Genomic DNA, 114703 nt, shown 5'->3' with positions numbered 1-114703 from the left:
TGGTGGACGCCCTCGCCGATCCCTCCTCGCACATGGTGCGCCGGCTCGTGGAGATGGCCCGCGCCATCTCCCAGTGACCGGCGGATGACACGACAGAACGGACCTTTCATGCAGCCCATCCAGATTGCCGTCGTGCCGGTGACGCCGTTCGAGCAGAACTGCTCCATCCTGTGGTGCACCAAGACCATGAAGGGCGCGGTGATCGACCCGGGCGGCGACCTCGACCGCATCCGCGCCGCCATCGCCGAGACCGGCGCGACCATCGAGAAGATCCTGCTCACCCATGGGCATGTGGACCACGCCGCCGGCGCCGCCGAACTGGCCGAAAGCCTCGGCGTGAAGGTGGAAGGCCCGGGCGCGGCGGACCAGTTCATCATCGACGACATTCCGCGCATGGCCCAGAAGTACGGCATCGAGGGCGCCCGCTCGGTCACGCCCGACCTCTATCTGAACGAGGGCGACACGGTGAGCGTGGGGGATGTCTCGCTCGACGTGCTGCACGTGCCGGGTCACACGCCGGGGCACGTGGTGTTCGTGCATCGGCCGGTTGGCCTCGCCATCGTCGGCGATACCCTGTTCCGCGGCTCGGTCGGGCGGACGGACTTCCCCTATGGCGACCCCGACCTCCTCATCAAGGGCATCAAGGAAAAGCTGTTGCCGCTCGGCGACACCATGGTCTGCCTGCCCGGTCATGGTCCTGTCACGAGCATCGGAGACGAGAAGGCGCACAATCCCTTCCTGCGCTGATCCTCAGGAGTCCGCCCTTGACCGCCCAGCGCCGCTACGCCGTCTACCTCGCCCCGCCCGCCGATAGCGTCCTCTGGCGATTCGGCTCGGCGGTGCTCGGCTATGACGCGGAGACGGGCGCGGCGCCGGCCGCTCCCGACATCGCCGGCTTCGATGCCGCCGCCTGGCAGCAGGTGACGGCCGAACCCCGCCGCTACGGTTTTCACGGCACGCTGAAGGCGCCCTTCCGCCTCGCCGACGGCATGAGCGAGGACGATCTGGCGCGGCTCATGGCCCGTTGTGCCGCCGGCCATCATGCCTTCGAGATGCCGCCGCTGGAGGTGCGGGCCATCGGGCCGTTCGTGGCGCTGGTGCCGGCCGTCGCGGCGCCCAAGCTCGAAGACCTGGCCCGCTCGGCCGTGCTGGAACTGGACGGCCTGCGCGCGCCCCTCTCGGCCTCCGAGATCGCGCGGCGCAAGCCCGACCGGCTCTCGGCCCGCCAGCTCGGCTATCTGGAGGCCTATGGCTATCCTTACGTCCTCGACGAATTCCGCTTCCACATGACGCTGACCGGTCCGCTGCCGGAGCCGGAGCGGGTTCAGGCGCTGAACGCGCTCACCGCCGCCTATGCCGCCAGCGGCGCGGACGTCCCGGCAACCGTCACCGACATGGCGCTCTATGTGCAGGAGCCGGGGGCGACCCAGTTCCGTCTGGTGCAGCGGTTTGCGCTGGGAGCCACCCAGTGAAACAGCTTGGCGAGATGCCGCTCATCGATCCCACGGCGCAGGTCCGCGCCTCCACTCTCGGCCGCTATACGGAGGTCGGTCCGCGCACCAAGCTGCTCGAAGTGGAGATGGGCGACTATTCCTACGTGGTGAACGATTCCGACATCGCCTATGCGCATATCGGCAAGTTCTGCTCCATCGCTGCGATGACCCGCCTCAACCCGGGCAATCACCCCACCTGGCGGGCCTCCCAATCCCATTTCCTCTATCGCGCCTCCACCTATTTCCCCGGCGAGGAGGACGAAGTGGATTTCTTCCAGTGGCGGCGCGACCAAAGGCTCACCATGGGCCATGACGTGTGGATCGGCCACGGCGCGGTGGTGCTGGCCGGCCGCAGCATCGGCACCGGGGCGGTGGTGGCGGCGGGGGCCGTGGTGTCGAAGGATGTGCCGGCCTATGCCATCGTCGCCGGCGTGCCCGCGCGCCTCGTGAAGTGGCGCTTCCCCGAGGACATCGCCGCCCGCCTCCAGGCGCTTGGCTGGTGGGACTGGACCCACGAACAGCTGCGCGCCGCCCTGCCGGATTTCCGCAACCTCCCGATCGAAGCCTTTCTGGAAAAATACGAAGGCTGAGGCTGCCCTTCCGCGAACCTGATACCGTCGCCGCCCGGCCGCTCCCCTTCGGCGCGGAACGGTGCTAATCATCGCCGATGATGCGTTCTCCGGTGAACAAGGCTCCCGCCGACGGCGATCCCGAAGGCTCTGGCGAGATGTCCGTCCCCCATGTCCATCCCGCGTCCGTGGTTTCGGCGCTGGCGACCCTCGATGCCGAGAAGGCTGGGCTCGAAGCCCTCGCCAAGGCCATGGCCGGTCCCCTCGGCGCTGCCTTCGACGTGGCGGTGGCGACCATCCAGAATTCCCACGGCCGGGTCATCATCACCGGCATGGGCAAGAGCGGGCACGTGGCGCGCAAGATCGCCGCGACGCTCGCCTCCACCGGCACGCCGGCCCACTATGTCCATCCCGCCGAGGCGAGCCACGGCGACCTCGGGATGATCACCACCGACGACGTGATCGTCGCTCTGTCGTGGTCCGGCGAGACGGTGGAACTGCGCGACCTCGTGGAGTATTCGCGCCGCTTCGACGTGCCGCTCATCGCCTTCACCTCCAATGCCACCAGCGCGCTTGCCTCATCGGCGAGCGTGGTGCTGACTCTGCCGGTGGCGCAGGAGGCCTGCCCGCACGGGCTCGCCCCCACCACCTCCACCCTCATGCAGCTGGCTCTGGGCGACGCGCTGGCGGTGGCGCTGCTGCAGAGCCGCGGCTTCACCGCGCTCGACTTCCGCCAGCTCCATCCCGGCGGCAAGCTCGGCGCCAGCCTGAAGTTCGTGCGCGACGTGATGCGCGCGGGCGAGGCCGTGCCGCTGGTCAGGAGCGGCACGCAGATGGGCGCGGCGCTGGTGGAGATGAGCGCCAAGGGCCTCGGCTGCGTCGGCGTGGTGGCTCCGGACGGCGCGCTTGCCGGCATCGTCACCGACGGTGACCTGCGCCGCCACATGGCCAACGATCTCGCCGCCCGCACGGTGGACGAGATCATGACCCCCGGGCCCAAGACCGTGCGGCCGGACCAGCTTGCCTCCGAGGCGCTCAACATCCTGAACGCGCGCAAGATCACCGCGCTGCTGGTGGTGGAGGACAGGGCGCCCGTGGGCGTGCTGCACATCCACGACCTGCTGCTCACCGGCATCGCCTGAGGAGCGGGCGCGGCGTGTCCGCGCGTCGCTTGAGCGAAGCGAGATCCCGCGTCGCCTCAGGCCACCGGGATCGAACGCTCCGGCCGGGTCGCGATCAGATTGCGCAAGGTGAGCAGGGTGGAGGCATCCGCCACCCCGTCCACCTGCGAGGGGCGGAAATGGCGCTGGAAGGCGGCCACCACCTCGGCCGTCGCGGCGTCATAGGCGTCGTCGAGGGCGATGCCATAGCCGTACCAGCCCAGCATGGCCTTCAGCGCCGCCACCGGCTCCCCCTGATCGCCCGGCATGAAGAACCGCCCCCCGGTGAGGTGTGCTTCCGGCACCAGATGCCCGACCCCCGCCTCATGCAGTGCCGGCCACGGAAACCGCTCGCCGGGATCGCGCTTGCGCGCCGGGGCGATGTCGGAATGGGCGAGCACCCGGTCGGCGCGGATGCCATGGCGGTTGATGATGTCCTGCGACAAAGCGATCACCCGCGCGATCTGCGCATCGGGAAAAGGCGGCAGGCCGAAATCGTGGCCGCCGTTGACGATCTCGATGCCGATGGAGCGGGAATTGGTGTCGGTGATGCCTTCCCACGACGACAGCCCCGCGTGCCACGCCCGCGCGCCTTCCGCCACCATCTGCACGATGCTGCCGTCCTCGCGCACCACGTAATGGCAGGAGACCTCGGCCGCCGGCGTGCGCAGCAGCTCGATGGCGGCGTCGGCGCTCTCCATGCCGGTGTAGTGCAGCACCAGCATGTCCACGGCGGCCTTGCGCACACCGAAATTGGGGGAGGGGACGAGAGTGTCGACCAGCCCCGAATCGGGGGCGGACAGGGCGGGCGCGTCCATCACAGCCCCCTCTGCCGGGCGATGGCGGAGTATGCGGCGTTCAGCGCTGCCACCCGGTCGTTGGCGAGCTTGATGGCGGCGGGCGGCAGGCCGCGGCCGGCAAGCCGGTCGGGATGGTGGGTGGAGACCAGCGCGCGCCAGTGGGCCTTCACCTCGTCGTCGCTGGCACCGGGGTCGAGATCGAGCACGGCATAGGGATCGCCCGGCCGGCGCACATGGCGGGCCTCGATGCGCTCATAGGCCGGCCCCTCGAAGCCGAGGATGCGGCCGACCTCGGCGAGGAAGACGAGTTCCTTCTCGTGCAGCGCGTGATCCGCCTTGGCCACGTGGAACAGCGCGTCCATGAGGTCTTCCCGCGTGTCCGGCGCATCGGCGAACATGTCCGCGACCTGGCGGGCATAGGACTCGAAGCCGGCGGTGTCCTGCTTGGCGAGATTATAGAGGCGCGCCACCGCATCGAGATCCTCGGGCGGGATGTCGAACACCTCGCGGAAGGCCTCCACCTCGGCCGGCACCACCACGCCGTCGGCCTTGGCCATCTTGGCAGACAAGGCGATGAGGGCGATGGAGAAAGCGGCGGGCTTGGGCGCGGGAGCGAGCAGAACGCGGTCGATCACATGGCCAGCCAACGCCCCGAGCAGGGCGCCGAGCGGCCCCCCCAGCGCAAAACCCACACCTGCCCCGCCGATGAGACCGTAAGCCACCTGATCCTCCGCATCCGCTCCGGCGGAGCTAGAGCAGGGATGCGGCGCCGGCAAGGCGGAAGACGCAATCCAGAGCGGCAGGGTCCTTCAAACGCCGTGCCTCAGCTTCCGTTGCCCGGGAAGGTCCGCGCGAAGATCTTGCCCTCCGTATCCTCGGCGCGCACCGAGACGGGATCGGCGGACGGGGTGAAGCTGAAGCGGAAGGTGGGGTCCTCGCTGATGGAAATGCCGCCCTCCATGGCGAAGATGAGCCTGGCGCCCTGCTTCACCTGCACCTCGCGCACGAACCACGCCGGCGTGTAGCCGCGCGTCGTCTCGTCCATTTGCAAGCCGGAGAAATTGGGATGGCGGATCTGCACCTGCGCCTCCGGCCGGCCGGCATCGGCGAAGGAGCGGAAGCGGATTTCCCCGAGCTTGGCGATGCTCTCCGCCGTGTCCTTGGTGGCCGGAGCGGAGCAGCCGCCCGCCGCCTTCACATAGGCCTTCGTCATGATGAGGGCGCCGTCGCTGGTCTCGGCCACTGCGCGCACCCAGCTATAGGAATTCACCCGCACCCGCACGGAGAGAGAGAACGTGCGGATGCCGTCGCCGAAGGCGAATCGGCCGGCCACCGGTGACGGATTCTCATCAATGATGAGCGTCACCGCCTTCAGCGTGCGCGGATCGTCCTTGGGCAGTTCGAGGGCGAGGGTGAGCGGCACGAGCGCGGCATCCTCGGCCCGGCCCGGCGCGTCGATCCGCACGGCATTTCCGGCGTCGCCGATCTTGGCCGTGGGGAAGATGTCGCCGCGAATAGACGACCAGGTGGTCTCCGGCCGGTCGGGATCGGCCTGCGCGGACTGGCCGGCGGCGGGGCTCGCCAGCATGCCGGCGAGCGGCGTTGCCGCAAGCAGGGCTGCGAGCACCGCGCCCGCGGTGCCGGCGGAAGAGCGCAGGACTGAGCGCTTCATGGCGTTGCCTCCCAAAACTCGTTCTTGGCCGGTCGGGCCTTATTGTCGCGCCGCCACTGGCGGCTCAATGCCCCCGCCTAGGGGCGCGGTTCCACGGCTTCCAGCGACAACCCGGCCTCGCCCCAGCCGTCCACGCCGGTCGGAAACCAGGAGACGTTCGTGTAGCCATAGGACATCGCGCGCTTGGCGGCGTTCCATGACATCCAGCAATCACGCTGGCAGAAAATCACCAGCGGCGCGTTCACATCGCCGCGCGTGACGGCGGACAGGCCGGCGCGGAAATAGCCTTCGGTTTCCGCATTGAGCGCGCCGAAGCCCACATTCGGCAGCCACACGGCGCCGGGAATGCTGGAATGGGGCTGGTCGCGCCACACGGTTCCCGCCGGGAGCCCGGCGGGTTTGGGTGGGCGCGGCAGCACGTCCACGAAGGCGACCCCGCCCTTGCGCCACAGCTCCGCCGCTGCGGCGGCATCCAGCACGCGGGCGCCGCTGAGCGTTGCCGGGACCGGGGCGCGATAGGCTTCGAGCCGGTAGCCCTCGGGTTCGGCCGGCGACGCCGCGGCAGCGGCAGGAGGCGCGGCCGGCTGGGCGAGCACGGGCGGTGTGAGGGGCGCGAGCCCCCCCAGCATGGCGACGGCGAGCCAAAGGCTGGCGCCTGCGCGCTCGGCGCTCCGGCTCACTGGCCCGGCGTCCCGGAGGTCGGCACGATGGGCTGGCCGTCCTCGTCCAGCAGCGGGACGTGATAGGCGACGAGCACCTTCTCGATGTCGTCGGCGCGCTTGCGCAAGACGGTGTTCAACGTCTGCTTCCAGATGTGGTCGGTGGGGCGCACGCCCAAGGTGATTCGGTAGGCGAGCGCCGGGCGGGGCGATTCCTTCACCAGCGGGATCACCTTGAGCGGCGTTGCGGACTGCGCCGCGAAGTAGCCGGCCGAAGGCCCCCAGAGCAGGCCACCGTCGATCTCGCCGGCGTTCAGGCTTGCGAGCATCTCCTCGGCCGGGGAGGCATAGCGCCGGTCCACGAGGAGCGAATAGGTGCGGGCGTTGCCGATGAGCCCGAGGTCCAGGAGGTGGTCGGCGGGCGGGGTCGCAGCGATGACGCCGAGCTTGGCGGTCTTCAGCTTCGGATCCGACAATTGGGTCACGCCGTCGAGCGGACCGCCGGCCTTCACCACCAGCACGAACACCGATTCGTAATAGGGATTGGTGTGCAGCACGAGGTCGGCCCCGGCCACATAGCCGATGATGACGTCGCACAGGCGCCGGCCGAGCGAATTACGCACGAAACCCGGGCCTTGCGGCATCAGGTACGTGCGCAGGGGTAGCTTGAGCTCGTCGGCGACGATGGCCGCGACCTTGTTCTCGAAGCCCTCGCCGGCGGCGTTCGAGAACGGCATGTTGGCGGGATCGGCGCACACCCGGAGGGCGTCCGCCGAAACCTGGTCGGGAATCTGCTGCCCTCCGGCCCCCGAGGGGCTGAGCAGCAGGATGGCGGCGAGGGCTGCCGTCGCAATCGACGCCAGCAGGGGCGCGAACCGTTCCCTACTCGCCGAGGCAGGCCTTCTCGGCATCGGCAATCTCCTTCGACTTCTCGTCGCGCTTGGCGGGGCGGACGCGGCCGAGCGCGTCGTCGGAACGGGCGCGCAGATAGACGTAGAGGTCGTCCAGGTAGCACATCACGTTCTTGTTCAGGCCGAACGAGGGCATCACCCGGTCGTTGCCGCCGCCGAGGTTCTGGCGGCCGCCCACGACCACTTCGCTGAACTGCTCGAAGTTCATGGTCTTGAGCGATTCCGCGAGCGCGGGCGCGTAGGTGGAGCCCATGCCGTCGGGGCCGTGGCACACGTGGCACTCGGCGTGGTAGCGGCGGTAGCCGGAATAGGTCAGCCAGTCCACCTGGCCATCGGGCTTGATGTTGTAGGTGGGCGCGCCGTCGACGTCGTAATAGCGGCCGCCCTCCTCCTTCACCGGCTTCGGGTCTGCCGGCTTGGTGGTCTCGGCGACCGAGGCGGTGCTGCCGAGGGCGAGCGAGAACGCGGCGAGGAAGAATGCGCCGGCACGGGTCAGGGGGACTGATGAAACCACACGATCTCTCCAAAACGACAGACGAAGGGCGAAGACGGCGCTCGGGGGGATGGGCGGGTCCGTCTCCGGTTTCGCGGGAAGAGCCTGAGGGGCGCAGCCTTGGGGCCGCGCTCCGGGCCGCGGCCAAGGGCCTTGGCGGCAGACGACGGCGAGGGGCTGCGGACACAGGGAGCCGTTCCGGCGTTCACCGGCAAAGCACCCCGCCCCTGGAAAAGGATCGGGCCGGCGGGGGTGTCCCCAAGCCGGCCCGAATGCGCATGGAATGCGCCTGGCCTTAACGCCGCCCGATCATTGCGGGACGGCGAAGACCGTCAGCTGACCGCCGAGGGCGGTGTAGTTGCTGAGGGCTGCGTAGCCGCCCACCGCGCCGAGGCCGGCGTTCGGGTCGGTCAGGCCGGCTGCGAGGCCGATGCCGGCCCAGCCGCCGACACCCGAGAGCACAGCCACGTACTGCTTGCCCTTGTGGGTGTAGGTCATGACGTTGCCGATGATGCCGGACGGGGTCTTGAACTTGTACAGTTCCTTGCCCGTCTTGGCGTCGACCGCCTTCAGGTAGCCCTCGAGGGTGCCGTAGAACACCACGCCGCCGGCGGTGGAGAGAGCGCCGGACCACACGGAGAACTGCTCCGGGTTGGACCAAACGATCTTGCCCTGCTTGGCGTCCCACGCGATGAAGTTGCCCATGCCGCCATGGCTGCCGGGAGCCGGGAACATGGAGAGCGTGGCACCCACATAGGGCTGGCCGGGGGTGTAGCTGACACGGAACGGCTCGTAGTCCATGCACACATGGTTGGTGGGCACGTAGAACAGGCCGGTGTCAGGCGAGTAGGACGCAGGCTGCTGGTCCTTGGTGCCGAGCGCCGCCGGGCAGATGCCGGTGGTGTTCACATCTTCGCCGTTCTTCTCGGTGGAATACTTGTCCACGACCAGCGGACGACCATAGGTCGGGCTGTTCTTGTCCATGTCCACCTTGGTCGCCCAGTTCACCGCCGGGTCGAACTTTTCGGCCACGAGCAGCTCGCCGGTCTTGCGATCGAGCGTGTAGCCGAAGCCGTTGCGGTCGAAATGCACCAGCGTCGGGCGGGTCTGTCCGCCGATCTGCTGATCGGCAAGGATCATCTCGTTGATGCCGTCGAAGTCCCACTGGTCGTGGGGCGTCATCTGATAGACCCACTTGGCGACGCCGGTGTCGGCGTCACGGGCGAAGACGGTCATGGACCACTTGTTGTCGCCCGGGCGCTGCTTCGGGTTCCAGGTCGAGGGGTTGCCCGAGCCGTAATAGACCAGGTTCAGCTGCGGGTCGTACGAATACCAGCCCCAGGTGCAGCCGCCGCCGGTCTTCCACTGGTCGCCCTGCCAGGTGGCGAGGGACGAATCCTTGCCAACGGGCTTGCCGAGCGCAGTGGTCTTCTCGTCGAACAGGATCTGGCTGTCCGGGCCGACGGAATAGGCGCGCCACGCCTGCTTGCCGGTGTTGATGTCGTAGGCGGTGACGTGGCACTGCACGCCGAACTCGCCGCCGGAGATGCCCACGAGGACCTTGTCCTTCACCGGCATCACGGTGGCGGTGTTGGTCTCGCCCTTCTTGGGATCGCCGTTCACCACCGACCAGGCCACCTTGCCGGTCTTGGCGTCGAGCGCCACGACCTTGGTGTCGGCCTGATGCAGGAACACCTTGCCGTCGGCATAGGCGAGGCCGCGGTTCACCGTATCGCAGCACATCACCGGAATGACGGTGGGATCCTGCTTCGGCTCGTACTTCCAGATGATCTTGCCTTCGTTGTTGAGGTCGAGGGCATAGACGATGTTCGGGAAGGGCGTGTGGACATACATGATGTCGCCCACGACCAGCGGAGAGCCCTCATGGCCGCGCAGCACGCCGGTGGAGAAGGTCCAGGCAACCTGGAGCTTGTTCACGTTGTCGGTCGTGATCTGCTTGAGCTTGGAATGGCGGGTGTTGGCGTAGTCGCCGGTCTGGAGAACCCACTGGTTGGGGTCCTGGGTAAGCTTGAGAACACTGTCATTCGCGCTGGCGGGCGCGCCGAAAAATGCGGTTGCCGCCGCCGTGGCGGTCAAAACCAAAAGACGTCTCATCCGGGCTTCCTCCGATGGATGCGGGTCCGCCTCCACGCGCATGTGGAGCGGGAAACGCACTGAGCGTTTGTTTTCGCCTTGGGGGACTCCATCTACTTCGGCAGCGTGTCACGACCGGCGTGATGCCCTGAAGCCTTGCGGTGACAAGTGCGTCCCGCAGGCCTGCGAACCAACCCCGCGTTCCCCGCACGGAGTTGTTGAAGCCGAAGCTGTGAGGAACGTAAGCAATGTTTTCGCCCAAGGCAATACGCCAAATGTCCGGTTGACCAGGGGATTTATACTGCGATCGCGAAGTGGCCCTGGGTAATATTGCGACGCAGCAATATTCGCGTTTCGGCTTCGCCGTCCGGATTATTCCCATTCCAGCTCGTGGTAGGCTGATGTTGCGTTGCGGGCGTTGAAGTCGTCGAACAGCTGCCAGTCCTTCGCTTCCGCGCGGCCTGCCGAGCGGGCCGCCTCGGCCATGGTGCCGCCGGCCTTGACCGTGGCGCGCACATCGGCGACGAGGCGATTGAGATAGCGCTCGGTCGGCGCCGCCGCCTCGGGCCAGGGGACCGAGGCGGGGCCATGGCCGGGCACCACGCGGGCCGCCGGGCGGCGCTTCATCTCGTCCAGGATCGCGATCCAGCCCAAAGCCTTGCCGTCGAGGGCGGGGACGTGGCCGAGAAACAGCAGGTCGCCGAGGAACCAGGTGCTTGTCTTCTCGTCGAACACCGTGAGATCGGTCGCGGTGTGGGCGGTCTGCCACGCTTCGAGGCGCAGCGGGCGCTCTCCGAGATCGATGGTGCGCACCGTGTCCACCGTCTCGTCCGGCAGGATCACCCGCGTGCCCTCGGCGGCCTGTGGCCCGATGAGACGCTCGGTGGCGGAAAGGTAGGAGGCAGCCCGCGCCGAGAGCGCTTCCGGCAGGTTGTGATGGCCGATGAAGGTCACGCCCGGCCCCGCGAACGCGGCATCGCCGAGGACGTGGTCGGGGTGCATGTGGGTGTTGATGACATAGCGGATCGGCAGCGCCGTTCGCGCCCGGATCGCCGCCTTCAGCGCCTCCCCCGACGCCTTGCTGCCGCCGGTGTCGATCACCGCGACCGCATCCTTGCCCACGACGAAGCCGGCATTGCCGACGAAGCCGAGATTCTTCGGTAGCGCAAGGGCATAGGGCGCCTGATGGACGAACACACCGGGGGCCACCTCGCTGACCGCGAAAGGCTCCGGCTGCGCTTGCGCTGCAGCCGGAATCGCGGCGACCAGCAGCGCCGCGAGGGCCAGACCGGCGGCGACGCGCTGCACCCTCGGGGGGGCGCAGCCATGGGCTCCGGAACACGCCATCTCACCCCTCCCGCAGCAGCGAAAAACGCGCAGCCAGGGCCGCGCGCTCGGCCTCGATCCATGGACCATCGCGCATGGCTCGCGGCAAGGCGAGACACACCTCCTCGACGACATAGGTCGGCCGTGGCGCCAGCATCACCACGCGATCCGCCAGCTCTAGTGCCTCGCGCACATTGTGCGTGACCATGAGCACGCTGGTCCCGCCATCCGCCGCCAACGCCACGTAGCGCCGCAGCTCGGTGGCGGCCTGGGCGTCGAGGGAGACGAATGGCTCGTCTAGCACCAGAAGGTCCGGCTCCAGTGCCATGGCGCGCGCCAGCGACACCCGCCGCGCGAGGCCCAGGGAGAGCTCGCCGGGATAGCGCGTGGCGTGGGCGGAGAGGCCGAAGCGTTCGATCAAGGGAGCGAGGTCCATGGCCCTTCGCACCTTCGTCAGCACGAGGCGGATGTTCTCTTCCACCGTGCGCCACGGCAAAAGGCGCGGTTCCTGGAAGGCGACGCCGATGGAAAGGGTCGCGGGATCGGGCTTCACTTCGCCCTCGAAGGCGCGGTCGAGCCCGGCGAGAATGCGCAGCGTCGTCGTCTTGCCGCAGCCCGAGGGGCCGATGAGGCAGACGAATTCGCCGCGCGCGATAGCCAGCGTGATCCCGCGCACGGCCTCCATCGGCGCGCCATCGGGCCGCCGGTATGTCTTGGCGCGGATGACCGCCTCAATGAGCGGTGAGGCGCCAGCGTCGGACATGGGCTTCATAGGGCTGCAGCACGCCGTATTCGATGGCCAGCATGACCGCCATGAAGGCCAGCGAATAGCCGAGCACGGCGGTCACGTCGAACAGCTGGAAATAGACCGAGATGGCGTAGCCGACGCCGTTGGGGCGCCCCAGCAACTCCACCACCAGCACGATCTTCCACACCAGCGCGAGGCCCGAGCGGGCCGCCCCGGCGATATGCGGCTGAAGCTGCGGGATGATCACATGGCGCAGCCGGTCCATGGGCGACAGGCGGAAGGCGCTCGCCATCTCGTCCAGCTCCGGGGAGAGCGCGCGGGTGCCCTCGCGCATCAGCACCGCGACGGTGGGAATCTTGTTGAGCGCCACGGCGAGCACCGCCGCCGCCTCGGTCAGTCCCAGCCAGATGTAGCAGAGCACGGTGATGACCAAAGCGGGCGTGTTGAGCAGCACGATCACCCAGGTGTCGAAGGCGGTGTCGAGCCTGCGCGAGCGGCCGAGCGCGACGCCGATGGCGCAGCCGAGCGCCATGGCCACCACGAAGGAGACGACGACCCGCGCCAGCGTGATGGCGATGTTGGAGATGAGATCGCCCCCGCTCGCCTCCCGCGCGATGAAGGCGAAGACCGCATGGGGCGTCGGAAGGGACCGGCTGTGCGCCAGGGTCGCCGTGATCTCCCACGCCAGCAGCAGCAGGACGAGCGAGGCCGTCCGCGCCACGGCGCCCGAGGACAGCAGCTTCATCGCGCTGCCGGCGCCTGGAAATAGAGGTCCCCGGGCAGGCGCGTCGCACTGCCCACCAGCTTCGTGCCGCCGAGCTTGACCAGGACGGCATAGAGCTGCGCGGCAAGTGCCTGCTCCTCGGCGAGCGTCAGGCGGGGTATGCCGGCGAGGAAGCCGCGCCGCAGCGCCTCGAAAGTGGCCTCGTCGCCCGCCTGCATCTGCGCCCGCGCCGCAGCCCAGCCTGGCCCGGAGCGGGCGGGGTCTGGGTCGGCCAGCGCCGCCTTGGTGGCGCGTGAGGCAGTGGCGAAGGCGGCGACTGTGCCGGGGTTCGCGCGGGCGAAGGTACCGTCGAACACGTAACCCACCAGCGTCGGCTCATGGGCGAGGCCGAAGCCTTTCACCATCTCCTCCACGGTCAGCATCTGCCGGAAGCCCTTGGGCTCCAGCCGCGCGGCGAAGGTCCAGTAGATCAGCGCGGCATCGAGATTGCCCGCCTCGAGCTCGGCAGCGAGCAGGGGCGGGGCGGCGAACACCGGCTGGGCGGCGGTCTGGAGATCGAGCCCCGCCTTCTCCTGCGCTGTCGCCTTGAGCATGAGCCAGCTCTTGTCCAGCGGGCCGCCGGCGACGCCCAGCCTCTTGCCGGCGAGGTCGGCGACGGAGCGGATGGGGGAGCCCTTGGGCACCATCACCGCGCCCTCGGAGGAGGAGAAGGGGATGTAGACGAGATCGCGCCCGTCCGCCTTCACCCGCGCCGCCCAGAGCAGGTCGCTGACGATGGCGTCCGCCGCGCCCGCCATGAAGGCGACACGCCCGGCATCGTTGTTGGCATAGCGGGTGACGTCCAGCGTGACCCCGTTGGCGGCATCGAGCCCCAGCGCGCCCATGGCCGCGATCTCCCAGGCGGCCGAGCCGAATTGCAGGATGCCGAGGCGGATGGCAGGCGGCGCGGCGCGCGCGGGAGAGAGCGGCCCGACACCCGCGACGGCGGCGCCGGACAGCGCGGCGCCCGTAAGCGCCAGCAGGCGGCGGCGCGTGAGCATGGCCTTCCTCCCGAAATCCTCCGGCCGGCGCCGCGCCTGCGACCCCCGCCCGATGCGCCGCCACTGTGGCGACGCCGGGAAGAAGTGTCCATAACGATCTGAAACAAAAGGCTTTTCTGAGAGGAATTTAAGAAGTCATGCGGGAAAGAGTTCCCGCTTCACACGGGGCGGCGATCCTCGATGGTCTTGGCGTCGACGGGCAGCGTTCCCGGCGAAAGCACCACGAGCCGGCCGCGCAGCTTGGTGGCAGAGCGGATGTCCTCCAGCAAGGCATCCTGCGAGAGCGCGGCGGCGTCGGCCACTTCGATCTCCAGCGCCATGTCGTCCTGGTCGCCCGTGCGATCCACCACGAGGCGGGCCTTCGCCACGGCGGGATGCTTCTTCACTGCCGCCTGCACCTGCACGGGGTGCACGAACATGCCGCGGATCTTCGTGGTCTGGTCGGCGCGGCCCATCCAGCCCTTGAGGCGGATGTTGGTGCGCCCGCAGGGGCTGGTGCCCGGCATCACCGCGGAGAGGTCGCCGGTGGCGAAGCGCACGAGGGGGTAGTCCGGCTCGAACAGGGTGACGACCACCTCGCCCACCTCGCCCTCAGCCTCCACCGGGTCGCCGGTTCCGGGTCGCAGGATCTCCACGAGGCAGCCCTCGTCCACGATCATCCCGTCCTCGGCCTCGCTCTCATAGGCAACGAGGCCGAGATCGGCCGTGCCATAGCACTGGCGGGCGGTGATGCCAGCGGCCTTCAGCTCGGCCCGATGGGCCGGAAGAAACGCCTCGCCGGACACCAGCGCCTTGGTGAGGGAAGAGATATCGGTGCCGGTCTCGCGCGCCTTGTCCACGAGGATTTTCAGGAAGGAGGGCGTGCCGCCGTAGCCCTGCGGCCGGATGTCGGCGATGGCGCGCAATTGCAGGTCGGTCTGGCCGACGCCGGCCGGCACCACGGCGCAGCCCAGCGCATGGGCGCCGCTCTCCACCATCGAGCCGGCGGGGGTGAGATGATAGGAGAAGGAATTGTGGACGATGTCGCCGGCGCGGAAGCCGGCCGCGAACAGGCCGCGGGCGAAGCGCCAGAAATCCGGGCCGTGGCCCTCCACGTCATAGATGGGCCCGGGGGACATGAAGATGCGGGCGAGCTTGCCCGGGGGCGTCGCGTTCAGCCCGCCGAAGGGGTAGCTCTTGGGCTGAATCTCCAGAAGGTCCGACTTGCGGGTGACCGGCAGCTGCGCGAGCGCCGCCCGCGTGGTGATGGCGGCCGGGTCCACATCCTTGAAGAGCGTGGCGAAATAGGGCGCCTTCGCCTTGGCGTGCGCGACCTGCGCGGCGAGCGCCTGAAGCAGGGCCTGCTCGCGCGCTTTAGGGTCGCGGGTCTCGCTGGCGTCGTAGTGGCGGTTCGGATCGGTCATGGTCGGACTCTTGTCGAAAGCTGGCCGGGTGACATGCTCTGCTCCCCGGCCGACTGGAGCGCGAGCGGAAGGAGAGCCGGGGTCCAGCGCTCAGGTTCACCGGAGGCGGCGGGATCAGAACCGCAGGTGGGATCTGGCCGGCTGCGCCGAAGTGTCTGCTAGACCCCGAATCGGCGCTCCGGCTGCGCCGTCGCTTGTCCGGGGCACGACTACAGCCACCTCTTGCGGCGCTTGAAGCTCTTCAGGTTCTTGAAGCTCTTGCGCTCCTCGCCGCCGCCCTGGCCGAGGTAGAATTCCTTCACGTCCTCGTTGGTCTGCAGCATCTCGGCGCTGCCATCGAGCACGATCTTGCCCTGCTCCATGATGTAGCCGTAGTCGGCCACGGAGAGCGCCACGCGCGCGTTCTGCTCCACCAGGAGGATGGTGACGCCGAGGTCCTGGTTCAGCTTCTTGATGATGGAGAACACCTCCTTCACCAGAAGCGGGGACAGGCCCATGGACGGCTCGTCCATAAGGATGAGCTTGGGGCGGGACATGATCGCCCGGCCGATGGCCAGCATCTGCTGCTCGCCGCCGGAGAGATAGCCGGCGAGGCCCGTGCGCTCCTTGAGGCGGGGGAAATATTCGTAGACGCGCTCGATGTCGCTCTTCACCTCATTGTCGCGGCGGGTGAAGGCGCCGAGGCGGAGGTTCTCGAGGCAGGTCATGTCGGCGATGATGCGGCGGCCTTCCATCACCTGGAAGATGCCGCGGCGGACGATCCTGTCCGGCTCGATGCCGTTGATGCGCTCGCCCATGAAGGTGACGTCGCCGCGGGTGATCTCGCCATCCTCGGTCTTCAGGAGGCCGGAGATCGCCTTCAGCGTGGTGGACTTGCCGGCGCCGTTGGAGCCGAGCAGAGCGACGATCTGGCCCTTCGGCACCTTCAGTGAAAGGCCGCGCAGGACGAGGATGACGTCGTTGTAGACCACCTCGATATTGTCCACCGACAGGAGCGGCGGCGCGGTCTCGGCGGCGGGTTCGAACTTCAGTGCGGCCTCGGCCATGGCGGTCTCCGATCTAACCCCTCTCCCCTTCGCGGGAGAGGGTGGATCGCGGCAAAGCCGCGAGACGGGTGAGGGGATGGCGCCATCTGGACTGGCGCTTGTTGGCCGAGACGCCTTCGCCCCTCACCCCCGGCCCCTCTCCCGCAAGGGGAGAGGGGAGGAGTGACGAAACTCACCAGCCCTGCAGTTCCGTCTTGCGCGGCAGGTCGATGGTGGCGACCTTTTCGAGCTTGATGGTGCCAGCCTTCACGAGGTCCGAGACGGACGCGTCGGTGGGGCCCGTCACCACGGAGCGGTAGAGGTCCACGCGGGTGGTGGGGCGGTGGTCGGTGGCGGTCCAGGTGGAGGGATTGCACACGCCCTCCATGCCCTTCGGCACCCAGTCCTTCTTCTGGTACATGCCGTCGCGGATCTTCACGCCGGTCACGCCGCCGTTCTTGTCCGCCCACTCCATGGCTTCCTTCATGTAGAGGGCGGTGCAGATGGCGGTGAGGTAGTGCACCGGGCGATAGGCGGTGCCCGACGGGTCGGAGATCTTGGAGATTTCCTTCGCGGTGGCGAGGCCGGGCGCCGAGCCGTTCCAGGTCACGGCAGTGCGGACCGGGAAGACGACGCCGTTGGCGGCCTCGCCGGCGGCCTTCATGGCGTTCTCGTCCATGCCCCAGACGTTGCCAAGGAACTGCACGTCCACGCCGGCCGTCTTGCAGGCCTTCAGCACCGAGATGTTCGATCCGGCCGTGTTGCCGAGATAGGCGTAGTTGGCGCCGGACTGCTTCAGCGTCAGGCACTGGGGCGTGTAGTCACCCGGGGTCAGGGCGAAGGTGATGGGATCGAGCACCTCGAAGCCCAGCGACTTGGCATATTCCGCCGCCGCTTCCTTGGGCGAGTTCGGATAGGGGTGGTTGGCGCCCATGTGGACCCACTTGGGCTTGCCTTCCTTGCCCTTCTTCTTCCAGTCGTCGGCGGCCCACTGCACCATGGCGCGGGCGGCGTCCGAATAGGACGGGCCGTAGAAGAAGTTGAACGGCGCGGCGCGCTCGCTCTTGGGGTTCACCTTGCCCACGGGATCGGTGAGGGAGGCGGAGTAGGAGCCCGAGTAGTAGGGAATCTCCTCCTTCGTCACCATGCCCACGAGGGCTTCGGTGTCCGCGGTGCCCCAGCCCTGGATCGCGACCACCTTGTCGGAGCCCACCCACTTCTTGAACGCGGCCAGCGCGCGGGGCACCTGGTAGCCGTATTCGTTGAAGTCGGAATTGATCTTCTTGCCGTTCACCCCACCATTGGCGTTGATCCAGGCGATGGTGTCCTGGATGCCCTGTCCGTAGGGCTGTCCCACGTCCGAAGTGCCGCCCGAGTAATCGGCGAGATGGCCGATGTTGATCGACTGCGCGAGCGCGGGGGTCGCGGCGGCGAGCGCCAGCGCCGAGACGAGGGAAAGGGTCAGTCGCTTCATCTGTGGCTCCTTGGGTTTCCTCTTGCGCCGGGCGGTCTGCGCCGCCTCGGCTCGGGTTTCGTCGGGACCTCAACGCGTCAGTACGAGAAGGGATAGAGCTTCCAGTAGGCCTTGATAAGCCGCCAGCGGTGGGCGAGGCCGTCCGGCTCGAAGATCAGGAACAGGATGATGGTGGCGCCGATCAGCATCTCGCGCATGTAGGTGATGCCGTCCTTGAGGTGCAGCGCCTGGTCGATGGCCGAGCCCTGCAGCGCGGATGCGAGCCAGCCGGTGGCCTCCGGCAGCAGCACCATGAACACGGTGCCCATCAGCGAGCCCATGATGGAGCCGAGCCCGCCGATGATGATCATGCCGAGGAACTGGATGGAGAAGAGGATATCCAGCCCTTCGACCGACATGAAGCCCACATAGTGCGCGTAGAGCGCCCCGCCGATGCCGGCATAGAAGGACGAGATGCCGAACGCCATGGTGCGATACTTGGTGAGGTTCACGCCCATCATCTCGGCCGAGAGATAATGGTCGCGCACCGCGATCAGCGCGCGTCCGTCGCGGCTGCGCATCAGGTTCGTCGCGCCGATATAGCCAACCACCACGAAGAACAGCACCACGTAGAAATAACGCGCATCGCCCGAGAGATCGTAGCCGAACAGGGTGAAGGGCGCGGCGATGGCGCCGTGGGTGCCGCCGGTGAACCATTCGGCGCGCACGAAGAAGTCCTGCAGGATGAACTGGGCGGCCAGCGTCGCGATGGCGAGGTAGAGCCCCTTCACCCGTGCCGCCGGCAGGCCGAAGATGAGGCCCACCACCGTGGTCCACAGCCCCGCCAGCACGATGGCGAGAGGCACCGGCACGCCCTTGTCGGCGAGGAAGGCCGAGGCGAAGCCGCCGAAGCCGAAGAACACCGCATGGCCGATGGAGATCTGGCCGGAAAATCCGACCAGGATGTTCAGCCCCAGCGCCGCGATGCCGAGATAGCCGATCTGGATCATCAGGCTCAGCACATAGCGCGAGGCGAACAGCGGCGCGCAGCACAGGGCCACGATGGCGAGGACGATGAAGATCAGCGTCAGCCGCGTCTGGAAGATGGTCTGGTCGGCCTTGTAGCTGGTGCGATAGTCGCCGCACGGCCGCATGGTGGTGAGCGCCATGGCCTCAGACCCTCTCGATGTCGCGGGTGCCGAACAGCCCGTAGGGCTTGATCATCAGGATGATGATCAGGGCGTAGAAGGGGATGATCTCGTAGAGATTGCCCCACTTCAGATACTGGCTGTCCACATACTGCCCGAGGTTTTCCAGAAGCCCGACGATGAGGCCGCCCACCACCGCGCCGAACACGCTGTCGAGGCCGCCGAGGATGACTGCCGGGAACACCTTGATGCCGAAGTAGGAGAGGGCCGACGACACGCCGTTGACGATGCCCACCACCACGCCGGCCACGGCCGACACAGCCGCCGAGATACCCCACGAGAGCGCGAACACCTGGCGCACCGAGATGCCGAGGGACTGAGCCACCTGCTGGGAGAAGGCGGTGGCCCGCATGGCGAGGCCGAGGCGCGAATATTTAAAGAACCAGGCGAAGCCCGCCATGATCGCGAGGCTGACGCCCGTGGACATGAGATAGGCCGTCTGCACCTGCAGACCCAGGATGTTCACCTGCGCCACCGGGAAGATGGGCGGGAACGGCTGGGCGAAAGTGCCGAACATCCACTTCATCAGCGCCTGGAAGAAGATGGAGAGGCCGATCGTCACCATGATGACGGAGATGATGGGCTCACCGATGAGCGGCCGCAGCACCACCATTTGCACGGCAATGCCGAACACCATCATGAAGCACACGGCGATGAGGAAGCCCCAGAAGAAGGGGATGTTCCACGCCGTGAGGAGCCACCAGCAGGTCCAGGCGCCGATGAGCAGGAACTCGCCCTGGGCGAAGTTCACCACCTGCGAGGCCTTGTAGATGAGCACGAAGCACATGCCGACGACGCCATAGAGCGTGCCGATGATGAGCCCGTTGATGATGAGCTGAAGCAGGAGCTGGGATTGCATCAGACGGGCTCCCTCGCGATGAAGTTCAAACGGAAGGTGCCCATCACGCCGCCCTCCTCTTGCCGTCGTCCTTCACCGGCGGCGGGGCGCCGAGGTCGATGACGTCGAGCTTGGTCTTGATGCGCTGGCGGGTGCCATCCTGGAAGGTGATGGTGGTGTCCACGTCGATCACCTTCTGCCCCTCGTACATGGCATCGATGATGGTGCCGTAGCGCTCGTTGATCACGCCGCGCCGCACCTTGCGGGTGCGGGTCAGTTCCCCGTCGTCGGCGTCCAGCTCCTTGTAGAGGAGGAGGAAGCGGCCGATGCGCTGCTTTTCGGCCAGCGTCTTGTTCACCGCCTCCACTTCCTTCTTCAGCAGCGCGATGACTTCGGGCTTGGCCGAAAGATCGGTATAGGTGGTAAAGGCGATGCGGTTCTTCTCGGCCCATTTGGAGACGATGGAGAAGCGGATGCAGATGAGCGCCGCGAGGCTGTCGCGCCCGTCGCCCAGCACCACGGCCTCGGCCACGTAGGGCGAGAACTTCAGCTTGTTCTCGATGTATTGCGGCGAAAACCGGTCATTGTGCGAGGTCTTCGCCATGTCGCGGATGCGGTCGATGACGACGAGATGGCCCTTGCCGTTGAAGAAGCCGGCATCGCCGGTGCGCATCCAGCCTTCCTCGGCGAAGGACTTCTTGGTCTCCTCGTCGTTGCGGAAATACCCGGTGAACATGTTGCCGTGGCGGGTGACGACCTCGCCGAGGCCGTTGGGATCGGGGTCGTCGATGCGGATCTCGACGCCCTCGAACGGCACGCCCACCGTGTCGAAATCCACGTCGCTTTCCTTGTGCAGCGTGTAGGCGCCGAGCAGCTCGGTCTGGCCGTAGAGCTGGCGCATGGGCACGCCGAGCGCGAGGAAGAAACGGAAGGTGTCCGGCCCCAGCGCCGCCCCGCCGGTGGCGGCGGATTTCAGGTGCGAGAAGCCGAGCCGGTCCCTGAGCGCACGGAACAGGATGAAGTCGGCGAGCGGCGAGCGGCGGCCCTCGTCCAGCGCCTTCAGGCCGAGCTTCATGCCAAGGTCGAACATGCCGCGCTTGAGGGCGGAGGAATCCATCATGCGCGAGCGCACGTCGGCGGCGATCTGCTCCCACACGCGGGGGGCGAACAGCACGAAGGACGGGCCAATCTCGCGCATGTCGGCCATCAGCGTCTCCTGCTCCTCCACGAAGTTCACCTTCATGCGGGAGATGAGCGCCTGACCGAAGGCGTAGATCTGCTCCATGATCCACGGCATCTGCAGAACACTGACGTATTCGTCGGTGGGCAGGCGCGGGTCCATTTCCAGATAGGCCCGGCAATGCCGCAGCAGGGCGCCGCCGGTGAGCATGGCGAGCTTGGGGTGGGAGGTGGTGCCCGAGGTGGTGCAGAGGATGGCCACATCCTCCCCCTTGCCGGCATCCACGAGGCGGTCGTAGGCGGCGGCATCGCGGGCGGCCACTTCCGCTCCGCGCTTCTCCAGATCCTTGAGCGAGATCAGGCGCGGGTCGTCATATTTGCGGATGCCGCGGGGGTCGGAATAGACGATGTGCCGGACGGTGGGGATCTTCTCTTCAAGCGAGAGCAGCTTGTCCACCTGCTCCTCGTCCTCGGCGAAGATCACCGCCACGTCCGCATAGGTGACGAGATAGGCCACCTCGTCGGCCAGCGCATCGCGGTAGATGCCGAGGGACATGCCGCCCAGCGCATGGGCGGCGATCTCGCCCATCAGCCATTCCGGCCGGTTGTCGCCGATCAGGCCCACGACGTCGCCGCGGGCAACGCCCAGCGTGGTGAGTCCGAGGGTCATGTCGCGCACGCGGGTCGCGACCTCGCCCCAGGTGTAGGAAATCCAGATGCCGAGGTCCTTCTCGCGCAGCCACGTCTCGCCGGCGTGGGCCTTCGCGTTCAGCCGCAGCAGCTTCGGCAGGGTGTCGTGGACCGTGACGTCCGGATAGGCGGGAACGGGAGCCATGGTGCGCCTCAGCCTTGCCGCATCACGCGGATACGGCGGCGGGCGCCGCCTCTTCGATCTCAAGGTCCTCCTCGCCGAGGTAGGCCTTGCGAACATGCGGATCGGCCAACACGGCGGAGGGCTCGCCCTCCACCAGCTTGCGGCCGAAATCGAGCACCATCACCCGGTGGGAGATGTCCATCACCACGCCCATGTCATGCTCGATCATGATGATCGTCATGCCCCATTCTTCGTTGAGATCGACGATGTAGCGGGCCATGTCCTCCTTCTCCTCGAGGTTCATGCCCGCCATGGGCTCGTCGAGGAGAATGAGCTTGGGCTCCAGCGCCACCGCGCGGGCGAGTTCGACGCGCTTGCGGAGCCCGTAGGAAAGGGTGCCGGCGGTGGCCTTGCGGACGTGCTGGATGTCGAGGAAGTCGATCACCTCCTCCACCTTGCGGCGATGCTCCAGCTCTTCCTTCTGGGCGCCGCCGATCCAGTAGAGCGCACCGGTGAGGAAGTTGTTCTTCAGGAGGTGGTGGCGGCCGACCATGATGTTGTCGAGCACGCTCATGTGGCTGAACAGCGCGAGGTTTTGGAAGGTGCGGCCGATGCCGATTTCCGCGCGGCGGTTGGGCTTCAGCTTGGTCACGTCGGCGCCGTCGAACACCACACGGCCGTCGCTCGGCGTGTAGCGGCCGGAGATGCAGTTCAGCATGGAGGTCTTGCCGGCGCCGTTGGGGCCGATGATGGAGAACAGCTCGCCTGGACGCACATGGAAGCTGACGTCGGACAGCGCCTTGAGGCCTCCGAAGCGGAGCGAGATGTTCTGCACATCAAGCAGGGCAGACACGCCCGTTGCAGCCCCGGCCGAAGCGGCAGGTAGCGACATGGTCCCCTCCCTATCCCGCATCGCGGGTTTGGCTTCTATGAGCCGCTATCTCATATTATGAGACGCTAATTGACGTCATTATCGAACGACCGTTTGAATCTTTCAAGAGCATCTTTATGCAATGGAGAAAATTATTGCGATCTCGCCAAAAACGTCTCACATATTGAGACATGTCTTCTTCTTCAGATATGGATGTCGCCTCGCCCAGGGGGGCCCAAAGCCTTTCCCGTGCTGTGTCCGTGCTGCGCGTCGTGGCGGCGGCGCCGACGCAGGGTGCGCGCCTTGCGGATCTGGTGAAGGGCACCGGACTGTCCAAGGCGACGGCGCATCGCCTGGCGGCCGCGCTCGTCCACGAGGGCCTGCTCGCCTACGATCCGGCCAGTCGATACTATTGCCTCGGCCAGTTCCTGCTGGATGCCGGAAGTCGCGCGGGCGGGGCGGCAGCCGACAGCGTGGCCGAAGCCGATCACGCCCCCGACCCGAGCCTGTACCAGCGGCCGGAATACCGCGGGGAAGCGATTGCCCTCGCCCATCTGCTCTGCGACCGGCATCTGCCCGGCAAGCGCGCGCATCCGGCCATGATCCACGAAACCGTTTCGGGCCAGACATCGGAACTGAGCTTCGGCAAGCTTGCGGAATATTCCGCCCGCTTCGCGCGCGTGCTGGCATCCGTGGGGGTCAGGAAAGGCGACTGCGTGGCGGTCATGCTGCCCAAGGGGGTCGAGCTGGTCATCGCCGCCCTGGCCATCTGGCGCGTGGGCGCAGTCTACATGCCGCTGTTTTCCACCTATGCCACGTCGGCCGTAAACTCCCGGCTGGAATCGGGGGAGGTGAAGGCCATCGTCGCAACCCGCACGCTCGTAGACCGGGCTCGGAATTATATCGATTCCTCAACCCCTGTATTCCTTATCGAGGGGGAGCAAATCAACAGAATTGACGGTATCGTCAAGCAATTCTGGTCGTCGATATATTCTTCGGAACCGCTGGACGATGTCGAGGTATATGGGGAAAACGATCCATTCATAATGACATATTCGCCCAAATCGATAGCGGCAAAATTGGGCTTGATGATACCGGTGCGGGCGTTGGCCGAATTCGAGCAATGCATGCGCGTCGGGCTCGATGTCCGGGACGAGGACGTCTACTGGAACATGGCGGACCAGGGGTGGGAGTACGGGATCTTCTATGGTCTTGTCGGGCCGCTGCTGATCGGTTGCTCGATCCTGTTCTGCGATGGTCCCTATGACGTGTCACAGGGCTATCGCGTCCTGTCCAAGTTCCGCGTCACCAACCTCACGGCGGCACCGTCCCAGATCAAGGCGTGGCGGCGCAGGGACCTTACCCGGGCGCCGAACCGGCTCGCGCTTCGGCTGGTTTCGGTCTGCGGAGAGCCGCTGCCGCCCGATCTCGTGTCCTGGGTCACGCAGAAGCTGGAGGTGCCCCTCGTGAACCAGTATGGGCAGCGGGAAACGGGGATGATCATGGGCATGCGGCATGATCCGCACAATCCGGGCTCCCTCGGCCATGCCTCGGTCGGTCGGATCGCGGCGGGGTTTTCCCTCGTGGTTCTCGACCCGGACGGCGCCGTGCTCGGCGCGGGGACGGAGGGCACGCTGGCGATCGATGTCCGGCGCTCGCCCTTGTTCTGGTTCCGCGGCTACCGGCAGGACGATCCGGGAACCCAGGCGCGGTTCAGGTTCGGCGACGATTATTTTATCCTCGGAGATACCGGCCATATCGATGCGGACGGCTTCGTCCACTACAGCGGGCGCGCATCCCACGCGATTTCCATGCAGGGATGACGGATGTCCGGGCCGCTGGCCCGGCGGGATAAAAAATCGAACGTTCTTTTCAATCTGGCCAAGCGCCGGCTCTTGTCGCAAGATATCGTTCCATCTGGCGGCCGGGAAGCTGGTTCGCCATCGTGGTTTCCGTCCGGACCGGATTTCGACGTCAGCTTCTGCGCCGATTGTGCCGAATCCGGACCTTGAACGTTCGAAGGCAATGGCGCGCACCATCGGTTCCAACGGCGCACGCACCGCGGAAGCCATCCGGCAGGCGGGCGTCAAGCTCATCTACAGGCACGGCTACGAGGCCATGAGCCTGCGCCAGCTCGCGGCCGAGGTGGGGCTGCAGTCCGGCTCGCTCTACAAATATTTCGACAACAAGCAGTCCCTGCTGTTCGACATCGTGCGGGACCACATGGAGGATCTGCTCGCCAAGGCCGAGGCGGACCTCGCCGGGGTGGAAGATCCGCTGGCACGCCTCAAGGTGTTCTGCGCCTTCCATCTGCGCTACCACATGACGCGGCTTGCCCATGTCTTCATCGCCAACATGGAGATCCGCAGCCTCGACGAGGCGCATCGCGCCGTCGTGGTGGGCCTGCGCCGTCGCTATGAGGGGCTGCTGGAGGGCATCCTGCGTCAGGGGGTGGAGCTAGGCGTGTTCGAGGCGCGCGAGCCCAAGGTCGCCACCTACGCTATCATCTCCATGCTCACCGGCATCTGCATGTGGTACCTGCCCGGCGGCCGGCTGAGCCAGGACGAGATCGTGGATACCTACACCGCGCTCGTCATCGGCGGCGTCACGGGCGGGGCGCCGCTTCCGGCGGCTCTCGAGGCTCCCCTCGCCGCGCCCCTTGCTGCATCGGCGGAACCGCCGGTGCGCGAAAAGCCGGCGCGCAGGGCGGCCGTCGCCATCCCAAAGGCCGCGCGGGCTTGATGGCGCAGTCGAGCCTGACGCCCGGAATGACGGCGCGAAAGCCCTTGCGCCGGGATTAAAAAAACGTACGATCGTTTCCAAGCCGGCAGCGACCGGCGCCGAGGGATGACGTCCGAGCCGCCGTGCGCCGTGTTGCGCCGGCATTGGCGCGCCCCTCTGTGCGCCCTGCTGCCGGATCGCGAGAGCCGGGCTCCTCCAGGGTCGTCCATCCCTGTGGAGACCGTTTCTCTTGAGGCGAGAGGGCGTGCGCAGCCGGCGGATCATCGCGCCGGTGGCCGAGCGCCCGAGCATTGGGGGCGAGAGCACTCATGGCGATCATCGAGGATGCGGTCGACCGCCGCTCCGACGCATTCCGCCGCAACCGGGAGGCACTGGAAGCCTCAGTTGCGGAGCTTCGATCCGTCGTGGAGAAGGTGGCGGAAGGCGGCGGCGCCGTCGCCCGCGAGCGGCACCTGAAGCGCGGCAAGCTGCTGCCGCGGGACCGTATCCGCACCCTGCTCGACACTGGCTCGCCGTTCCTGGAATTCAGCCAGCTCGCCGGCTACGGCATGTATGACGACGAGGTGCCGGCCGCCGGCATCATCACCGGCATCGGCCGCGTCTCAGGGCGCGAATGCGTCATCGTCGCCAACGACGCGACGGTGAAGGGTGGCACCTATTTCCCCATGACGGTGAAGAAGCACCTGCGCGCCCAGCGGGTGGCGCAGGAAAACCACCTGCCGTGCATCTATCTCGTGGATTCCGGCGGCGCGAACCTGCCGAACCAGGACGAGGTCTTCCCCGACCGCGAGCATTTCGGCCGCATCTTCTTCAATCAGGCCAACATGTCGGCCGCCGGCATCCCGCAGATCGCGGTGGTGATGGGCTCCTGCACGGCGGGTGGGGCGTATGTGCCGGCCATGGCCGACCAGTCCATCATGGTGAAGAACCAGGCGACCATCTTCCTCGGCGGCCCGCCGCTGGTGAAGGCGGCAACCGGCGAGGTCGTCACCGCGGAGGAACTGGGCGGGGCGGACGTCCACACCCGCACCTCCGGCGTCGCCGACCACATGGCGGAGAACGACGCCCATGCGCTGGGCATCGCCCGCTCCATCGTGGCCGATCTGAACACCACCAAGGCCCATTCCCTCGACATCCGCGAGCCGCGCGCGCCGCTCTACGATGCCAAGGAGATCTACGGCATCGTCTCGGCCGATCCCAAGCAGCCGTTCGACGTGCGCCAGATCATCGCCCGCATCGTGGACGGCTCCGAGTTCGACGAGTTCAAGCCGCTCTATGGGCCGACGCTGGTCACGGGCTTCGCCCGCATCTTCGGCTATCCGGTGGGCATCATCGCCAACAACGGCATTCTCTTCTCCGAAAGCGCGCTCAAAGGTGCGCACTTTGTGGAATTGTGCTGCCAGCGCAATATTCCCCTCGTCTTCCTGCAGAACATCACCGGCTTCATGGTGGGGCGGAAGTATGAGGCGGGCGGCATCGCCAAGGACGGGGCGAAGTTCGTCACCGCCGTGTCCTGCGCGTCCGTACCCAAATTCACGGTGGTGATCGGCAATTCCTTCGGGGCTGGAAACTATGGCATGTGCGGCCGCGCCTTCGATCCGCGCTTCCTGTGGATGTGGCCGAATTCCCGCATCTCGGTGATGGGCGGCGAGCAGGCGGCGAACGTGCTGGCACAGGTGAAGCGCGACGGCATCGAGGGCCGCGGCGGCAACTGGCCGCCTGAGGAAGAGGAGGCTTTCAAGGCCCCCATCCGCCACCAGTACGAGGTGCAGGGCCACCCCTATTATTCCTCTGCCCGGCTGTGGGACGACGGGGTGATCGACCCGGCCGACACCCGCATGGTGCTGGCTCTCGCCTTGTCCGCGGCTCTCAACGCCCCAGAGCAGGAGACGCGCTTCGGCGTGTTCCGCATGTGATGGCCACGTCCAGCCCCGGCCTCACCACAGCCGTCGAAGATGGCGTCGCCATCCTCACCCTCGACCGGCCCGAGGTGCGCAACGCCTTCGATGACGCGCTGATTGCCGCGCTGACCGAGGCCTATGAGACGGCCATTGCAGACCCGGCCGCCGTCGCCATCCTGCTGCGCGCCAACGGGCCGGTCTTCTGCTCCGGCGGCGACCTCAACTGGATGCGCCGCATGGCCACCTATTCGCGCGAGGAGAACCACGCCGATGCCATGGGCCTCGCGAAGCTCATGCGCACCATCGATCTCTCGCCCAAGCCCACCCTCGTGCGCATCCACGGTTCGGCCTTCGCCGGAGCGACCGGGCTCATCGCGGCGAGCGACATCGCGGTGGCGGTGCCGGAGGCGGAATTCGCCGTCACCGAGGTGCGCATTGGCCTCATCCCGGCGGTCATCAGCCCCTATCTGGTGCGGGCCATGGGCGCACGGCAGGCCCGCCGCTATTTCCTCACCGCCGAGCGCTTCTCGGCGGTGACCGCGCGGGAGCTGGGCCTTGTCCATGAGGTGGTTCCGGCGGAGGAACTGGACGCCGCCATCGCCCGCCACCTCAAGGCGCTGAAGGCGGCCAGCCCCGCCGCGCTCGCCGCCACGAAGGCCCTGGTCGCTGCCGTGGACCGGCCGCTCGACGACGCCGTCATCGCCGACACCGCCCATCGCATCGCCGACCAGCGCGCCAGCGCCGACGGCCGCGAGGGCGTCACCGCCTTCCTCGAAAAGAGAAAACCCAATTGGGGGGCCGCATGATCTGTCCCATCCGCACCCTGCTCGTCGCCAATCGCGGCGAGATCGCCGTGCGCGTGATGCGCACCGCCAAGGCCCTCGGCCTGCGCACCGTGGCCGTCTATTCGGAGGCGGATGCGAACGCGCTCCACGTGGCGGTGGCAGACGAGGCCTATCCCATCGGCCCGGCGCCGGCGCGCGAAAGCTATCTGCGCATCGACGCCATTCTTGAGGCCGCGAAGAAGAGCGGGGCGGATGCCATCCATCCCGGCTACGGCTTCCTCTCGGAAAACGCCGCCTTCGCTGACGCCTGCGAACAGGCCGGCATCGTCTTCGTCGGCCCGCCGGCCTCGGCCATCCGCGCCATGGGTTCCAAGAGTGCCGCCAAGGCGCTGATGGAGACGGCCGGGGTGCCCCTCGTGCCCGGTTATCACGGCGAGGACCAGGATGCGGCGCTGCTCGCCCACGAGGCGGCGCGCATCGGCTTCCCGGTGCTGATCAAGGCCTCTGCCGGCGGCGGCGGCAAGGGCATGAAGGTGGTGCGTTCGGCGGAGGACTTCCCCGAGGCCCTCGCCTCGGCCCAGCGCGAGGCCAAGAGCGCCTTCGGCGACGACAAGGTGCTGGTGGAGAAATATCTCACCACCCCGCGCCATATCGAGGTGCAGGTCTTCGCCGACAGCCACGGCAATTGCGTCTATCTCCACGAGCGCGACTGCTCCATCCAGCGCCGCCACCAGAAGGTGGTGGAGGAAGCCCCCGCCCCCGGCATGACGCCGGAGCGCCGCGCCGCCATGGGCAAGGCGGCGGTGGATGCGGCCAAGGCGGTCGGCTATCGCGGCGCCGGCACGGTGGAGTTCATCGCCGAGGGCGACCATTTCTATTTCATGGAGATGAACACCCGACTGCAGGTGGAGCATCCGGTGACGGAGGCCATCACCGGGCAGGACCTCGTGCAGTGGCAGATCCGCGTCGCGCAGGGCGAGACGCTGCCGCTGGCGCAGGAGGAGATCCCCCTTGAGGGTCACGCCATCGAGGTGCGGCTCTATGCGGAGGATCCCGCGCGGGACTTCCTGCCCCAGGTGGGCCGGCTGGACCATCTCGTGCTGCCGTCCCACCTCGACCACACGCGGGTGGATACCGGCGTGCGGGCGGGGGATACGGTCTCCATTCACTACGATCCGATGATCGCAAAGATCATCGTCTCCGGCGCCGACCGCCTGGAGGCGGTGCGGCGGCTGGAGGCGGCGCTCGCGGCCACCGAGGTGGTGGGGCTCGCAACCAACCGGGTGTTCCTGAAGGCCATCGCGGCCCATCCCGCCTTCGCTGCAGCCGAACTCGACACCAATTTCATCGCCCGGCACCAGGACGTTCTTCTGCCCGCGCCCCAGCCGGTGGACGACACCGCGCTGGCGCTTGCCGCCCTCTTCGTCCTCAAGGAGGAGGCGCGCCAGTCGGCCGAGGCGGTCGATGCCGCTGACCCGTGGTCCCCCTGGGGCCTCGCGCCCGGCTGGCGGCTCAACCGCGACGCTCATGTGGACCTCACGTTTGCCGACCGCGAGCGCCGCATCGACATCCGCGCCCATTTTCGCCCCCACGGCTTTGTCCTCGCCCTGCCGGGCGGCGACCTGGCGGTGGAGGGAGAGGCGGAAGCGGACGGCAGCCTGCGGGCCCGCCTCGACGGGGTGGCGCTCTCGGCCCGGGTGATCCGCACCGGCAACCGCCTCATCGTGTTCGTGCGCGGCGGGGAATATGCGGTGGATTTCATCGACCCGCGCCTCGCGTCGCAGGCCGCCACCGGCACCGCCGGTCGGCTCGTCGCACCCATGCCCGGCACCATCATCCGCATCGTGGTGGAGGAGGGGCAGGAGGTGACGAAGGGCGCCGCCCTCGTGGTGGTGGAGGCGATGAAGATGGAGCACACCGTCGCCGCGCCCCGCGACGGCAAGGTGAAAGCGCTGAAATTCGCCGTGGGCGACCTCGTGGACGAGGGCGCCGAGCTTCTGGTTCTGGAGGACGCCTGATGGCCCGCCCCGCATCCGTCCGCATCATCGAGGTCGGCCCCCGCGACGGGCTGCAGAACGAGCCTGGCATCGTGCCCCTGGATGCCAAGGTGGCGCTCATCGATGCTCTGGCCGACGCCGGGCTGAAGATGATCGAAGCCGGCTCCTTCGTCTCGCCCAAGTGGGTGCCGCAGATGGCGGACACTGCGGAAGTGCTCGGCGCCATCAACCGCCGGGCCGGCGTGCGCTACACCGTGCTGGCGCCGAATCTGAAGGGGCTGGAGCTGGCGCTCGCGTGCGGCATCGAGGAGGTGGCGGTGTTCACCGCGGCCTCGGAGGCCTTCACCAGTAAGAACATCAACTGCACCATCGCCGAGAGCCTGGAGCGCTTCAGCCCGCTCATCGACCTCGCCCGCGCGCGCGGCGTGGCGGTCCGCGGCTACGTGAGCTGCGCGCTGGGATGTCCCTATCAGGGCGAGGTGCCGGTGGCGAAGGTGGTGGAGGTGTCGGAAGCCCTCACCGCCATGGGCTGCTACGAGGTTTCGGTGAGCGACACCATCGGCGTCGGCACACCCGACAAGGCGCAGGCGGTGACGGGGGCCGTCGCCGAGCGCATCGGCCTCGAGCGCACCGCCATCCATTTCCACGACACCTACGGGCAGGCCCTGGCCAACGTGCTGGCCTGCCTCGACATCGGCGTCGCGTCCGTGGATTCGGCCGTGGCCGGGCTGGGCGGCTGTCCCTACGCCAAGGGCGCATCAGGCAATCTCGCCACCGAGGATCTGGTCTACATGCTGAATGGACTCGGCATCGAGACCGGCGTGGACATTGACCGCCTCGCGGCGGCTGGGCGGGCGATCACCGCGGCGCTCGGCCGCACGCCCGCCTCCAAGGTGGCGCAGGCGCTGGCCGCCAAATGCAACTGAGGCGGCGCCGGTGGCGCTAGCGGTCCATATCCCGTAACCTTAACGGCAGTTGAAGGGGCCGCTCCGTTGCCTTGACGGGGTGCAGCCCCTAACTGTCGCAAGGTGAAACCGGCGCAGGGTCTGCCGGTCAGTCCGGGATCGCGCTCATGCCCGCGTCGAATGCCGCTTTGACCGTTTCGGGACGTGCCGTGCGGCGGCTCGCGGCGGCGACCTTTGCGCTTGCCGCTGTTGCCGCTCCGTCGGCTGCGCAGGAACTGACGCGCCTTTATGCGCCGAAGCCGCCCACCGGCTCGGCCTATGTGCGTGTGGTGGACCTTGCCGCGAGCGGGGCGCCCATCGGCATCGGAAGTGCCCCGGCGGCACCTGTCCCCGCTGGCGACACCGCCACCATCTACCGCATCGTGAAGGGCGGCGCGCCCCTCTCCGTCAGCCTCGCGGGAAAGCCCGCCGAGGGCAGCATCGTGCCGCCGGCCGATGCCTTCTCCACCGTCATCGTCCCGGCCTCCGGGCCTGCGGTGGTGATTGCCGACCCCACCGAGGGGCGCAACGATCTCAAGGCGCAACTGCGCGTCTATAACCTCGTGCCCGGCTGCGCGGCGAGCGTGGCGGTGTCGGACGGCGGCCCCGTCGTGTTCGAGGGCGTCGCCACCAACGACACCCGCCAGCGGGCCATCAATCCCATAGAGGCGGTGCTGGCGGCTTCCTGTGGGGCGGCGGTGTCGCAGCCGCTGAAGCTGCCGCCGCTGAAGGCGGGGGACCATTACAGCCTGTTCCTGCTGCCCGGTGCCAACGGGCCGAAGCTGGCAGGACAGCGCGACGAGACCGAACCCTATCGCGGTCCGGGCAACTGATCCGGTCCCATGGTCTTCGCTTCCGACAGCTTCCTTTTCCTGTTCCTGCCGGTCTTCCTTATCGTCTATGCGCTGACGCCCGGCATGGTGCGCAACATCGCCATCCTCGCTTTTTCCTGGCTCTTCTATGCGTGGTGGCGGGCGGACTTCCTGCCGCTCATCGTCTCCATCGCCATCTGGTCGTGGGCGACGGGCCTGTGGATCTCCCGCGCGGAAGGCCGGGCACGGGGCTGGGCGCTCTTCGTCGGCATCGTCTGGCCGCTCGCGTCCCTCATCTGGTTCAAATACGCCAACATGCTGGTGCATTCGACGGAGGTGCTCACCGCCTCGGTCTGGGGCTGGCCGGACGTGCTCCTGCCCATCGGGCTTTCCTTCTTCGTGTTCGGCGCCATCTCCTATTCCACCGACGTGTTCCGCGGGACGGTGAAGGCCGAGCCTTCGTTCGTGAACTATGCCACCTACCAGTCCATGTTCGGCCACCTCGTGGCGGGTCCGGTGGTGCGCTATGAGTGGGTCGCGCAGCGCCTCAAGGAGCGCACCTTCCACCGCGCAGAATTCATGTTCGGCGTCGAGCGCTTCATGCTCGGCTTCGCCCAGAAGGTGCTGATCGCCGACACGCTCGCGCCGATGGTGGATGCCGGCTACGCCATCGCCCATCCCACCACGGCGGACGCGCTGCTCGCTGTCACCGGCTACACGCTCCAGCTCTATTTCGACTTCTCCGGCTACAGCGCCATGGCCATCGGCCTCGGCCTCATGGTGGGCCTCAAGTTCCCGGAGAATTTCGACAACCCGTATCTCTCCACGTCGCTGGCGGAGTTCTGGCGGCGCTGGCACATCTCCCTGTCGAGCTGGCTGCGGGACTATCTCTACATTCCGCTGGGCGGAAATCGCGGCTCCACCGGCCGGGTCTCCGCCAACCTCCTCATCACCATGGGCCTCGGCGGCCTGTGGCATGGGGCGAGCTGGACCTTCCTCGTCTGGGGCCTGTGGCATGGCTTCGGGCTGATGGTGGGCCGGGTTTGGAAGAATCTCGGCCTGCCGGGAACCGGAGCGTTGGCCGGCCATATCCTCACGCTCGCCTTCGTCATGGTCGGCTGGGCGCTGTTCCGGGCGCAGAGCTGGAATGAGGCGGGGGTGATCTTCGCCGGCATCGCCGGTGCCAACGGCGTGGCGCTGAGCCCGGCCATGGGGGCAGCCATCCGGCCGGTGGAGATCGCCACGGTGGTGCTGGGCATCGGCCTCGTCTATCTGCCGAAGCTCATGCGTATCGACCCCTCCGCACCCAATCCCGGCCACTGGCTGCGGGCCTGGTCGGCGCTGCCCCTGTTCCTGTTCGCCGTGCTGGTGCTGCAGGGACGGATGGTCGTGCCCTTCCTCTATTTCCAGTTCTGAGGGGGCGATGCCGCATCTCGCCCGCGCCCTCGCAACCCTCGCTTTCCTCGCACTGATGCTGACTGGCCTCGGCTTCGTCGCCGCGCATCTGAAAGGCGAGGAGGCGCGCACCGCGCTCGCCGCGGCGGCGACCCCCGAGAATGCCCTGAACGGCCGCTTCACCGCCGTGCTCGACAAGCAGATCACCGCCGCCTTGCCCAAGCTGACGGGACTTGAGGATGTGCTCTCCGGCGTCGCCTACAAGGTCTTGGGCGATGCCGGAGACCTTGTGCGCGCCGGCTGCCCTGGCTGGCTGTTCTACCGCGAGGAGCTGATCGAGACGCCGCAGGCGCGGGCGAATTTCGAAACCCGGCTGAAGATCGCTGCGAAGATCCGCGATGCGTTCGCGGCGCGAAATCTCGCTTTGGTGGTGCTCCCCGTTCCGGACAAGGCGCTTCTGGCGGCGGAGCATCTGTGCGGCGCCTCCGTCTCCGGCGAGGCGCGCTGGCGGTCGGACGCGTGGTGGGCGCAGAGCCGGGCGCTCGGGCTCGACCAGGTGGAGATCGCGCCCGGCTTTCCCGGTGCCGACGGTTTCCTGCGTACGGACACCCACTGGAACGTCGCCGGCGCGAAGCTCGCCGCCGGCCGGGTGGCCGAAGCGGTGCGCCAGCGCATCGGGCCGGGCACACAGAAGATCACCCTTTCGGAAAGCCCGCCCAAGCCGCGCGTGGGCGACCTCATGCGCCTCGCCGGGCTTGAGCGCACCTATCGCTGGTCCGGCCCGCAGCCGGACGAGGAGCCCGAAGTGTCCGCCAGCATCTCCCGCACCGGCGGGCTGCTGGATGACGTTCCGGGTCCGCAGGTGATCCTTGCCGGCTCGTCCTTCTCGCGCAATTCCGGCTTCCTCGAGTTTCTTCAGGCGGCCTCCGGCACCGAAGTCGCGCAGAAGAGCCGCGACGGCTCCGGCTTTGCCGGCCAGCTTCTCGAACTTCTGATGGACGAGCCACAGATTCTGGCTGAAACCCGCCTCGTGGTGTGGGAATTCCCCATGCGGGCGCTCACCCGGCCGCTGACGGATGTCGAACGCCGCTTTCTGGGAGATGCGAAATGACGACGTTTGCCGGCGCTGGACGCGCATTCACCCGCCGCCGCTTGCTGGCGACGAGCATGCTGGCGGGCGGCCTGATGGCGGTGGGCATGCTCGGTGCGCCGCTGCCGGCTGCGGCGCAGAACAGCGGCATCATCGCCGGCAAGGACGGCTGGCTGTTCCCGGGCTGGGAGAGCATCACCGTGCTCAACCGCGCCGGCATCACCGCCAACGTCGCCCTGATGCAGGAGGCCAAGGCGGCGCTGGCGACACGCAACGTGACCCTGATGGTCATGGTCGTCCCCATGAAGGCGCCCTTCTACAAGGAGAAGCTGCCGGACGGGACGACGGTCTCCGCCGACGTCGCCGGGCAGTATGATTTCATCCTCGACCAGCTGAGGAAGGCCGGCATCGACACGGTGGACCTGCGCCCGGCACTGAAATCGGTGCAGACCGGCAAGCAGACCAGCTTCTACCGCGCCGACTACCATTGGACCGCCTGGGCTTCCGAGGCGGCGGCGGATGCGGTGGCGCAGGCCATCAAGGCCAAGGTCGGCAAGCTCGCCGGTAGCCCGCCCGGCGACAAGCTCGGCGAATGGGTCACGCAGCGCCATCTCGGTGATCTCGCCCAGCGCTTCCTCACGCCGGACCAGCAGAAGCAGATCGGGCCGGACCTCTATACTGTCCGCACGCCAGCGCCGGCCAAGACATCGCTGGTGGATTCCGCGCCCGCGCCGGTCCACATCATCGGCAACAGCTTCGTGCAGCCCTATCTCGGCTTTCCGCAGAAGCTGTCCAATGCGCTCGACCGGCCGGTGTCGCTGACCTGGAACCCGGGCAATGTCGGCCCGTGGGCCACATTTCTCCAATACGTGACCTCGCCGGATTTCGCGAAGAGCCCGCCGCAGGTGCTGCTCTGGCAGTTCAACGAGGGGCCGTTCCACAGCGGGCCGCAGGCGACCGACCAGTGGGACGTGCCCTCGATCATGCCGCCCCAGACCTGGCGCGACCGCATGCTGGCGGCCGTGCGCCGGTAGGGTTTCGGTTAACATCTCCTGCCGAAGTATTAACGGCGCGCGAGGGAAACACCCCTTGCGCGCCGTTTCCGTTTACGATTTCGCAAGAAACGGGTCACCAAAGTAAATGATCCGTTTACGGCATCCGATTATTGCACCTCGTTGTTAAGGTTAACTGGGGTTTAAGTAATCGCTGCCAAGGTGGCCCCATGACCACCGCGATTCACTTCCGTCCTTCCTCCGCGCCGACCCTCGACCGGGATCGGAAGAGGCTCCTGCACGGCATCGCTATGGGCCTTGTGCTGGCGACGTCGATCGCAGCCCTGACGCTTTCAGCCGGACCGGCGGGGGCGCAATCGCCCCAGCCATCTCCGGCACCGCAGGCGACACCGGCGCCGCAGCCGCCGGAACTGACCGGGGCGGCTTGGGTGGCGGCGGATCGCGCCTATGCGGCCCAGCGTGAGAAAAGATATGCGGATGTCGTGACCTATGCCCGCGAGGCGCTGAAGCTGCGTCCCGACGTGCCGCGGCTGTGGCTTCTGCTGATGGACGCGCTGGACGCCCAGGGCAGGACCGCCGAGGCCGTGGTGGTGGGCAATGAGGCCATCGCCGCCGGCATCACGGATCAGGCGCTGACCGCCCGCGTGCGGTCCCAGAGCCGGGTTCTGGCGCAGGAGCCCTCGGTCGCCGCCAACAAGGCGCTGGAAGCAGCCAACCCGAAGGCCGCCATCGAGCAGGCCCGCAAGGCCATCGCGCTGGTGCCCGACGACCTCAGCTATCGCGTTCTGCTGATCTACACCCTGCTCGCCGACGGACAGCTGGAGGCGGCCGACAAGGCGGCGAGCGAGGCGATCCAGGTGGATCCCCAGTCCTTCCTGCCGCGGACCCTGCGCGGCTACGTCCGGCTGCGCCTCGGCAAGGTGGCGGAGGCGGAACAGGATTTCGACACGGCGCTGAAGGATGAGGTGCTGTCGGGCCCCACCGCCCACGACGTGCGCCTGGTGATGGCGGACGCCGCCATCGCCGCGAACCACCCCCAGCGGGCGATCAAGCTTCTCGAAACGGTCGAGCCGGATGCCGCGGTGCAGGCGCGGCTGCGCGTCGCCCGTGCGCAGGAGCGCAATCCCAAGTCCGTTCCGGCCAATGCGGCCCAGACCCTGCCGGTCCCCTTCCAGAAGTGCACGGATACGCCCTACGGCCCGTCCTGCAGCCTCATCCCCGCCACCACGCCGCCGGGCGGCGGCGTCAGCGATACCCCCGGCTACGACGCCGCGCTCGAAGCCTTCAGCGCCTACCGCGAGGGCCAGGACAATCTGTCCGAGACCCGTATCCGCGAGGCGCTGAAGGAAAATCCGGGCAATGCCCAGTGGCGTCGGCTGCTGATCGATTCCCTCGATCGCTCGAAGAAGTACAAGGAGCTGGATGTCGCCATCCGCGATGCCATCAGCCAGGGCGACAACGACCCGTCCCTGATCGCCCTGCGCGCGGCCAACGACAAGCGTCTCGCCGAGCCGATGGCCGTGCAGGCCATCAAGGATATCGGTCGCGGCAAGGCCGCCGCCGCCGTCACCTCGGCCCGGCAGGCGGTGGAGCGGGCGCCGGACGCGCTCATCTTCCGCATCGTCCTCATCGACGCCCTGATGGCGGCCAGCCAGTTCAAGGACGCCGAAACGGCAGCCTCGGGCGCCGTGGCGGACAATCCGAACGAGCCGCTGCCCCACATCCTGCGGGCGTGGCTGCTGCAGAAGACCGGTCAGCGCGACGAGGCGGCGCGCGAGTTCGACACCGTGCTCAACAGCAACCTGCTGACCGACCTCGAGGAGCTGAACTACCGGCTCATCGCCGCCAATGCGGCCATGGCGGCGGGCAAGCCCGAGGACGCGCTCAAGGCGCTGGAGCCGCTTGACGCGGGCAAGAACAAGGAGGTCGGCGTCCTGCGCAAGCAGGCGGAGGCGCAGGTCAAGGCGCCCAACGCCGCGAAGCCCTCCCTCCAGCAGCCCGCCGTGCTGTGCCAGCCCACCAGCTACGGCGTCATCTGCTCGGTGTTCGCCAATCCGCAGATGCAGGCACCGGGCGTTGCCGGCCTCAATCCCGGCTCCCCCGGTTATGCCGCCGCCAGCGCCGCCTATGCCGCGTTCGCCCGCAAGGACTATGTGACCGCCATCGCCGAGGCGCGTCGCGCGGTGGATGCGGAGCCGGGCAACCGCAATTATCAGACCCTGCTGCTCAACGCCTTGTCGTCGGCCGGCCGCTACGCCGAGGCCGAGGCGGTGGCGAGCCGGCTGCTCGCGGCGAGCCCGCGCGATGCCACGCTGCTGGTGCAGCGGGCCAATCTGCGCATGCAGGCCAAGGACTTCTCCGGCGCCGTCGCCGACTACAAGGCGGCACTCGGCTCGTCCAACCTGCCGCCGGCCCAGACGCGCATCGTGCGCCTTGGCCTCGCCGATGCGGCGCTCTCCGCCAAGCAGCCGGAACTCGCCATCTGGGCGCTCCAGCCCTATGCCAACGAGGACAGCTACGAGGTGCAGGCGCGGCTCGGCTTCGCCTCCCTCGCGCTCGACGACAAGGAAGGCGCGCTTGCCGCCTTCAACCGGGCCGCGGCCCGCGCGCGCAACCAGCAGGAGCGCATGGCGATGCTCTCCGCCCGGCTCGGCGTGCTCTCGCAACTCGGCCGCAAGGACGAGGCACGGGAACTGTTCCAGGCTGCCTACAACAGCGGCGCCCTGCGGAGCATGAAGCCGGTGGATCTCGCGGTGCTGGCGAGCCAGGCAGGCGAGGACGAACTCGCCTACGAATACTTCTCCGAGGCGAACAGCCGCTGGCGGCTGCGTGGCACCAACCTCATCAATGCCGCGTACAATGCGCGCCGCACCTATCACAACGCCGAGGCCGTGGATTACTTCAAGTCGGCCATCGACGAGGCGCGGGACGGCAAGCTCCAGCTCGACCCGCAATATCTCTTCGGCCTCCGGCGCGAGGTGGCCGAGCTGACCCGCACCTGGGGCGCCTATGCCTCGGTGAGCTACGGACCGGTGGGCGTGGCGCCGGGCTCCTACCTCGTCCCGCAGACATCCAACGGCGCCAACCACACGGTGGGTGCCGGCGGCGAAATCTACTGGCGCCCGCCGGGGATCGGCTACCGCGACGGCTCGATCTTCGAGCTGTTCGTGCGGGGCTTCGGCACGGTCTATGCGGACAACGGCGGGGCTACCGGCTTCGACACCATCCAGGGCTCCGTCGGCGCGCGCTGGAAGCCGTTCAAGACCGAGAACCTGGTGTTTGAAATCTCGTATCTCTTCCCGGTCGGCCAGTTCTCCCGCAACGATCTCCTGCTGCGCGCCGCCTATTCCAAGGCCGAAGGCACCGATCTTCGGGTCGACGTGGACAACTGGCGGGCGTGGCAGATCTACGCCGACTACAATTACTTCGTGAGCCTGCCGGAGACGGTGGCCACCTTCGAAGGGCGCTACGGCCAGGCCTTCCGGATGGACGCCATCTCCGACCATCTGGTGCTGTGGCCCTACCTCGCCATCGGCGGCGGCTATGACACCGCCTATGCGACGCCGTTCGCCATGGGCATCGGGCCGGGCATCACCGCCCGCTACTGGTTCAACGAGGACGAATACACCGCGCCGCGCTCCTACCTCGACTTCACGCTCCAGTATCGCTGGAAGCTTGCGGGCGACGACCGGGCTCAGGGCATCTTCGCCGGCGCCTTCCTCTCCTACTGAGCCGGGGAGAGGCAACAAGCGCGTGAGGGAACAAGGGCTTGCGCCACATCAAGGCGCAGGCCGGCCGCGGGCGGCATCGTCGCGGCATGATCTGCCCCGATACCAATACCCTCCTCGCCCGCTACGGGCAGCCGGTGCCGCGCTACACCAGCTACCCCACCGCGCCGCATTTCTCCCCGGAGGTCGATGCCGCGACCTACGCCCGCTGGCTCCAGGAGCTGCGGCCCAACGGCACGGTCTCCGTCTATATCCATGTGCCGTTCTGTGCCGAGTTGTGCCTCTATTGCGGCTGCCAGACCGCGGTGGCGCGCAGCCGCACGCCGGTGAAGGCCTATGCCGACCGGCTCGTGGACGAGATCGGCCTCGTCGCCCGCCATCTTCCGGGGCGGATGAAGCTCAGCCACCTGCATTTCGGCGGCGGCACGCCCACCATGCTCGCGGACGAGGACTTCGCCGCGCTCATGCTGGCACTGCGCGATGTCTTCGCCTTCGCCGAAGATGCCGAGATCGCCATCGAGATCGACCCCCGGGTGATTGACGCGGACAAGGTGGCGGTGCTCGCCCGCGAGGGCTTCAACCGCGCCAGCCTCGGCGTGCAGGATTTCGACCCGACGGTGCAGGAGGCCATCGGCCGCCACCAGTCGCTGGAGGAGACGCAGCAGGTCGCCGACGCGCTCCGCGCCGCGGGCATAGGCGCGCTGAACCTCGACCTTATGTATGGGCTGCCGCATCAGGATCAGGCGTCCGTGCGCCGCACGGTGGAGGCGGCGCTGGCGCTCGATCCCGACCGCATCGCCGTGTTCGGCTATGCCCATGTGCCGTGGATGAAGAAGCATCAGGCGCTGATCCCCGAGGCGGCCCTGCCTGGTCCTGCCGAACGTCTTGCGCAGGCGGAGATGGTCGCCGGAATCCTGGCGGAGCATGGCTATCAGGCGGTGGGGCTCGACCATTTCGCCAAGGTGGACGATCCGATGGCGCGGCGCGCCGTCGAGGGCTCGCTCAAGCGCAATTTCCAGGGCTACACCACGGACGACGCGCCGGTTCTGATCGGCTTCGGCGCCTCGGCCATCGGGGCGCTGCCCCAGGGCTATGTGCAGAATCTTCCCGCCACGCCCCAGTGGCACAAGGCGGTGGAGGCCGGGGCATTGCCCATCGCTCGGGGGATCGCCGTGAGCGACGAGGACCGGCTGCGGCGCCATGTCATCGAGCGCCTCATGTGCGACCTCGCGGTCGATCTCGACGCCGCGTGCCGGAGCTTCGGCTTCCCGCCGGAAACGTTCGCGGACGAGTTCGAGGCGCTGGAGCCCCTGATCGCCGACGGGCTGGCGGTGCGGCGCGGCGCGGTCGTCGAAGTGCCGGAGGCGGCGCGGCCCTTCACCCGAGTGGTCTGCGCCGTGTTCGATGCCCGCCTCGTGGCCAGCCGGGCGGCGGCGCCGGAAAAGAAGCGGCACGCGGCGGCCGTTTAGGCTGGACAGCCCCGGACGCAGGACCGGGGCTCAGCCCGACGAACCAAATCCATCATCTCAAGCCCACAAAGAAAAGGCCCGCTGAGGCCGGGAGGCCGGAGCGGGCCAAGGGGGAACGCTGCTAATCGGAGAGAGCGCAGCGTGCCGGGGGAAGAACTCAGGAATTCAGGCGCTTCAGCGTCGCACCGTCCCGCAGCACCACGCGGCGCGAGGACGGCAGGGCGATGGCGGAAATCTCTTCGAGATGGGTGAGGGTGCGCGACACGGTCTCGATGGTGAGGCCGAGGAAGTCGGCGATGTCCTGCCGCGACATGGGCAGCGTCACCTCGATCCCGTTCGGACCCTGGCCCGCGCCGGCGCGCTCGGCCATGTCGAGGAGGAAGGTGGCGACCCGCTCCTGGGCGGTCTTGCGACCGAGGACGAGCAGGTGATTCTGGGCGCGGCCAAGCTCGGCCGCGGTCAGCGCCCACAGGGCATGGGCGAGTTCCGCGTCGTCGGAGGCGCGGGAGAACAGGATCGAGCGCTTCACCCGCACGATCTTGCATTCGCTTACCGCCTCGGCGGAGAAGCGATGGCGGCCGGTCATCTCCCAGCCGAACACGTCGCCGGGCAGGCAGAAGGTCTCGATCTGGCGCCGGCCATCGCCGAGCAGCTTGCAGATGCGCACCGCACCGGACAGAACGATGTAGAGGTTTTCGGCCGGCTGATCCTCGCCGAAGATTTCGGCGTTGCGGGCATAGCTCGCAACCACTCCGAGGCGCGCGACCACTTCGGTGGGGGTTCGCGTGTCAGCCTCCTCGGTCCAGCGATGGGCGGGCCGTGCGGAAGCCATGGGTTCAGCGTAGGACTTGCTGCTGTAGGCCCGGGGCTGGGCATAGGTCTTGTGGGCGATCGCTGCTGCGGGGCTCGGCATCGGTTGACCCTTCCATCGGAGTTGAGAAAGGGATAACCGGCGGAACGCACGGGAAAAATTCGGATCGAACACTTAAGTCGGTCCCCTTAGGTACTATTACGTAGGGGCGGGACGTCGCATAGATTGGCGGTCGGCATGGCTTTGGCGGTGGAGGACGGGGCAGTGGCGCGCGGGAGAGGGCAGATGCTTGGCGATGCCGTGCGCGGCGCGGCCGCGGCGCTCGTCGCCCTGCTGCTGTGCCGGGTTGCCGGGCTCCAGCCGCTCGGCGGCGACGCACTGCTGCTGCAGCTGGCGGTCATCATCCTGGTGTCGGGGCGAGGCCTCGTGGCGGGCGGCGCGGCGGTCGCCGTTTCCTTTGCCGGCAGTGTCGCGCTACGCGGCCTCACCGGTCTCGATGCCCGGCTCGATCTGGCGGCGCCGGCGCTGTTCCTTGCCGTGGGGCTCGGCATCGCGGTGCTCGGCGAGCGCCTGCGCCGCACCCGGCTGGATGCGGCGGCGCGCGATCGCGACCTGCTCGCCCGCGAGGCGCACCTCTCCTCCATCCTCGATACCGTGCCGGACGCCATGGTGGTGATCGACGAGCGCGGCATCATGCGCTCCTTCTCCACCGCGGCGGAGCGCCTGTTCGGCTACACCGCCGCCGAGGCGGTGGGGCAGAATGTCTCGGTGCTCATGCCGTCCCCCCACCGCGAGGGACACGACGGCTACATCGCGCGGTATCTTGCCACAGGCGAGCGCCGGATCATCGGTATCGGGCGCGTGGTGGTGGGCGAGCGCAAGGATGGCACGACCTTTCCCATGGAGCTGGCGGTGGGCGAGATGCGCTCCGCTTCGGAGCGGTTCTTCACCGGCTTCATCCGCGACCTGACCGAACGGCAGCAGACCGAGGCGCGCCTTCAGGAGCTGCAGGCCGAGCTGGTCCATATTTCGCGCCTCACCGCCATGGGCGAGATGGCCTCCACGCTGGCCCATGAACTCAACCAGCCGTTGTCGGCCATTGCGAACTACATCAAGGGCTCGCGCCGCCTTCTGGACGGCGGGACCGTGCGGGTGGAACTGCTCCAGGGGGCGCTGGAGAAGGCCGGCGAGCAGGCCCTGCGCGCGGGCCAGATCATCCGCCGCCTCCGGGATTTCGTCTCCCGCGGCGAGAGCGAGCGGCGGGTGGAGAGCCTCGCCAAGCTGGTGGAGGAGGCGAGCGCCCTGGCCCTGGTCGGGGCGAAGGAGCATGGTATTCAGGTGCGCTTCCTCTACGACCCCAAGTGCGATCTCGTGCTGGCGGACAAGGTGCAGGTCCAGCAGGTGCTGCTGAACTTGATGCGCAACGCCCTGGAGGCAATGATGGAGACACCGCGTCGCCAGCTTCTGGTCAGGACGGAGGCGGTAGAGGACGACATGGTGATGGTCAGCGTCTCGGATACCGGGCACGGCATCTCCGCGGAGGTGGGCGCGCAGCTGTTCACGCCGTTCGTCACCACCAAGCGGCACGGCATGGGCGTGGGGCTTTCCATTTCCCGCACCATCATCGAGGCGCACGGGGGCCGCATCTGGGCCGAGCCCAATCCCGGCGGCGGCGCCGTATTCCGATTCACCCTCCGCGCCGTGGGCGATGCGGAGGCGGTGCATGACTGAGCAGGAGACAGCGGTGATCCACGTCATCGACGACGACGATGCGGTACGCGAATCCCTCGCCTTTCTGCTCTCGACCGCCGGCCACGTGGTGCACGAGCACGCATCCGCGCGCCTGTTCGTGGAGGCGGGACTGCCCGCCGCCGACCCGGCCGCGAGCTGCATCATCACCGACGTGCGGATGCCCGGCATGACCGGCATCGACCTGCTCCAGCACCTGAAGGACAAGGGCTCCAGCGTCCCGGTCATCGTCATGACCGGCCATGGCGACGTGCCGCTGGCGGTGGAGGCCATGAAGCTCGGCGCCGCGGACTTCCTCGAGAAGCCGTTCGACGACGTGGCGATCCTCGACACCGTGAAGTCGGCGCTCGACCGCCGCCAGAAGACCAGCCAGCACGATGCCATGCGCGAGCAGGTGGTGGACCGCATCGGCGGCCTGTCGCAGCGCGAGCGGCAGGTGCTCGAATGTCTGGTGGCCGGACAGGCCAACAAGACCATCGCCTACGAGCTGGGCATCAGCCCGCGCACGGTGGAGGTCTACCGAGCCAACGTGATGACGAAGATGAAGGCGCAGAGCCTGTCGGAACTGGTGCGCATGGCGCTGCTCGCCGGCATCGCGCCGCGACCGGCGTGACCGAGGTACCGTTCTGTTCTTTCATCCCGTTCGGCCCGTGAGGGCTTGATCTAACGCAAGGCCCCCGACCCCCCTCCCAAAGTAGGTTGGGATAGACCGACCACGCAGACCCGCGAGCGGGTCGTGGGAGAAATGATGGGATGATGGCGTCGGAAGAGCCGCCCGCGTTCGTCGTCCATATCGTCGACGATGACCCGGCGGTCTGCAATTCACTGAAATTCGCCCTGGAAGTGGACGGCTTCAACGTGCAGACCTATGCGCGCTCGGAGGATGTGCTTGCGGCCGACATCTCCTGCGGTGGTTGCATGATTGTGGACTACAATCTCCCGGGACTCAATGGTCTCGATCTGCTGCGGGAGCTTGACCGGCGCCACGTGCATCTCCCGGCCTTCCTCATCACCAGCAATCCCGCCCTGCACGTGCGTCGGCGCGCCACCGACCAGGGTGTCGCGATCATCGAGAAGCCGCTCCTCGGCAACCAGCTGGCCGAGGCGGTGCGCGACAGCTTCGCGCGCTCGCGGCCCTGCTGACGATTTCGCCTTTCCCACTTGCCCCGTTTTCCCTAGCGTTAACGACGGACCGCCGGGCCGAGACTGAGGCCGGGCCCGAAGCATCGAGGCCGCCATGACCACGCGCAATCTCGACGCCCTCTTTCATCCCCGTGCCATTGCCCTTGTGGGCGCCAGCAACCGTACCGGCACCGTCGGCGCGCTGGCTGCGCGCAACTTGTTCGAGGCGGGATTCGAGGGGCCCATCCTCTCCGTCAACCCGAAGGAGCGGGCCATCCGCTCCTCGCTCAACTACGCCTCGGTGGCGGACCTGCCGATCCCGGTAGACCTCGCCGTGGTCGCCGCACCGCCGGACCAGGTGCCGGGCGTGATCTCTCAGCTGGGTGAGAAGGGCTGCCGCGCGGCGGTGGTGCTGCCCGCCGGCTATGGGCCGGGCGAGCAGTTCGACGGGGCGGAGCAACGCCAGGCGCTGCTGGACGCGGCCCGTCCCCACCTCCTGCGCATCATTGGGCCGAACGGCCTGGGCTTCATCTCCACCCGCGCCCACATCAACGCCAGCATCGCTCACCTGATGCCGGCCAAGGGTGATGTGGCCTTCGTCAGCCAGTCCGACACCATGACCGCGGCCGTGCTGGACTGGGCCCACGCCCGCGGCTTCGGCTTTTCCCACGTGGCGGCGCTGGGCGAGAAGGCCGACGTGGATTTCGGCGACCTGCTGGACTATCTCGCCCTCGACAACACCACCCGCGCCATCCTGCTCTATGTCGAGAGCATCGCCGACGCCCGCAAGTTCATGTCGGCGGGTCGCATCGCGGCGCGTGCCAAGCCTGTCATCGTCATCAAGGCGGGCCGCAGCGTGGCCGGGGCGCAGGCCGCCCTGTCCCACACGGGCGTGCTCGCCGGCAGCGACCTCGTGTTCGATGCCGCCCTGCGGCGCGCCGGCATGCTGCGCGTCCACGAGATGCGTGAGCTGTTCGAGGCGGTGACAACGCTCTCCGCCGGCATCCGCCTTGCCGGCGAGAGGCTCGCCATCCTCACCAATGGCGGGGGTGCCGGTGTGGTGGCGGTGGACGCGCTGGAAGGCAGCGCCGGCCGGCTCGGCACTCTCCTGCCGGAAACGGTGGAAGCCCTGGACAAGGCGCTGCCCCGCACCTGGTCGCGCTCCAATCCGGTGGACATCCAGGCGGATGCGGACGGCGCGCGCTATGGCGCCGCCCTGAAGGCGCTGCTCGCCGACAAGGGCTCGGACGCCGTGCTGGTGCTGCACGCCCCTAACGCCCTGTCGGACAGCAGCGCCGCCGCGGAAGGGGTGATGGCGGTTCTGGAAGCCCGCCCGCGCGCGCCGGTGCTCACCTGCTGGCTGGGCGAGAGCGCGGCCGCCAACGCCCGCCGCCGCTTCGCCGCCCGCCGCATCCCCACCTATGACACGCCCGACGAGGCGGTGCGCGCCTTCGGCCATCTGGTGGCCTACCAGCGCAACCAGACCCTCCTGATGGAGACCCCGCCGGCGCGCTCATTCGACGAGCCCGATCGCCCCGCCGCCCGACGGCTGGTGGAGGGGGTTCTCGCGGCCGGCCGCTCCGCCTTGACCGAGGTGGAGGCGAAGGCGGTGCTGGCCGCCTATGACATCCCGGTGGTGGATACCCGCATCGCATCGAGCCCCGAGGAGGCCGGGCGCCTCGCGGGGGAGATCGGCTTTCCTGTGGTGGTGAAGGTGCTGTCCCACGACCTCACCCACAAGTCCGACGTGGGCGGCGTGCGGCTCGACCTGCGCACGTGCGCCGCCGTCGAGGATGCCTGCCGGGCCATCATCGCCTCGGTGGCGGAGAAGCGCCCCGGGGCGCGCATCGAGGGCTTCACGGTGCAGGCGATGATCCGCCGGCCCAATGCCCAGGAACTGATCGCCGGCATCGGTTACGACAGCACGTTCGGCCCGGTAGTGCTGTTCGGGCAGGGCGGCACGGCGGTGGAGGTCATCGGCGACCGGGCCGTGGCGCTGCCGCCGCTCAATGGCGTGCTGGCCCGCGAGATGATCGAGCGGACCCGCGTGGCGAAACTGCTCGCCGGCTATCGCGACCATCCGCCCGCCGACATGAATGCGGTGGCCGGCACGCTGGTGAAGGTGGCGGAACTGCTGGCCGACCTGCCGCAGATCGCCGAGCTGGACATCAACCCCCTGCTCGCCGACGAGCACGGCGTGCTCGCCCTCGACGCCCGCATCGTGGTGCATCCGACGCGGGTGGAAGGCACCCACCGCTTCGCCATCAAGCCGTATCCCTCGGACATGTCCAAGAAGCTGGACCTGACCGACGGTTCGACGGTGGCGCTGCGCCCGATCCGCCCGGAGGACGAGCCCGGCCTCGTGGACGTGGTGCATCGTTCCGACCCGCAGGACGTGCGCATGCGCTTCCTCGGCTCGGTGAAGGACTTTCCGCACCTGATGGCGGCGCGCCTGTCGCAGATCGACTATGACCGCGAGATGGCCTTCGTGGCGCAGGAGGACAATGGCGACATCTGCGGCGTGGTCCGCATCATCGCCGATCCCGACAACGACGCGGCCGAATACGCCATCATGGTTCGGTCCGATTTCAAGGGCAAAGGCCTCGGCTTCCAGCTGATGAGCGAGATTCTCGCCCATGCCAGGAAGAGGGGGCTGCGGCAGGTGTTCGGAGACGTAATGCGCGAGAACGGCCCCATGCTGCGCCTCGCCGAGGACCTCGGCTTCAAGGCGACGCCGGGCAGCGAGGATCCCTCGGTGATGCGCGTGGTGCTCAACCTTGACGTGTCGTCGCCCGTTGGTGTCCAAATACCAGAGGAAGCTTGACGGCTGTGAACCTTGCGGCGATATCCCTATTGCCACCGCTCCGGGCAAGGCCCACGATGAAGACGGTTTCCGAACTCGGACAACCGGTGACGACGAGCGCCGGAGGGGTTCGGGGGAGGAAAAGATGCGCCGGAGGCCGCCCGGCCACCTTCGTGGTGGCAGGGACCGGGAACGCCGTTGCAATGATCGGCAAGAGTGAATCGTGAGCGATGCCAATGCAGTAGCGCGAGGCCCCTGGCAATCGGAGTATCTTGCGCTGCATGATCCGGTAACCAGTCTGCCGAACCGCCTTCTCATGATGGAGTTCCTCGCCGGCGCGCTCAGCTCGCCGCAGGAGGGCCGGCGCACGCTCGCCGTGTTGGCGCTCGACATCGATAATTTCCGTCAGCTGAACGAGATGTACGGTCTGGCCTCGGGCGATCTGATCCTCGCCGAGACCGCGCGTCGGCTGCGCCGCTGCGTGCGCGACAACGACCTCGTGGCCCGTGTCGGCGCCGACGAGTTCATCCTGATCGCCACGGGCCTTGCGGATTCGAAGGCGGTAGATGGCCTCCACCGTCGGTTGCAGGCGGCGCTGAGCGTTCCGGTGGCGCTGCCCTCCGGCGCGGTGGCCTATCCGCAGGCCGACATGGGCATCGCGCTCGCGCCGCTCGACGCTCACGAGCCCGACAGCCTGATCCACTGCGCCGAACTCGCCCTCAACCGCGCGAAGCAGGAAGGGCCGGGTGCCTGCTGCTATTTCGCCGCCGACATGAACGACGAGATGGCCGGGCGCCGGACGCTGGAAGGCGATCTGCGGCGTGCCATCGTGTCCGATGAGTTCGTGCTGTTGTTCCAACCGCGCTGCGACGCGCGCACGCTGGAACTGCTCGGCGTGGAGGCTCTGATCCGCTGGGACCATCCCCAGCTCGGGCGCCTCGCCCCCGACGAGTTCGTGCCCATCGCCGAGAAGAGCGGTCTTGTGATCCCGCTCGGCGAATGGGTGCTGCGCAAGGCCTGCGATACAATCTCCCGCCTGCCCGAGCTGAATGTCTCGGTGAACGTCTCCGTGGTCCAGTTCCGCAATGGGGAACTGGTGGGCACGGTGGAATCCGCGCTCAAGGCCACCCGGCTGCCGGCTCACCGGCTGGAGCTGGAGATCACCGAGAGCGTGCTGATCGAGAATACCGACAAGGCGCTCGACATCCTCGAAGGGCTGAAGAAGCTCGGTGTCCGCCTGTCCATGGACGATTTCGGCACCGGCTATTCCTCCCTCGGCTATCTGCGCACCTTCCCGTTCGACGCGCTCAAGATCGACCGCCGCTTCGTCGGCGACCTCGACCAGAGCAAGGGGGCGCTCGCCATCGTGCAGGCCATCCTCGGCCTCGGACGCGCGCTGGGGATGCAGGTGGTGGCGGAAGGGGTGGAGACGGAGAGCCAGCTCGCCGTCCTGAAGGCCGATTCCTGCGACGAGGTGCAGGGCTTCTATCTCGGCCGCCCCATGACCGAAGAGGCGCTCCGCGCCTATATCGCCGAGCGCCGGCTGGCGAGCTGAAGCGCTCGCGCTACGCCGTGTTTCGGGCGTTCAGAGCCAGGGCGCCGGACGATCAAGCGCGATCAGCGCCGCGGGCTCGACCCGCGGACGCACTACCGCCGCCTCCGGTCCGCGCACCAGCACTTCGGGGATGAGGGCGCGGGTGTTGTAGGTGCCGGACTGCACGGCGCCATAGGCGCCCGCCGTCATCACCGCCAGCAGGTCGCCGGGCTTCACCTCCGGCAGCGGCCGGTCGAGGGCAAGGAAATCGCCGGTCTCGCAGACCGGGCCGACCACGTCGGCCACCGCCATGGCGGCGTTCGCGGCCGGCTCGGCCACCGGCACGATGTCGTGGTGGGCCTCGTAGAGGGTGGGGCGGATGAGATCGTTCATGGCGGCGTCCACCACCACGAAGGTCTTGCCCTCGCCCTTCTTCACATAGACCACGCGGGTGACGAGGATGCCGGCATTGGCCACCAGCATCCGTCCCATCTCGAACACCAGCGGCAGCTTGATGTCGCCGAGCGCCCGGCCCACCACCTCGGCATAGGCGGCGGGAGAGGGCGGCACCGGGTCGGAGGCGGCGTAGGGCACGCCGAGTCCGCCGCCGAGGTCCATGTGGTGCAGCTTGTGGCCGGCGGCCATGAGGTCACGCGCCAGCTCGGCGAGCAGCGTTACCGCATTCTCGAACGGCGCCATGTCGGTGATCTGGCTGCCGATATGCATGTCCACGCCTGATATGGCGAGGCCGGGCAGGCGGGCGGCGTAATCGTACACGTCCCGGGCGCGGGAAATGGGGATGCCGAACTTGGTGGCCGACTTGCCGGTGGAGATCTTCTTGTGGGTCTTTGCGTCCACGTCCGGATTGACGCGGATGGAGACCGGGGCCGTCACGCCCTTCGCGCGCGCGACCTCGGACAGGGCGTCGAGTTCAGGCTCGCTCTCGACATTGAAGCAGAGGATGCCGGCGTCGAGCGCCTCGCCCATTTCCTCCCGCGTCTTGCCGACGCCGGAGAAGACGATGCGCTCGCCGGGCACGCCGGCGGCCCGGGCACGCATCAGCTCGCCGGCGGAAACAATGTCCGCCCCCGCGCCAAGGCGGGCGAGGGTCGAGATGACCGACTGGTTGGAATTGGCCTTCAGGGCGTAGCACAAAAGCACGTCGCGGCCGGCGAACGCCTCCATGAACACGCGGTAGTGCCGCTCGAGCGTGGCCGTGGAATAGCAATAGAAGGGCGTGCCCACCTCGGTGGCGAGGGGGGTGAGGTCCACGTCCTCGGCATGGAGGCGGCCGTTGCGATAGTCGAAATGGTGCATCGGGGCGGCTTGTCGAAGGCTCGTTCTGCGCGCCGGCCGGGGCGGCGCCGTCAGGCGGGCGCCGGGGAGCGAGGGAGGGGTTGCTGTGCGGAAGGCCGTTGGGCGCGGCCTTCCGGCCTGCGGATCAGAGCAGGCCGTCGATGAGGAGCGGCTGGTCGGGGCGGTCGATGCCCTTCAGCAGCTTGTCCGAACTGCTGGTGGAGGCCGGCGCCTTCTTCTTTTCCCAGGAGGCGTGCGGCACGGCGCTCTCGTTGAACTCCGCCGCCGTCTTGGGCGGGGTATAGGGAACGGCGCCGTCCGCGGCGGCCGTCGCCGTGGCGGGCTTGGGCGGCGGGGGCGCCGCGTGGGCGCCCGGCGGGGGCTCCAACGGACCCTTCACCCCGCACGCCGCGAGGGCGAGGGTGCCGCAAAGGGCCATCAGGGTCGCAAGGGTTCGCATCTTCGTCCGTGCCATTGGCATCAAGGTCGGCGCCACTATAGCCCGCGCTGCGGCAAAGGCGAGCCCCCGGGGTGGCCGGGGGCTGTGGCCCGCCGGCATCAGGCCGCGTCCGGGGCGGCGCCGAGACGCTTCAGCCAGCGCCGCGCCTGGGCGCGCACGCGCTGCGGCGCGGTGCCGCCGTAGCTGGTGCGGCTGCGCACCGAGCGCACCACGGACAGCACGGAGAAGACGTCGCCGGTGATGCGCTTGTCCACCACCTGCATGTCCTCGAGCGGCACCTTGTGCAGCGCAATGCCGCGGTCGGAGGCCAGCGCCACGATGCGCCCGGTGATGTGGTGCGCCTCGCGGAACGGAATGTTCAGCGCCCGGACAAGCCAGTCGGCGAGGTCGGTGGCGGTGGAATACCCTTGGCCGGCGGCAGAGGCCATGCGCTTCTCGTCGGGCACGAGGTCCCGGACCATGCCGGCGCTGGCGGCGATGACGAGCGAGAGGGCCGAGAAGGCGTCGAACGCGCCTTCCTTGTCCTCCTGCATGTCCTTTGCATAGGCCAGAGGCAGGCCCTTCATGACCACGAGGATGCCGGTGAGCGCGCCGATGATGCGCCCGGCCTTGGCACGCACCAGCTCGGCGGCGTCGGGATTGCGCTTCTGCGGCATGATGGACGAGCCGGTGGTGAAGGCATCCGACAGCTTCACCAGCGCGAAGGACGGTGAGGTCCAGATCACCACCTCCTCGGCGAAGCGCGAGAGGTGGACTGCGCAGATGGAGGCGGCCGAGAGCGTCTCCATCACGAAATCGCGGTCGGAGACGGCATCGAGCGAGTTGGCGGTGGGCCGGTCGAAGCCGAGCGCCGCCGCCGTCGCCTCGCGGTCGATGGGGAAGGAGGTGCCGGCGAGTGCCGCCGAGCCCAGCGGGCATTCGTTGAGCCGCGCCCGCGCGTCCGCGAAGCGGCTGCGGTCGCGCGCCACCATTTCCACATAGGCCATCAGATGGTGGCCGAAGGTCACCGGCTGGGCGGTCTGCAGATGGGTGAAGCCGGGCATGACCGTGGCGGCATGAGCCAGTGCCTTCTCCGCCAGCGCGCGCTGGAGATCGGCGAGCTGGGCGTCGAGGGCGTCCACCGTGTCGCGCACGTAGAGGCGGAAGTCGGTGGCCACCTGGTCGTTGCGCGAGCGGGCGGTGTGCAGGCGCCCGGCCGGGGCGCCGATCAGCTCGGCGAGGCGCGATTCCACGTTCATGTGGATGTCCTCCAGCTCGCGCCGGAAGGAGAACTTGCCCGCCTCGATCTCTGACAGGATCGTGTCTAGACCCTTGGTGATCTTCTGGGCATCTTTCGCCGCCACGATGCCCTGGGCGGCCAGCATGGCCGCATGCGCCTTTGAACCGGCGATATCCTGCGCATAAAGACGCTGGTCGAAGCCGATGGAGGCGTTGATCTCCTCCATGATGGCGTCGGGGGCAGTGCTGAAGCGCCCGCCCCACATCTTGTTGCTCATGACGGACCCTCCGGTGATGACCAATGCCGACGACAGCCGCGCGACAGACTCTCAGGACACGGCAACCGGCCCCAGGCCGGGCGCGCCGGTGGTGAGGCGCTCTTCCGCGGTGAGGACGATCGGCGTGGTCGCGCTGGCGACGCTGGCGGGCGCCGTGGCCGGCGCGCTCGCCCTATACGGGATGAACCGCCTTCCCGGCAATGCGCTGCAGGGCCAGAGCGTGGCCAACGTGCCCGCCGCCGCCCCTTCGGTCGCCGCCGCCGATCCCGCCTGCACCGGAACCGTGGAGCGGGTGCGGGCCTTCGCGCCCCTCGCCAAGGGCGAGCTTGCCGCCCTCGCGCTGGCGAGCGAGCCGCGCCGCCTGCCGCCCCTCACCTTCACCGACGCCGCGGGCAAGCCGGTGACGCTGGCCGATTTCAAGGGCCGTGTGGTGCTTCTCAACCTCTGGGCCACCTGGTGCGTGCCCTGCCGCAAGGAGATGCCGGCCCTCGACCATCTGGAGAAGCGGCTCGGCGGGCCGGATTTCGCCGTGGTGGCGGTGAATCTCGATACCCGCGATCCGGACAAGCCGCGCGCCTTCCTTTCGGAAATCGGCGTGAACAGCCTCGCCTTCTATGCCGATCCGGCGACCAAGACCTTCCAGGCCCTGCGCGGCGTGGGGCGCGGCTTCGGCCTGCCCACCACCCTCCTTGTCGATCGGGACGGCTGCGAGATGGCGTATCTGGCAGGCCCGGCCGAATGGGGCGGTGCCGATGCGGAAGCGCTGGTGAAGGCCGCCATCGGCGCCGGCCGGGCGGATGCCGGAACCGCCCGCTGAGCTGAGGCTTGGGGGCAGGGAACCTGACCCAGCGGCGGTAGCCGCTTCCCAAAGTGCAAAAATATCGCCCCGCTTAAAGCTCTTGCAACCTTCGGGCGGCAGACTGCTCTGCAACCAGGGGGACGGGGAATCGGGGCGCAGCCGGGGCGGCGGCGAAGCGCTGCCGTTTACCTTTCTTTCACTCCTTTTTCATTTGCGCGAAATGAGCTGGTATATCTTGCTCTTGACAGCACGCTTGCGCGCGTTCATTCGAAATCGAATCACCGGTGGCGACCATTGAAAATACTATCGATTTTCGGAACGCGCCCTGAGGCGATCAAGATGGCGCCGGTGGTGCGGGCGCTGGGCCGGGAGCCGACCATCCAGTCGCTCGTCTGCGTCACGGGTCAGCACCGGGAGATGCTGGACCAGGTTCTCCGCCTCTTCGACCTCACGCCCGACTTCGATCTGGGCCTGATGTCCCACAATCAGGGATTGAACCGCCTTGCCGGCGGCGCCCTCGCCGCCCTCGACAGCGTGCTGGAGGACGTGAAGCCCGACCGCGTGCTGGTCCATGGCGACACCACCACCGCCATGGCAGCAGCGCTCGCCGCCTTCCATCGCCGCATTCCGGTAGGGCATGTGGAAGCGGGCCTGCGCACCTATCATCTCGGCCAGCCCTTCCCGGAGGAAATGAACCGCCGCATCGCCGATCTGTGCTGCGATCTCCTGTTCGCGCCCACCCCCGGCTCGCGCGACAATCTTCTGTCGGAGCAGCTCGAAGGGCAGGTCTTCGTCACCGGCAACACCGTGATCGACGCGCTCCAGGCCGTGCAGCGTCGCCTCGACGCCGATCCGGACCTGCGTGCGACCATCGACGCCGAACTCCCGCAGCTCGATCCGCGCCTGCCCATCCTTCTGGTCACCGGCCACCGGCGCGAGAATTTCGGCGACGGATTCCGCAATATCTGCGAGGCGCTGGACGAGATCGCCGACCGCGGCGACGTGGAGATCGTCTATCCGGTCCACCTCAATCCCAACGTCAAGGGACCGGTGACGGCGGCGCTCGCCGGCCGGCCCAACGTGCATCTCGTGCCGCCGCTCGACTATCTGCCGTTCCAGCGGCTGATGCAGCGCTCGCACATCGTGCTCACGGATTCCGGCGGCGTGCAGGAAGAGGCGCCTGCGCTGGGCAAGCCCGTCCTCGTCATGCGCGAGGTGACGGAGCGGCCGGAGGCGGTCCACGCCGGAACGGTCCAGCTCGTGGGCACGGGCCGCACAGCCATCGTCAACGCGGTGTCCCGCCTTCTCGACGACCCGGCGGCCTATGCGGCCTACGCCGGACGCATCAACCCCTACGGCGACGGGCAGGCCTGCCGCCGGATCGTGGACTGCATCTGCGGGCGGCCGGTGCAGGAATTCTCCCCCCTCCAATCCCCGCCTGCCGCGTCCGCTCCTCGGCGTCCCGCCGGCCTCGACGCCCTGCTCGTGAGAGACTGACATGCGACACGTTTCCACCTCCATCGCCCGTGGCGGGGCCGCCCGTGGCCTTCGCGCCCGGCGCTTCTCGACCCTGGCCGCTGCGCTCGTCCTGCCGGTGAGCCTGCTTTCGGCCTGGCCGGCTGCCGCGCAGTCGCGCAGCCCGGCACCGCCGCTGGTTGCGCAGGTCCCTGTCGCGCAGGCCCCCGTCGCGCCGCAGCCGGTCTACGTGGCGCCGGCCTATGTGCCGCCGGTGGACCCGATCCTCTCGGCCATCCAGGAGCGGGCGGCGGACACCCGCGTCACGCGGTCCTTCACCCTCGGCGACCTCGGCATCGAGGGCCCGGTGGTGCTGCAGGGCATGGATGCGCGGCGCGACATCTACCTGCCGGTGCCGGCCGGCGTGCCGCTGGAGAATGCCAGCATCGCCGTCGAAGGCGAGTATCTGCGCGGCGACGGCGGGCGCACCACGATGGTGTTCTCGGTGGACGGCACGCCCGTGTTTTCGCGGCGCCTGGAAGGCGACAACGGCGGCGCCAGCGCCACGATCGCCGTGGACGAGCGCCCCCGCGATACGGGCTTCGTGCGTTTCGGCACCGCCTGGTCGTCGGTGATCGGCGAGGCGCTCTGCGCCGATGAGCGCGGCATCGGGAACGTGCTGAAGCTGCGCCCGAGCACCCGCTTCACCTACAGCTATGACGCCGGACAGGTGCGCAATCTCGCCACCGCCTGGAGCGGCATGCCCGGCTCGGGCTCGCTGCTGGTGGCCGGTGGCACCCTCTCCAGGGACACGTACGACACCGCCTGGCGGCTCGGCCTCGCCCTCGAGACCGCGGGCAAGCGCCTCGTGGTGAAGACGCTGCCGTCCATCGGCGACGAGGTGGACCTCTCCAATCTGGACGTGCCGGCCTCGCTGCGCGCCGTCGCGCCCTTCTCCAGCTTCGTCGGCGTCAAGAGCTACCGCATCCGCGATGCCTCCGAACTCGGCGCGCTGCTGGTCCTGCCCGGCTCGCCGCTCGGTGCCGACGTGGCGGTGGCGGACGTCGCCCTGCTGTCCGGCATCCGCGGCGCGCTCGACGCCCTCGGTGCCCGCCTCGGCACTGCCTCTGCCGCCTTCACCGAATGGCGCGCCCGGGCGGCGAGCCTCGGGTCGGCCAGCATCGCTCCCGACGAGGTGAGCCTGCAATTCCTCGCCGGGCGTCCGGTGATCGCGGTCGGCGGCGCTGCCGGCGGCAAGGCCACGCAGCTGTTCGACAGCTTCTGGCGCTCCTCGCTGACCTCCGGCACGGTGATGATCCGCGCCGTGGACGTGGGACCGGAGAAGCCCTCCTCCGTGCCGCTGTCCAGCCTCGGCCCGACCGACGGCAATCTCGACGTGCTCGCCCGCGGCGACTGGGTGGTGACGTTCGACCTCGCCGCCGCCACGGGCGGCAGGAGCCTGCCGAGCCGGCTGAACCTCGATGTTGCCGCCGCTCCCGGCGCCTCGACCTCCGAGCCCGTGGTCGCGGTATTCCTCAACGACGTGCTGTTGGCCGCCAAGCGCCTCGACGCCACCGGCCATCCCGAGCGCGTCTCGGCCGCCGTCCCGCCCTATGCACTGGCGGCCCGCAACGTCTTGCGCGTGACCTTCCAGCGCCAGCCGGTGAGCGACCGCTGCCGCGAGACGCCCCAGGCCTTTCCGGTCTCGGTCCTGCCCACTAGCCATTTCGAGCTGGGTGGCGCGGCGCCGGGCGGCGACTTCCTGGGCGTGATCTCGGCCATGGCCTCGGGCGGCAAGCTGCTCGTGCCGGACAGCTACCTCGCCACCACCAAGGCGAGCCTGCCGCGCGTGGTGCGCGCTGCCGCCGCCGCCGGCATGCCGGCCGGGACCAGCACCTTCGAGGTCTCCTCCGTGGGCACGCCGTTCCGCGCCACCGGCGGCTTCCTTGCCATCGACGTGCCGGTGCAGGGCGTGACGGCGAAGGCCAAGGTGGATGGCGACCGCCTCATCGTCGGCAATGACGAAAAGGCGCGCCTGCTCGACATCACCGGCCTCAAGAACGTGGCCCTGGTGCAGGCGGTGCGCGGCGACGATGCGCGCGGCATCCTGTGGCAGAGCATCGGGCCGGTGGCCATGACGCCGGCCAAGCCCGTGCGCCTGTCGAAGGGCGACGTGGCCCTGGTGGGTGTCGAGGGCACCCTGACCGAGCTTGCCGCCTCCGGAGCGGCACCGGGCACGGTGCGTGTCGCCGACACCGACGGTGCCGCCGGCACCCTGCAGCGGTTGTGGCAGAATTCGTCGGACTGGGGCCTGCCGCTCGGCATCGGCGCCGCCGCCCTGTTCTTCCTGCTGCTGATCCGCGCGTCGCAAGTGCGTCGCCGCGGCAACTGACCGGATCGGGACCGCCGCCATGGAACTCTACTGGCCCTATCTCCTGGCCGATTACATCCGCGTGGTCGAATACGTGGCGGCCGTGGTGGCGGTCATCATCCTGATCTCGTCCATCGACGACCTGTTCATCGATGCCTGGTACTGGGGGCGGCGGATCTACCGCCGCTTCGTCATCGAGCCGTTCATCCGTCCGCTCACCCCGGCCATGCTCTACCAGAAGGACGAGCAGCCGCTGGCCATCATGATCCCCGCCTGGCTCGAATCCCCCGTGATCGCGGCCATGATCGAGAACATGGTGAGCGTGCTGGACTACCGGCGTTACACGATCTTCGTCGGCACCTATCCCAACGACCCGGAAACCATCGCCGAGGTCGAGCGCATGCGGCGGCGCTACAAGCAGCTGGTGCGGGTGGAGACGCGCAACCCCGGCCCGACCAACAAGGCGGACTGCCTCAACGCCGTGGTGCGCGCCATCTTCCAGCACGAGCAGATGACCGGCGTCGAGTTCGCCGGCCTGGTGCTGCACGATGCCGAGGACGTGCTGCATCCGCTCGAGCTGCGGTATTTCAGCTATCTCCTGCCGCGCAAGGATCTGATCCAGGTGCCGGTGCTCTCGCTGGAGCGCCACTGGTCGGAGCTGGTGGCCGGCATCTACATGGACGAGTTCGCCGAGTGGCACGCCAAGGACCTCGTGGTCCGCGAGAGCGTCGCCGGCTCGGTGCCATCGGCCGGGGTGGGCACCTGCTTCTCCCGCCGGGCGATGCTTCACCTTCTGTCCGACGGCACGGGCGAGGTGTTCAACACCGCGAGCCTCACCGAGGACTACGACATCAGCGCCCGCCTCTATGCGGCGAACATGCAGTCGATCATCGCCCGACTGCCGGTGGAATACATCGTCAAGCGCGAGAGCCTGTTCGGCTTCGGCCAGGAGAAGGAAATCCTCCTTTCCATGCCGCTGTGCGTGCGCGAGTTCTTCCCCGATACGTTCCGCACCTCCTACCGGCAGAAGGCGCGCTGGTCTCTGGGCATCGCCTTCCAGGGCTGGCGACACATGGGCTGGCGCGGCAACTGGGCGACGAAATACTTCCTGTTCCGCGACCGCAAGGGCATCGTCACCTCCCTCGTCGCGGTGCTGGCCTATGTCGTCGCCGCGCACTTCCTCCTCTTCATGGGCGCGGAGAAGCTCGGGCTGCTGCCCGCCCGCTACCCCTCCATCTTCGCCACCGAGACGTGGCTGCTGGCAGTGCTGACCGGCAACGCCGTGGCGTTCGGGCTACGGCTGGTGCAACGGTTCTACTTCGTGGCCAACGTGTATGGCTGGGAACAGGGACTGATGTCCGTTCCGCGCGTGGTCATGTCCAACTTCGTCAACTTCGCTGCCACCGTTCGGGCGTGGAAGCTGTTTCTCGGCCATCTCTTCTTCGGCCGGAAGATCGTGTGGGACAAGACCGCCCACGACTTCCCGGACCAGCTGGAGCTTGGCCAGCAGCGCCAGCGCCTGGGCGAGCTTCTGCTCACCTGGCAGGCGGTTCTGCCGGAGCATGTGGAGGAGGCCCTGGCCCTGCAGGCCGAGCGTCAGCAACCTCTCGGACGCATCCTGGTCTCGCGCGGCTGGCTCGACGAGGAGACCCTGGCGGAGGCCATGGCCTTCCAGTCCAACCTGCCGCGGACGACCGTTACCGAGGCGATGGTGCGCCAGTTCAACGATCTGCTCCCCATCGACCTGATGGTGCGGCGGCGCGTGCTGCCCATCGGGCGCGATCCCCGCGGCCGCCTGATCGTCGCGGTGCCCTCGCCCCTGGGCGACAAGGCGATGGAAGAGCTGCGCCGCGCCATCGGCGACGAGCCGCTCCAGCGCATCGCCCGCGAGAGCGAGATCAACGACGGCCTGCGCCTGCTGCGCGGCGTGACCGGCACCGCGGACGGCCAGAAGTCGCCGCCGCTGCTCGGCGACTTGCTGCTGGAGAAGGGGCTGATGCGGCGCGAAGCCTTCGAGGCCGCCATGGAGAACTACCACCCCGACGAGGATGGCCGGATCGGCGAATATCTTGTGCGTTCCGGCGTGGTGACGGAGGAAGCCCTGCGCGCCACGATCCGCGAGCAGGAACGCCGCGTCGCCGCGTCGCTCGCGCCGGTATGATCCTCGGCGCGCCCGGCAAAGCCGGCCTGACGGCCTCCGGCCGGGCCAAGTCCGGGCTGACAACGTCCGGGCGAGCCAAGTGCGGGCTGGCAACGTCCGTGCGGGCGACCTCTGACCGAGCGGGGTGCCCGTGGCGCATTTTCCCTCAAGACGCGTCATGGCGCGGCTGAGCCGCCGCGCCGCGCTCGGCCTCGGTGCTGCCGCCGCGGGCACGGGCCTTCTGGGTCTGGACCTTGCGCTGGGCGCGCGCGACCGCCGTGCCGGCGGGCTCATCGACGGCATCGTCTGGCAGGTCCATGGCGGTGCGCTCGATCCCCGCGGCGACTGGGATTTCATCGGCGCGAGGAGCCTGCTGGTGCAATGGCTGGTGGCCGACGGCACCGCCTTCGTGCCGCTGCCGAAGCTCGGCCTCAAGCTCATTGCCGACGCGCCCAACTGGAAGCGCATCGCCCGCGAGCCATGGGCCAGCCAGATCATCGCCGGCCTCGCCGGCGATTTCTCCGAGCCCAGGGCTCGCGCGAACGTGGTGGAGCTTGGCGCCCTGTCGGCCAAGGTGGCGCGGCAGAAGCTGCCGTTCCGCCCGGCCGGCTTCTATTTCCCGGTTGAGGCCGACCCCACCTGGAAGGATGTGGGGCGGATGCGCGAGGCCCTCGCCCCCATTCCGCGCCCGCTGTGGGTGAGCTGCTACGACAATTCCAACGTCGGCCCGGAGGCGCTGGCCGACTGGATCGAGCTCTGGCTGCCGCGCGACGTGGGGCTGTTCTTCCAGGACGGCTGCGGCATCTACACCCGCGCGCCGGAGGCGGCCCGCCGCTATGCGCAGGTGATCTCGCAACGTCTCGGCGCCCGCCGCTTCAAGATCATCGCCGAAGCCTTCCGGCCTTCCGGCGACGGCTCCTTCCGCGCCGCGACAGCGGCGGAGTTGCTGCCACAGCTAAAGGCATATGAGGGCTTCGAGGTCTTCGTCTTCGACGGCCCGCATTATGTGGACCGCCTCATCGTGCAGCAGTTGATGGCCGGCTGACCCGCCGCAGGCGCGTAGGCCAACGCAGCCCGCGCAGCCCACCCGGCCCGTTCGGGGCCGATGGCATCAATGCCGGAAGTGGCGCACGCCCGTGAAGACCATGGCAAGGCCGGCCTCGTCGGCGGCGGCGATCACCTCGGCGTCGCGCATGGAGCCGCCCGGCTGGATCACCGCCGTGGCACCCGCCTCCACCGCCGCCAGCAGGCCGTCGGCGAAGGGGAAGAAGGCGTCCGAGGCGACCACCGAGCCCTTGGTGAGCGGCACAGAAAGGCCAGCCGCCTCGGCCGCGTCCAGCGCCTTGCGGGCAGCGATGCGGGCCGAATCCACGCGGCTCATCTGGCCGGCGCCGATGCCCACGGTGGCGAGGTCCTTCGCATAGATGATGGTGTTGGACTTCACGTGCTTCGCCACGCGGAAGGCGAAGCGCATGTCGGTCAGCTCCTGCTCGGTCGGTGCGCGCTTGGTGACGACCTTGAGGTCCAGATCATCGGCGCTGGCATTGTCCCGGCCCTGCACTAGCAGGCCGCCGGCCACGGTCTTCACGGTCAGGCCGGGCGCGCGCGGATCGGGCAGGCCGCCGGTGAGGAGCAGGCGCAAATTCTTCTTGGCGGCTACTACGGCGATGGCTTCCTCGGTGGCGTCGGGGGCGACGATCACTTCGGTGAAGATCTCCACCATGGCCCGGGCGGCCTCGGCGTCCAGCGTCCGGTTCACGGCGATGATGCCGCCGAAGGCCGACACCGGATCACAGGCGAGCGCTTTCTTGTAGGCGGCGGCGAGGTCCGCGCCCTCGGCCACGCCGCAGGGATTGGCGTGCTTCACGATGACAACCGCCGCGGTGCGGGCGGGGTGGAATTCGGCCACCGCCTCGAAGGCGGCGTCGGTATCGTTGATGTTGTTGTAGGAGAGCTGCTTGCCCTGTACCTGCCGCGCCGTGGCGACGCCGGGACGGATCTCGTCGGAGGCGTAGAAGGCGGCGGACTGGTGCGGGTTCTCGCCGTAGCGCAGCGCCTCGATGAGCTTGCCGCCGAAGGCGCGGAAGGCGGGGGCCTCCTCCTTCAGCTCGCGGGCGAACCAGTTGGAGATGGCCGCGTCATAGGCAGCGGTGCGGGCATAGGCCTTCTGCGCCAGCTTGCGGCGCAGGGCGAGAGTGGTGCCGCCATGCTCGGCGATCTCGGCGAGGACGGCCTCGTAGTCCACGGCCTCCACCACCACGGCCACGTCGTTGTGGTTCTTGGCCGCGCCGCGGATCATGGAGGGGCCGCCGATGTCGATGTTCTCGATGGTTTCCTCGAAATCCGCCTTGCGGGCGACGGTCGCCTCGAACGGATAGAGGTTCACCACCACGAGATCGATGGGGGCGATGGCGTGCTCGGCGAGGGAGGCCTGATGGCCGGCATCGGCGCGGATGGCGAGGATGCCGCCGTGGACCTTGGGATGAAGGGTCTTCACCCGCCCGTCCATCATCTCCGGGAAGCCGGTGAGTTCAGAGACGTCCTTCACCGGCAGGCCGGCGTCGGCGATGGCCTTGGCGGTGCCGCCGGTGGAGACCAGCTCCACGCCATGGGCGACGAGCTTGGTCGCGAACGGCACCAGCCCCGTCTTGTCGGACACCGAGAGGAGGGCGCGGGTCACAGGACGGATGTCGGCGGTCATCGATGGGCTCCGGGAAAAGATTGCCGCTCGCCTAGCACCAATGGCCGCACATCGCCAGCCGCGCGGGTCCGCGCAGACGCATGGCCGGTATCGGCGGGCGGCATGCGGGCAGGGATTGCCCCTGCAGCGCGCTTTTCCTGTCGATGCGCGGCTGCGGCGCGCTGACAGGCGCGGCCCCGCCCGATACCGTGCGGCCATGCGCCCGAACGCCACCAAGACCGCTGCAAAGACCGTTGCCGAAGAGGCGCCTTCCGAGGAAGCGCCCGCGCCCGCCAGTTCCGCTTCCGCAAAGCCCGCGCCCGCGAAGGCGGACGAGACGCGTGTGACGCCCATGATGGCGCAATACATGGAGATCAAGGCGGCGAACCCGGACAGCCTCCTGTTCTACCGCATGGGCGATTTCTACGAGCTGTTCTTCGGCGACGCGGAGCAGGCCTCGCAGGCGCTGGGCATCGTGCTCACCAAGCGCGGCAAGCACCTCGGCGAGGACATCCCCATGTGCGGGGTGCCCATCGAGCGGGCCGAGGAATATCTGCACAAGCTCATCGCCCTCGGCTTCCGGGTGGCCGTGTGCGAGCAATTGGAGGACCCTGCCGAGGCGAAGAAGCGCGGCGGCAAATCGGTGGTGCGGCGGGATGTGACCCGTCTCGTCACCCCCGGCACCATCACCGAGGACTCCCTGCTCGACGCCCGGCGCGAGAACGTGCTCGCCGCCCTCGCCCGGGTGCGCGCCGGCTCGGGGGCGGACGATTTCGCCTATGCGATCGCCTTCACCGACATGTCCACCGGCGCCTTCCGGGTGGCCGGCACCACGCGCGCCGCGCTGTCCGGCGACCTCGCGCGGGTGGACCCGGCGGAGCTGCTGGTCTCCGACGCGCTCATGGACGATGCCGAGCTGCGCGCCATGCTGCGCGACCTGCCGGCGGTGACGCCGCTGCCGCGCCAGTCCTTCGACGGGGCGGGGGCGGAGAAAAGGCTGGCGGATTTCTACGGTGTCGCCGCGCTTGACGCCTTCGGGGCCTTCTCCCGCGCCGAGCTGATCGCGGCGGCGGCGGTGGTGGCCTATGTGGACCGCACCCAGCTCGGCGCCACGCCGCTGCTCGCCCGCCCGGTGCGGGAGGCGGAAGGCGGCATCATGGCCATCGATGCCGGAACCCGGGCCAATCTGGAGCTGGTGCGCACCACCTCCGGCGACCGGCGCGGCTCGCTGCTCGCCGCCGTGGACCGCACCGTGACGGCGGCCGGCGCGCGCCTGCTCGCCCGTCGCATCGCCGAGCCCTTGACCGACCTCGGCGCCATCCGCGCCCGGCACGACGGGGTTGGGCATCTGTGCGAGGACGGCGCTTTGCGCCGCGCGCTGCGGGAGGCGCTCGCCCGCGCCCCCGACATGGCCCGCGCCGTCACCCGCCTCGCCTTGCAGCGCGGCGGCCCGCGCGATCTTGCGGCGGTGCGCGACGGCCTCGACGGGGCGCTTTCCATCGCCGCCCTCATCGGTCCCGAGGCGCCGGACGATCTCGCCCGCGCCGCCCGCGCCCTTTCCCGCGCGCCCCATGCGGTGGCGCTGGACCTTGCCTCGGCGCTCGCGGAAAACCTGCCCGTCCACCGCCGCGACGGCGGTTTCGTGCGCGAGGGCTGCGATGGCGAGCTCGACGCCACCCGCGCCCTGCGCGACGAGAGCCGCCGCGTCGTCGCCGCGCTGGAGCGCCGCTATGTGGAGGAGACGGGCGTCCGCGCCCTCAAGATCCGGCACAATGCGGTGCTCGGCTATTATGTCGAGGTGTCGCAGCAGAATGCGGACCGCCTGCGCGAGCCGCCGCATGATGCCGTCTTCGTCCATCGCCAGACCATGGCGGGGGCCATGCGCTTCTCGTCGGTGGAACTGGGCGACCTGGAAAGCCGCATCGCCAGCGCGGGCGAACGGGCGCTGGCGCTGGAGCAGGCCATCTTCGAGCGCCTGTCCGCCGCCATTGTGGCAGAGACGGAGGCCATCCGCGCCGCCGCCGATGCGCTGGCCGAGCTGGATGTGGCCTCGGGCCTCGCGGAACTTGCCGCCACCGAGGCCCACGTCCGTCCGCACATGGAGGAGGGTGTCGCCTTCGCCATCGCGGGCGGACGCCACCCGGTGGTGGAGCAGGCGCTGGCCAAAGACGGCGGGCCCTTTGTGCCCAACGATTGCGATCTCTCTCCGCCGGAAGGGGACAAGGACGGCCGCATCGTGCTCGTCACCGGGCCCAACATGGCCGGTAAATCCACCTTCCTGCGGCAGAACGCGCTCATCGCGGTGCTGGCGCAGGCGGGCGCCTTCGTGCCCGCCCGCTCGGCGCGCATCGGCGTGGTGGACCGGCTGTTCTCCCGCGTCGGCGCGGCGGACGATCTGGCGCGCGGGCGCTCCACCTTCATGGTGGAGATGGTGGAGACGGCGGCGATCCTCAATCAGGCGACGCCGCGCTCCCTCGTCATTCTCGACGAGATCGGCCGTGGCACGGCGACCTTCGATGGCATGTCCATCGCCTGGGCAAGCCTGGAGCACCTGCACGAGGTGAACCGCTGCCGGGCGCTGTTCGCCACCCATTTCCACGAATTGACCGCGCTGTCCCAGCGCTGCCGCCGTCTCTCCAACGCCACCGTGAAGGTGACGGAATGGCATGGCGACGTGATCTTCCTGCATGAGGTGGTGCCGGGGGCGGCGGATCGCTCCTACGGCATCCAGGTGGCGAAGCTGGCGGGCCTGCCGGAGGCCGTCATCACCCGGGCGAAGGCCGTGCTGGCGGAGCTGGAGGCGGCGGAGCGCGCCTCGCCGGCGCAGAAGCTGATCGATGATTTGCCGCTGTTCGCCGTCCGCCCCAAGCCGGTCGAGAAGGCGGCACAGGCCGATCCCGCCGCCGAGGCGGTGCTGGGTGCTCTCGATGGTCTCGATCCCGACGCGCTGAGCCCGCGCGAGGCGCTGGATGCGCTCTATCGGCTGAAGGGGCTGCGGCGCGAGGGCTGAGAGTGGCCGGCGGGATGGGAGCGGAGGGCCTTGCGCCCTCACGTCATCAGTTGCTGCCGCCGCCCCCGTCCGACGTTGCCGGGGCCTGCGGGCGCTGGAGCAGTTCGCCCCAGGCGGAGAAGGCATCGTTGAACGCCTGCTCGCCGGCTACGCCCTTCTCGAAGGCGATCACGGCCTTCTTGTTGTTGGTGTAGGTCAGGAGCACGTCGAGCCAGGGATAGGCCTGCAGCAAAGCGACATTGCGCTGGCGGTCGGCCGCCTTTTCCGAGAGGCCCACCAGGAACAGGGTCGGATTGACGCGCACGGCGAGGCCGGCGAGCGGGGTGCCGAGGGCCTGCTGGTTCGGCTTTGCTCGCACCGCGTCCACGTTGGAAACGCCGCCGAAGGGGAAATCGTCCGGCAGCTTGAAGCCGATCTCGATGGTGTGGGACGCCGGCAGGGTCTGGTCGGTGTTGCGCCGGAGCACGAAGCTCATGGCGATCTTGCGCTCGGGAATGACGAGGTCGCCGCGCAGGCCGATGTCGGGAGGCAGGCCGGGGCCGGCGTTCACGGTTTCCGTGCGCCAGGTGATGGTGCCCTCGAAGTTCTGGGGCTGGGCGCTGCCGGGGGATTCCTCGATCAGCACGGCGCGGGCGCTGCCGGAGGTCGAGCCGGGGCGCTGGGCCGGTGCGCGTCGCGCGGCATCGCCCGAGGTCTTGGTCATGCGATCGGCCGACTTCGCCTGATCGGACGCAGCGGCGCCGGACGCAGCGGGTGCCGCTGCATGCTGCTCGCCCTCGCTGTCGCCGAAGAGGCGGTCGCGGTTCACCACGGCGAAGGCGATGCCGCCCAGCACCAGCAGCACGAGGACGGCGATCGCCAGGAACTTCTTCCATGAAGCGCCACCTTCCGAACGGCCGCGACGGCCGCCGTTGGCGGCGGCCCCCCGGCTGCGGACCTCACCGCGCCGCAGCGGCGGGCGGCGGTCGCCCTCGCTCTCCTCTTCGCTGCGCTGGCGCGGCGGCAGCCGGCGGTCGGGCCGTGCCGGAGGCTCTGCGGGCGCGCGCTCTTCGGGATCGGAGCTTTTGGCGGGCTCCTCGGCCGGGGCGGCCGGGGGCTTCGGCGGCTCGAAACGGGCCGGCGGCGAGACGGGAGCGGCAGCCTCCGCCCCTTCCTCGTAGATCTCGTCCTCGTCTTCCGGCTGGGGCTCGGGCGTGTTGTCCTGCTGGGCAAACTCCGCCTCCACCCGGCGGATCGCCTCCTCGAGACCCATGCGCTCGCGGGTGATCTCGCCTTCCGGGAGCGGCGGGTCCACCCCGCGCAGCTGACGCATCAGGGCGGTGCGGGCACGATCATAGACGGCGCGCCGGCTCTCCCCGGTCTTCTGGGGCAGGCTGGAGATCGCGCGGACCAGGAGGGGATAGTAGTCAGCCATCGGAGCGGTGAGGTTCCCCTTGAGCCGTCAGATCGGCATTATGCCTGAAACGGATTGTGAACAAGGATCGTGTCGTCGCGTTCCGGGCTGGTCGACAGCACCGCCACTGGACAACCGATCAGCTCTTCCACGCGCCGCACGTATTTCACCGCCTCGGCCGGCAGGTCGGCCCACGAGCGGGCGCCGGCGGTGGAATCCTGCCAGCCTTCCATGGTCTCGTAGATGGGCTCGGCCCGGGCCTGCGCGCCGCTTTCCGCCGGCAGATAGTCGATTTCCTTACCGTCAACCTTGTAGCCGACGCAGACTTTCAACTCGTTAAAGCCGTCCAGCACGTCGAGCTTGGTCAAGGCGATGCCGTGGATGCCGCAGGTGCGCACCGTCTGGCGCACCAGCACCGCATCGAACCAGCCGCAGCGGCGGGCGCGGCCGGTGACGACGCCGAACTCGTGGCCCTTGGTGCCCAGCGTCTTGCCCACTTCATCGAGAAGCTCGGTGGGGAAGGGGCCTTCGCCCACGCGGGTGGTGTAGGCCTTGGTGATGCCGAGCACGTAATCGAGCGCGCCCGGCCCGATGCCTGTGCCGCTCGCTGCAGATCCCGCCACCGTGTTGGAGGAGGTGACGTAGGGATACGTGCCATGATCGATATCGAGCAGCGCGCCCTGCGCACCCTCGAACAGGATCTTTCGGCCGTCGCGGCGGGCCTTGTCGAGAAGCTCCCACACCCGGTCCATGAAGGGCAGGACCTTGGGGGCGAGCGCCATCAACTCGGCGACCAGCGCCGCACCGTCCACCTCGGCCATGCCGAGGCCGCGGCGGATGAGATTGTGGTGGGTGAGCAGGCGATCGACCTTGCCCGGCAGGGTCGCCGGGTCGGTCAGGTCCACGAGGCGGATGGCGCGGCGGCCGACCTTGTCTTCATAGGCCGGTCCGATGCCGCGCTTGGTGGTGCCGATGCGCGCGCCTTCTGCCGTGGCGCTTTCGCGCAGGGCGTCCAGCTCGCGGTGCAGCGGCAGGATCAGTGGCACGGTCTCGGCGATGCGGAGCCGGTCGGGACCGATCACGATGCCCTGGGCGGCGAGCCGCGCCAGTTCGTCCACCAGCGCCTGCGGGTCGAGCACGACGCCGTTGCCGATCACCGACAGCTTGCCGGGACGCACCACGCCGGACGGCAGCAGGGACAACTTATAGGTGACGCCGCCGACGACCAGCGTATGGCCGGCATTGTGGCCTCCCTGGAAGCGGACGACCACGTCCGCCTGCTCGGAGAGCCAATCGACGATCTTGCCCTTGCCTTCGTCGCCCCACTGAGAGCCGACCACGACCACATTGGCCACGCGGTGGTGCCTCCTGAACCCGGCACGGGAGGTTCGGACCTCGACCGCGCGCACAAAGGAAAGCCCCGGCTCTGGTCCGGGGCGTTACCAAAGCGTCTTACGGGATCGGGGCTGGCGAGGCAAGGTTTGCGCGGCGGGCCGGCCGTCGGGCGACGTTCCGTCAGCGGTAGCGGCGGGAGGTGCCGGTGGGGACGCCCTTTGGAGCGTTGGCGGGCAGGCCCGGTTCGTGCTCTACCTTCCCCGATGAAGACACCCCGCAGCGCTCCCGCTCCTTCCCGCCGCCCCGGCGGCAGCCCCAAGCCCGTTGCCGCCACCCCCGGATTGTCCGCCCGCGCCGTCGCCGTCGATGCGCTGGAAGCCGTGCTGCGGCAGGGCGCCGCGCTGGAAGAGGCGCTGGACGGCCCGACGCTGGAGCCGCGCGACCGGGCGCTCGCCTATCGCATCGTCGCCACCGCCTTGCGGCGGCTCGGGACGCTCCGCGCCGTGCTCGGCAAGCTGATGGAGCGCGGCTTCCCCAAATCCGCGCCGCGGCTGGAATCCGTCCTGCTCGCTGGCGCGACGCAGATCCTGTTCATGGACGTGCCGAGCCATGCGGCGGTGGGTCTCAGCGTGGACCTCGCCCGCGCCGACCGCTCGACCGTGGGCTTCGCCGGTCTCGTCAACGCCGTGCTGCGGCGGGTGGCGCGGGAGGGCGAGGCGCTGATGGCCGGGGTCGATCCCGATTTCGCCGATACGCCCGACTGGCTGCGCCAGCGCTGGACCAAGGCCTATGGCGCCGACACGGCGCGCGCCATGGCCGCCATGCACCGGGTGGAGCCACCTCTCGACATCACGGTGAAGACCGACCCGGACGGCTGGGCGCAGAAGCTCTCCGGCGAGGTGCTGCCCACCGGCACGGTTCGCATCCTCCAGGCCGGGCCGGTGCGTGCGCTGCCCGGCTTCGCGGAAGGCGAATGGTGGGTGCAGGACGCCGCCGCCGCGCTTCCCGCCCGGCTGCTCGGCAATGTCCACGGGCTGAAGGTGGCGGACCTGTGCGCCGCCCCCGGCGGCAAGACGGCGCAACTGGTCGCCTCCGGTGCGCAGGTGACGGCGGTGGACCGCTCCGGCGCCCGCCTCACCCGGCTTCGGGACAATCTGGCGCGGCTCGGCCTCTCCGCGTCGGTGGTGGAGGGCGATGCCGCGACCTTCGCCGGCGGGCCGTTCGATGCGGTGCTGCTCGACGCGCCCTGCTCGGCCACCGGCACCTTGCGCCGGCATCCGGACATCGCGGTGTCGAAGCGCCCGGCCGATATTCCGACCCTCGCGACCCTGCAGGCCCGGCTGCTCGACCACGCCATCGACCTCGTGAAGCCCGGCGGCCTCGTCGTCTATTCCACCTGCTCGCTGGAGCCGGAGGAAGGCGAGGCCCAGGTGGAGCGGCTTCTCGCCGCCCGTCCGGAGGTGGAACGCGTCCCGCTGCGCCCCGGAGAGGTGGATGGCCTCGATTTGTTCATAACTCCTCAAGGGGATGTGCGCACTCTTCCGAGTCACTGGATGCGGGGGGAGGCGGAGCGGTCGGGTCTCGACGGCTTCTTCGCCGCCCGGCTGCGGCGCAGGGCAAGCCCAACGGCCTGATCCCCCGCGCCCCGGCCTCCCGCTTGGGCTAGAGGCTGGTGAAGACAGGCGCATGGGTATCTGGAATGGATCGGCGGGCCCGCTGCAGGCCGTGGCCAGAAATCTGGTCGGCACGCTGGCCGGGAAGGGCCACGCCCACCCGACGGGAGGCGCCGTGAGCCGAGGCGGGCTGAAAGAGCGCACGCAACTGGCGACCCTCCTGCTGGAGCTTTGGTCGCAGACGGTGCTCGCGCGCATCGGCGGCCGCGCGGTGCCGCTCGGCTACGTGCCGGTTCCGGTGCCGGAACGCCTTCTCATCGCCCCGCAGGATCTGAGGACCGGCGACGCCACCGTCGCCAGCGAAATCTATTCCGGCCGCTTCGCCTTCGCCGGCAAGGTCATGGCGCTCGACGGCCGCACCGCGTTCGAGCTGGTGCCGCCCTCGGTGGAATGGGCCGAGGCGCTACACGGCTTCGGCTGGCTGCGGCACCTGAAGGCGGCCAACACCACCATCGCCCGCGCCAATGCCCGCGCCCTCGTCGGCGATTTCATCCGCGATCCTGGCAAGGCCAAGGCGGTGGCGGCACGCCCGGACGTGGCGGCGCGGCGCATCATCTCCTGGCTCACCCAGGCGACCTTCCTGCTGCAGGACGCCGACCACGATTTCTACCGTCGCTTCATGCGTTCGCTGGCCAAGCAGGTGCGCCAGCTGCGCCGCATGGCCAGCGACGCGCCGGACGGCTATCCCCGCCTCATCGCCATCGTCGCGCTGGTGTTCGCCGGGCTGTGCATGTCCGACCAGCCGCGCCTCCTCAAGGCGGCTCAGAAGCGCCTCGCCGAGGAACTGGACCGGCAGATCCTGCCGGACGGCGGACCGCTCACCCGCAATCCCGGCATGCTTATCGAGCTGCTGCTCGACCTTCTGCCGCTGCGCCAGGCTTTCACCGCGCGCAACCAGCAGGCCCCGGCCGCGCTGATGAATGCGGTGGACCGCATGATGCCCATGCTGCGCTTCTTCCGGCACGGCGACGGCGCCTTCGCGCATTTCCACGGCATGGGCCATACGGCGGCGGACCAGCTGGCCACCATCCTCGCCTTCGACGATGCGCGCGGTGCGCCCGTGGCCAACGCGCCCTATTCCGGCTACCAGCGGCTCGATGCGCGCTCGCTGATGCTGATCGCCGACACCGGCCCGCCGCCGCCCGCCGTGGCGAGCTGGGAGGCCCATGCGAGCTGCCTCGCCTTTGAATTCTCCTCGGCCCGCCAGCGCATCGTCATCAATTGCGGCGTGCCGGAGGTGCACCGGGAGATGTGGCGGCAGGTGGCGCGCTCCACGGCGGCCCATTCCACCGCAGTGATCGCAGACACCTCCTCCTGCCGCTTCCTGCAGGGCGGCTCCATGACGCGCATCTTCGGCGCGCCCATCGTTGCCGGCCCGAAGCATGTGGAGGTGCAGCGTGGCACGCGAAACAACGCGCTTTTGCTGCGCGCCAGCCATGACGGCTATGCCGAGGCGTTCAACCTGCTGCACCAGCGCTCGTGGCGGCTGGCGCTGGAGGGCAACCGGCTCGACGGCGAGGACATCTTCAAGCCGGTGGAGGAGGGGGGCGTGCTTCCGGCGGAGACCTTCGCCATCCGCTTCCACCTGCACCCGTCCGTGACCGTGGAGCGGCTGGACGATCCCCATACCGCGCTGCTCAGCCTGCCCAACGGCGAGGCCTGGGCCTTCGCCGCGCCGCATCTGCCCCTCGTGGTGGAGGAGAGCGTGGACCTTGCCGCCAGCGGCGGGCCGCGCCGCACCTCCCAGCTTGTGCTCACGGGCGAGGTGGCGCGCACGCCACGCGTCATCTGGACCTTCGTGCGCACCCGGGAAGCGCAGAGCGTGCCGCCGGTGCGGCCGGGCCGGGGCTGAAGCTCACCCCCAGGGCCCGCGGCGCGGCTGCGCCGGGGCCGGTGCAGTAAAACCTCCGCCACCCATACGCTGCGACAGATCGCGCAGGGCCGCGATGCGGTTCTCCACCGCCGGATGGGTGGAGAACAGATTGTCCATCCGCGCCCCGGACAGGGGATTGATGATGAACATGTGGGCAGTGGCGGGGTTCGCTTCTGCCTCATAGTTCGGCACCTGATGGGCCTCGCCGGAGATCTTCGCCAGGGCCGAGGCGAGGGCCATGGGCCGGCCCAGTATCTCCGCACCGCCCCGGTCGGCCTCGTATTCGCGCGAACGGGAGATGGCCATCTGCACCAGCATGGCGGCCATCGGCGCGAGGACCACCATCAGGATGGTGCCGATGAAACCGAAGGGATTGTTGTTCTCCCGGTTCCCGCCGCCAAACAGCAGGCCGAAGTTCGCCAGCATGGAGATGGCGCCCGCGATGGTCGCGGTGATGGTCATGGTGAGGGTATCGTAGTGCTTGATGTGCGCCAGCTCGTGCGCCATCACGCCCGCCACCTCTTCGGGCGTGAGTGTCTGCAACAGGCCGGTGGTGGCGGCGACGGCGGCGTTCTGCGGATTGCGCCCGGTGGCGAAGGCGTTGGGCTGGGGGTTGTCCATGATGAACACCCGGGGCATGGGCAAATCCGCCCGCCGCGCCAGCTCCCGCACCATGCCGACGAACTCGGGCGCGGTACGATCATCCACTTCCCGCGCGCCGTACATGCGCAGGACCATCTTGTCCGCATTCCAGTAGCTGAACAGGTTCATGCCTGCCGCCACCACGAATGCGATCATCATCCCGCCGCGTCCGCCGAGGGCGAAGCCGACGGCCATGAACAAGGCGGTCATGCCGGCGAGCAGGATCGCCGTCTTCAGGTGATTCATCCATCCCTCCCGGTGCCGCGCGCATGTCGCGGACCTTGGACTAGAGGATGGGAAGGCACCGGCCCACGTTCAAGGGAGGGCATGCCCTTACGTCATTGAGAGGCGGTCCGCTGCGCCGTTCAGATGTCGCGCATCAGGCGGTCAGCCGCCACGCACTTCCAGCGTCCGATCTGCCACTGGGGATGGCTCTCGCTCCACTGCGCGATGGCCTGCTGGGAGGACATCATGCAGGTCATGGGCGCGCTCGCTTCCATGGAGAAGCTGAGTTTCTCCTCCCGGCAGGTGGCCGGGGCGCTGATGAGGCAGGCGTAAAGAACAATGAACATGACCAGGGTTCCTGAGATCGGCGCTGCGTGTGCCACTCCCCTGCTTCCGTCCCTCTGCGACAAACCTTCTCTTGCCTTATACGCTGTACTGTCCCGGCAGGCTGCCTTCTCATGGGCAATCTGTGCAAAAATTAAGAAGCAAGACAGGGGCCAACAGGAATGTTTGGCAAGCGTGTCCGGGAAGATTGGTATTGAACAACCGCAATACTTCCCGTCTCGTTTGCCGATGGCGCCCGGCGCTCCGGCCTCCTGTTGCCGCCGCAAGGGCAGGTCACTCGTCCTGCGGGCGCGCCTCTCGCACGGCGGTAAGCAAGCGTTTTGCCGGCCAATTTTTCACGCTGCGGCGCGGCATGGATTCGCGGTCGCGGCGGCTTGCAGGCGAGCCTCGGCGCGGCTAGGCTCCGCGCGCTATCTGGTGAACCGGTTCGGCATTCCGCGCCGAGCGCTGACAACAAGGGTAGGCGGCATAGGACCGCCGTCCGGAACTGTCTTCGGGGGCGGTCATCCCTAGTCGATCTACGAGGGAGGACAGAAGGTGGCTAAGATTAGCAAGGTTCTGGTTGGTGAGGCGCTCGTCGGTGACGGCAACGAGGTGGCCCACATCGACCTCATCATCGGCCCGCGCGGCAGCGCGGCCGAGACGGCGTTCGTCACCAGCCTGACGAACAACAAGGATGGCTTCACGTCCCTCCTCGCGGTGCTCGCGCCGAACCTGCCCTGCAAGCCCAACACCGTGATGTTCAACAAGGTGACCATCAAGGACGCCCGGCAGGCCGTGCAGATGTTCGGACCCGCCCAGTACGGCGTCGCCAAGGCGGTGCAGGACTCCGTGGCCGAAGGCGTGATCCCGGTCGAGGAAGCGGACGACCTGTTCATCTGCGTCGGCGTGTTCATCCACTGGGAAGCGGCGGACGACGCCAAGATCCAGCAGTTCAACTACGAGGCGACCAAGCTCTCGATCGCTCGCGCCGTGGCCGGTACCCCCACCGCCAAGGAAGCGACCGACAAGCGCAACGAAGCCAAGCACCCCTTCGCGGCCTAGAGCGGAAACCACCCTGGACAGAGCGGCAACCCTCCGCCCATGCCGAAGGGTCTGCTCCAGCGGTTGGCCGCAATCTTTCTGCGATAGAGGCCAAAAGAACGACGACCGGCGGTCTTCCGCCGGTCGTTTTCGTTTCAGGGCCTTGCGGCGGGTCTCCCGCCGGTTGTTTTCGTTTTCTGGGGCTGTCGTCGAAAGCGCGCGTCAGGGCGTCCGGCGCAGGAAGATGCCGAAGGCGCGCGGGCCATCGCCCACCTCGAGGGTCGAGACCACCTTGAGGGTCTGCGTGTCGATCACGCTCATGGAATTGTCGAACCAGTTCACCACATAGACCGCGCGCCCGTCGTCCGAGGCGGCAATGCCCTCGGGATACTCGCCCACAGGAATGGTGGCGCGGGGCGCGAGGGTCGTCGTGTCGAACACGCTCACCGTCCCCGCATACTGGTTGGTGACGAAGGCGAGCGGGCCGGCGAGCGCCACCGCATAGGGCCGGTTGCCCACCTTCACCGTGCCCACCACCTTGCGGGCGGCGACGTCTATGATGCTCACGTCGTCCGAGCCCACGTTGGCCGTATAAGCCTTGCGCCCGTCCTCGGACAAAGTGATGCCGAACGGGCGGGTGCCCACCTTGACGACGCCGACCCGCTCCAGCGTCGCCGCGTCGATGACGGAGACCTGATCGTCGTCCCGATCGGCGCTGAGCACGAGGGCACCGTCGGGCGTCACCGCCACGCCGGAGGGCGAGGCGCCGGTGTGGGCGATACGCTGCGCATCCGGCTTGTCGGGATCCACCACCAGAAGGCGCGCCGCATACCAGTCCGCCACATAGACCGGCTTGCCGGAGGGCGCGACCGCCACGCCGAGCGGGCCGCCATCCACATGGATGCGCTTCTCGACCTTGCGGGTCGCCGTGTCGATCACCGACAGGGCCTTGCCCTCGGGGCTGGTGACGAAGGCGCGGCTTCCGTCCCGGCTCACGGCGATGCCGGCCGGCTCGCCGGGCACCGGAATGCGCGCGACGAGTTTGGGCGGGGCAGCGGCGCCGTCGAGCGCCACCACCGCCACCTCATTGCCGGGCTGGTTGGTGATGAAGGCCTCCGCCGCGCGCGAAGGCCGGGGCGCGGCGAAGAGCGTTGCGACGAGGAGTGTCGCGGCGAGCCCCGCCGCGACTGCCGCGCGCCGCAGGGGGGCCATCAGGAGCCCTTTTCGACCTTGGCCTTGAGGGCGTCGAGACCGCCGCGATAGACCGCGGTGACGGCGGCGACGGCGGCTTCGTCGCTCAGTTCCGGCGGCGGGTCGTTGTTGGGATAGCCGCGATAGAAGGCGCCGCGCCACTCCACCTTGGTGTGGGTGGCGTCGATCGGAATGACTGCGATGGTGGAGGAATAGTTGGTGACCGGCAGCACTTTCACGTCCACCGCGTTGATGCGGTAGGAATAGCTCTTCTGCTCCGGCTCGTACTTCACCAGCACCTCCTCGATGGTGCCGCCGCCCTTCAGGGTGAGCAGGCGCGTGGCATCCACGGCGTTGCCGCCCTTGCCCTCCTGCTTGTCGACGGCGGGATGCCAGCTCATGTCCTGGAAGCTGGAGATCACGGCCCAGACCTTGTCGGCCGGCGCGTTGATCTCGACGCTCTCGGTCACCTTCTTGCGGGTGGGGCCGTGGGCGTCAGCGGCGAGCGGGATCATCGCGACCGCAAGCGCCGCCGCGGCGGCAATCATCTGCCTCATGGAAACGTTCCTCCAACAGTTCTTGGTCGGTGTTGAACGGGCCGGACGGCCGCGTCATTGGGAAAGCTCGGGCAGGCCCGGGGCGAAAATGCGGTTCTTCACCAGGTAGCGCACGCCGCGCAGCCAGGATTCGTCGGTGTTGCCGCGGATGTCCACCTGCCCGGCGCGCACCACCTTGGCACTGCCTTCCACGCCCTTCAGGTCGACTTCCTTCACCTGCAGCTCGATGGACAGGATGAGGTTGGACACTTTGCGCACCACGCCCACCACCTCGAACCGCGCTCCGGCGTCCGAGGCGATCTCGTTCTCGCAGGCATTGCACTTGAAGAAGGGGGAGGCCTCATCGATGCGCGCGGCGAAGGGCTTGAGGTCGACGGGCGTGATCTGCCCCGACTCGACGAGGAGGCGCAACAGCTCGGCATTGACGAGCTTGAGCCGCGCGTCCTGTTCCGCGCGGATGCTGTCGCGCTGGTCTGCCGTATCGTCAAATAACTCGAAGCCGAAGATGGCCGCAGGCACGGGCGCGGCAAAGCTGCGGCCTGTTACGCCGAAAAATGTTGCGCCTGCGAAAAGAAGGGCAAAGACGAAACGGACGCCGGACATCATCGGGAACCTTTGGTAGGCGGGAGCGTGTCACAGCCGGCCCGCCGCTGGCAAGGAGAGATCATCTTATTGTTTTCTTATGTCTATTCGGTTGCCGTTTTTGGCTGATGATGGCTACATCTTCCCCTCGCGAAGACCCGGATCGACTGAGCCCCGATTGCCCATGAGCCTTCACTGGCGCCTCGAATGGCCGCGGCTGCGTCGGCCCCGCCTGCTTCTCACCTTTGCATGCGCCCTGATGCTGGGCGCGGCGGGCACCATCGGGACGTCGCTGGCGCAGCAGCCCGACGGCGCCGCGGCCCAAACGCCCGCCACCGCCGAACTGCGGCTCGGCCTTCTCACCCGCGAGGTGGCTCCGCCCCCGCTCTATGATCTTCTGGCGGTTCCGGCGGACGATGCGGTGGCGGGCGCGGAACTCGCCATCAAGGACAACAACACGACGGGCCAGTTCACCGGCCAGAGCTATGCGCTGGAGCCGGTCACGCTCGCCGAGGACGAGGATGCGGGGGCGGCGGCGCAGAAGCTCGCGGACGCCGGCGTCAAGCTGATCATCGTCAACCTGCACGCCGCCGACCTGCTGAAGGTGGACGATGCGGTTAAGGGCAAGGGCGTCACCCTGTTCAACATCGGCGCCACCGACGACGCGCTGCGCGCCGAGCAGTGCCGAGCCGATATCTTCCACGTCGCGCCCAGCCGGGCGATGCTCGCGGACGCGCTCATGCAGTTCCTCGCCATGAAGCGCTGGACCAAGCTGTTCCTCATCGTCGGGCCGAACCCGGACGACCAGCTTTATGCGGACGCGCTGCGCAAATCGGCGAAGAAGTTCGGCCTCAAGATCGTCGCCGACAAGCCGTGGACCTTCGGCCCTCTGGGGCGCGACCGCTCCGACAGCATTACCCGCTCGGACGCGCTGGTGTTCAGCCGCGGCGTCGATGCGGACGTGCTGGTGGTGGCGGACGAGGCCAATGATTTCGGCAATTACATCCCCTTCCGCACCTTCGAGCCGCGCCTCGTGGTGGGCACGCAGGGCCTGACCGCCGGCACTTGGCATCCGGCGCAGGATGCGTGGGGCTCGGCCCAACTGCAGAACCGCTTCCTGCGCGCCGCCAACCGCCCCATGCGCGCCACCGACTATCAGGCGTGGCTCGCCGTGCGCATGGTGGGCGAGGCGGCGACCCGGGCCAAGGCCACGGACCCGGTGGCGCTGGCGAAGTTCATGCGCACGCCCGACTTCAGCCTCGCCGCCTTCAAGGGCGTGCCGGTGAGCGTGCGGCCGTGGGACCAGCAGGTCCGCCAGCCTCTCCTCATCGCCCAGCCCCTCGGCATCGTCTCGGTGGCGCCGGAAGAGGGCTTCCTGCACCAGAAGACCCCGCTCGATACGCTGGGCGTGGACGAGCGCGAATCCAAATGCCGGCTGAACTGAAATGCCGGGGCAAAAGCGCAACAAGCGCGCGAATTCTGGAGGAAATCCGATGATCCCGACCGCCCCGCGCCGGCTCGCTGCCCTTCTCGCCGGCGCCGCCGCGCTGATGGCGGCGGATGCGGCCTCCGCCTACACGGTCTACGTCTCCAACGAGCGCGGCAATTCCATCACGGTCATCGATTCCACCACGCTGGAAGCCAAGCAGACGGTGAAGATCGGCCGCCGGCCGCGCGGCATAACCATGAGCCCGGACGGCAAGGTGCTCTTCCTGTGCGCCAGCGACGACCATGCGGTGCTGGCCATCGATCCCGCGACGCTCAAGGTCCTGCGCAAGCTGAAGTCCGGCCCCGACCCGGAACTCTTCGCCCTGCATCCCTCGGGCAACCCGCTCTACATCGCCAATGAGGACGATAACCAGGTCACGGTGCTCGACGTGGAGCAGAACAAGGTGGTGGCGCAGGTGCCGGTGGGCACCGAGCCGGAGGGCATGGCGGTGAGCCCGGACGGGGCGACGCTGGTGGCGACCTCCGAAACCACCAGCATGGCCCACTTCATCGACACCAAGACCAACAAGATCTTCGCCAACGTGCTGGTGGACGCGCGCCCGCGCTTCGCCGAATTCTCCAAGGATGGCAAGCGCCTGTGGGTTTCGGCCGAGGTCGGTGGCACGGTGTCCGTCATCGATCCCGAGACACGCAAGATCATTCACAAGGTCACGTTCCAGATCCCCGGCGTGTCCAAGGAGGCGATCCAGCCCGTGGGCGTGCGCCTCACGAAGGACGGCAAGACCGCCTTCGTCGCGCTGGGCCCGGCGAACCGCGTCGCGGTGGTGAATGCCGAGACGTTCGAGGTGCAGAAATATCTCCTCGTCGGCCAGCGGGTCTGGCAGCTCGCCTTCACGCCGGACGAGAAGCTGCTCTTCACCACCAACGGCAATTCCAACGACGTGTCGGTCATCGACGTTCAGGATCTCAAGGTGGTGAAGTCCATCAAGGTCGGCGGCGCGCCGTGGGGCGTGGTGGTCTCGCCGCAATGAGCGATGGCGCGCACGTTCCGGTGCAGGTTGCGGCGCTCGCGATCGAGGCGGTGAGCCATGCCTTCGGCGCGCGCCGCGCGCTGGATGGGGTCTCGCTCGCCGTTCCGGCCGGCCGCTTCGTCGCGCTGCTGGGGCCGAACGGCGCCGGAAAGACCACGCTGTTCTCGCTGGCGACCCGGCTCTATGCGACCCGCGAGGGGCGGGTGCGCATCTTCGGGCATGACCTCTCCCGCGCGCCTTCCGCGGCGCTGGCGGAGCTGGGCGTGGTGTTCCAGAGCCGCACCCTCGACCTCGACCTGTCGGTGCGGCAGAACCTCGCGTATCACGGCGCCCTGCATGGCATGGCCGGACGCGAGGTGAAGGCCCGCATCGCCGAGCTGCTGGCGCTGGTGGGGCTCGCCGACCGCATCGACGACAAGGTGCGCACCCTCTCGGGCGGCCAGTCGCGGCGGGTGGAGATCGCCCGCGCCCTCATCCACCGCCCCCGTCTGCTGCTGCTGGACGAGGCGACGGTGGGCCTCGATCTGCCGTCGCGCTCCGCCATCGTCGAGATCGTGCGGCGCCTCGTGGACGAGGAGCATCTCGCGGTGCTGTGGGCCACCCACATCTTCGACGAGGTGCGGGCCGACGATCTCATCTACGTGCTCGACAAGGGCCGCATCATCGCCAACGGCACCGCGCGCGAGGTGACCGGCGCGCATCTGCGGCCGGCGGAAGAGCGTGCGCCCGACGGCCCCACCGCGGCTTTGGAAGCCGCCTTCCGGGCCATGACGGCGGCCCGGGCGGAGGACGCTGCATGAGCGAGGCGGCCTTCGGCAGGGCGCCTTCCGCGCCCGCGCGCCACCTCGGCCCCGCCGGCTATCTGGTGTGCATGTCCGGCATCGTCGGACGCGAATTGCTGCGCTTCGTTCAGCAGAAGGAGCGCTTCCTCTCGGCGCTGGTGCGGCCGCTGGTGTGGCTCTTCATCTTCGCGGCCGGCTTCCGCTCGACCCTCGGCGTCTCGATCATCCCGCCTTACGAGACCTACGTGCTCTACGAGGTCTATGTGACGCCGGGCCTCGCGGTGATGATCCAGCTGTTCAACGGCATGCAGTCGTCCCTCTCCATGGTCTACGACCGGGAGGTGGGCTCCATGCGGGTGCTGCTGACGAGCCCCTTCCCGCGCTGGTATCTCCTGCTTTGCAAGCTGGTGGCCGGGGTCAGCGTGTCGCTGGCGCAGGTCTATGTCTTCCTCGCCATCGCCCGGCTGTGGGAGGTGGACATCCCGCCCATGGGCTATCTCACAGCGCTGCCCGCCTTCATCCTGACCGGGCTGATGCTGGGGTCCATCGGGCTCGTGATCTCCTCGCTGATCCGGCAGCTGGAGAATTTCGCGAGCGTGATGAACTTCGTGATCTTCCCGATGTTCTTCGCCTCCTCGGCGCTCTACCCGCTCTGGCGCATCCGCGATGCCAGCGAGACGCTCTACATCGTCTGCCTTCTGAACCCCTTCACCCATGCCGTGGAGCTAGTGCGCAACGCGCTCTACGGCGTGTTCGAGCCGCAGGCCTTCGCCGTCGTGCTCGGCACCACCATCGTCTTCTTCGCCCTTGCCGTCGTCGCCTACGATCCGGGCCGCGGCATCATGGGGCGGCGGGGCGCGCCAAAAGGAGAAGCCGCGTGATCCGTTCGCTTGCCGCCGCCACGGCCGCCGTTGCGGCCGCCGCTTTCCTGATGGCTTCGCCGCTCGCCGCCCAGCCAAAGCCTGATCCCGACTGGCCCTGCCCGCAGCGCAAGACGCCGGAAATCGACCTCGCGCAGGTGTGGAGCGGGCCGGACCCGGCCTCCGCCGGCAAATGGACCGACGACCAGGACGCCGCCGGCCTCGCCGTGAAGCTCGCCTCCCGCCGCACCCCGGCGAAGGAATTCGGTCCCCTGCTCGATGGCTTCGTGAAGGAGGCCGGCACCGAGGCGGACAAGGGGCTGCTGCGGGTGATGGCGGGGGTCTACGAGATCATCAACGACCAGCGCAGCAAGCTCGTCCACGGCATCGAGCGCTATGCCCGCGGCCAGCAGCGCCTCGCCGACCGCATCCGCGAGGAGGGCGACCAGTTGAGCAAGGCGCAGACTTCCATCACCGCGCCGGAGACCGCCGAGAGCCGAAAGCTCGACGAGCAGCTCAACTGGGACACCCGCATCTTCGACGAGCGCGCCAAGTCCCTCATCTATGTCTGCGAGACGCCGGTGCTGCTGGAGCAGCGGGCCTTCGACATCGGGCAGCAGATCCAGGCCCGGCTGAAGGTGAAGGGCTGAGAGGCGGGCGCGCCGGCGCGCCGTCTATTCCAGCCCCTCCACATGCCCGATGAAGGGCAATTGGCGGAAGGCGTGGGCGACATCCATGCCGTATCCCACCACGAACACGTCGGGACAGGTGAAGCCGACGAAATCGGCCTCGATCTGCACCGCGCGCTTGCCCGGCTTCTCCAGGAGCACGCACACCAGCACCCGCCGCGCGCCGCGCGCCATGAGCAGGTCCTTGGCGAAGGCGAGGGTGCGGCCGGATTCCAGAATGTCGTCGATGAGCAGGACGTCGCGGTCGCGCACGTCGCTCTCCACGTCCTTCAGAATCTCCACCTGGCCGGAGGAGATGGTCGCCTCGCGATAGGAGGAGAGGTGCATGAACTCCACCTCCGGCGCGAGGCCGGACGTGTGCATGGCGCGCAGCAGGTCGGCAGCGAAGATGAAGGAGCCCTTCAGCACCGCCACGGCGAGCAGCCGCTCCGGCGCGAGCGCGGCGATCTCCACCGCCAGGGCGTGATTGCGCGCGGCGATGCGGTTCTCGTCATAGAGGACGCTGACGTTCGGCAGGTTCATGGTCCCTCTTCGCCAGAGCGCGCATGGCCGTCGGTGCCGCGCACCCTCCCGAGATAGCCGCCGGGCCGGGCGCGCGCAATGCGGGACAGCCCTTCCTTTGGGGCAGGGCCGGCCTTCCGCGCCCCTGTGGCGACGCCTTCCGCTTCGTTTATGGTGTGGCGGGGCGCCACGGCGCGATTCGAGTGAAGGGTTGGGGCGTGGTCCGGTTCGAGAACGTCGGCCTCAGGTACGGCATGGGCCCGGAAGTGCTGAAGGATGTGTCCTTCGGCATCGAGCCCAATTCGTTCCAGTTCCTGACTGGCCCGTCGGGGGCCGGCAAGACGACGCTCATGCGCCTTCTCTTCCTCCAGCTGAAGCCGACGCGCGGGCTCATCACCCTGTTCGGTCGGGACGTGTCGTCCCTTGATCCCGACGAAGTGGCCGTGCTGCGCCGGCGCATCGGCATCGTTTTTCAGGATTTCCGCCTGCTCGACCACCTCACCACCTACGAGAATGTCTCCCTGCCGCTGCGCGTGCTCGGCAAGGAGGAGGCGAGCTATCGCGGCGAGGTGACGGAGCTTCTGAGCTGGGTCGGCCTCGGCGACCGGATGCACGTTCTGCCGCCGGTGCTTTCGGGCGGCGAGAAGCAGCGCGCGGCCATCGCCCGCGCCCTCATCGGGCGGCCGGAATTCCTGCTGGCGGACGAACCCACGGGCAATGTGGACCCCACCCTCGCCCGCCGCCTGCTCCGCCTGTTCATCGAACTCAACAAGTCCGGCACGTCGGTGCTGCTGGCCACCCATGACATCGCGCTCATGGACCAGTACGACGCCCGCCGCCTCGTGATCGCCGACGGCCGCCTCTATGTCTACGACTGACGCCGCCACCCAGCCACCGAACCCGCAGCCCAAGAAGCCGCCAGAGGCGGGCGAGGCCCCGCGCGCCAAGGCGCGGGCGCTGGCCTCCATCGTGCCGTCCTCCACCATCGCCGGGCGGGCGCTGGTGGCGGTGGTGGCCATCATGACCTTTCTCGCCGGGCTCACCATCGGCACGGCGGTGGCGGTGCGCGCAACCGCCAGCCAGTGGCGCTCCGACGTGACGCAGGAAGTGACCATCCAGATCCGCGCCGGCGAAAAGCAGGCCACCGATGCCCAGGTGCAGGCCGCCGCCGACATCGTCCGCAAGACGCCCGGCATCTCCGACGTGCACATCCTCACGGCCGAGGAGACCTCCCGGCTGCTGGAGCCGTGGCTCGGCTCCGGGCTCGACCTCGGCGACCTGCCGGTCCCGCGGGTGCTCGTGGTGCGCCTCGACGGGTCGAGCCCGCCCGATCTCGCGCGGCTCAAGCGTACCCTGACCGACCGCATCCCCACCGCCACGCTCGACGACCACCGCGGCTGGTCGCGCCGCCTCGTGGCGGTGACGGACGGGGTGATGCTGGTAGCGGTGGTGCTCCTGGTGCTGGTGGGGCTCGCGACCGTGCTCTCGGTGGTGTTCGCCACCCGTGCGGCCGTGGCCACCAACCGTTCGGTGGTGGAGGTATTGCACTTCGTGGGCGCGCGGGACGGCTTCATCGCCGCCCAGTTCCAGCGGCATTTCCTCAAGATCGGCGCGGAAGGCGGCCTGATCGGCGGGCTCTCGGCGGCGGCGGTGTTCGGGGCGCTCGCCGCGCTTCCCCGCCTCGGCCTCGGCGGCGATCCGGAACTGCCGACCGTGCTGGGCTGGCTCAATCCCGGCTATCTCGGCTTCTTCGGCATCGCCGTGTCGGTGGCGATCGTGGCGCTGGCGACGGCGCTGACCTCCCGCGTCACCGTTTACCGCACGTTGAGGACGATCACATGATCGGCCGCGAGACGATGGATGCGGCCGTAGGGAGGGGTGCGTCACCTCGTCTCTGCCGCATTCCGGCGGCATCGTCGGTTGCATGACCATGTCGAGCACCGAGCGCAGGATGAGGGCGCAGATCGGTCCCGGGCAGTCCGATACCGGCACGGCCAGACGCGGGGCAAACAAGGGCGCGACTCGCAAGGGCACGCAGCCGTCTCCGGCACCGCGCCGCAGCCTGCTGCGTCGGCTTGCCGTCGGCGCACTGGCGCTCGGCGGGCTGGGCATCGTCGCCGCTGGCGCCGGCTTCCTCGCCTTCACCACCCAGATCGCCGGGCGTGAGCCCGCGGGGGTAAAGCCGGCCGACGCCATCGTCGTGCTCACCGGCGGCCCCTCGCGCATCATCGATGCCATCTCCCTGCTGAACGAAGGGCTCGGCCAGCGCCTGCTCATCACCGGCGTGAATCCCACCACCTCGTCCGACGAGATGCGGCGCGCCTTGCCGGACGGCGAGCGGCTGATGGATTGCTGCATCGATCTCGGCCACAAGGCGCTGAACACGCGCGGCAATGCCCTTGAGGCCGCCGAGTGGACGCGCGAACGGCGGTTCCGCTCGCTGGTGGTGGTGACATCCTCGTGGCACATGCCACGCGCCATGATGGAATTGTCGCGTGCCCTTCCCGATGTGGAGCTGGTGGCCTATCCCGTCGTCACCAGCCGCACCGAGCCGGAACACTGGTGGACCGATACCGGGACATTGAAGCTGCTGGTGAAGGAATATCTGAAGTACATCATGGCCACGGTGAAGATCCGTCCCGCCCAGGCGGTGGCCGGTCCTCAGGCCGCTGCCGCGCCGTCGGGCGGGTCGGCCGCCGCGCCGCACTGAACACGCGCTCCCGGCCGCCCGGCCGCGGGGCAGGGAGACCGCCTTGACCTTCCTGCGTTCGCTCGTCTTCCAGATCGCCTTCTATCTGGTGACGACCCTCTACATGCTGGCCTTCCTTCCGGCGCTTCCCTTCCTGTCGCGCAAGGGCCTGTGGCGGACCGGGGTCATGTGGTGGGTGGCCACCATCATGTTCCTGCTGCGGGTCATCGTGGGGACGCGGGCGGAAATCCGGGGCATCGAGAACATCCCCGAGGGCCCGCTCCTCATCGCCTCAAAGCATCAGTCGGCGTGGGAGACGCTGGCGCTGCTGCCGCTGTTCTCGGACCCTGCCTTCATCCTGAAGCGCGAGCTCATGTCGATCCCCGTCTTCGGCTGGTTCGCGGCGCGGGCGCGGATGATCCCGGTGGACCGCAAGGGCGGCTCGTCGGCGCTCAAGGCCATGACGCGGCGGGCCCAGGCCGACATGGCCGAGGGCCGGCAGATCCTGATCTTCCCGGAAGGCACCCGCCGCCCGCCCGGTGCGCCGCCGGACTACAAGTTCGGCGTGGCGCATCTCTATTCCAGCCTCGGCGTGCCGTGCCTGCCCATCGCGCTCAATTCCGGCCTCTACTGGCCGCGGCGGACCATCCTCAAGCGGCCCGGCACCATCCTGGTGGAGATCCTGCCGCCCATCCCGCCGGGGCTGCCGCGGCAGAAGATCACCGCGCGCCTTCAGGCCGACATCGAGGCCGCCAGCGACCGTCTTCTCGCGGAGGGATTGGCCGAACTCGGCCCGCGCGCACCGGCCAATCTGAGGGGTCGCGCGGGCGCCGATTCTTCCCCGTTGTCCACCCCTGTGGAAAACTCTTGATCGAGCGCTGGGGATCGTTCTAGTTTCGTTCTCATGAACGCAACTGATTCGCTCCTTGTCCCCCTGACGGACGCCGGTGGCCTGAACGGCCTCAAGCACGACGCTCTCGGCGCGCGCTACCGTTTCTGGCGCGACGAAGACGGCCTGCGCCACGTGTTCTCGGTCTACCGGCCCGACGCCGCCCCGGATTATCCGGACGCCCTCGCGGTGGTTTCGCGGCGCACGCCGGCGGGCTCCATCGCCATGTGGGCGGGGCCTGCGAGCCATGCCCGCACGGCCGCGCTCAGGATGCGCGGCGACGAAATCCACATCCATGTGTTCGGCGAGGAGAATGCGCCTGCCTTGCGTCGCCTGATGGACCGCAGCCTGACGGGTCGTTCCTCGGTGGATCGCGGCGAGGTCCCGGCGCTACCCCGCCCGGCCGTCCAGGCGCTCAGCCTGCCCGCCCGCCGCCACGCGGCGTAAGGGGCGCCGGCTCAGGGAGACCTATCGCCCTCCGCATCATCCGGCAGCACCGGCGGCAGAGCGTGGCTCGCCGTCAAATGCTGGGTGAGATAGGCGAGGCCCGGATCGCGGATGCCGAGGCTCTCCAGCGCCTTCACCGTCGCCACCACATAATCCGTGTTCGGCCCCGACTTGCCGTGGGAGCGGCGCACGAGGGCCAACTGGTCGTCGAGGGTCAGGCCTCGCGCATATTGGGGATGGGCACGGTTGACCAGATAGGCCACGGCCGCCGCATCGCGTCCCGATCCGTCCAGCAGGCGCACCCGCCGCATCACCTCGCGATAGACACCGGAAATCTGCTCGCGCTCGGTAAGATAGGCGTGGGTCTGCGGCCAATCCGCCGCCGCCACCCGGTAGGCGACGCCCCGGCAGGAGCCGCCGAGATCGAGGCCGAGCACCAGCCCCGGCTTCTCCGGCGTGCCGCGGTGGTGGAAGGAATAGACGCACAAAGTGCGGTGGGCGCCCACGAGCCGCGCCTCGCAGCGTTCGACAAAGGCGAAGCCCGGATTCCACATCAGCGAGCCATAGGCGAACACCCAGACGTCGCCGTGCATCCCGGCCGTCGCAGCGGAAGGCGTGACCGATTGCCCCGCCGCCTCCGGCGCGTTGCCGCCTCCGCTCGCCGACCGCTCGTCCGCCATGGCTCCGACATACCTTCCCGGCGTTGACAGAAACGCCGGACCGTCGCCTAACAGCCGACAAGGACCATCGCAAGCCACGGGCGACCGTGGCCAGCCGCAAGGATGTCCATGTCTGACCCCGTCCCCTCCGCTCCCGTTCCGTCCGCTCCCGTCCCGCCCGCGCCTCCGGCGCCGGGGAGCCGCCCCAAGCCGTGGCTCGTCATCGTTCCGGTGGCTCTGGTGGTGGTCGCCGCCATCGTCTGGAGCGGCCTGTGGTTCTATGCGGCGGGCCGTGCCGAACGCGAGATCGACGCCTGGATCGGGCGCGAGGCGAAGCTCGGGCGCATCTGGACCTGCACCGACCGCCACCTCGCGGGCTTCCCCTTCCGCTTCGAGCTGCGCTGCCTGATGCCGAAGCTGGAGACTGTCGGCGGCGACGCCATGCGCTTCACCGCGGCGTCAGTGGAAGCGGTGGCGCAGGTGTGGGCGCCGAACCACATCGTCGCCGGGTTCAGCGGGCCGGCACGGGTGGAAGATCTCAACACCGGGCAGTCCTATGTGGCCGTGTGGTCACTGCTGCAGATGAGCGGCGTCGGCGATCTCTCCGGCCGGCCGGAGCGCTTCTCGCTGCAGGCGCACGATCTCAAGCTCGAGCAGCCGGCCGCCACGGGCGCGCAGCCGGTGCCGATCCTCTCCGCTCACCTTTTCGAGTTCCACGCCCGCCGTTCGCCCGGTCAGGACGGCAAGCCTGATGGCGTCGATTATGCGTCCGGCTTCACGGGCGGGCAAAGCGCGCTGCTGAACAAGCTCGGCGCGGAGGGGCCGGTGGAGATGGCGCTCCAGGGCACAGTGACCGCCTCTGCCGACCTCAGGCCCATGTCTGTCGCGCAGCGCATGCGCGCCTGGGCGGACGCGGGCGGCATCGCCAAGCTCGACCGCTTCCACATCACCTCGCCCAAGATCGCCGTGACGGCCACCGGGGCGGTGGCGCTCGATCCGCAGGGCCGGCTCAACGGCAAGCTCGACCTCGGCTTCGCGGGCATCAACGATCTGGTGCAGGGGCTCGACAAGGCCGGCGCCATCCCGCGGGAGATCGCGCCCATCGTCAGCGCCCTCGCCATGGTGGGAAAGCCGGGACAGGTGGAGGGGCGCAAGGGCGCCATATTCGCGCTCTCGTTTGATGCGGGAACGCTCAAGCTCGCCGGCTTCCCGGTGGGCATCGTGCCGCCGCTGTTCTGACCCTTCTGATCCGAGGCGCGGCGCGTCAGAAGACGCGCTCGCCTTCCACCAGCACGTGGCGCACCACCGGCGTGCCCTCGACGATGCGGAAGCGCACCACATCGGCACGCAGGCCGGCATCCAACCGGCCGCGATCGTCGAGGCCGGCCATCCGCGCCGGGTTGCGGGTGACGAGGGCCATCGCCTGCGGTAGGCCCATGCCGTCCACGGTGTGAAGGCGCGTCGCCGCCTGCAGCAGGCTTGCTGGCACATAGTCGGAGGCGAGGGCGTCGATCAGCCCCTCTTGTGCCAGCGCGCCCATGGCGACGCCGCCGGAATGGGAGCCGCCGCGCACCACGTTGGGCGCCCCGCCGATGGTGGCGAGATCGGCCGCCCGGGCGGCCAGCGCCGCTTCGCGCGTGGTGGGGAACTCGCTGACCGTGCAGCCGGCGGCCTGCGCCTCGGCCACATGGTCCTCGGTGGTGTCGTCGTGGCTCGCCAGAACGAGGCCGGTCGAGGCCAGCATCTCCACCAGCGGCGGCATGTTGCGGGCCACGTTGGCGCGGCCGCGGGCGGTACGCTCGCCGATCTCGCGCTCGGCCTCGGCGGCCTCCTTGCCGATGCCCAGCAGGAAAGTGCGCAGCCCGTCCACGTTGCGCCACTGGCGGGCGCCCGGCGTGTGGTCCATCAGCGAGGCGAAGGCGAGGCCCGGGCGGGCAAGGGTCGGCTCCACCAGATCGAGCAGATCGGGATCGGTCATCTCGCAGCGCAGGTGGACCTTGTGGTTGGCCCGGAACAGGGGCGTCCCCAGCTCCACGGCGTCCAGCATGGTGCCGAACAGCTGGCGCCGCTCCGCCTTGGCCTGGTCGAAGCCGCCGGCGCAGATGGCGTCGAACACCGTGGTGATGCCGCTCGCCACGGTCTGCCCGTCGTGGGCGAGGGCGGCGGCCCGCGCATCCGGCCAGAACACCTTGGGACGGGGCACGAAATGGCCCTCCAGCGCGTCCGTATGCAGGTCGATCAGGCCGGGCGCGATGAAGTCGCCGTCGCAATCAATGGCGGCGGGCGTGGTGGCGCGGCCCGCGTCGATGGCGAGGATGCGCCCGTCGCGGAGCGTGATCGTCCCCGCGACGACGGCATCGTCGAGGACGAGGCGGGCGTTGGTGAGAACGGTGTCCATCGGGGCTCCGGAAATGCGGGTCGAAATGAATGCGCGGGCCGGCCTTCCGGCCGGACCCGCGGGATGTTCTGCGTTGCACCCTATCGTGACACCGCGGTGACGTCGCCCCCGCCGTACCGGGTCAGGAGGGCGGGGCAGGGGGGCGTGGCACCACCTCGTAGAGCTGGAAGCGCTCGCCCTCGGAGATCAGCTTCAGGTGGTCGCTGTCGGGATTGGGCGCCCCCCGGTCGGTGAACAGCAGATAGACGTAATCGAACTTCGACGGCCACAGGTCCCAGTAGCGCGGGCCGTCGGGCGTCGGGTCGTCCTCGGTGATGAGGAGCTGTTCGGTCTGGGGCGGGGTGCCGTCCTCGGTGTCCACCTGCTCGTTGTAGGGCTTGCGGGCGCGCAGGATCTGCTTGCCCTCCACCGTGAAGGCGGTGGTGACGAGGGACGACTTCTCGATCATGGCGAGGCAGGCGGCGTGCATCAGGCCGAGGTCGGTCGGATCGTTGCCGCCCTGGATGTCGGCGTAGGCGACGAGCACGCGCGAGCCGGGGCGGATGCGGGTGACCGATTCGCGGAACGCCACCGTCCATTGCGACAGGCGGTCCCACACCACCTGCACCTCGCCGACGCGGACCGCCAGCATCAGGATCAGAACCACAGCGAATCCGCGCCGGGCGAGGCGGTGGCGCAGGTCGACACGCATGGCGGCGATCACCATGAAGACGATGGCCGCCGGCAGGCGCTGGTCTGCCATGTAGGTGGCGAACACCACGCGCGGCATGGCGAGATAGACCAGACCCGCCACCAGCAGCAAAGGCAGCATGAAGGAGTGGACGTAGAGCAGCCGGTGCCGCGCCGCCCAGACTCCGGCCACGATGAAGATCGCCGCCACGGCGACCGCAACATGGTCGACGTAGACGTTGAAGATCATTTCGATGCCGGTGATCTTGCCCTGCGGCTCCCAGTAGTTCTGTCCACTGAGGCCCCAGGTGGGGCTCGCCAGCAGCAGCGGCAGGATGGGCAGGAAGGGAAGGCCCCCGCTCACGAATATGCCGAGGCGCGGCCAGATGGGCCCGCGCCCAAGGCGCAGGCGGTCCAGTTCGTAGGCGAGGATGCCGATGCCGTAGATTCCCGCGGTGAACAGGTGGCAGAAGAACAGCGCCACCACGAACAGCGCCGAAACCAGGTAGCGCCACGGCCACCACTTGTCGCGCAGCGCCACCCAGGCGCTCAGCGCGAACAGGGCCAGACCGATGCCGAAATAATAGTTCATCACCCCGATGAGGAAGATGCCGTTGTAGAGCAGCGGGAACGCCAGCAGCGGCAGTGCCGACCACACGCCGAACAGCGCGCGGTTCAGCGTCATCGTGCCCGCCGCGATCAGCGCGAAGCACATCAGGGTGTAGATTTCGCCGGCGGTGTAGATGCCCACCACCCTGTCGATGACCGGGACCACGAGGTCCATCATGAGGTTCGGCAGGATGGACCATTTCAGCGTGTAGAAGCGCGCGAGGTCCTGATCCTGCGGGATCGAGGCGATCACGTGCATCCGGGCGAGATGGTTCACGTAGTCCGACAGGGGCGGGATCGGATGGGTCAGAATCGGAATGGAGACGAGGCCGAGGCACGCCACGAACAGCAGAAGGATCTGCGAGGGGCGCAGATCGTGGGGCCGGCGCTCCGGCGGGTGATGGGCGTGCGCGGCGGCGCTCGTGGGGTGCGTGGCGGGTAGAATCGGGGGGGTCATGAAGGCCGGGTCTCTCTGGCGACGGCTGGAGCAGCGGCAGGGCGGGCTGTGGCGGGCGAACGGGTGACGGGAGTTGACGCCGCCATTGTGTCGGGCGCGCCTGCTTCTCATCACCTTTTCGCGAGGGAAGGAAGCCCGGTCGGGGAGATTTTCGCAGCGCTGCCCGGCGGCTGGCAGGCTGCCGGGCTTTCACCGCTCAAGGGAAACCGCTAGAACGGCGCCGCCCGGCGGTCTCCGCTGCGGCCCCGCGAGCATCCACCTGCGAGCCCCCCATGACCGAGCCGAAGTCCCAGTCCGTGTCGGAAGCCCAGCACGAGGCCGAAGTGCTGGCGCGGGCGCTGCCGCACATGCAGCGCTATGACGATGCGATCGTGGTGGTGAAATACGGCGGCCACGCCATGGGCAGCGAGGACGTGGCGCGCACCTTCGCCTCCGACATCGTGCTCATGGAGCAGTCGGGCATCAACCCGGTGGTGGTGCACGGCGGCGGCCCGCAGATCGGCGCCATGCTCAGCAAGCTCGGCATCAAGTCGGAATTCGCGGCCGGCCTGCGCATCACCGACAAGGCGACGGTCGAGATCGTCGAGATGGTGCTGGCCGGCTCCATCAACAAGCAGATCGTCGGCTTCATCAACGAGGCGGGCGGCAAGGCCATTGGCCTGTGCGGCAAGGACGGCAACATGGTGCGCGCCCGCAAGGCGAACCGTGTCGTCGTCTCTTCCGGGGACGACGCCCAGGAGGTGGACCTCGGCTTCGTCGGCGAGCCCGACACCGTGGACACCACCGTGCTCGACCAGATCCTCGGCCGGGAGCTCATCCCCGTGCTCGCCCCGGTGGCGGCGGCGGTAGACGGCGGCACCTACAACGTCAACGCCGACACCTTCGCCGGCGCCATCGCCGGTGCACTGGGCGCCAAGCGCTTCCTGCTGCTCACCGATGTGCCGGGCGTGCTCGACAAGAACAAGCAGCTGATCCCGAAGCTCACCATCGCCGAGGCCCATGCGCTGATCGCGGACGGCACCATCTCGGGGGGCATGATCCCCAAGGTGGAGACCTGCATCTACGCTCTGGAGAAGGGCGTGGAGGGCGTCGTGATCCTCGACGGCAAGGTGCCCCACGCCGTGCTGCTGGAACTGCTCACCGACCACGGCGCCGGCACGCTGATTACCCGCTGACCTCAGCCCTTGAGGAGGTCGGCGTCCGCGGGAATGGTGCTCGCGCCCTCGCCGAGGGCGCGCTGCATCAGGACCGTATCGATCCACCGGCCGAACTTGAGGCCGGTGGCCGGCAGGGTGCCGATGGAGCCGAAGCCGCAGGCGCGGTGCAGCGCGATGGAGCCGGCATTGCCGCTGTCGCCGATCACCGCCACCATCTGGCGGAAGCCCAGCGCCTCGCATTCGGCGATCAGCGCCTCGAGCAGCCGGCGGCCGACCTTCTGGCCCCGGGCCGCCTCGTCCACATAGATGGAATTCTCCACCGTGTAGCGATAGGCGACGCGCGGCCGGAAGGCGCTGGCGTAGGCATAGCCCAGCACCTTGCCGTCTTCTTCCAGCACCAGATAGGGATAGCCGCCCTCCATGAGCGCGGCCTGGCGGCGCGCCATCTCCTCGGGACCCGGCGGTTCCAGCTCGAAGGAGGCGGTGCCATTGCGGACCGCCTCGTCATAGATGGCGGTGATGGCGGGAATGTCGGCGGGGGTGGCGGCACGGATTGGCATACCCTCTTTTAGGACTCTCCCGTCCATCCGCCAAGCTTGTCGAAAGTTCAGGCCCGCGTGATCGCGCCCGGTGCGACGGTGAAGCGCGCCGCCGTCTCCAGCGCGGCGAATGCGGAGGGGTCGGCCCCCGTCATCCAGACCTGCGCCCCGAGCCGCGCGAGCGCCTCGAACAGGCCGGCGCGCCGCTCCGAGTCGAGATAGGCCACCACGTCGTCCAGCAGCAGCACCGGTGAGAGGCCCTGCATGCTCCCCACCAGCCGGGCGTGGGACAAAGTGAGGCCGATCAGCAGGGATTTCTGCTCGCCGGTGGAGCAGCGCGCGGCGGGCAGGCGCTTCTCGCCATGGCTCACACCCAGATCGGTCAGGTGGGGGCCTTCCAGCGTGCGCCCAGCGGCGCGGTCCCGCGGGCGATTGTCGCGCAGCAGCGCGCGATAGCGGTCCTCCACCTCCAGCGCCGGATGCTGCGCGATCAGGCGCTCCACGGCGCCTTCGAGGGCGATTTCGGCGAAGGGGAAGGGGGAGGCCTCGTCGCGGTGGGCGGCGATCTCCGCCGAGAGCCGCGCCACCGTCTCCAGTCGCGCGGCGGCCACCGCCACCGCCAGCTCGGCCACCTCGTGCTCCACCGCATCGAGGAAGCGGGCGGAGCCGTTCTCCTCCAACAGCCGGTTGCGGGAGCGCAGCGCGCGCTCCAGCCCGTTGACCCGCGTGCCGTGGGAGGCGTCCACCGCCAGCACCAGCCGGTCGAGATACCGGCGGCGGTCGCCGGGCGGGCCAAGGAACAGGCCGTCCATCTCCGGCGTCAGCCAGAGCACCTTGAGATGATCGAGGAAGGCGTTGGCCGAGGGCACAGCCTCGCCGTCGATACGGCAGCGGCGCTGCCCGCCCTCCTGCGCCGGATCGTAGCCGGTGCCGAGGCGGACCTCGCCCAGCGCGCCCTCGATGAAGGCGGAGACCGCCCAGGGCGCACCGGTTGCGTCCGGCGGGTGCGCTCCGGGTGGGCGGTGGCCCACGTCGACGAGCTGCGCCCGGCGCAGGCCGCGGCCGGGGGAGAGGAAGGACAGCGCTTCGAGGATGTTCGTCTTGCCGGCGCCGTTCGGGCCGGTGAGCACGATGGCGCGCGCTTCCACCGCGACCTGCGCCGCCGGATAGGAGCGGAAGCCGGTGAGCGACAGCTTCAGGATGGCGGCGTGGGGCATGATGTCATGATCGCCACGGCATCAGATGTGCCGGGCCAGCCCCATGGCCTCACACCCGCATGGGCATGAGGACGTAGAGCGCATCCGTCTTGGTGGAATCGCGCACCAGCGTGGGCGAGCCGGGATCGGCGAGCTTCAGTTCCGCCGTGTCGCCCTCGAGCTGGGACGTGATGTCCAGCAGATAGCGGGAGTTGAAGCCGATATCGAGGGGCTCGGCGGTGTAGTCCACCTCCAGCTCCTCGGTGGCGCTGCCCGAATCGGGATTGGTGACGGACAGCACCATCTTGCCGTCGCCCAGCGACAGCTTCACCGCGCGGCCACGCTCGCTGGACACGGTGGACACGCGGTCCACGGCGGCGGCGAACTCGTCCTTGTCGACGATGAGGGTCTTGTCGTTGCCCTGGGGAATCACCCGGCCGTAGTCCGGGAAGGTGCCGTCGATCAGCTTGGAGGTGAGCACGATGGCGCCCACCTGCACGCGGATCTTGGTGGCGGAGAGGGAGATGGTGACTTCCGCCTCCTTGTCCTCCAGCAGCTTCTGGATCTCGGCGACGGTCTTGCGCGGCACGATCACGCCCGGCAGGCCCTGCGCGCCGGCCGGCGCCTCAAGCTCGGCCTGGGCCAGACGGTGGCCGTCGGTGGCGACCGCGCGCAGCATCTGCTTTCCCCCGGCATCGGTCACATGGAGATAGATGCCGTTGAGGTAATAGCGCGTCTCCTCGGTGGAGATGGCGAACTGGGTCTTGTCCACGAGGCGCCGGAACTCCGCGCCCTTGAGCTTGAAGGTGTGGGAGAACTCGCCTGCGGCGAGGTCCGGGAAATCGGCTTCCGGCAGGGTCTGGAGCGAGAAGCGGGCACGGGAGGCGCGCACGGTGAGGGTGCCGCGCTCGCCGCCGGCTTCCAGTTGCACCTGCGCGCCGTCGGGCAACTTGCGCACGATGTCGTAGAGCACGTGGGCCGGCACGGTGGTGGCGCCCGCCTGTCCCGTTTCCGCCGGTACGCTCTCGACCACTTCCAGGTCGAGGTCGGTGGCCTTCAGCTCCAGCGCGCCCTTGGCGGCCTTGATGAGCACGTTGGCGAGGATCGGGATGGTGTTGCGCCGCTCGACGACACGGTGCACGTGGCTGAGCGATTTCAGAAGCTCGGCGCGCTCGACGGTGACCTTCATCGTCCTGGCCCGTTCACTCTTCGCTTCCGAGCCGGCCTGCCGCGGGATCGCATGTCCCGCCGGTGGGTCCGCCTCGACATTCTAAGGATGACGCTCGCGGACCCCCTCATCCGCCGGTGCGGTCGAGGGGCGCGTGCGCCGGTGTGGCGTGGCGCGACGGCGTGAGGCGCCGTCAGGCGCCCGAGAGGACGGGCGCCGGGCCGCCGACATTGCCGCCCCAAGGGGCGCAAGGCAAGGGTGAGCGGGGAGATTTTCTGAAGGGCGTATGTTTCGCGGCGCAGGACCCGCGGCACCGGCCCGGCGCCGCCCGCTCCTGTTGCCCCGTGGCGGGCTCAGCTTTCGAGACTCAGCTTTCCAGGGCGAGTCGCTTCAGCACCTCGATCTCGTCGGCGAGCGCACGGTCGGTGGCGACGAGCCCGTCGATCTTGCGCACCGCGTGAAGCACGGTGGTGTGGTCCCGCCCGCCAAAGCGGCGGCCGATCTCCGGCAGGGAGCGCAGGGTGAGCGTCTTGGCGAGATACATGGCGATCTGCCGCGGCTTCACCACCGTCGCCGTGCGGCGCTGGGAGAGCAGGTCCGCGCGCGATACGTTGTAGTGCTTGGCGACCACACGCAGGATGTCGTCCACCCGCACGCGCTTGGGATCGGTCGGGCGGATGAGGTCCTTGACCGCGTTTTCCGCCATGTCGAGCGTCACCGGCTCGCCGGTGAGCTGGTTGAAGGCCAGCAGCTTGTTGAGCGCGCCGTCGAGGTCGCGGCCGGACTGGCCGACGCTGCGGGCGAGGAATTCCAGCACGTTGGCCGGCACGGCGAATCCCTGGTGCTGCTCGGCGAGGGTCTGGTAGCGCGCCTTGAGAATCTCGAGGCGCAGGTCTTCCTCCAGCGGCGCAAGCTCCACCACGAGACCACCGGCGAGGCGCGAGCGCACGCGCTCGTCGAGGTGCTCAAGCTCGCCGGGCAGGCAGTCGGCCGCCAGCACCACCTGCCGCCCGCCATCCAGCAAAGCATTGAGGGTGTGGCAGAATTCCTGCTGGAGGTTGTTGCCCTTCAGGAACTGCAGGTCGTCGATCACCAGCGTGTCGATGGTGCGCAGCGTGTCCTTGAAGGCGATGGCCGAATGGGACTTCAGCGCCGACACGAAGCCGTACATGAAGCGCTCGGCGGTCAGGTAGGTGGTGCGCCGGCCATGGGCGGCACCGGCCCGCGCCACCGCCTGGAGAAGGTGCGTCTTGCCGAGGCCGACGGCCGCATGGAGATAGAGCGGGTTGTAGACCGGCGCAGCACCGCTCGGGGTTTCGGCCACCTTTCGCGCGGCGGCGAACGCCAGCGAATTGGACTTGCCGACCACGAAGGTTTCAAAGGCGAGACGCGGGTCCAGCGGCGAGCCGGAGGCGACGTCACCGCCGGTGGCCACGATTTCGCGATGCTCGCCGCGCGCCTCGGTGACGCGGGCCGCGGGCTTCGCCTCGACGGGACGCTCGGTGCGCTCGGTGACTACCTCACGCGGGGTGGACGCCTTCAAGGCGACGGGGCGCGCAAAAGCGCTCCGCACGGCGAGATCGACACGGCGCCGCGCGCCGCTCTCCTCCGCCCAGATGTCGGCGATGCGCGGCAGATAATTCTCCTGAATCCAGGACTTCAGGAATCGCGTGGGTACCGAAAGGCGCACCACGTCCGAGGTCAGCGCGTCGAGGTCCATGCGCGCGAACCAGCTGGTGAACTTCTCCTCGCCGATCTCCTCGCGCAGGCGCTGGAGCACACGGTCCCACGGGGCCGAGGGTGCGCTGGGGTTCGACGCGCAATCCATCTCGGCGGCCTCCGCAAGGGCTGTCTGAAAAGGAACGGTGCGCGCGGCAACCGGCGCATGAGGCTTGAGCATAAGGATCGCGACCGCGCGAAAGGCGGTTCCCTGGTTGGAGACGCAAAAGCCGTCCGCGCCCTGGGGCGGGCAGCGCGGCCTCGGTCTCGTGGGGAGTTTCGGAAACGGGTGCTAAGGCACCCACGGCGTCAGCGCAACGGGTTCAGCACACCGTCATGCGCGGTCCTGGCCGTTACAGGGCGGCGGGGCGCAACTGGAGCGGAGCACAGCGCTCCGGAAGGCTCGAACGCAACGCGTAGCCGAATAGATCGAGGGACCTGTTTCTGTGTCCGCTGCCGCGCATGTGCCCGAAGTCATAGCCGCCCCATCTCCGACGATGCCAACCATCGACGGGTGTTGGAATGAACCAGTTTTTTGTTTGGTCTCGTAGATGCCCGAAGGCGGATCAGATGCCCGCCCTTAGCATAGCTCCAACGAATGAAGGTAACGCAGAGTACGGATACGGCCGAAGACGAGGGGTACGTGAACGAATTCAGACACGATACATCCCCTCCTCATCCACGAAGAGCCGTGAAAACTTCATTCTATCGGTGAACCCCAGGGTCGCTCCCGGAGTGAGGTTGAACATACACAGCCGGTTTGGGGGGTGCAACGCCTTTGACCCCCGCGGGGGGATAGCGGGTAAAAGCCGGTGCGCCTGCGCCACACCCCCCGCTTTGCTGTCAGCCGGCAAACCTCTGTCCGGACAATGAGATTCGCGAAGCCGGCGCAAGGATTGCGGTGCCCCGCCACGGTGGGGCACATGGTTCTGGAATACTCCTTGAAAGGGGCCGTTTTGGCGCTTTCCGGCCTTTGGCCTCTAAGCCGTTCTCTTGGATCGGGTTTTTCTGATCGGTCGAGATCGCCCGGAGGGACCGGGTAAACCGCGCGGGGGCTAAAAAAATCCCTGGCTTCCGCGACGCTTCAGGGGGCTCCACCCTTGACGGGCGGCGAGAATCGGACTCCGCCCGGAGCGGGCGAGGGGAAGACCTTTAAGGCCAAGCCAAAGCAAAAAGGCCCGGCAGAGCCGGGCCTTCAAGATAAGTCAGTCTGCTTGATTGATCTAAATCAAGCGCTGAGCTTCTTCACGCGGGCGGCGAGGCGGGAAACCTTGCGCGACGCGGTGTTCTTGTGAAGGACGCCCTTGGTGACGGCGCGCATGATTTCCGGCTCGGCCGCCTTGAAGGCAGCGGAAGCGGCCGTGGCGTCGCCGGTGGCGAGGGCGTCTTCGAGCTTGCGCAGATAGGTGCGCACGCGAGACCGGCGAGACCGGTTGACCTCGGTGCGACGCTCGATCTTGCGGACCGCCTTTTTGGCGGAAGGCGTATTGGCCATCGGCCGTCCTTGCTGGTTCGCGCCCGGCGGCACGGCCATCTGGCCACTTCGCGTCGCGCATGAATGAGTGAACAAGCCGGCAGCCCATGCCGCCAGCTAGGTGGCGGGCTTATACGGTCGCTCGGCTCCCGCGTCAACACGTTGTACGGAAAAGTCGTCCACGGCGTGGCACCTTGGCGGCTTTACGGGACCGGCCGGCATCGCGTATGTGCTGCGCGCACTCTATATATGGCATGCCGGCACGAAGGCATGCCGGCGGCGCGAGGCTGAAGCCGGCGCGGCGCATCAAGGCGGGGGTTCGGCATGAGCGATGTGACGGTGACCGATCGTCCGGTGAACGACAGCCTGGTGACGGTCTTCGGCGGCTCCGGCTTTCTCGGCCGGCATGTGGTGCGGGCGCTGGCCATGCGCGGCTATCGCGTGCGCGTCGCGGTGCGCCGGCCGGAGCTGGCCGGCTTCCTCCAGCCGCTGGGCTTCGTCGGCCAGATCCAGATTTCCCAGGCCAACGTGCGCTATCCCGAGAGCGTCGCCCGCGCGGTCGATGGCGCCGAGGCGGTGGTGAACCTCGTGGGCGTGCTGGCCGAGGGCGGCCGGCAGACCTTCGACGCCGTGCACGCCTTCGGGGCCCGCGCGGTTGCCGCCGCGACCGCCGCGCAGGGCGTGCCGCTGGTGCATCTCTCGGCCATCGGTGCCGATGCCAATTCCCCCTCCGGCTACGGCCGCAGCAAGGCGGCGGGCGAAGCCGCCGTGCGCGCCGCGGTGCCGGACGCGGTGATCTTCCGCCCTTCCGTCGTGTTCGGGCAGGAAGACGAGTTTTTCAACCGCTTCGCGGCGATGGCGCGGATGTCCCCGGCGCTGCCCCTGATTGGCGGCGGGGTGACCAAGTTCCAGCCGGTGTTCGCCGGTGATGTGGCGGCAGCCGTGCTCGCCGCGGTGGACGGCAAGGCCAAGGCCGGCGCGACCTACGAGCTGGGCGGCCCCGAGGTGCGCACCTTCCGCGAGCTGATGGAGCTGATGCTCGCCGAGATCGGCGCCAAGCGGGTCCTCGTGGACCTGCCCTTCGGCCTCGCGACCTTCATGGCCAAGCTCACCCAGTGGGCCCCCGGCGCGCCGCTCACTGTCGATCAGGTGGAGATGCTGCGTTCGGACAATGTGGTGTCTGAGGCTGCGGTCGCCGAGGGCCGGACGCTGGCCGGCCTCGATCTCACCCCCACCTCCCTCGCCGTGGTGCTGCCGACCTATCTCTGGCGGTTCCGCAAGGCGGGCCAGTTCACCCGCGTCGAGACCTGACCGGCCCGCCGGTCTCTCCCGACGCATCGCGCAGGGCCGTTGAAATGGCGGCCCTCACCTCTACGGTGTGAAGGTTCACGACCGGCACCTCCCAGGTTCACCCCATGGCTCGCGACGACAGGCGCTTCGAGGTCAAGATCTGCGGCATCCGCACGGCGGACGCCCTCGACGCCGCCCTCGAGGCGGGCGCCGATCTCGTCGGCTTCGTCCATTTTCCGAAAAGCCCGCGCCACCTCGCGCTGGCCGATGCGCCGGCCCTCGTCGCCCGCGTGGCAGGACGCGCCGACAAGGTGGCGCTGCTGGTGGATCCGGACGACGCGCTCCTTCGGGACGTGATCGCCGCCGTCTCGCCCGATATTCTCCAACTGCACGGCCACGAGACGGCCGAGCGCGTCGCCGACATCCGCGCCCGCTTCGGCCTGCCGGTGATGAAGGCGCTGCCCGTCGCCCGCCGGGAGGACCTTGCCGTCCTGCCCGCCTATGCGGCGGTGGCCGACCGCATCCTGTTCGACGCAAAGCCCGATCCGGGGGCGCTTCTGCCCGGTGGCAACGGCCGGCCGTTCGACTGGGCGCTGGTCGCCAGCCTTGACGTCAACCGGCCTCTCATGCTTTCCGGAGGCCTTACCGCCGACAACGTGCCGCAGGCCCTCGGATTGGTCCGGATGGACGGCGTGGACGTATCGTCTGGCGTGGAGGACGCGCCCGGCGTGAAAAATCCCGACAAGATCCGCGCCTTCATCGCTGCGGCGCGCCGCGCCGCATCCACCTCATCCTTGCAAGACCCCCTATCGAAGGCCCGCGCGTCGTGACCGTTCTCAATTCCTATCGCACCGGCCCCGATCACCGCGGCCATTTCGGCATCCATGGCGGCCGCTTTGTCGCCGAGACGCTGATGCCGCTCATTCTGGAGCTGGAAAAGGCCTATGAGGCCGCCAAGGTCGATCCCGCCTACCACGCGGAGATGGCTGGCTACCTCACCCATTATGTGGGCCGGCCCTCGCCGCTCTATTTCGCCGAGCGCCTCACCAACCATCTCGGCGGCGCCAAGATCTATCTGAAGCGCGAGGAGCTGAACCACACCGGCTCCCACAAGGTGAACAACGTGCTCGGCCAGATCCTGCTCGCCCGCCGCATGGGCAAGGAGCGGGTGATCGCCGAAACCGGCGCCGGCCAGCACGGCGTCGCCACCGCCACCATGTGCGCCCGCTTCGGCCTGAAGTGCGTGGTCTACATGGGCGCGGTGGACGTGGAACGTCAGGCCCCCAACGTGTTCCGCATGAAGATGCTGGGCGCCGAGGTGGTGCCGGTGCAGTCCGGCTCGCGCACCCTCAAGGACGCCATGAACGAGGCGCTCCGCGACTGGGTGACCAACGTCCACGACACTTTCTATTGCATCGGCACGGTGGCCGGCCCGCATCCCTATCCGGCCATGGTGCGCGACTTCCAGTCCATCATCGGCCGCGAGACCCGTGAGCAGATGCTGGAGATGGAAGGCCGGCTGCCCGACAGCCTCTTCGCCTGCGTCGGCGGCGGGTCCAACGCCATGGGCCTGTTCCACCCCTTCCTCGACGATCCCGAAGTGAAGATCTTCGGCGTGGAGGCGGCGGGCCGGGGCGTCGACACCCACGAGCATGCGGCCTCCATCGCCGGTGGTCGCCCGGGCGTGTTGCACGGCAACCGCACCTATCTGCTCATGGACGGCGACGGCCAGATCATCGAGGCGCATTCCATCTCGGCCGGTCTCGACTATCCCGGCATCGGGCCGGAGCATTCCTGGCTGCACGACGTGGGCCGCGTCACCTATCTCAACTGCACCGATCAGGAGGCGCTGGACGCCTTCCAGCTGCTGACGCGGCTCGAGGGCATCATCCCGGCGCTGGAATCGGCCCATGCCATCGCCAAGGTGATCGAGCACGCGCCCAAGCTGCCGGCGGACCACTTGATGGTCGTCAACCTTTCCGGCCGCGGGGACAAGGACGTCCCCCAGGTGGCGGAGATACTCGGGACTCGTCTGGGGGCGTGACCATGAAGAGCATCTGGGGGAAAGTCGTCTCGTCCGCGATCGCCGGCGCGGCGCTCGTTGTCAGCCTCGGCGCCGTGCAGGCGGCCGACCTCGAACTGACGCCGGGCAAGATCTATACGGACGCGGCCGGCGCCTACGTGTCGGTGGCGGTGAAGAACACCGGCACGGCCACGGTGGCCGAGGTCAAGGTCAACTGCGAGTTCTTCGCCGGCAAGCGCTCCCTCGGCAAGTCGTCCACGACGCTGTTCTCCATCGTCGGCGGCGTCACCGGAACCGATCAGGTGCGCTTCCTCGGCGGCACCAGCGCCACCAGCGCCACCTGCACCCTCGCCGGGCAGAAATAGAGCGCGTCCCCTCTCATCCAGGCAGGCCCATGACCACCCGCATCTCCGACCGCTTCGCCGCCCTCAAGGAAGAGGGGCGGCCGGGCCTCGTCACCTTCGTCACTGCCGGCGACCCGGACGGCGAGACCTCGCTCGCCATCCTCAAGGCGCTGCCGGGCGCGGGGGCCGACGTGATCGAGCTGGGCGTGCCCTTCACCGATCCCATGGCCGACGGTCCGGCCATCCAGGCGGCGGGGCTGCGCGCGCTCAAGGGCGGGCAGACGCTGGCCAAGACGCTGGAGATGGTCCGCGTCTTCCGCGGCGAGGACCAGACCACGCCGGTCGTGCTCATGGGCTACTTCAACCCCATCTACGTCTATGGCGTGGAGCGCTTCCTCGTCGACGCCAAGGTCGCAGGGGTGGACGGCCTGATCGTGGTCGACCTGCCGCCGGAGGAGGACGACGAACTCTGCATCCCGGCGCTCAATGCCGGGCTGGACTTCATCCGCCTCGCCACCCCGACCACCGACGACAAGCGCCTGCCCACCGTGCTCGCGAATACGGCGGGCTTCGTCTACTACGTCTCCATCACCGGCATCACCGGCGCGGCGACGCCGGACGCGAATGCCGTGGCCACCGCGGTCGCGCGCATCAAGAGCCATACCGCGCTGCCGGTGGCTGTCGGCTTCGGCGTGAAGACCCCCGAGCAGGCGGCGGCTATCGCCGCGGGTGCCGACGCCGTGGTGGTGGGCTCGGCCCTCGTGGAAGTGGTGCGCCGCACCCTCGACGAGGAGGGCAAGGCCACGTCCAACACCGTGATCGGCGTGGAAGCCCTCGTGAGCGAGCTCGCCGAGGCGGTGCGCGGTGTGCGGCGCTGAGCCGGCTTCGCCCCGACGTCAGCAAGGTGGTATGATCGGCGGGAACAGCGGCGACCGCCGTACTTTCGCCGTGTCAGACTTGCCATAAGGGCGGAGGGGGGACTATGTGCGCTGCAGCGCGGCGCCGCGCCCCTCCGTACCGGAGATGATCCCGTGAACTGGATTTCCAACGTCGTCCGCCCGAAGATCCGCGACTTCCTGGCGCGGCGCGAGGTGCCCGAGAACCTCTGGGTGAAATGCCCCGAGACCGGGCAGATGGTGTTTCACAAGGATCTGGAAGCGAACCTCTACGTCATTCCCGCGTCCGGCTACCACATGCGCATGGATGCGGTGACGCGGCTGAAGAACACCTTCGACGACGGCGCCTACGAGGAAGTCACCCTTCCCGAGGTGGCGATCGACCCGCTCAAGTTCCGCGACGAGCGCCGCTATGTGGACCGCCTGAAGGACGCCCGCACCAAGACCGGTTACCAGGACGCGGTGAAGGTGGCGACCGGCATGCTCACCGAGCTGCCCGTGACCATCGCCGTGCAGGACTTCGGCTTCATGGGCGGATCGCTCGGCATGGCCGCCGGCGAGGCGGTGGTGAAGGGGCTGGAGACCGCAGCCGAGCGCGGCACGCCCTTCATCATGTTCGCGGCCTCCGGCGGCGCGCGCATGCAGGAGGGCATCCTCTCCCTCATGCAGATGCCGCGCACCACGGCCGCCATCCAGGAACTGCGTGAGACGAAGAAGCCCTACATCGTCGTGCTCACCAACCCGACCACGGGTGGCGTGACCGCCTCCTACGCCATGCTGGGCGACATCCAGATCGCCGAGCCCGGCGCGCTCATCGGCTTCGCCGGCCCACGCGTCATCGAGCAGACCATCCGCGAGAAGCTGCCGGATGGCTTCCAGCGCGCCGAATATCTGCGCGACCACGGCATGCTCGACATGGTGGTGCACCGCCACGAGATGCGCGACACCCTCGGCCGCCTGTGCCGGATGCTGACCAAGGCGCCGGCGCTGCCGCCCAAGGGCCGGCTGCCGCGCCCGCAGGCAGCGTAAGGGAGGCCTGATCGCGGGCCCCAAGGGGCCCCGGCTCGACGCACCATGGCACTGCCCCTGCCCGCCCGCGCCACGGACGAGATTCTCTCCCGCCTCGCCGCGCTTCACCCGAAGAAGATCGACCTGTCCCTCGCCCGGATGGAGCGTCTGCTGGAGGCGCTCGGCCATCCCGAGCGGCGCCTGCCGAAGGTGATCCACGTCGCCGGCACCAACGGCAAGGGTTCCACCATCGCCTTCATGCGGGGGATGCTGGAGGCGGCCGGGCAGAGCGTGCACGTCTACACGTCGCCCCATCTGGTGCGGTTCAACGAGCGCATCCGCCTCGGCGCGCCGGGCGGCGGGCGGCTCGTCTCCGATGCGGCGCTGGCCGACGCCCTCGACCGGGCCGAGATGGCCAATGACGGCGCCCCCATCACCTTGTTCGAGATCACCACGGCGGCGGGTTTCCTGCTGTTTGCGGAGCACCCGGCGGACGTGCTGCTGCTGGAGGTGGGCCTCGGCGGCCGGCTCGACGCCACCAACGTGGTCGAGAAGCCGCTGGCGAGCGTCATCACCCCGGTCTCCATCGACCATGTGGACTTCCTCGGCACCTCTGTGGAGGCCATCGCGGGGGAGAAGGCGGGCATCATCAAGCCGCGCTGCCCCGTCGTGATCGGTGCCCAGTCGCCGGAGGCGCTGGCGGTGATCGAGCGGGCGGCGGCGAAGAAGCTCGCGCCTCTGTTCGTGCGCGGACAGCAGTGGAACGTGCAGGAGGAAAGCGGCCGGCTCGTCTATGCGGACGAGGACGGCCTCCTCGACCTGCCGCGCCCGCGCCTCGTCGGGCCGCACCAGATCGACAATGCGGGCCTCGCCGTCGCTGCGCTGCGCGCGGTGAAGCTGCCTGCGGCTCATGAGGCGGGAATCCTGCGGGCTGACTGGCCTGCGCGACTCCAGCGCCTTCCGCCCGGCCCGCTGTCCGCTCGGGCACCGGCGGGTGTGGAGCTTTGGCTCGACGGCGGACACAACGCCGCCGGCGGCGCCGCCCTCGCCCATGCCCTGTGCGAGCTGGAGGAGCGCTATTCGCGTCCCCTCGTGCTCATCCTCGGCATGCTCGGCACCAAGGACGTCACCGGCTTCCTCCAGCCCTTCGCCGGCCTCGTACGCGAGGCCATCGCGGTGCCGGTCCCCGGCGAGCATGCCGGCCTGAAGCCGGAGGACGTGGCCGCCGCCGCTGTCGGCCTCGGCATGAAGGCGAGCGTGGCGCGGGACGTGGGCAGCGCCCTCGACGGCATCGCCCGCGAGGCGGTGGTGCCGCCGCCGCGCGTGCTCATTGCCGGCTCGCTCTATCTGGCCGGCGCCGTGCTCGCCGCCAACGGGACCGCGCTGGGCTGACGCCCTTCGCGCCGGTCACACCGCCGCGAAGATCGACGCCCCGTTCTCCGCCTCGCCCACGGCGGCGCGGAAGGGGGCGAACAGCTCGCGCCCGACGCCCACATGGCTGGCGGAGAGGTCTGCGTTGGCGCTGGGCCGGGCCGCCCATTCGCCGGGCGGAACCAGCACTTCCAGCCGCCCCGCCACCGCATCGACCCGTATCATGTCGCCGTCGCGGATGCGGGCGATGGCGCCGCCGTCCAGCGCCTCCGGCGTCACATGGATCGCCGCCGGCACCTTCCCCGAGGCGCCGGAGAGGCGGCCGTCGGTGACGAGGGCCACCTTTTGCCCGCGATCCTGCAGCACGCCGAGGGGCGGCATGAGCTTGTGAAGCTCCGGCATGCCGTTGGCCTTGGGCCCCTGGAAGCGCACCACGGCGACGAGATCGCCGGTGAGTTCGCCCGCCTTGAAGGCGGCCTGAAGCTCCTCCTGCGAATGGAAGACCTTGGCCGGCGCCTCGATCACATGGCGCTCCGGCGCCACCGCCGAGGTCTTGATGACCGCACGGCCAAGGCTGCCGTCCAGCACCTTGAGCCCGCCGGTGCTCTGGAAAGGCGCTCCCACCCCGCGCAAGACCTTGTCATCGCCGCTTTCCGCCGCACCGTCCCGCCATTCGAGAGACCCGTCGGCCGCCAGCCCCGGCTCGCGGGTATAGGCTTCGAGGCCGCGGCCGAGGATGGTCTCGGCATCGGCGTGCAGCAGGCCGGCCGAGAGCAGCTCGCGCACCACGAAGGGCACGCCGCCGGCCGCATGGAAGTGGTTCACGTCCGCCGAGCCGTTGGGATAGACGCGGGCGAGCAGGGGCGTCACCTCGGCGAGCGCGGAGAAATCGTCCCAGCTCAGCGCGATGCCCGCGGCCGCCGCCATGGCGACGAGGTGGAGCGTGTGGTTCGTAGAGCCGCCGGTGGCGTGCAGGCCCACGATGCCGTTCACGAACGCCTTCTCGTCCAGCATCCGCCCGGCGGGGATATGGTCGTTGCCGAGCGCGGTGATGGCGAGCGCGCGCTGGGCGGCCGCCTTGGTGAGGGCATCGCGCAGCGGCGTGTCCGGCGTCACGAAGGAGGCGCCTGGCAGGTGCAGGCCCATGATCTCCATGAGCATCTGGTTGGTGTTGGCGGTGCCGTAGAAGGTGCAGGTGCCGGGGCCGTGGTAGGACTGGCTCTCCGCCTCCAGCAGCGCGTCGCGCCCGACCTTGCCCTCCGCATAGAGCTGGCGGATGCGGGATTTCTCGTTGTTCGGCAAGCCGCTGGTCATGGGGCCGGACGGGATGAACACCGCCGGCAGGTGGCCGAACGAGAGCGCGCCGATGACGAGGCCGGGCACGATCTTGTCGCAGATGCCGAGAAAGACCGCGGCATCGAAGGTCTGGTGGGAGAGGGCGACGGCGGTGGAAAGCGCGATCACCTCGCGGGAGAAGAGCGACAGCTCCATCCCCGCCTCGCCCTGGGTGATGCCGTCGCACATGGCCGGCACGCCACCCGCAACCAGCGCCGCGCCGCCGGCCTCGCGCGCGGCCTCGCGCAGCAGTTCGGGATAGCGCTCATAGGGCCGGTGGGCCGAGAGCATGTCGTTATAGGCGGTGACGATGCCCAGCGAAGGGCCGTCGCCCGCCCGCAGCATGGCCTTGTCCGATGGCCCGCAGGCTGCGAAGCCGTGGGCCTGGTTGGCGCAGCCCAGCGCCTGGCGCTGGGGCCGGCGCTGGGCTGCTGCGTCGATGCGGTCGAGATAGCGGCGCCGCGCGTCGTGGCTGCGCCGCGCGATGCGCTCGGTGATCTCGCCGACGCGAGCGTCGAGCATGTGGTGTGCGGCCATGGGGCTCCTCCTTGCCGCGATCCTCCACCCTGAGCGACGCCCGGCGCAAGGGTTGGACGACCTCTAGAGGACGAGTTCGCCGTCGTCCTCGCCGTTCCACCAGTGGAGGCGCTGCGCCGCGACCTTGATGAGAACGAGGCCCGGCGTGTCGATGCCGGCGGGGAACCAGCGGTCGAGATCGGAGGTCCAGCGCGCCTCGAAGGCGGCCTTGTCGCGGATGATCTGCGCCTTGCCCTCCACGGTGGCGAAGAAGGGGCGCTGGCCGAGGATGCCGCTCGTGCCCTGAAGGGCAAGCCCCACGTTGGGGTCGCGAGAAATCTCGCTCACCGCGCGGGCATCTTCCTGCGCGAAGAAGAAACTGCTGCCGTCATAGTCCACGTCGCCATTGTTGCTCATGGGCCGCCCGGCCAGCGCGCCACCCTCGCTTTTGGTGAAGAGGGTGGTGAAATCGATGTCGCGCATCTTCTCCACCACTTCGTCCAGCGTCATCTCGGCCATGGCGTCGTCGCTCCAGCTTGTGTCCTGCAGTCAATGCCGGTGGGGCGGTTTGGTTCAGGCGGGCGTGAGGCAGGCGGGATTGCCAGAAACCGGATCGAATGCCGTTGACAAGTTACGGCCCTCATGTAACCTTAAAAAAATAGTATAAAAGGTTACAGCTTGGCGACGCCATCGTGCGCCGCTCGCCCAACGGGAAAGGACACATCGTGACATCAAGGACGATCGCCGCCGCGCTTCTGCTCGCCGCCGCCTCTTGGGCCAGTCCCGCCACGGCGCAGGTGGGCTATAGCGGCTATGCGCTGCCGCTTGCTCTCGCGGTGGAGGCGGCGACGGCGGCGGTGAAGGCGTGCGAGGCCAAGGGATGGCCGGTCACGGCCACGGTCGTGGACGCGTCGGGCCTCGTGAAGGCGACGCTGAAGGCAGACCATGCCACGGTCCACACGCCGGACACGGCCTTCCGCAAAGCCTACACGGTGGCCACGCTCGGCCCCATCTTCAAGTTCGACCGCTCCAGCGCCTTCGCCGAGATCGTCGCGAAATATCCCGGCGGCGCGGGCACCTCGCTCACCACCATCCCCAACGTCATCGCGCTCGCCGGTGGCGTGGGCGTGATGCGCGGCGACGAGATCGTCGCCGCCATCGGGGTCGGCGGCGCGCCGGGCGGTGACAAGGATGAGGCGTGCGCCAGCGCCGGCCTCGCGGCCATCGCGGATCGCGCCAACAGGCACTGAAGAGACGAGAGGATTGGGCGGAGAACCCCCCGCGATGGGTTGGCCGGCGGCATCGCGCGAACGAAACGCGATGGGTTGGCGGGCGACATAGCGCGAGGAAAGATGGTGCGGGCGGTCGGACTCGAACCGACATATCCGTGAGGACGGCGGATTTTGAGTCCGCTGCGTCTACCAGTTCCGCCACGCCCGCAGCCGGAGCCTCTTTATAGGCTTGCCGGCCGGGCGCCAACAGGAAAGCGGCGGGATTTATCTCCCGCCGTCCGGTCCGTGTGCGTTCTCACGCGCCGCGCGGCAGCGCGCTCGATCCCCAGCCCACGGGCAGGCGGACGATGCTGCGCACCGCGGCGCGGGGTAGGGCTATTTCACGGCGCTCCGGCTGCGGTTCGGGCGCTAGCGCTGCGAGGAAGTCCTCGGCCCAGCGGTTGATGTCGTGGGCGTCCAGCACCCGCATCATCCGCCGATGGCGCTCGCGCCGCTCCGCCAGCGGCATCTCCAGCGCTCGGCGCAGCGCAGCGGCGACGCCCTCGGTATCGTGCGGATTGACGATGAGTGCGCCCGTCCCCAACTCGCTCGCCGCCCCCGCGAACTGGGACAGGAGCAGCACGCCGGGGTCGGCCGGGTCCTGCGCGGCGACGAATTCCTTGGCGACGAGGTTCATGCCATCGCGCAGCGGGGTCACCATCGCCACGTCGGCGCGGCGGTAGAATCCGGCAAGGGCCGAGCGGGAATAGGTGCGGTTCACGTAGCGCAGCGGCGTCCAGGACACGTCGCTGTAGGCGCCGTTGATCTGCCCGGCCCGGTGGGAGACGTGGCGGTCCATGTCCTGATATTCCGGCACATCGGTGCGGCTCTTGGGCGTGATCTGCAGGTAGGTCACGCGGTCGTGCCAGTCCGGCTCCGTGCGCAGGAAATGGTCGTAGGCGTCGAGCCGGTTGGGGATGCCCTTGGAATAGTCCAGCCGGTCCACGCCGATGATGAGCTTGCGGCCGGACAGGCTTTCGTCGAACGCCTTCACGAAGCGGGTGCGGCTCGCGTGCCGGGCCCGCCGCGCGAAGGCGCCTGTCTCGATGCCCACGGGGAAGGTGCCGAGGCGCACACGCCGGCCGCCGATGTCGCAGCCGGTACCGTCGGGCGTGGACTGGCCACCGCGGGTTTCCAGATAGCGAGCGAAATTTTCGCGGTCGCCTTCGGTCTGGAAGCCGACGAGATCGTAATGGGCGAGCGCCCCTACGGTGTCGGCATGCTGCGGCAGGGCCTGGATGATGTCCGCCGGCGGCATGGGAATGTGCAGGAAGAAGCCGATGCGGTTGTTATGGCCGCGTTCCCTGAGATATTTGGCAAGCGGCATCATGTGGTAGTCGTGAATCCACAGGATGTCGTCCGGCTGGATGATCTTCTCCAGATGATCGGCGAACATCCGGTTGACCCGGATGTAGCCGGAGAGATCAGAGCGGAAGAATTCCGAGAGATCCACCCGGTAGTGCAGTACGGGCCATAGCACCCGGTTGGCGAAGCCGTTGTAATATTCCTGGTAGTCCTCGTTGGTGAGGTCCACCACGGCATAGGTTACGCCGGCGTGCTTCGTCGACTGCGGCGTGTCGGAGGGGTCCGGCGCGATCCGCCCGCTCCATCCGAACCATATGCCCCCACGGTCCTTGAGGGCGGCGTTGACGGCGACGGCGAGGCCCCCGGCCGGCGCGCCGGACTTCTGGGGGAGGGCCACTCGGTTCGATACGACCACGATGCGGGACACGGAGGTCACCTCCTTCGTTGCCGCGGCTCGGCCGCGAGATGGGTGATGAGGGCGCGGACCGAGCGCGGGTCCGGCAGAACGGTGTGGGCGCCATCGCGGGGCGCGCCGACCGCCACGGCGATGCCGCCCGCCTGGTTCACGGCCCTGAAGCCGGCCTCATCGGTCACGTCGTCACCGATGAAGACGGGCCGACGCCCGGCGAAGGGGGCCGCGGCCATGAAACGCGCGACGGCGGATCCCTTGTCTATGCCTTCCCGGCGCACCTCGAACACGCAGTGCCCGGGCATGATCTCGACGCCCGGCCGCCGGCCGACCACCTCGAGCAGGGCGCGTTTCAGCACGGGTGCCACTTCCGGATGGGCTCGATAGTGGATGGCGACCGCGTGCTCCTTGTCCTCGGCGAACACATCCGCGAACTCGGCCGCGACGGCACCGAGGGCGCGCCGCAGATCAGTGTCGAGGGCGGCCGCCCGATCGGAAGGCCGGCCCGCGGCGAGGCGGATGTCGGCGCCATGAACGCCGGCGGCGGCGAATGTGTCGGCCCCGAACAACTGGTCGAGCGAGGCGAGCGAGCGGCCGCTGACCAGCGCCAGCGCCCCGCCGGCACGCTCGGAAAGAACCGTCAGGGTATCGGAAAGGCCGGGCGGAACCACCACCGCCTCGGGTCGTTCCGCGATATCGATCAGCGTCCCGTCCACGTCGAGAAAGAAGGCGTGCGTCGCGGGGTCGAGGGCGACAAAGGCTCCCGGCAGTTCGGCCTCTCTTGCAGGCAGTGATCCTTCAAGCATACCGGACAACGCACGGACCCCTTCATATTTCAGGTAAGATAACGCCGTTGCGGCGCCACGGTTCCCCCTCAGCTTCGACCCAATGCCGCCACAGGCTCTCGCGAAACGGCTCCGCTCCGGCTTACTGGACGGAACCGGAGCGGTTCGGCGGCGTTCGTCTCGGCGTCACGGGAGACAGCATATGCTCGGCTTGCACAGGAGTTCGACCGACGGGTTTTCCCGGCGCCTCTCGGCGTTGCGGGATGAACTCGACCATCTCCAGTCCTCGTTCCACAGGCGGGAGCGCGAATGGGGGCGTCTCGCCTCCGATGTGGCGTCCGATGCCCAGGACTGGGTGGCGGAGCGGGCGGAATCGCTTCCGAGCCTGTCTCTGGACAGCCTTCGCCGGCATCTGCCCGCGTTGCCGCACCGCCCGTTCCGCGCGGAGCCGGCGGCGCTCCCGGTCATCGTTGCTGCGGTGGCGGTGGGCGTCGGGGTGGGGTGCGTGCTATATGCCGTTACGTCGCGTGGGCGCCGATCCGCCCACGGTCCGGCTCCTGAGGACGAGCTCAAGGCTGCGCCCGACGGGATGGAGTAGCGGGTTCCGCCTGACGCCTTTGGGGTCAGGCGCGGTGTTTCGCCCTCGTGCCCTCAAGCGGCGCTAGGGGCAGGATGGATGTCCGGCATGCCGCCGGCAGGGCAAGGGAGAAAAAGATGAAAGCGGCTCTCATGATTGGCGTGATGGCACTCGCCCTTGGCGGTTGCAGCGAATATTCGCGCCAGGATCGTGCGGTGGGCGGTGCTGCGATCGGCGCCGGTACCGGCGCGCTGATCGGCGCCGCCGCCACGGGCACCGGCACGGGCGCCCTCGTCGGCGGCCTCATCGGCGCGGGCACGGGTGCCATCATCGGCGCCGAGACCACCCCCCGCGCCTGCTGGGCGCGCGACGCCTATGGCAATCGCTACCGCGTGCAGTGCCCCTGAGCGGCACGCAGGCACGTTGAAGACACGAAAGGCGCCCACCGGGCGCCTTTTTGTTTTCGGGGTCCGAGGGTGCCGTTAGCGGGACCTTTACCTTAGCAAATTATCACTGGCGCCATCTCCAAGTGACTTCAGGGCGGCCCGGGACCCCTCCGGACCGCCCTGTTTTTTCGACCGCTTCCGTGGGTGGGCGCGGACGGATCAGACTGGGCCGCGACCGCGGCGCATCAATCCCATCACCGCCGAGATGAGGAACAGGATGATCGCGACGAAGAAGATGATCTTCGCGATTTCGATCGCCGTGCCCGCTATTCCACCGAAGCCCAGGACTGCGGCGATCAGTGCGACGATGAGAAAGGTAATCGCCCAGCTCAGCATGCCGTGTCTCCTTGCCATTTGCCTGAATGAATGTGCAGCGCCGGCTGGAGACGGTCGTTACGCTCAGCAACCAGCTGTTCGGCGCGCATTTGTTACACGGATTGTGAACTGCGCAACTGTCGCGCTTGTTCCCAAGGGAACGTCGCGTTCTCCACGCGGCGCGAAGGGGGCGCTCCCTTGCGCGGGCGGCGTGCGTTTCCGGCGGACGCCATGGAACAAATCCGCCCGCCCCGCGTTTTCTCGTCGATCTGGGAGACTCGGGAGGAGGCGGATGAGCGGATTGCGACACGAACCCCTGCCGGGCGGCTCTACCCTGCCTGATACGGGTGCGCAGAAGACGGGCGTGGACGATGCCCCGCACGGCTATGATCCCGTGGAATTCGGTCCCGGCGAAAGCCGGCGGGACTTTCCCCCGCGGCGGGAACGTTCCGCTGACGAGGAGCGGCGCCTGCTCAAGGAATTCCAGGCGGCGTTCGACGGTTCCGATAAACGCCACGATGTGGACGACGGACCGGACGTGGATGCGGCCGGCCCCGAGACCGATCTGGACACCGGACATCTGTCGCGGCTTTACCGTGACTGAGGCCTGCGTGTTCAAAACCATATTGCAACGCACGTGGACGTGTCCCATCTTGAGACCGCCCGCGTCTGTCAGAAGACCCCCGCCATGCGATCGGCACGCTTCCAAGGTCCCCTCGACACACCCATGACGACGCAGCACCAGAAAGAGGCAGGCGGCATGCGAACGCCTCATCGCCGCGACATCTCCGCACGGCAGGATCTGCTGGGACGCGAGCTGCGCCAACTGTTTGACGACTACACCCAGGAAGACATGCCGGACGAGCTGCAGAGCCTCGCCGAGCGTCTTCAGGCGGCCTTCGAGGGCCGCGAGCCGGAGGCCGAGGCACCCGAAGCCGGCGCGGCCGACGGCGCAGCCCAGCCGGCAGCCGAGCCCAAGAAGGACTGAGGGCTCCAGGCTCACGTCCGAACCGGACGGGGCTTTCGGTGCGCCTCCCATCGTTCGCGCCGCCCCGCGCAATTTGCCGAGGCGACGCTTCGGCGGCTCCCTTGCATTCTTCGTCCGATTTTTTGAACCCCATCCCCTCCGTCGCGACTTGCGTTGCGGAAGGGCGTGGGGTTCTGACTTTTCAAGGGGCTGCGGCCGCTTTTGCGGTATTTGGCGGCGGGCCTTAACCCCTTTGCAAGGCGCCCTACGCAAGGTGGGGCCATGTCGCGTGACACGCCCCGCATCTTCCTCGCCCTCCTCCTTCTGGCCGGCGCCCTTTCGGGCTGTCGCTTCGGCCTGGAGGAGCGCGATTCGTGGCGCTCCCAGGCCGAGGAACAGTGCCTTGCGGCCAAGGCGGTGGTCCCGTCCGTCTTCATGGAGCCGCTTCCCGCCGTCCAGGGCCCCGGTGCCTGCGGCATGGATCATCCGTTCCGCGTGACCGCGCTGGCGCAGGGGAATGTGGTGCTGGAGCCCGCCGGAAAGCTCGCCTGCCCGGTGATCTACCAGGTGGACATGTGGGTGCAGGAGGTGGTGCAGCCGGCGGCGCTGGCATGGCTCGGCCAGCCCATCGTCGCCATCAGCCAGATGTCGGCCTATTCATGCCGTGGCATGAACGGCGATCCCAACGCCAAGATTTCCGAGCATGCGTTCGGCAACGCGCTCGATATCGGCGGCTTCCGCACCGCGGACGGGCGGTGGATCACCGTTAAGAATGGCTGGAAGGGCTCGCCCGAGGAGCGCGGCTTCCTGCTGCAGGTACAGGCCGGGGCGTGCGAGCGCTTCACGACCGTGCTCGCGCCCGGCTCCAACATCTTCCACTACGACCACATCCATGTGGACCTGATGCGTCACGCCAAGGGGCGGACCATCTGCAAGCCGGCGCCGCGCCCGATGCCCGCGCCCTCCATGCCCACCAAGGCCCCGCCCATGGTTTCCGAAGCCGCGCCCAGCGCTCCGGTGGCGGAAGCGGCGCCCGTCTATGCCCCGGCGCCGCAGCCGGTCTCGGCCCCGGCGGAGCAGCCGTCCTTCTTCTCCACCCTGTTCGGCGGGGCGCGGGCCGCGCCGCAGCCGGCACCGGTCGCTGCCGAGCCGCCGCCCCCCTTGCCGCCGGTCGAGGCCGCGCGGGCAGCGCCGCAGACGCAGATCATCGCCTCGCCGGCGCCGCCTCCGCCCGCCGGATATTCCCCGGCGAGCTATCCGCCATCCAACTATCCCCCCTCGAACTATCCCCCCGGCACCGTGGGCAACGCCCCGGCTCCCGCCGCCGCACGCGCGCCGGGGCCCCCGCCGGCCGCGCCGCAGAAGGGCGGGCTGCCGCCGGGCTGGCAGGTGGGTCCGCAGGGCATCCCCATGTCCTCCGCCTCCTCCAGCAACCCCGAGACCGGCTCCATCAAGCGCAAATATTACGCGGCGCCGATCCCCCAGCCCTCCACCATCCCCCTGCCCAAGGCCAAGGCGGGCGAGGACTGAGATGATGCTCGCGGATCTGCCCTTCGCCGGCATCGATGGCTGCCGGGGCGGCTGGGTGATCGCGCAATGGGACGGCGCAGATCATCTCCAGCTGTTCCGCCGCACCCGCGTGGAAGAGCTGTTCGATGCGCCCGACGCTCCCGCCATCGCCTGCGTGGACATGCCCATAGGTCTGCCCGAAACCAGCGAGATCGGCGGGCGCGCGGCAGAGCGGGCGGTGCGCCCGTTGCTCGGTGGACGGCAATCGTCCGTCTTCTCCGTCCCGGCCCGTGCTGCGGTCATGGCCGGCGTGGGGCCGGGGGACGAGCGGGAGCGGTTCGCAGCCGCCTGTGCCGCGGCGCTCGCCCATTCGAACCCGGCGCGCAAGGTCTCCATCCAGTGCTTCAACCTGTTCCCCAAGGTCGCCGAGCTGGACGAACTGTTGCTGCGCCGGGCGGAATTGCGGGAGCGCCTCATCGAATGCCATCCTGAGGTGTCATTCCGCATCATGAACGGCGCGCCGCTCGAGGTGGCCAAGAAGGAGAAGAACCGGCCGCACCCGCCCGGCCTTGAGCTGCGCATCGGCCTCCTCGCCCGCGCGGGCGTGCCAACCGATCTGCTTCACGCGAAGACCGCGACTGCGCTGCGCGCAGGGCTCGATGATCTGGTGGATGCCTGCGCTTGCGCCGTCACCGCAAAAAGAGTGTTCGAGGGCAAGGCCTTGCGCTTCCCCGACCCGCCGGAGCGGGATGCCTTCGGCCTGCCGGTGGCGATCACCGCCTGAGTGGCCTTCCCTTTAAGTCGAATTCCGGTGGCCCCGCGCGCCTCGCTATGCGCAAGGGATTGTCCTCTCGACGGAATTGCCGACATGCCCGAGAACCGCATCCGCCTCTCGTCCTTGCGTGACAGGATCGTCCCGGCCGAGGAGGCCGCTGCGCTCATCGGCGACGGCATGATCGTGGGCATGAGCGGCTTCACCCGCGCCGGCGAGGCGAAGGCCGTGCCGATGGCGCTCGCCGCCCGCGCCAACGCCGCCCATGCGCGCGGCGAGCCGCTGCGTATCACCCTCATCACCGGCGCCTCGCTGGGCAACGACCTCGACAAGCAGATGGCGGAGGCGCACCTGCTCTCCCGTCGCATCCCGTTCCAGTCCGACCCCGCGCTGCGCAAGGCGATCAATGCCGGCGAGGTGATGTTCGTCGACCAGCACCTGTCCGAGACGGTGGAGCATCTGCGCACCAACCAGCTCGGGCCCATCGACGTGGCGGTGATCGAGGCGGTGGGCATCACCGCTTCCGGCGGCATCATTCCCACCACCTCGGTGGGCAATTCCGCCACCTTCGCCATCCTGGCGAAGAAGGTGATCGTCGAGATCAACCTGACCCAGCCGGCGGAGCTGGAGGGGCTGCACGACATCTATATCCCCACCCGCCGCCCGTTCCGCGAGCCGATCCCGGTGGTGACGCCGGAAAGCCGGGTGGGCCTGCCCTTCATTCCCATCGACCCGGAGAAGATCGCCGCCATCGTGGTGACGCGGAAGCTCGATTCCGCGTCCAACGTGCTGCCGCCGGACCCCGAGACCGTCGCCATCGCCGGCCATCTCATGGAATTCCTGAAGCACGAGGTGAAGCTCGGCCGCATGACGAACCGCCTGCAGCCGCTGCAGGCCGGCATCGGCACCATCGCCAACGCGGTGATGCACGGCTTCATCGAGAGCCCGTTCGGCGACCTCACCATGTATTCCGAGGTGCTCCAGGATTCGACCTTCGACCTGTTCGACGCCGGCAAGCTGAACTTCGCCTCGGGCTCGTCCATCACCCTGTCCAAAGCGAAATACGACCAGGTGATGCCGCGCATCACCGACTACAAGTCGCGCCTCATCCTGCGGCCGCAGGAGATTTCCAATCATCCGGAGATCATCCGCCGCCTCGGCCTCATCGGCATCAACACGGCGCTGGAATTCGACCTCTACGGCAACGTCAATTCCACCCATGTGGGTGGCACCCACATGATGAACGGCATCGGCGGCTCCG

General features: G+C 68.6%; 103 protein-coding genes and 1 tRNA gene (2 of these 104 running past the window's edge). 59 read left to right on the top strand and 45 right to left on the bottom strand.

Annotated elements, in window-relative coordinates:
- From ACT54R_RS10820 to ACT54R_RS10800, 5 genes are all read left to right on the top strand, one after another.
- Positions 1-77, top strand: partial view of an alpha/beta hydrolase gene (locus ACT54R_RS10820; RefSeq protein ID WP_476326111.1) — the 3' end only. It extends 754 nt beyond the left edge of the window; 77 of the gene's 831 nt are visible here — the last part of the coding sequence; its start codon lies beyond the left edge, outside the window; it ends in the stop codon at positions 75-77.
- A gap of 31 nt (positions 78-108) precedes the next feature.
- On the top strand, positions 109-747 hold the full coding sequence (locus ACT54R_RS10815; RefSeq protein WP_168458622.1) for an MBL fold metallo-hydrolase: 639 nt from the start codon (positions 109-111) through the stop codon (positions 745-747).
- Positions 748-764: 17 nt separating this feature from the next.
- The gene (locus ACT54R_RS10810; protein WP_476326108.1) at positions 765-1472 is read left to right on the top strand and encodes a DUF1045 domain-containing protein; all 708 of its coding nucleotides are present in this window, start codon (positions 765-767) and stop codon (positions 1470-1472) included.
- Complete coding sequence (locus ACT54R_RS10805) at positions 1469-2083, top strand: LbetaH domain-containing protein (protein WP_476326106.1); 615 nt, start codon at positions 1469-1471, stop codon at positions 2081-2083. The genes ACT54R_RS10810 and ACT54R_RS10805 overlap by 4 nt, the downstream gene beginning before the upstream one ends.
- Before the next feature lie 137 nt (positions 2084-2220).
- Positions 2221-3204, top strand: a complete 984-nt coding sequence (locus tag ACT54R_RS10800; RefSeq protein WP_476326456.1) for a KpsF/GutQ family sugar-phosphate isomerase — start codon at positions 2221-2223, stop codon at positions 3202-3204.
- A gap of 56 nt (positions 3205-3260) precedes the next feature.
- Here ACT54R_RS10800 and ACT54R_RS10795 read toward each other — a convergent pair whose 3' ends face one another.
- From ACT54R_RS10795 to ACT54R_RS10710, 18 genes are all read right to left on the bottom strand, one after another.
- Positions 3261-4040: an N-acetylmuramoyl-L-alanine amidase gene (locus tag ACT54R_RS10795; protein ID WP_476326104.1), complete on the bottom strand. Its 780-nt coding sequence runs from the start codon at positions 4038-4040 to the stop codon at positions 3261-3263.
- Complete coding sequence (locus ACT54R_RS10790) at positions 4040-4744, bottom strand: TerB family tellurite resistance protein (protein ID WP_476326102.1); 705 nt, start codon at positions 4742-4744, stop codon at positions 4040-4042. The genes ACT54R_RS10795 and ACT54R_RS10790 overlap by 1 nt, the downstream gene beginning before the upstream one ends.
- A gap of 101 nt (positions 4745-4845) precedes the next feature.
- Positions 4846-5694: a quinoprotein dehydrogenase-associated SoxYZ-like carrier gene (locus tag ACT54R_RS10785; protein WP_476326100.1), complete on the bottom strand. Its 849-nt coding sequence runs from the start codon at positions 5692-5694 to the stop codon at positions 4846-4848.
- A gap of 77 nt (positions 5695-5771) precedes the next feature.
- Positions 5772-6323, bottom strand: coding sequence for a PQQ-dependent catabolism-associated CXXCW motif protein (locus ACT54R_RS10780; protein ID WP_476326454.1), 552 nt, complete (start codon positions 6321-6323; stop codon positions 5772-5774).
- A gap of 47 nt (positions 6324-6370) precedes the next feature.
- Positions 6371-7264 (bottom strand): substrate-binding domain-containing protein, encoded by an 894-nt coding sequence (locus ACT54R_RS10775; protein WP_476326098.1) that lies wholly within the window; start codon positions 7262-7264, stop codon positions 6371-6373.
- On the bottom strand, positions 7236-7778 hold the full coding sequence (locus ACT54R_RS10770; RefSeq protein ID WP_476326096.1) for a c-type cytochrome, methanol metabolism-related: 543 nt from the start codon (positions 7776-7778) through the stop codon (positions 7236-7238). Before ACT54R_RS10770 ends, ACT54R_RS10775 begins: the two co-directional genes overlap by 29 nt.
- A gap of 288 nt (positions 7779-8066) precedes the next feature.
- Complete coding sequence (xoxF5, locus tag ACT54R_RS10765) at positions 8067-9872, bottom strand: lanthanide-dependent methanol dehydrogenase XoxF5 (protein ID WP_476326094.1); 1806 nt, start codon at positions 9870-9872, stop codon at positions 8067-8069.
- Between the two features lie 351 nt (positions 9873-10223).
- The gene (locus tag ACT54R_RS10760) at positions 10224-11198 is read right to left on the bottom strand and encodes a quinoprotein relay system zinc metallohydrolase 2 (protein WP_476326092.1); all 975 of its coding nucleotides are present in this window, start codon (positions 11196-11198) and stop codon (positions 10224-10226) included.
- A 1-nt stretch (position 11199) separates the two neighbouring features.
- Positions 11200-11940: an ABC transporter ATP-binding protein gene (locus ACT54R_RS10755; RefSeq protein ID WP_476326090.1), complete on the bottom strand. Its 741-nt coding sequence runs from the start codon at positions 11938-11940 to the stop codon at positions 11200-11202.
- Positions 11909-12670 carry an ABC transporter permease gene (locus ACT54R_RS10750; protein ID WP_476326088.1) on the bottom strand — a complete coding sequence of 254 codons (762 nt, stop codon included), beginning with the start codon at positions 12668-12670 and terminating at the stop codon, positions 11909-11911. The genes ACT54R_RS10755 and ACT54R_RS10750 overlap by 32 nt, the downstream gene beginning before the upstream one ends.
- Complete coding sequence (locus ACT54R_RS10745) at positions 12667-13689, bottom strand: ABC transporter substrate-binding protein (RefSeq protein ID WP_476326086.1); 1023 nt, start codon at positions 13687-13689, stop codon at positions 12667-12669. The genes ACT54R_RS10750 and ACT54R_RS10745 overlap by 4 nt, the downstream gene beginning before the upstream one ends.
- A 158-nt stretch (positions 13690-13847) precedes the next feature.
- Positions 13848-15092: a phenylacetate--CoA ligase family protein gene (locus ACT54R_RS10740; RefSeq protein ID WP_476326084.1), complete on the bottom strand. Its 1245-nt coding sequence runs from the start codon at positions 15090-15092 to the stop codon at positions 13848-13850.
- Between the two features lie 209 nt (positions 15093-15301).
- A complete protein-coding gene (locus tag ACT54R_RS10735; RefSeq protein ID WP_476326082.1) occupies positions 15302-16138 on the bottom strand; it encodes an ABC transporter ATP-binding protein in 837 nt (278 codons plus the stop codon).
- A 172-nt stretch (positions 16139-16310) separates the two neighbouring features.
- A complete protein-coding gene (locus tag ACT54R_RS10730; RefSeq protein WP_476326080.1) occupies positions 16311-17591 on the bottom strand; it encodes an ABC transporter substrate-binding protein in 1281 nt (426 codons plus the stop codon).
- Between the two features lie 77 nt (positions 17592-17668).
- A complete protein-coding gene (locus ACT54R_RS10725; RefSeq protein WP_476326078.1) occupies positions 17669-18739 on the bottom strand; it encodes a branched-chain amino acid ABC transporter permease in 1071 nt (356 codons plus the stop codon).
- A 4-nt stretch (positions 18740-18743) separates the two neighbouring features.
- The gene (locus ACT54R_RS10720; RefSeq protein WP_168458607.1) at positions 18744-19637 is read right to left on the bottom strand and encodes a branched-chain amino acid ABC transporter permease; all 894 of its coding nucleotides are present in this window, start codon (positions 19635-19637) and stop codon (positions 18744-18746) included.
- A 43-nt stretch (positions 19638-19680) separates the two neighbouring features.
- Positions 19681-21630: an AMP-binding protein gene (locus ACT54R_RS10715; protein WP_476326076.1), complete on the bottom strand. Its 1950-nt coding sequence runs from the start codon at positions 21628-21630 to the stop codon at positions 19681-19683.
- Between the two features lie 22 nt (positions 21631-21652).
- On the bottom strand, positions 21653-22501 hold the full coding sequence (locus ACT54R_RS10710; RefSeq protein ID WP_476326074.1) for an ABC transporter ATP-binding protein: 849 nt from the start codon (positions 22499-22501) through the stop codon (positions 21653-21655).
- 170 nt (positions 22502-22671) lie between these two features.
- Here ACT54R_RS10710 and ACT54R_RS10705 point away from each other — a divergent pair, with 170 nt between their 5' ends.
- From ACT54R_RS10705 to hemN, 13 genes are all read left to right on the top strand, one after another.
- Positions 22672-24303, top strand: a complete 1632-nt coding sequence (locus ACT54R_RS10705; RefSeq protein ID WP_476326072.1) for an AMP-binding protein — start codon at positions 22672-22674, stop codon at positions 24301-24303.
- Between the two features lie 3 nt (positions 24304-24306).
- Positions 24307-24492 (top strand): hypothetical protein, encoded by a 186-nt coding sequence (locus tag ACT54R_RS10700; protein ID WP_476326070.1) that lies wholly within the window; start codon positions 24307-24309, stop codon positions 24490-24492.
- A 13-nt stretch (positions 24493-24505) separates the two neighbouring features.
- Entirely contained in the window at positions 24506-25222 is a 717-nt protein-coding gene (locus ACT54R_RS10695; RefSeq protein WP_476326068.1) for a TetR/AcrR family transcriptional regulator, read from the top strand.
- Positions 25223-25530: 308 nt separating this feature from the next.
- The gene (locus ACT54R_RS10690; RefSeq protein WP_168458603.1) at positions 25531-27138 is read left to right on the top strand and encodes a carboxyl transferase domain-containing protein; all 1608 of its coding nucleotides are present in this window, start codon (positions 25531-25533) and stop codon (positions 27136-27138) included.
- Positions 27138-27929, top strand: coding sequence for an enoyl-CoA hydratase-related protein (locus ACT54R_RS10685; RefSeq protein WP_476326066.1), 792 nt, complete (start codon positions 27138-27140; stop codon positions 27927-27929). The genes ACT54R_RS10690 and ACT54R_RS10685 overlap by 1 nt, the downstream gene beginning before the upstream one ends.
- A complete protein-coding gene (locus tag ACT54R_RS10680) occupies positions 27926-29926 on the top strand; it encodes an acetyl/propionyl/methylcrotonyl-CoA carboxylase subunit alpha (RefSeq protein ID WP_476326064.1) in 2001 nt (666 codons plus the stop codon). Before ACT54R_RS10685 ends, ACT54R_RS10680 begins: the two co-directional genes overlap by 4 nt.
- On the top strand, positions 29926-30831 hold the full coding sequence (locus ACT54R_RS10675; protein WP_476326062.1) for a hydroxymethylglutaryl-CoA lyase: 906 nt from the start codon (positions 29926-29928) through the stop codon (positions 30829-30831). Before ACT54R_RS10680 ends, ACT54R_RS10675 begins: the two co-directional genes overlap by 1 nt.
- A gap of 146 nt (positions 30832-30977) precedes the next feature.
- Entirely contained in the window at positions 30978-31682 is a 705-nt protein-coding gene (locus ACT54R_RS10670) for an alginate O-acetyltransferase AlgF (protein ID WP_476326060.1), read from the top strand.
- A gap of 9 nt (positions 31683-31691) precedes the next feature.
- Positions 31692-33077 (top strand): MBOAT family O-acyltransferase, encoded by a 1386-nt coding sequence (locus tag ACT54R_RS10665; protein WP_476326058.1) that lies wholly within the window; start codon positions 31692-31694, stop codon positions 33075-33077.
- Between the two features lie 7 nt (positions 33078-33084).
- Positions 33085-34167, top strand: a complete 1083-nt coding sequence (locus tag ACT54R_RS10660) for an alginate O-acetyltransferase AlgX-related protein (protein ID WP_476326056.1) — start codon at positions 33085-33087, stop codon at positions 34165-34167.
- Positions 34164-35180, top strand: coding sequence for an alginate O-acetyltransferase AlgX-related protein (locus tag ACT54R_RS10655; RefSeq protein ID WP_476326054.1), 1017 nt, complete (start codon positions 34164-34166; stop codon positions 35178-35180). Before ACT54R_RS10660 ends, ACT54R_RS10655 begins: the two co-directional genes overlap by 4 nt.
- Positions 35181-35368: 188 nt before the next feature.
- Entirely contained in the window at positions 35369-38890 is a 3522-nt protein-coding gene (locus ACT54R_RS10650) for an NfrA family protein (RefSeq protein WP_476326052.1), read from the top strand.
- Positions 38891-38928: 38 nt separating this feature from the next.
- On the top strand, positions 38929-40356 hold the full coding sequence (gene hemN / locus ACT54R_RS10645; RefSeq protein ID WP_476326050.1) for an oxygen-independent coproporphyrinogen III oxidase: 1428 nt from the start codon (positions 38929-38931) through the stop codon (positions 40354-40356).
- A gap of 157 nt (positions 40357-40513) precedes the next feature.
- On the opposite strand, the gene ACT54R_RS10640 is transcribed toward hemN, so the two are convergent.
- Complete coding sequence (locus ACT54R_RS10640) at positions 40514-41269, bottom strand: helix-turn-helix domain-containing protein (RefSeq protein WP_168458595.1); 756 nt, start codon at positions 41267-41269, stop codon at positions 40514-40516.
- Between the two features lie 183 nt (positions 41270-41452).
- Between ACT54R_RS10640 and ACT54R_RS10635 the strand changes: the two genes are divergently transcribed.
- The 5 genes from ACT54R_RS10635 (at position 41453) to ACT54R_RS10615 (ending at position 48396) form a co-directional block, all read left to right on the top strand.
- Entirely contained in the window at positions 41453-42898 is a 1446-nt protein-coding gene (locus ACT54R_RS10635; RefSeq protein WP_476326048.1) for a sensor histidine kinase, read from the top strand.
- Positions 42891-43529 (top strand): response regulator FixJ, encoded by a 639-nt coding sequence (gene fixJ / locus ACT54R_RS10630; protein ID WP_168458593.1) that lies wholly within the window; start codon positions 42891-42893, stop codon positions 43527-43529. Before ACT54R_RS10635 ends, fixJ begins: the two co-directional genes overlap by 8 nt.
- Before the next feature lie 140 nt (positions 43530-43669).
- Entirely contained in the window at positions 43670-44059 is a 390-nt protein-coding gene (locus ACT54R_RS10625) for a response regulator (RefSeq protein ID WP_168458592.1), read from the top strand.
- Between the two features lie 94 nt (positions 44060-44153).
- On the top strand, positions 44154-46862 hold the full coding sequence (locus ACT54R_RS10620) for a bifunctional acetate--CoA ligase family protein/GNAT family N-acetyltransferase (RefSeq protein WP_476326045.1): 2709 nt from the start codon (positions 44154-44156) through the stop codon (positions 46860-46862).
- A gap of 202 nt (positions 46863-47064) precedes the next feature.
- Positions 47065-48396: a putative bifunctional diguanylate cyclase/phosphodiesterase gene (locus ACT54R_RS10615; protein WP_476326043.1), complete on the top strand. Its 1332-nt coding sequence runs from the start codon at positions 47065-47067 to the stop codon at positions 48394-48396.
- A 30-nt stretch (positions 48397-48426) separates the two neighbouring features.
- On the opposite strand, the gene lysA is transcribed toward ACT54R_RS10615, so the two are convergent.
- The 3 genes from lysA to argH form a co-directional block, all read right to left on the bottom strand.
- The gene (gene lysA / locus ACT54R_RS10610; RefSeq protein WP_476326041.1) at positions 48427-49692 is read right to left on the bottom strand and encodes a diaminopimelate decarboxylase; all 1266 of its coding nucleotides are present in this window, start codon (positions 49690-49692) and stop codon (positions 48427-48429) included.
- A gap of 124 nt (positions 49693-49816) precedes the next feature.
- Positions 49817-50131, bottom strand: coding sequence for an LPS translocon maturation chaperone LptM (lptM, locus tag ACT54R_RS10605; protein ID WP_476326039.1), 315 nt, complete (start codon positions 50129-50131; stop codon positions 49817-49819).
- Between the two features lie 98 nt (positions 50132-50229).
- Entirely contained in the window at positions 50230-51627 is a 1398-nt protein-coding gene (gene argH / locus ACT54R_RS10600; protein ID WP_476326037.1) for an argininosuccinate lyase, read from the bottom strand.
- Between the two features lie 16 nt (positions 51628-51643).
- Here argH and tlpA point away from each other — a divergent pair, with 16 nt between their 5' ends.
- The 5 genes from tlpA (at position 51644) to ACT54R_RS10575 (ending at position 59437) form a co-directional block, all read left to right on the top strand.
- On the top strand, positions 51644-52444 hold the full coding sequence (gene tlpA, locus ACT54R_RS10595; RefSeq protein ID WP_476326035.1) for a thiol:disulfide interchange protein TlpA: 801 nt from the start codon (positions 51644-51646) through the stop codon (positions 52442-52444).
- A gap of 321 nt (positions 52445-52765) precedes the next feature.
- Positions 52766-53923 (top strand): non-hydrolyzing UDP-N-acetylglucosamine 2-epimerase, encoded by a 1158-nt coding sequence (gene wecB, locus ACT54R_RS10590; protein ID WP_476326033.1) that lies wholly within the window; start codon positions 52766-52768, stop codon positions 53921-53923.
- Position 53924: 1 nt separating this feature from the next.
- Positions 53925-56273, top strand: coding sequence for a hypothetical protein (locus ACT54R_RS10585; protein WP_476326031.1), 2349 nt, complete (start codon positions 53925-53927; stop codon positions 56271-56273).
- A 19-nt stretch (positions 56274-56292) separates the two neighbouring features.
- Positions 56293-58413: a glycosyl transferase family protein gene (locus tag ACT54R_RS10580; protein ID WP_476326029.1), complete on the top strand. Its 2121-nt coding sequence runs from the start codon at positions 56293-56295 to the stop codon at positions 58411-58413.
- 157 nt (positions 58414-58570) lie between these two features.
- Positions 58571-59437 (top strand): alpha-amylase family protein, encoded by an 867-nt coding sequence (locus tag ACT54R_RS10575; RefSeq protein WP_476326027.1) that lies wholly within the window; start codon positions 58571-58573, stop codon positions 59435-59437.
- A 66-nt stretch (positions 59438-59503) separates the two neighbouring features.
- Here the strand turns inward: ACT54R_RS10575 and purH are convergent, their stop codons facing one another.
- Positions 59504-61093: a bifunctional phosphoribosylaminoimidazolecarboxamide formyltransferase/IMP cyclohydrolase gene (gene purH / locus ACT54R_RS10570; protein ID WP_476326025.1), complete on the bottom strand. Its 1590-nt coding sequence runs from the start codon at positions 61091-61093 to the stop codon at positions 59504-59506.
- Positions 61094-61289: 196 nt separating this feature from the next.
- On the opposite strand from purH, the gene mutS reads away from it, so the two are divergent.
- A complete protein-coding gene (mutS, locus tag ACT54R_RS10565; RefSeq protein WP_476326023.1) occupies positions 61290-64082 on the top strand; it encodes a DNA mismatch repair protein MutS in 2793 nt (930 codons plus the stop codon).
- 46 nt (positions 64083-64128) lie between these two features.
- Here the strand turns inward: mutS and ACT54R_RS10560 are convergent, their stop codons facing one another.
- On the bottom strand, positions 64129-65496 hold the full coding sequence (locus ACT54R_RS10560) for a hypothetical protein (protein ID WP_476326021.1): 1368 nt from the start codon (positions 65494-65496) through the stop codon (positions 64129-64131).
- 38 nt (positions 65497-65534) lie between these two features.
- Positions 65535-66830, bottom strand: coding sequence for an adenylosuccinate synthase (locus tag ACT54R_RS10555; protein ID WP_476326019.1), 1296 nt, complete (start codon positions 66828-66830; stop codon positions 65535-65537).
- Between the two features lie 243 nt (positions 66831-67073).
- Here ACT54R_RS10555 and ACT54R_RS10550 point away from each other — a divergent pair, with 243 nt between their 5' ends.
- Both ACT54R_RS10550 and ACT54R_RS10545 read left to right on the top strand, forming a co-directional pair.
- Positions 67074-68444 (top strand): RsmB/NOP family class I SAM-dependent RNA methyltransferase, encoded by a 1371-nt coding sequence (locus tag ACT54R_RS10550; protein ID WP_476326017.1) that lies wholly within the window; start codon positions 67074-67076, stop codon positions 68442-68444.
- Positions 68445-68496: 52 nt separating this feature from the next.
- Positions 68497-70335 (top strand): heparinase II/III domain-containing protein, encoded by a 1839-nt coding sequence (locus ACT54R_RS10545; RefSeq protein WP_168458576.1) that lies wholly within the window; start codon positions 68497-68499, stop codon positions 70333-70335.
- A gap of 3 nt (positions 70336-70338) precedes the next feature.
- Here ACT54R_RS10545 and htpX read toward each other — a convergent pair whose 3' ends face one another.
- Together htpX and ACT54R_RS10535 are read right to left on the bottom strand one after the other, a co-directional pair.
- Positions 70339-71244, bottom strand: a complete 906-nt coding sequence (htpX, locus tag ACT54R_RS10540) for a zinc metalloprotease HtpX (protein WP_476326015.1) — start codon at positions 71242-71244, stop codon at positions 70339-70341.
- A gap of 119 nt (positions 71245-71363) precedes the next feature.
- Positions 71364-71570, bottom strand: a complete 207-nt coding sequence (locus ACT54R_RS10535) for a hypothetical protein (protein ID WP_024276641.1) — start codon at positions 71568-71570, stop codon at positions 71364-71366.
- Between the two features lie 535 nt (positions 71571-72105).
- Here ACT54R_RS10535 and fae point away from each other — a divergent pair.
- Positions 72106-72612 (top strand): formaldehyde-activating enzyme, encoded by a 507-nt coding sequence (fae, locus tag ACT54R_RS10530; protein WP_024276642.1) that lies wholly within the window; start codon positions 72106-72108, stop codon positions 72610-72612.
- A 201-nt stretch (positions 72613-72813) separates the two neighbouring features.
- Here the strand turns inward: fae and ACT54R_RS10525 are convergent, their stop codons facing one another.
- From ACT54R_RS10525 to ACT54R_RS10515, 3 genes are read right to left on the bottom strand one after another with little or no spacing between them, the layout of a single operon-like run.
- Positions 72814-73803 (bottom strand): YVTN family beta-propeller repeat protein, encoded by a 990-nt coding sequence (locus ACT54R_RS10525; RefSeq protein WP_476326013.1) that lies wholly within the window; start codon positions 73801-73803, stop codon positions 72814-72816.
- On the bottom strand, positions 73803-74339 hold the full coding sequence (locus ACT54R_RS10520; protein WP_476326011.1) for an SRPBCC family protein: 537 nt from the start codon (positions 74337-74339) through the stop codon (positions 73803-73805). Before ACT54R_RS10520 ends, ACT54R_RS10525 begins: the two co-directional genes overlap by 1 nt.
- Positions 74340-74393: 54 nt before the next feature.
- The gene (locus ACT54R_RS10515) at positions 74394-74858 is read right to left on the bottom strand and encodes a DUF3280 domain-containing protein (protein WP_476326009.1); all 465 of its coding nucleotides are present in this window, start codon (positions 74856-74858) and stop codon (positions 74394-74396) included.
- A gap of 247 nt (positions 74859-75105) precedes the next feature.
- Here ACT54R_RS10515 and ACT54R_RS10510 point away from each other — a divergent pair, with 247 nt between their 5' ends.
- Genes ACT54R_RS10510 through ACT54R_RS10490 form a run of 5 tightly spaced genes read left to right on the top strand, consistent with a single transcriptional unit; the run spans position 75106 to position 79693 of the window.
- Positions 75106-76365 (top strand): ABC transporter substrate-binding protein, encoded by a 1260-nt coding sequence (locus ACT54R_RS10510; protein WP_476326007.1) that lies wholly within the window; start codon positions 75106-75108, stop codon positions 76363-76365.
- 49 nt (positions 76366-76414) lie between these two features.
- Complete coding sequence (locus tag ACT54R_RS10505) at positions 76415-77401, top strand: YVTN family beta-propeller repeat protein (RefSeq protein WP_476326005.1); 987 nt, start codon at positions 76415-76417, stop codon at positions 77399-77401.
- Entirely contained in the window at positions 77398-78201 is an 804-nt protein-coding gene (locus ACT54R_RS10500; protein ID WP_476326003.1) for an ABC transporter ATP-binding protein, read from the top strand. Before ACT54R_RS10505 ends, ACT54R_RS10500 begins: the two co-directional genes overlap by 4 nt.
- Positions 78198-79064 (top strand): ABC transporter permease, encoded by an 867-nt coding sequence (locus ACT54R_RS10495; protein WP_476326001.1) that lies wholly within the window; start codon positions 78198-78200, stop codon positions 79062-79064. Before ACT54R_RS10500 ends, ACT54R_RS10495 begins: the two co-directional genes overlap by 4 nt.
- The gene (locus ACT54R_RS10490) at positions 79061-79693 is read left to right on the top strand and encodes a hypothetical protein (RefSeq protein WP_476325999.1); all 633 of its coding nucleotides are present in this window, start codon (positions 79061-79063) and stop codon (positions 79691-79693) included. The genes ACT54R_RS10495 and ACT54R_RS10490 overlap by 4 nt, the downstream gene beginning before the upstream one ends.
- 24 nt (positions 79694-79717) lie before the next feature.
- On the opposite strand, the gene hpt is transcribed toward ACT54R_RS10490, so the two are convergent.
- Positions 79718-80254 carry a hypoxanthine phosphoribosyltransferase gene (gene hpt, locus ACT54R_RS10485; protein ID WP_168458566.1) on the bottom strand — a complete coding sequence of 179 codons (537 nt, stop codon included), beginning with the start codon at positions 80252-80254 and terminating at the stop codon, positions 79718-79720.
- Between the two features lie 197 nt (positions 80255-80451).
- Here hpt and ftsE point away from each other — a divergent pair, with 197 nt between their 5' ends.
- The 5 genes from ftsE (at position 80452) to ACT54R_RS10460 (ending at position 84258) form a co-directional block, all read left to right on the top strand.
- Positions 80452-81111, top strand: coding sequence for a cell division ATP-binding protein FtsE (gene ftsE / locus ACT54R_RS10480; protein WP_024276652.1), 660 nt, complete (start codon positions 80452-80454; stop codon positions 81109-81111).
- Positions 81098-82075 carry a cell division protein FtsX gene (locus tag ACT54R_RS10475; RefSeq protein WP_476325997.1) on the top strand — a complete coding sequence of 326 codons (978 nt, stop codon included), beginning with the start codon at positions 81098-81100 and terminating at the stop codon, positions 82073-82075. The genes ftsE and ACT54R_RS10475 overlap by 14 nt, the downstream gene beginning before the upstream one ends.
- A gap of 109 nt (positions 82076-82184) precedes the next feature.
- Complete coding sequence (locus ACT54R_RS10470; RefSeq protein WP_476325995.1) at positions 82185-82943, top strand: YdcF family protein; 759 nt, start codon at positions 82185-82187, stop codon at positions 82941-82943.
- A 103-nt stretch (positions 82944-83046) separates the two neighbouring features.
- Positions 83047-83793 carry a lysophospholipid acyltransferase family protein gene (locus ACT54R_RS10465; RefSeq protein WP_476326452.1) on the top strand — a complete coding sequence of 249 codons (747 nt, stop codon included), beginning with the start codon at positions 83047-83049 and terminating at the stop codon, positions 83791-83793.
- Positions 83794-83826: 33 nt separating this feature from the next.
- Entirely contained in the window at positions 83827-84258 is a 432-nt protein-coding gene (locus tag ACT54R_RS10460; RefSeq protein WP_476325993.1) for a hypothetical protein, read from the top strand.
- A gap of 11 nt (positions 84259-84269) precedes the next feature.
- Here the strand turns inward: ACT54R_RS10460 and ACT54R_RS10455 are convergent, their stop codons facing one another.
- Positions 84270-84851, bottom strand: a complete 582-nt coding sequence (locus tag ACT54R_RS10455) for a gamma-glutamylcyclotransferase (protein WP_476326450.1) — start codon at positions 84849-84851, stop codon at positions 84270-84272.
- 195 nt (positions 84852-85046) lie between these two features.
- On the opposite strand from ACT54R_RS10455, the gene ACT54R_RS10450 reads away from it, so the two are divergent.
- Positions 85047-86156: a DUF2125 domain-containing protein gene (locus ACT54R_RS10450; RefSeq protein ID WP_476325991.1), complete on the top strand. Its 1110-nt coding sequence runs from the start codon at positions 85047-85049 to the stop codon at positions 86154-86156.
- Between the two features lie 25 nt (positions 86157-86181).
- Here ACT54R_RS10450 and ACT54R_RS10445 read toward each other — a convergent pair whose 3' ends face one another.
- Both ACT54R_RS10445 and ACT54R_RS10440 read right to left on the bottom strand, forming a co-directional pair.
- Positions 86182-87315 carry an alpha-D-ribose 1-methylphosphonate 5-triphosphate diphosphatase gene (locus ACT54R_RS10445; RefSeq protein WP_476325989.1) on the bottom strand — a complete coding sequence of 378 codons (1134 nt, stop codon included), beginning with the start codon at positions 87313-87315 and terminating at the stop codon, positions 86182-86184.
- Positions 87316-87436: 121 nt separating this feature from the next.
- Positions 87437-89050, bottom strand: coding sequence for a hypothetical protein (locus ACT54R_RS10440; RefSeq protein ID WP_476325987.1), 1614 nt, complete (start codon positions 89048-89050; stop codon positions 87437-87439).
- A gap of 272 nt (positions 89051-89322) precedes the next feature.
- Here ACT54R_RS10440 and argB point away from each other — a divergent pair, with 272 nt between their 5' ends.
- Complete coding sequence (gene argB / locus ACT54R_RS10435) at positions 89323-90225, top strand: acetylglutamate kinase (RefSeq protein ID WP_168458560.1); 903 nt, start codon at positions 89323-89325, stop codon at positions 90223-90225.
- A 2-nt stretch (positions 90226-90227) separates the two neighbouring features.
- Here argB and ACT54R_RS10430 read toward each other — a convergent pair whose 3' ends face one another.
- The 5 genes from ACT54R_RS10430 to rpsT form a co-directional block, all read right to left on the bottom strand.
- On the bottom strand, positions 90228-90767 hold the full coding sequence (locus tag ACT54R_RS10430) for a GNAT family N-acetyltransferase (RefSeq protein WP_168458559.1): 540 nt from the start codon (positions 90765-90767) through the stop codon (positions 90228-90230).
- Positions 90768-90814: 47 nt separating this feature from the next.
- Positions 90815-91963 carry a DNA replication/repair protein RecF gene (gene recF, locus ACT54R_RS10425; RefSeq protein ID WP_476325984.1) on the bottom strand — a complete coding sequence of 383 codons (1149 nt, stop codon included), beginning with the start codon at positions 91961-91963 and terminating at the stop codon, positions 90815-90817.
- A gap of 49 nt (positions 91964-92012) precedes the next feature.
- On the bottom strand, positions 92013-93131 hold the full coding sequence (gene dnaN / locus ACT54R_RS10420) for a DNA polymerase III subunit beta (RefSeq protein ID WP_168458557.1): 1119 nt from the start codon (positions 93129-93131) through the stop codon (positions 92013-92015).
- Positions 93132-93477: 346 nt separating this feature from the next.
- Positions 93478-94938 (bottom strand): chromosomal replication initiator protein DnaA, encoded by a 1461-nt coding sequence (gene dnaA, locus ACT54R_RS10415; RefSeq protein WP_476325981.1) that lies wholly within the window; start codon positions 94936-94938, stop codon positions 93478-93480.
- Positions 94939-96057: 1119 nt separating this feature from the next.
- A complete protein-coding gene (gene rpsT / locus ACT54R_RS10410) occupies positions 96058-96324 on the bottom strand; it encodes a 30S ribosomal protein S20 (RefSeq protein WP_168458555.1) in 267 nt (88 codons plus the stop codon).
- A 303-nt stretch (positions 96325-96627) separates the two neighbouring features.
- Between rpsT and ACT54R_RS10405 the strand changes: the two genes are divergently transcribed.
- The 7 genes from ACT54R_RS10405 (at position 96628) to ACT54R_RS10375 (ending at position 103256) form a co-directional block, all read left to right on the top strand.
- Positions 96628-97614, top strand: a complete 987-nt coding sequence (locus ACT54R_RS10405; RefSeq protein WP_476325979.1) for a complex I NDUFA9 subunit family protein — start codon at positions 96628-96630, stop codon at positions 97612-97614.
- A gap of 104 nt (positions 97615-97718) precedes the next feature.
- Entirely contained in the window at positions 97719-98423 is a 705-nt protein-coding gene (locus ACT54R_RS10400; protein WP_476325977.1) for a phosphoribosylanthranilate isomerase, read from the top strand.
- On the top strand, positions 98420-99637 hold the full coding sequence (trpB, locus tag ACT54R_RS10395; RefSeq protein ID WP_476325975.1) for a tryptophan synthase subunit beta: 1218 nt from the start codon (positions 98420-98422) through the stop codon (positions 99635-99637). Before ACT54R_RS10400 ends, trpB begins: the two co-directional genes overlap by 4 nt.
- A 2-nt stretch (positions 99638-99639) precedes the next feature.
- On the top strand, positions 99640-99981 hold the full coding sequence (locus ACT54R_RS10390; RefSeq protein WP_476325973.1) for a hypothetical protein: 342 nt from the start codon (positions 99640-99642) through the stop codon (positions 99979-99981).
- A gap of 29 nt (positions 99982-100010) precedes the next feature.
- On the top strand, positions 100011-100838 hold the full coding sequence (gene trpA / locus ACT54R_RS10385; RefSeq protein WP_476325971.1) for a tryptophan synthase subunit alpha: 828 nt from the start codon (positions 100011-100013) through the stop codon (positions 100836-100838).
- 153 nt (positions 100839-100991) lie between these two features.
- Positions 100992-101885 carry an acetyl-CoA carboxylase, carboxyltransferase subunit beta gene (accD, locus tag ACT54R_RS10380; protein ID WP_168458549.1) on the top strand — a complete coding sequence of 298 codons (894 nt, stop codon included), beginning with the start codon at positions 100992-100994 and terminating at the stop codon, positions 101883-101885.
- Between the two features lie 45 nt (positions 101886-101930).
- The gene (locus ACT54R_RS10375; RefSeq protein ID WP_476325968.1) at positions 101931-103256 is read left to right on the top strand and encodes a bifunctional folylpolyglutamate synthase/dihydrofolate synthase; all 1326 of its coding nucleotides are present in this window, start codon (positions 101931-101933) and stop codon (positions 103254-103256) included.
- 15 nt (positions 103257-103271) lie between these two features.
- On the opposite strand, the gene edd is transcribed toward ACT54R_RS10375, so the two are convergent.
- Both edd and ACT54R_RS10365 read right to left on the bottom strand, forming a co-directional pair.
- Positions 103272-105107: a phosphogluconate dehydratase gene (edd, locus tag ACT54R_RS10370; RefSeq protein ID WP_476325966.1), complete on the bottom strand. Its 1836-nt coding sequence runs from the start codon at positions 105105-105107 to the stop codon at positions 103272-103274.
- A gap of 63 nt (positions 105108-105170) precedes the next feature.
- Entirely contained in the window at positions 105171-105605 is a 435-nt protein-coding gene (locus ACT54R_RS10365; protein WP_476325964.1) for a pyridoxamine 5'-phosphate oxidase family protein, read from the bottom strand.
- Between the two features lie 206 nt (positions 105606-105811).
- On the opposite strand from ACT54R_RS10365, the gene ACT54R_RS10360 reads away from it, so the two are divergent.
- A complete protein-coding gene (locus tag ACT54R_RS10360; protein WP_476325962.1) occupies positions 105812-106336 on the top strand; it encodes a GlcG/HbpS family heme-binding protein in 525 nt (174 codons plus the stop codon).
- 103 nt (positions 106337-106439) lie between these two features.
- Here the strand turns inward: ACT54R_RS10360 and ACT54R_RS10355 are convergent.
- The 3 genes from ACT54R_RS10355 to otsB form a co-directional block, all read right to left on the bottom strand.
- Positions 106440-106526: transfer RNA gene (locus ACT54R_RS10355), tRNA-Leu, on the bottom strand.
- A gap of 87 nt (positions 106527-106613) precedes the next feature.
- Complete coding sequence (gene otsA, locus ACT54R_RS10350; RefSeq protein ID WP_168458545.1) at positions 106614-108089, bottom strand: alpha,alpha-trehalose-phosphate synthase (UDP-forming); 1476 nt, start codon at positions 108087-108089, stop codon at positions 106614-106616.
- A gap of 5 nt (positions 108090-108094) precedes the next feature.
- A complete protein-coding gene (otsB, locus tag ACT54R_RS10345; protein WP_476325960.1) occupies positions 108095-108877 on the bottom strand; it encodes a trehalose-phosphatase in 783 nt (260 codons plus the stop codon).
- Between the two features lie 181 nt (positions 108878-109058).
- On the opposite strand from otsB, the gene ACT54R_RS10340 reads away from it, so the two are divergent.
- Both ACT54R_RS10340 and ACT54R_RS10335 read left to right on the top strand, forming a co-directional pair.
- Entirely contained in the window at positions 109059-109454 is a 396-nt protein-coding gene (locus ACT54R_RS10340; RefSeq protein ID WP_476325958.1) for a hypothetical protein, read from the top strand.
- A gap of 116 nt (positions 109455-109570) precedes the next feature.
- Positions 109571-109840 carry a YMGG-like glycine zipper-containing protein gene (locus tag ACT54R_RS10335; protein WP_024276680.1) on the top strand — a complete coding sequence of 90 codons (270 nt, stop codon included), beginning with the start codon at positions 109571-109573 and terminating at the stop codon, positions 109838-109840.
- A 198-nt stretch (positions 109841-110038) separates the two neighbouring features.
- Here ACT54R_RS10335 and ACT54R_RS10330 read toward each other — a convergent pair whose 3' ends face one another.
- Positions 110039-110215, bottom strand: a complete 177-nt coding sequence (locus tag ACT54R_RS10330) for a DUF1328 domain-containing protein (RefSeq protein WP_394082142.1) — start codon at positions 110213-110215, stop codon at positions 110039-110041.
- A gap of 271 nt (positions 110216-110486) precedes the next feature.
- Here ACT54R_RS10330 and ACT54R_RS10325 point away from each other — a divergent pair, with 271 nt between their 5' ends.
- The 5 genes from ACT54R_RS10325 to ACT54R_RS10305 form a co-directional block, all read left to right on the top strand.
- Positions 110487-110798, top strand: a complete 312-nt coding sequence (locus tag ACT54R_RS10325; RefSeq protein ID WP_168458542.1) for a hypothetical protein — start codon at positions 110487-110489, stop codon at positions 110796-110798.
- 156 nt (positions 110799-110954) lie between these two features.
- Positions 110955-111182, top strand: coding sequence for a hypothetical protein (locus ACT54R_RS10320; protein WP_476325955.1), 228 nt, complete (start codon positions 110955-110957; stop codon positions 111180-111182).
- Between the two features lie 261 nt (positions 111183-111443).
- Positions 111444-112691, top strand: coding sequence for an extensin-like domain-containing protein (locus ACT54R_RS10315; RefSeq protein WP_476325953.1), 1248 nt, complete (start codon positions 111444-111446; stop codon positions 112689-112691).
- 1 nt (position 112692) lies between these two features.
- A complete protein-coding gene (locus ACT54R_RS10310; protein WP_476325951.1) occupies positions 112693-113454 on the top strand; it encodes a DUF429 domain-containing protein in 762 nt (253 codons plus the stop codon).
- A gap of 84 nt (positions 113455-113538) precedes the next feature.
- Positions 113539-114703, top strand: the 5' portion of a protein-coding gene (locus tag ACT54R_RS10305; protein ID WP_476325949.1) for an acetyl-CoA hydrolase/transferase family protein. Its footprint extends 362 nt past the window's final position; only the first 1165 of its 1527 coding nucleotides appear in the window; its start codon is at positions 113539-113541; the stop codon falls past the right edge of the window.

Source organism: Xanthobacter sp. DMC47, from assembly GCF_056313845.1.
This window is presented reverse-complemented; position numbering and strand designations above follow the sequence as displayed.

Coding starts and splice junctions, on each gene's coding strand:
- ACT54R_RS10815 (WP_168458622.1), top strand. CDS start 109: ATGCAGCCCATCCAGATTGCCGTCGTGCCGGTGACGCCGTTCGAGCAG.
- ACT54R_RS10800 (WP_476326456.1), top strand. CDS start 2,221: ATGTCCGTCCCCCATGTCCATCCCGCGTCCGTGGTTTCGGCGCTGGCG.
- ACT54R_RS10795 (WP_476326104.1), bottom strand. CDS start 4,040: ATGGACGCGCCCGCCCTGTCCGCCCCCGATTCGGGGCTGGTCGACACT.
- ACT54R_RS10785 (WP_476326100.1), bottom strand. CDS start 5,694: ATGAAGCGCTCAGTCCTGCGCTCTTCCGCCGGCACCGCGGGCGCGGTG.
- ACT54R_RS10780 (WP_476326454.1), bottom strand. CDS start 6,323: ATGCTGGGGGGGCTCGCGCCCCTCACACCGCCCGTGCTCGCCCAGCCG.
- ACT54R_RS10775 (WP_476326098.1), bottom strand. CDS start 7,264: ATGCCGAGAAGGCCTGCCTCGGCGAGTAGGGAACGGTTCGCGCCCCTG.
- xoxF5 (WP_476326094.1), bottom strand. CDS start 9,872: ATGAGACGTCTTTTGGTTTTGACCGCCACGGCGGCGGCAACCGCATTT.
- ACT54R_RS10760 (WP_476326092.1), bottom strand. CDS start 11,198: ATGGCGTGTTCCGGAGCCCATGGCTGCGCCCCCCCGAGGGTGCAGCGC.
- ACT54R_RS10755 (WP_476326090.1), bottom strand. CDS start 11,940: ATGTCCGACGCTGGCGCCTCACCGCTCATTGAGGCGGTCATCCGCGCC.
- ACT54R_RS10750 (WP_476326088.1), bottom strand. CDS start 12,670: ATGAAGCTGCTGTCCTCGGGCGCCGTGGCGCGGACGGCCTCGCTCGTC.
- ACT54R_RS10745 (WP_476326086.1), bottom strand. CDS start 13,689: ATGCTCACGCGCCGCCGCCTGCTGGCGCTTACGGGCGCCGCGCTGTCC.
- ACT54R_RS10740 (WP_476326084.1), bottom strand. CDS start 15,092: ATGACCGATCCGAACCGCCACTACGACGCCAGCGAGACCCGCGACCCT.
- ACT54R_RS10735 (WP_476326082.1), bottom strand. CDS start 16,138: ATGGCCGAGGCCGCACTGAAGTTCGAACCCGCCGCCGAGACCGCGCCG.
- ACT54R_RS10730 (WP_476326080.1), bottom strand. CDS start 17,591: ATGAAGCGACTGACCCTTTCCCTCGTCTCGGCGCTGGCGCTCGCCGCC.
- ACT54R_RS10725 (WP_476326078.1), bottom strand. CDS start 18,739: ATGGCGCTCACCACCATGCGGCCGTGCGGCGACTATCGCACCAGCTAC.
- ACT54R_RS10720 (WP_168458607.1), bottom strand. CDS start 19,637: ATGCAATCCCAGCTCCTGCTTCAGCTCATCATCAACGGGCTCATCATC.
- ACT54R_RS10715 (WP_476326076.1), bottom strand. CDS start 21,630: ATGGCTCCCGTTCCCGCCTATCCGGACGTCACGGTCCACGACACCCTG.
- ACT54R_RS10710 (WP_476326074.1), bottom strand. CDS start 22,501: ATGTCGCTACCTGCCGCTTCGGCCGGGGCTGCAACGGGCGTGTCTGCC.
- ACT54R_RS10705 (WP_476326072.1), top strand. CDS start 22,672: ATGTCTTCTTCTTCAGATATGGATGTCGCCTCGCCCAGGGGGGCCCAA.
- ACT54R_RS10700 (WP_476326070.1), top strand. CDS start 24,307: ATGTCCGGGCCGCTGGCCCGGCGGGATAAAAAATCGAACGTTCTTTTC.
- ACT54R_RS10695 (WP_476326068.1), top strand. CDS start 24,506: ATGGCGCGCACCATCGGTTCCAACGGCGCACGCACCGCGGAAGCCATC.
- ACT54R_RS10690 (WP_168458603.1), top strand. CDS start 25,531: ATGGCGATCATCGAGGATGCGGTCGACCGCCGCTCCGACGCATTCCGC.
- ACT54R_RS10685 (WP_476326066.1), top strand. CDS start 27,138: ATGGCCACGTCCAGCCCCGGCCTCACCACAGCCGTCGAAGATGGCGTC.
- ACT54R_RS10680 (WP_476326064.1), top strand. CDS start 27,926: ATGATCTGTCCCATCCGCACCCTGCTCGTCGCCAATCGCGGCGAGATC.
- ACT54R_RS10675 (WP_476326062.1), top strand. CDS start 29,926: ATGGCCCGCCCCGCATCCGTCCGCATCATCGAGGTCGGCCCCCGCGAC.
- ACT54R_RS10670 (WP_476326060.1), top strand. CDS start 30,978: ATGCCCGCGTCGAATGCCGCTTTGACCGTTTCGGGACGTGCCGTGCGG.
- ACT54R_RS10665 (WP_476326058.1), top strand. CDS start 31,692: ATGGTCTTCGCTTCCGACAGCTTCCTTTTCCTGTTCCTGCCGGTCTTC.
- ACT54R_RS10660 (WP_476326056.1), top strand. CDS start 33,085: ATGCCGCATCTCGCCCGCGCCCTCGCAACCCTCGCTTTCCTCGCACTG.
- ACT54R_RS10655 (WP_476326054.1), top strand. CDS start 34,164: ATGACGACGTTTGCCGGCGCTGGACGCGCATTCACCCGCCGCCGCTTG.
- ACT54R_RS10650 (WP_476326052.1), top strand. CDS start 35,369: ATGACCACCGCGATTCACTTCCGTCCTTCCTCCGCGCCGACCCTCGAC.
- ACT54R_RS10640 (WP_168458595.1), bottom strand. CDS start 41,269: ATGCCGAGCCCCGCAGCAGCGATCGCCCACAAGACCTATGCCCAGCCC.
- ACT54R_RS10635 (WP_476326048.1), top strand. CDS start 41,453: ATGCTTGGCGATGCCGTGCGCGGCGCGGCCGCGGCGCTCGTCGCCCTG.
- fixJ (WP_168458593.1), top strand. CDS start 42,891: ATGACTGAGCAGGAGACAGCGGTGATCCACGTCATCGACGACGACGAT.
- ACT54R_RS10625 (WP_168458592.1), top strand. CDS start 43,670: ATGATGGCGTCGGAAGAGCCGCCCGCGTTCGTCGTCCATATCGTCGAC.
- ACT54R_RS10620 (WP_476326045.1), top strand. CDS start 44,154: ATGACCACGCGCAATCTCGACGCCCTCTTTCATCCCCGTGCCATTGCC.
- lysA (WP_476326041.1), bottom strand. CDS start 49,692: ATGCACCATTTCGACTATCGCAACGGCCGCCTCCATGCCGAGGACGTG.
- lptM (WP_476326039.1), bottom strand. CDS start 50,131: ATGCGAACCCTTGCGACCCTGATGGCCCTTTGCGGCACCCTCGCCCTC.
- argH (WP_476326037.1), bottom strand. CDS start 51,627: ATGAGCAACAAGATGTGGGGCGGGCGCTTCAGCACTGCCCCCGACGCC.
- tlpA (WP_476326035.1), top strand. CDS start 51,644: ATGACCAATGCCGACGACAGCCGCGCGACAGACTCTCAGGACACGGCA.
- wecB (WP_476326033.1), top strand. CDS start 52,766: ATGGCGCCGGTGGTGCGGGCGCTGGGCCGGGAGCCGACCATCCAGTCG.
- ACT54R_RS10585 (WP_476326031.1), top strand. CDS start 53,925: ATGCGACACGTTTCCACCTCCATCGCCCGTGGCGGGGCCGCCCGTGGC.
- ACT54R_RS10580 (WP_476326029.1), top strand. CDS start 56,293: ATGGAACTCTACTGGCCCTATCTCCTGGCCGATTACATCCGCGTGGTC.
- ACT54R_RS10575 (WP_476326027.1), top strand. CDS start 58,571: ATGGCGCGGCTGAGCCGCCGCGCCGCGCTCGGCCTCGGTGCTGCCGCC.
- purH (WP_476326025.1), bottom strand. CDS start 61,093: ATGACCGCCGACATCCGTCCTGTGACCCGCGCCCTCCTCTCGGTGTCC.
- mutS (WP_476326023.1), top strand. CDS start 61,290: ATGCGCCCGAACGCCACCAAGACCGCTGCAAAGACCGTTGCCGAAGAG.
- ACT54R_RS10560 (WP_476326021.1), bottom strand. CDS start 65,496: ATGGCTGACTACTATCCCCTCCTGGTCCGCGCGATCTCCAGCCTGCCC.
- ACT54R_RS10550 (WP_476326017.1), top strand. CDS start 67,074: ATGAAGACACCCCGCAGCGCTCCCGCTCCTTCCCGCCGCCCCGGCGGC.
- ACT54R_RS10545 (WP_168458576.1), top strand. CDS start 68,497: ATGGGTATCTGGAATGGATCGGCGGGCCCGCTGCAGGCCGTGGCCAGA.
- htpX (WP_476326015.1), bottom strand. CDS start 71,244: ATGAATCACCTGAAGACGGCGATCCTGCTCGCCGGCATGACCGCCTTG.
- ACT54R_RS10535 (WP_024276641.1), bottom strand. CDS start 71,570: ATGTTCATTGTTCTTTACGCCTGCCTCATCAGCGCCCCGGCCACCTGC.
- ACT54R_RS10525 (WP_476326013.1), bottom strand. CDS start 73,803: ATGGCCCCCCTGCGGCGCGCGGCAGTCGCGGCGGGGCTCGCCGCGACA.
- ACT54R_RS10520 (WP_476326011.1), bottom strand. CDS start 74,339: ATGAGGCAGATGATTGCCGCCGCGGCGGCGCTTGCGGTCGCGATGATC.
- ACT54R_RS10510 (WP_476326007.1), top strand. CDS start 75,106: ATGAGCCTTCACTGGCGCCTCGAATGGCCGCGGCTGCGTCGGCCCCGC.
- ACT54R_RS10505 (WP_476326005.1), top strand. CDS start 76,415: ATGATCCCGACCGCCCCGCGCCGGCTCGCTGCCCTTCTCGCCGGCGCC.
- ACT54R_RS10500 (WP_476326003.1), top strand. CDS start 77,398: ATGAGCGATGGCGCGCACGTTCCGGTGCAGGTTGCGGCGCTCGCGATC.
- ACT54R_RS10495 (WP_476326001.1), top strand. CDS start 78,198: ATGAGCGAGGCGGCCTTCGGCAGGGCGCCTTCCGCGCCCGCGCGCCAC.
- hpt (WP_168458566.1), bottom strand. CDS start 80,254: ATGAACCTGCCGAACGTCAGCGTCCTCTATGACGAGAACCGCATCGCC.
- ACT54R_RS10475 (WP_476325997.1), top strand. CDS start 81,098: ATGTCTACGACTGACGCCGCCACCCAGCCACCGAACCCGCAGCCCAAG.
- ACT54R_RS10470 (WP_476325995.1), top strand. CDS start 82,185: ATGAGGGCGCAGATCGGTCCCGGGCAGTCCGATACCGGCACGGCCAGA.
- ACT54R_RS10465 (WP_476326452.1), top strand. CDS start 83,047: ATGCTGGCCTTCCTTCCGGCGCTTCCCTTCCTGTCGCGCAAGGGCCTG.
- ACT54R_RS10460 (WP_476325993.1), top strand. CDS start 83,827: ATGAACGCAACTGATTCGCTCCTTGTCCCCCTGACGGACGCCGGTGGC.
- ACT54R_RS10455 (WP_476326450.1), bottom strand. CDS start 84,851: ATGCACGGCGACGTCTGGGTGTTCGCCTATGGCTCGCTGATGTGGAAT.
- ACT54R_RS10450 (WP_476325991.1), top strand. CDS start 85,047: ATGTCTGACCCCGTCCCCTCCGCTCCCGTTCCGTCCGCTCCCGTCCCG.
- ACT54R_RS10445 (WP_476325989.1), bottom strand. CDS start 87,315: ATGGACACCGTTCTCACCAACGCCCGCCTCGTCCTCGACGATGCCGTC.
- ACT54R_RS10440 (WP_476325987.1), bottom strand. CDS start 89,050: ATGACCCCCCCGATTCTACCCGCCACGCACCCCACGAGCGCCGCCGCG.
- argB (WP_168458560.1), top strand. CDS start 89,323: ATGACCGAGCCGAAGTCCCAGTCCGTGTCGGAAGCCCAGCACGAGGCC.
- ACT54R_RS10430 (WP_168458559.1), bottom strand. CDS start 90,767: ATGCCAATCCGTGCCGCCACCCCCGCCGACATTCCCGCCATCACCGCC.
- recF (WP_476325984.1), bottom strand. CDS start 91,963: ATGCCCCACGCCGCCATCCTGAAGCTGTCGCTCACCGGCTTCCGCTCC.
- dnaN (WP_168458557.1), bottom strand. CDS start 93,131: ATGAAGGTCACCGTCGAGCGCGCCGAGCTTCTGAAATCGCTCAGCCAC.
- dnaA (WP_476325981.1), bottom strand. CDS start 94,938: ATGGATTGCGCGTCGAACCCCAGCGCACCCTCGGCCCCGTGGGACCGT.
- rpsT (WP_168458555.1), bottom strand. CDS start 96,324: ATGGCCAATACGCCTTCCGCCAAAAAGGCGGTCCGCAAGATCGAGCGT.
- ACT54R_RS10405 (WP_476325979.1), top strand. CDS start 96,628: ATGAGCGATGTGACGGTGACCGATCGTCCGGTGAACGACAGCCTGGTG.
- ACT54R_RS10400 (WP_476325977.1), top strand. CDS start 97,719: ATGGCTCGCGACGACAGGCGCTTCGAGGTCAAGATCTGCGGCATCCGC.
- ACT54R_RS10390 (WP_476325973.1), top strand. CDS start 99,640: ATGAAGAGCATCTGGGGGAAAGTCGTCTCGTCCGCGATCGCCGGCGCG.
- trpA (WP_476325971.1), top strand. CDS start 100,011: ATGACCACCCGCATCTCCGACCGCTTCGCCGCCCTCAAGGAAGAGGGG.
- ACT54R_RS10375 (WP_476325968.1), top strand. CDS start 101,931: ATGGCACTGCCCCTGCCCGCCCGCGCCACGGACGAGATTCTCTCCCGC.
- edd (WP_476325966.1), bottom strand. CDS start 105,107: ATGGCCGCACACCACATGCTCGACGCTCGCGTCGGCGAGATCACCGAG.
- ACT54R_RS10365 (WP_476325964.1), bottom strand. CDS start 105,605: ATGGCCGAGATGACGCTGGACGAAGTGGTGGAGAAGATGCGCGACATC.
- otsB (WP_476325960.1), bottom strand. CDS start 108,877: ATGCTTGAAGGATCACTGCCTGCAAGAGAGGCCGAACTGCCGGGAGCC.
- ACT54R_RS10340 (WP_476325958.1), top strand. CDS start 109,059: ATGCTCGGCTTGCACAGGAGTTCGACCGACGGGTTTTCCCGGCGCCTC.
- ACT54R_RS10335 (WP_024276680.1), top strand. CDS start 109,571: ATGAAAGCGGCTCTCATGATTGGCGTGATGGCACTCGCCCTTGGCGGT.
- ACT54R_RS10330 (WP_394082142.1), bottom strand. CDS start 110,215: ATGCTGAGCTGGGCGATTACCTTTCTCATCGTCGCACTGATCGCCGCA.
- ACT54R_RS10325 (WP_168458542.1), top strand. CDS start 110,487: ATGAGCGGATTGCGACACGAACCCCTGCCGGGCGGCTCTACCCTGCCT.
- ACT54R_RS10320 (WP_476325955.1), top strand. CDS start 110,955: ATGCGAACGCCTCATCGCCGCGACATCTCCGCACGGCAGGATCTGCTG.
- ACT54R_RS10315 (WP_476325953.1), top strand. CDS start 111,444: ATGTCGCGTGACACGCCCCGCATCTTCCTCGCCCTCCTCCTTCTGGCC.
- ACT54R_RS10310 (WP_476325951.1), top strand. CDS start 112,693: ATGATGCTCGCGGATCTGCCCTTCGCCGGCATCGATGGCTGCCGGGGC.